The following is an 80,940-nucleotide window of genomic DNA, read 5'->3' as shown; positions in this document are numbered from 1 at the left end:
GGGGAGTGCGCCGCCGGGTTTGCGTACCTGGCGGTCCGGGCCGGCCTCGCCGCGGAGTTGGCGTACGGCCTCGACCAGCAGGAACAGGCCGCGCATACCGGGATGGCAGGCGGCAAGACCGCCCCCGTCGGTGTTGACCGGCAACTCCCCGTCCCGCAGCAGCCGCCCCTTCTCGACGAACGCCCCGCCCTCGCCCTTGGCACAGAAGCCGAGGTCCTCCAGCGTCACCAGGGTCATATAGGTGAAAGCGTCGTAGAGCTCGGCGAGGTCGATCTCGTCGGGGCGCACACCGGCGCGTTCGAAGGCCAGCCGGCCGGAGACCGCGGCGGGCGAGACGGTGAAGTCGTCCCACTCCGACATGGTGGTGTGCGAGACCGCGGTGCCGGAACCGAGCACCCATACCGGGGGCTTGGCGAGGTCATGGACGTAGTCCTCGGCGACGAGCAGGACCGCGCAGCCGCCGTCGGAGCGGATGCAGCAGTGCAGTTTGGTGAACGGGTCGGCGATCACCGGGCCGGAGAGGACCTCGTCGACGGTGACCGGGTCGCGGTACATGGCATCCGGGTTGGTCGCCGCGTTGGCCCGCGCCTGGACGGCTATCTGGGCCAACTGCTCCAGTGTGGTGCCGTATTGATGCATATGGCGACGGGCGGCCATGGCGTATTTGGCGATCAGGGTGTGCCCGTAGGGGACCTCGAACTGGAGCGGGCCGCGGGCACCGAAGGAGAGGTTCGCGGTACGGCGTCCGGCCTTGAGGTCGGCGCGGGCGGTGGAACCGTAGACGAGGAGTACGGCGTTGGCGTGGCCGGCGGCGATCGCGTCGGCGGCGTGTGCGGCCAGTACCTCCCAGGTGGAGCCGCCCACCGAGGTCGAGTCGACCCAGGTGGGGCGCAGTCCCAGATATTCGGCGACTTCGACGGGCGCGAGAGTCCCCAGACCGGCCGAGGCGAAGCCGTCGATCACCGAACGGTCCAGACCGCTGTCGGCCAGTGCCCGGCGGGCGGCCTGGGCGTGCAGGGCGTACGGGGTGGCCTCGTCCACGCGCCCGCAGTCGGACAGGGCCACTCCGGCGACGGCGACCCTGCGATTCCCGTAAGGGGTCCCTGAAGTCATGAATCTGACGGTACATCAGATATGGGGGAGTGGGCAGGGCGCGGAGGGCCGCTCGGTGCCCGGCCTGGAGTCCGCCCGGTGTTGCCCCGATGCCCGGCCCGATGCCCGGCCCGGAGTCCGCCCGGTGTCGACCCGGTGCCGTCCCGGCGCCCGCCCGGTCCGACGGGCCGGGCCCGCCCGGGACCCTGCCTGCCCGGCCTGGGTGAGGAAGCGGAAGTAAAGCGATTATCCGAGAATCGGAGATATGGAAGAAGGCTTCAAATGCTTTCCCGGGAAGGGTATTCTCCATTCGCTGTGTGTAATTCACCGGCCCCACTTCGGCCGGTTTGCTGCTCGCTGTTGCCCATACGGTGAAGCAGGCATTTCCGTGTGCGGGACAAGGTCGTCCCGCCTGCCTCAGGGAGTGTCATGTTCGCCTATACGTCAGAATTTCCGGCGTCCGGTCAGGCGCCGGGCCCCGGATTAAGTGCCGCATTCTTAGCGGGGGCCGTGATTCCCGTGGGCGCCATGCCCGGTGGAATTACCCTCGCTCCCGATGCGGCCCGCGCATATGTGGCCAACCAGGGCTCGAATACGGTGAGCGTGATCGACACCGCCACCGACGCCGTCACCAGCACCATCCCCACGGGGGCAGGCCCCTCCTTCGTGGCGGTCGGCCCGGACGGCACCCGCGGCTATGTGACGGTCTCCGGCGACGGTCTCGTCAGCGTGATCGACACCGCCACGAACGCCATCATCGCGAACATCCCCGTGGCGTCGGGCCCGGCGATGGCGGCGCTCACCCCGGACGGCACCCGCCTCTACGTGACACAGCAGGCCGGCAACACGGTGAGCGTGATCGACACGGCCACCGACACCGTCACCGGCACCATCACCGTCGGGGGCGGGCCGCTCGGCCTGGTCCTCACCCCGGACGGGACCCGCGCCTATGTGGCGTGCCTCTTCTCCGGTGCCGTGAGCGTGATCGACACCGCCACGGACACCGTCGCGGCCACGATTCCGGTCGGCGGCGTCCCCATCCTGCTGGCGGTGGCCCCCGACGGGGCCGAGGTCTACGTCACGAACGTCGCCACCTCCACGGTGGGTGTGATCGACACCGTGGCCAACGCCGTCACCGCCACCATCGGCGTCAGCGGCCAGCCGCGCTTCGTGGCGGTGAGCCCGGACGGCGCCCATGCGTACGTGGCGAATTCCCTCCCGGACACGGTGAGCGTGATCGACACCGCCACCCACACCGTCGTCGAGAACATCGGCGTGGGGGACGGCCCCACCGGCATCGCGGTCTTCCCGGACGGAACACACGCCTACGTGAGCAACTCCGAGGCCGGCACCGTCGGGGACATGGCGACGACGGTGATTCCCGACCAGGGGCGCACGGCAGGCGGAACGACGGTGACGCTCACCGGTCACCACCTGGCCAATGCCAGTGCTGTGCATTTCGGTACCGCCCAGGCCGCCATCACCGCCAATACGGCGACCTCGCTGACCGTCACCACTCCCGCCGGATCGGGCGTCGTCCCCGTGACGGTCACCACCCCGGGCGGCACCGGCTCGCTCGGATTCTTCTACTACATGCCGTTGCCCGCGCTCACCGGCATCAGCCCCGCCGCGGGCCCCGTCGCCGGCAGCGACCAGGAGATCGTCATCACCGGCCGCAACCTCGCCGGGGCGATCGACGTGTACTTCGGCTCCACCCGAGCCGTCATCCAAAGCGTCTCCGACACCCAGGTCACCGTCAGGGCCGCCGGTGCCCCGGGGCCGGGCGGCGTCGCCGTCACGGTGTTCACCGCCGGCGGGAGCGCCGACGGGCTGACCTACACCTACGTCAGCCCGTCCACCGTCACCGGTGTCAGCCCCGACGCGGGGCCGACCTCCGGCGGCACGGTGGTGACCATCACCGGCAGCGGCCTGTCCACCACCGACCAGGTCACCTTCAACGGCGTCCCGGCGCCCTTCGAGATCGTCTCCGACACCACGGTGACCACCACGTCCCCGCCCAGCGGCACCCCCGGCACCGTCGCCGTCACCGTCACCGGCCCCGGAGGCACGCCTTCCGGATCGTTCACCTACCTCTCGGACCCCGATATCTGATCCCTCCGGCGCCGCGCCCGACCGGGCGGCAGATCTGGCCTGCCCGAGCGGCGCCGGAACACCGAGCCCCCGGCCGGTCAGGGGCGGGAATCGCGGCGCCGCGGCGTCATGGCGGTATGGCGGTATGGCGCATTGGGCACCCTGCGATATCGGCCGGGAATTACTGCGCCATTACCGCATTTCATAGCCACAGTCACAGTCATAGCCACAGTCACAGCCATAGCCAGTGCATTTCCCTTCCAGTCCCAGAGGAGAAAACCGTGCGTCACTTCAAGCATGTCGCTCTGAGTGCGGCCGCCGGATTGGCGGCCCTCCTTTTCTGTGCGCCTTCGGCATCGGCTGCCACCGGTACCGGTTCCGGACCCAATCCTCCGAGAGAAGAAGTCTTCCAGCTGGTTGCGAAGCAGACACAGGGCGGTCTCGTCGATGTGGACGGGTCGGGCGGCCCCAGTCTGGGGGACGAATTCGTCCTGAGCGGGAATCTCTTCCGCGGCAGCCTCGCGGTCGGTACCTACAGCGAGATCTGCACGCTGACCCGGTTCGCGCCCGCGGATGAGTTCGACCTCCAGTGCGCGGCCGATCTGGCCCTTTCCCAGGGGCAGCTCACCGTGCAGGGCCGGTTCACCGTCACCACTGCCGGCCCCGGCAACATCGACCTGGCGATCACCGGAGGCACCGGGCGCTACCGCACGGCCCACGGCTTCCTCCACGTCGTCAACGTCAGTGACACGGAGTCGCACCTCACGGTGCATCTCACCCTCTGACGGGGCGGGAAGGCTCCCAGGGCGGCGGGCGGTCCGGGCGTCCCGGGACCGCTGCCCTGCCCCGGCCCCTTGCATCGGTGCCTCGGCCCCTGCTCCGCCTTCGTAGTGAAGTAGGGGCAGGGGCGCAGGTGTGGGGACCCATCGCCCCGTTCTCGCCCCCTTCCCCTCCCGGGAGTTTGCGGACTCGCCCTAGGAAAGTGCACCCCTCGTCCCTACTATGACGGCCCGTCAGATCGGAAGCGGGGGCCCGTCGTACCGGACGGGCGTTGTCGCACGGCCGGGAGGAGCCCGCCGATGGATGCCGCGTTCACCGAGGAGCAGCACGAAATCCGCCGTACGCTGCGCGAGCTGCTGCTCAAGCGCTGTGGTCCGGACGAGGTCAAGGCGGCGGTACGCACCCCACCCGGGTACGACGAGCATCTGTGGCGGCAGCTCGCCACCCGGCTCGGCCTGCCCGGCCTGGCGCTGCCCACCGCATACGGAGGGGTGGGCTGCGGGCCCACCGAACTGGCCCTGGCCTGCGAGGAGACCGGCCGCGCCGTACTCCCCTCGCCGCTGATCGCCACCGCCGCGCTGGCCGCGCCGCTGATTCTCGCGCTCGGCAGTGAACGCCAGCGCACCGCACTGCTGTCCGCCCTGGCCACCGGAGAGCTGACCGGAACACTCGCCGTACCGGGCGGGCAGCTCGCCACCGCACTGGCCCTGACCGGGCCGAACGACGGCGACTGGGCGGGCGGCGGCCGGGCCGGCGGCATCCAGGCGCGGATGCAGGACGGAACGTGGCGGCTGTACGGGGAGGCCGGGCAGGTGCTCAACGGGCACACCGCGGACGTGCTGGTGGTGGCCGCGCACACCGGTGGGTTCGTGCGCGGCCGCACCCTGCTCTTTCTCGTACGGGCGGCGGCGCTCGGCCCGGCGGACGGAGCCGACGGAGCGGACGCGGGGCGCGGTGCGGGGCCCGGCGTGCCCGGTCTGCTGCGGACCCGGCAGACCGCGCTGGACGAGACCCGTCCGCAGGCGCGCCTCGAACTGCGGGAGGTTCCGGCGGAGTTGCTGGGCGAGGTGGACGGTGATGAGGCGGCGGTGGCCGGCGCGCTCGCCGCGACCGGGGTGGCGGCGGCCGCGGCGCTGGCTGCCGAGGCGGTCGGTACGGCCGATACGGCGCTGGCCCGGACGGTCGCCTACGTCCAGGAGCGCGAGCAGTTCGGCCGGCCCATCGGCTCCTTCCAGGCGGTCCAGCACCGGCTCGCCGATCTGTATGTGACGCTCCAGGCGGCGCGCTCGGCGGCGTACTACGCGGCCTGGTCGGCGGGCCGTGGCCGGTCCGAGGCCGAGGGGGCGGCGGGACCGTACGGTGCGGCCGAGCCCGGTGTGGGGGCGCTGGCGCTCGCGCAGGCGCTGGAGACGTTGCGTGCCGTGGCGGCCGAGGCGGTGCAGTTGCACGGCGGTATCGGCTTCACCTGGGAGCACGAGGCACATCTGTACTTCAAGCGTGCCGCCTGCGACGAACTGCTGCTGGGGCCCGTGCACCGGCTGCGGGCACGGGCCGCCGAGGAGGCGGGGCTGTTCGCGGGCGGGGCGGGGGAGACGGTCGGAAGTGCCCCCAAGGACGGAAGCACCCCGACGGACGGAAGCGCGGCGAGGGGGCGAAGCGCCCTGAGGGACGGAAGCGTGGCGAGGGGTCGAAGCGCCCCGACGGACGGAAGCGCGGCGAGGGGCCGAAGCGGGACGGCGGACGGAAGCAGGGTGGCGGGTGGAGGCGGGGCGAGACCCGCGAGCGCCGGTGTGGCCGATGGGTCCGACGCCGCCGGTGGGCCCGGTGCCGTCGGTGGGCCCGATGCCACTGATGGGCCCGATGGGTCCGGTGCGTCCAAAGCGGCCGATGCGTCCGCGGAGGCCCATGCGCCCGAAGCGGTGGAGGCCTGATGCCGCCGGGTGAGCGGTTGCTCCAGAGAGTCTCCGCGACCCGTACGTTCGCCCGGGTCGCGCCGCACTTCATCCCCGCCCTGGACCGCGCGGTGCACCGGCTGACCCGCGGAAAAGTGCTGCTCAGCGCCCGGATGCTGCCCGGGGTGATCCTTACGGCGACCGGGGCGCGGAGCGGGCAGCCGCGGCGTACCCCGCTGGCGTGCCTGCCGGAGGAGGGCGGCGGCTGGCTGCTGATCGGCAGCAACTTCGGGCGGCCGGGGCATCCGGCCTGGACCGGCAATCTGCTCAAGCACCCGGACGCCGAGGTGAGTTGGCGGGGCCGGGACATTCCGGTGCGGGCCCGGCTGCTCACCGGGGAGGAACGGGTGCAGGCCTGGCGGGCGGCGCTGGCGTTCTGGCCGCCGTACGCCGCGTACCAGGCGCGGGTGGCGCGGGAGATCCGGCTGTTCCGGCTGGAGCGGCGGTGATCCGTCCGCTGTGTGTGCGGTACAGCTATGGCAGGACGGATACAGGACCGGTGACGAACGAGCCCGGCAGCACCGGGACTTCGAGGCGCGGCTGCCTCTCGGGCCGCTTCGGCTGCTTTCTCGGCGGTGTGGTTATTTGGTCGGCTTCTTGCCGGTGACGCCGAGGTGCACCAGCAGCGCCAGGTTCGGCTTGAGCTCGGCCTGCTTGACGCCCCAGCTCTGGAAGCCCTTCTGGTGCCCGGCAACCGCGGCCAGCATCGCGACGAGCGAGCCGGCCATTGCGGGCGGGCTCACGTCCTTGTCGACCTTGCCCTTGCTCTGTAGTTCCTTGATCGAATCTGTAAGGGAGTTGGTGACGGCATTAAGGATCTTCATGCGGATCTTGTAGAACCGCTTGTCGCCCTCGGCCGCACCCAGGTCGATGACGCGCAGAATCGCGTCATGCCTCCGCCAGAAGGAGAGGAAGCCCTCGACCAGATCCTCCGCCGCCTGCCACGCGGATTTGCCCACCCAGGAGCGTCCGGCGACAAGATCGGTCAGAGTGGCGCCTTCTTTGGCCATCTCCTCGGCGATTTCGAGGACGGCACCCTCGACGTCCGGGAAGTACTGATAGAACGTTGCGGGTGAAGTCCCCGCTTTTCGGGCTACATCGATGACTTTGACGTCCCGGTAGGGGGACGAACTGAGCATTTCGCTGAGGCAGTCGAGAAGCTTTTGCCGCGTCGCCTGTCCGCGGCGGCCGGCAACTCTGCCGTCGACGGTTCGAACTTGTCCTGTCATGCCGTCAGCTTACCGAGGGGTGATCGGAGCGCGATTTGGCTGCCTGCAAATGGGGATGGGGGAGTTCGCGGTGCGCGGCCCCTTAAAGGGCGCCGGTAGCGGGCCCGCCCGCGGTCGCGATTCGTACGGAGCCGCTTGGTCCGATCCGGTGAAGAGTGTTATCAACAGGCTGTGGACAACTTTGGTGGATAAGTGGTCACTGTCCGTGCGGCAAGTGCGCGGCGATGGCCGTCAGTTGAACATCGGCACCTTCTTCCGTCCGTCATCGCCGCGCCCGATGGGTCCTTCAGGAATCGACCGTGTGTGCGAATCCTCGGCGGGCGAACCGTACGAACCGGCGCTAGCTTGGACATCTGACCGCCGCGGCGGCAGACGCTCCGGCCTGCCCGGATTCCCGGCCGGGCGCCACGCCAGGTGTCATGACGCCGAAATGACCTTCGAACGCGCAGAATTGGGCCGTGGGGCCGAGGGCGACGACGGGGATGGCGTGACCGGTGGGGGATGGGTGTGCACAGTCGGTGGAACTGCCGGTGGAGCGGCCGGTGGAACGGTCGGTGGAACAGCATGGTTTTGGCCGCCGCGGCCACCGGATGCCCGGGGGTGTGAACCGCTCCCCCGGTGCGCCCGTCAAACAAAGTGGTGAGCGTCCGTATTTCGAGCGGTGCCGCGCACGGGGGATTTGCAACCCGCCGGTAACTCGCTCGGCAAACGCCCGTCAGGGGACGTATCGCAGCACGTCAGGCGCGGTTGGGTTACGTCGGGTAACGGGCCCGGTGCGGGCTACGGGGGGTATGCCGTGACACGGCGGACAGGCCCCGGGTTCGCAACCGTCGGCCCGGCCAGGAACAATCAGCACGCGTACGGCCGTTTCGACAGTCCTCGCCGCCGGCGGGGAGACGCTGCACGGGGCAGTGGCTCTCGGCGGCTCGTGGCTATGGAGAGTCTCTTTTTTACGCCCCACGGGGAGGTGGCAGGCAAGTGGTGGAGCAGCTGAAGCAGCTGACGCAGCACGATCCCCGGCGGATCGGCCCGTTCGAGGTGCTCGGCCGTCTCGGGGCCGGCGGCATGGGCCTGGTCTATCTGGCGCGTTCGGCGTCCGGCCGGCGCGTGGCGATCAAGACGGTGCGTACCGAGCTCGCCGAGGACCAGCTGTTCCGGGTCCGCTTCACACGCGAGGTGGAGGCGGCCCGCGCGGTCAGTGGCTTCTACACGGCCGCGGTGGTGGACGCCGACCCGCGCGCGGCGGTGCCCTGGCTCGCGACGGCCTATGTCCCCGCGCCCTCCCTCGAGGAAATAGTCAATGAGTGCGGGCCGCTCCCGGCCCAGGCGGTGCGCTGGCTGGCGGCAGGGATCGCCGAGGCGCTTCAGTCCATCCACGGCGCGGGCCTGGTGCACCGTGACCTGAAACCGTCGAACGTGCTGGTCGTCGAGGACGGCCCCCGGGTGATCGACTTCGGTATCGCCTCCGGGGTGTCCAACACCCGCCTGACGATGACCAACGTCGCCGTCGGCACGCCCGCTTATATGTCGCCCGAGCAGGCCCGTGACTCGCGCAGCGTGACGGGCGCGAGCGATGTCTTCTCCCTCGGCTCGACGCTCGTCTTCGCCGCCACCGGGCATGCGCCGTTCCATGGCGCCAACCCCGTGGAGACCGTCTTCATGCTGCTGCGTGAGGGGCCCGACCTGGCCGGGCTGCCGGACGAACTGCGTCCGCTCATGGAGTCCGTCATGCAGATGGAGGCCGGCCAGCGGCCGTCCCCCGCCGACCTTCAGTCCCAGCTCGCGCCGCATCTCTTCGGCTCCGGCAGCGATGACAGCGGTACCGCCTCGGCCTGGCTGCCGGCCGGCGCGGTGGCACTCATCGAGGGCCGCCGCGGTGGCCGCTCCACCGTGGCGAACAACAGCCAGCGGGCCGGCTCCGGGCGCGGCGCCGGCCGTGCGGCGCCCGCCGCGCCGCCGTCCCCGCCCGTGTCGCCCCCGATGCCCGCATCGCAGCCCGTCCCGGCGCCGCCGCGCCCGGAGAGCGCACCGGTCGGCGCGGAGTCCGGCTGGCCCGGCCAGATGGGCGCGGGCCCCGGCGCGCACCGTGGCGGCGATCCGCGCGGCGGCAACCCGGGCCCGATGCCGCAGCCCGCGGCGCTCGGCCCGGACGTCTCGACGGCCCGGGTGACCCCGGTCTCCGCCGCACCGCCCGCCGCCGCGCTGTCCGCAGCCCCGCCGGCCGTTTCCGTGGACGGCGCCGCAGGGCCCGTACGCCTCGGTGGCTCGCCCGCCCCGATCGGGCCGGGGCCGCGCGCCGACTCCCCCGGCGTCCAGCCGCGCGGGCAGGCCGGTGCCGCCACGAACTGGGTGCGGCCGCCCGGTACCGGACCGGTCACCGGTGTGCCGCCGCAGGGTCCGGCCAACGGCGCCGTGGCCGGGGACGGTCCGGCCCGTGGCGAGGCCGCGCCGCCCGCTCCGCCCGAGGCGCCGCCCGCCGAGCCGGGCCGCTGGCGCCCTTGGCGGTTCCGGATGTCGAACGATGTGTGGGGCACCCCCGCCGTCGCCGACGACCTGCTGTACGTCACGTCCTTCGAGGTGCATGCGCTCGACGTGGCCAGCGGACGCCGTAAGTTCAAGACCCGCGACGTCGCCTGGGCGATGGCGGTCGCGGACGGCCGGATCCATGCCTCGGACGGCCCGAGCCTGTACGCGCTGGACGCCGACGACGGCACCGAGCGCTGGCGGCTGCACACGGAGGGCTGGGTCTACGCCCTCAAGGTCGACCGCGGGACCGTCGTCACCAGCACCCGTGGTGGCGGCGTCCAGGCGTGGGAGGCCGCCAACGGCGAACTGCTGTGGGAGATCGGCGGCGTCCAGACCGACTTCGAGACGGCCGAGGCCGGGCCCGTGGTGCACGACGGCACGGTGTTCGTCTGGGCCGACGCGCGGCTGAAGGCGCTGGAGGCGCGCACCGGCATCGAGCGCTGGTCGTACCCGGTGGGCGACGCCGCGGCCTGCGGCGGGGTGCCCGTACGGCTGCTGCCCGCGTCGGACGGCGCGGTCTATGTCGTGGCCGGGACCCGGGTGCTGGCGATCGACATCGCGCGCGGCGACGTGCGCTGGCACTTCGAGGCGCCCGCGGTGTTCCTCAGCCCGCCCGCCTTCGCGCCCGGCCCGGCCGTCACCGGCGGCGGGGTCTACCTGGCGGACTACCTCGGCACGGTCTACGCGCTGGACCCGTCGGACGGCCGCGACCGCTGGCGGATCGCCACCGAGGCGCGGCAGTCCACCGAACCGGTGCTGGTCGCGCACGGCGCGGTCCACCTCGGCAGCGGCAAGGCGCTCTACACACTGGACGCGGTGACCGGCACCCCGCGCTGGCGGTTCCAGGCCGGTGCGGAGGTCGTCGGCGCACCGGTCGTCGCGGAGGGCCGGGTGCACTTCGGCTCGGCCGACCACTGCCTCTACACGCTCGACGCGATGGGCGGCCAGCTGCGCTGGAAGCTGGCGACCGGCGGCGAGATCACCGGTTCGCCGGTGGCGGTCGGCGGTGTGGTGTACGCGTGCAGCAAGGACCGCTGTGTGTATGCGCTGGACGCGGCCAAGGGGACGGGGCTGGCGCGGCGGTCGTGATGCGACGGTCGTGATCTGGCCGTCGTGATGCGGCTGTCGTGACCTGGTGGTGGCCGTCTACTGCCGGTCCTCCGGGGGCTGTTCGGGGCGTTCGGACCGGTCGGGCTGACCGGGCTGGTCTGGCTGGCCGGACTGGCCGGGCTGTTGTGGCTGCGCGGGGCGCGGCTGCCGGTGTTCCTTGGCCCACTCCACCGGAGGTGTGGGGGGCTGCTGACGGGCCGGCATGGTCGGCGGTGGCGGGTGCGGTTGTTGAGGTTGCTGAGGCCGTTGTTGCGGCTGTCCCCACTGTTGCTGCGTGGGCGGTGGCGGCGGCGGGGTGACCGGCAGGGGAGCGGTGGGGGTGTCCTCCCTCGGGCCGTAGGCACCGCCGCCGTGCCCGCCGGGTGCCGCGGGGCCTGCCGGGGGTCCGGCGGGGCCGGTGGAATACGGCTCCGGGTTCCACTCCTCGGCTCCCGGGCGGCCCGCGTCCCAGGGTTCCGGCGTCCCCGGGGGGTAGGGCGTGCGCGGGTCGTAGGGCGCACGCTCGTCGTAGCGGTCGTCCGGCGCGGCGGGGCCGTAGCGTCCGTCGGCGTACCGGCGCTCGTCGTATGCGTGCTGGGGGACCCGTCGGCCGCGGCCGCGCATGATCAGGGCGCCGAGCAGCAGCAGTGCGCCGCCGCCCAGGGCGTTGGCGACGCCCACTCCCAGGCCGCGGGCGCCGGCCGTCAGTTCGCTGGCGGCCTGGCCCTGGCGGACCATCCACAGGATCGTGAAACCGAGCACCACCAGGCCCGCGAGGGTGATCAGTGCCCGGGAGCGCAGGGCGACTCCGATCAGGGTCAGCAGGGCGGCGAACGCCATGGGGAGGACGACGGAGCCGAAGAGGGCGGCGCTGCTGCGGGTGATGCCGTTGAAGAGGTCTTCGATCCGCACGTCGCTGCCGTGACGGCCGTCGTACCAGGGACGGAAGGGGCTCCAGACGGCGGCCGTCGCTCCGACGAGGGCGATCAGCGACCCGATGACGTTGCGCACCACGGGCGTCGCCTCGCTTCGAGTCGTCCGGTCATCCTCCGTGACCGACGCTACGCCCGACCCTCTGTGCTCGCGAGAGAAGTACGCCCGCACGCGTGGCATGGGCCCGTTCGGGGTGTCACCGGGCCTTGCTAAGGTGCCGTGCACGCGTCAAACCACAGGATGACGGGTTCAGCGGTTTCCACGGGGGATGAACAAGAGAATGCAGCAGTGCACACGCATGGGCAGCCGCGGTGGCGCCCGTACGGGAATCAGGGCAGCGGTGGCGACCGCATTGGTGCTGGCCACGGTCGCCATGGCAGGTGGCTGCGCGCTCCCCCGGCCTCGTGTCAAGGTGCCGGTCTACGCGCCGAGCCCCAGCTCCACCGACGGGTACGACGCGAGCAGTGCGACCCCGTCGTACGAGCCCACGTACTCGCCCTCGCCGACCCAGGAGACGTACGACCCGGACGGGCGCTCGGACGTCGACGGCAGTAACTGCGACTTCTCCGATTCGCTGCGCCAGTTCACGTACACGGTCTCCATCACCAATCCGTCGTCGACCGACTCCTTCTCCTATGACATGGCCGTCAACTGGATGAAGGCCAAGCCGGCCGACGGCAAGGCGTACGGGCTGCACGAGCGCTCGATCACCGTCGGCCCCGGCGACACCGAGACGTACACCGCCAAGTACACCGTCAACCAGTCCTCCATCGGGCAGTTCTGGTTCACCTGCGAGATCACGCGGGCGCACAAGTCGCGGATGTAGACGGGTGCCGACGGATGGAGGGGTCACCTGACCGGTGGTCCGGCGTCCCGTCCGTCCTCCCGCCCGCCCTCCTGGCCGCCGTGCCGCGGGCGGGCGGCGAACAGCCCGGCCTGGCGGTCCGGGGGCAGATTGCCCAGCGCGATCAGCTGGGGGGCCTGCGCCAGGGCCTGTGTCCGGGCCGCCTCCTTGGCCGTCCACAGGGCGCGCACGGTGCCCTGGACCGCCTCGGTCGGCTGGGCGGCGAGCACGGCCGCGCGGCGCAGCGCCACCTCGGCCGCGGCGCCGGGCGCGGTCAGCTCGGAGACCAGGCCGATCTCATACGCGCGAGGTGCCCCCAGCCGCTCCGCCGTCCCCATCAGGGCCAGCCGGGCGATCTCCCCGTAGGGCATCCGCTGTGCCATGTAGATGGACTCGTATGCGCTGACCATCCCGTAGGTGGTGTGCGGGTCGAAGAAGGTGGAGTTCTCGGAGGCGATGAGGAACTCGGCCTCCCCCAGGAGATAGAAGGCGCCGCCGCAGGCCATTCCGTCGACGGCGGCGATGACCGGCTTCCACAGGTCGTTGGCCTTCGGGCCGATGCGGAGCAGCGGGTCGTCGAGGGAGTAGGGCGAGGGCGGCTGGGGGACGTCGACGGAGCGGTCGAGGCCGCTGGAGAAGGCCCGGCCGCCGGCGCCGGTGACCACCGCGGCCCGTACGGCGTCATCGAAGCGGAACGCCCGCCAGGCCGCGCCGAGTTCGGCGGCGGTGTCCAGGTCGATGGCGTTGTGCCGTTCGGGCCGGTCGAGGGTGACCAGCGCGACCCCGTCCTTGATCTCCGTGCGGAGCGTCATGGCCGCTCCAGGAGCCAGCGGGGTACGGTCACGCCTCCCGGCATGGTGTGGAAGGCGGCCTTCACCGGGGCGCCGATGCGCAGCCGTGCCGGGTCGACGGAGTTGAGGGGGGCGTCGGGGGCGGTGACGAGATTGCCGACGAGGCGGATGCGCGGGGCCTCGGCCAGCTCCACGACGACCGCGTTGTAGCCCGGCCGGGCGGCGTAGGCGGGCAGCAGCGGCGGGTGCGGCAGCACATAGGACCAGATGCGGCCGCGGCCGCTCATCCGCTGCCAGTGCGCGGCGAAGGACTGGCAGTGCGGGCAGCAGGGCCGGGGCGGGAAGCGCAGTTCGTCGCAGCCCGAGCAGGCCTGGATGCGCAGTTCACCCCGCGCCGCGTACTCCCAGAAGGGCGCTCCGTCGTCATCGGCGACGGGAAGCAGCAGGTCGGCGGCGCTGTCGGGCCGGTTGTCAGTGGCGGGTGTCACGATCGGGGACATGGCATCGCGAACGGACTCGGCGGACTGGGCGGATTCGGCGGACTCGACGGCTTCACGGGCGCTCATGGCGTATCAACTCCTCAGCAGCAGGGCCGAGGTGGGGACGCCCTCGCCCGCGGTGACCAGGCAGGTGGCGGCGTCGGGGACCTGCGCGGTGCTGGTGCCGCGCAGCTGCTTGACGCCTTCGGTGATGAGGTTGAAACCGTGCACATACGCCTCGGAGAGACCGCCGCCGCCGGTGTTGAGGGGGAGCCGGCCGCCGATCTCCAGCGCGCCGCCTTCGGTGAAGGCCGCGCCCTCGCCGCGTCCGCAGAAGCCGTAGCCCTCCAGCGAGAGGGGGATCAGGGGGGTGAAGGCGTCATAGATCTGTGCCACGTCGACGTCCTGCGGGCCGAGGTCGGCGCCCTTCCACAGGTGCCGGGCGGCGGTCCAGGCGGGGCCGGTGAGCGGGTCGTCGTTCCAGTAGTTGACCATGCCGTGGTGCTGGGCGGGCAGGCCCTGGGCGGCGGAGTGGACGTAGACCGGCCGCTGCCGGCAGTCGCGGGCGCGCTCGGCCGAGACCAGGACGCAGGCCAGCGCGCCGTCGGTCTCCAGGCAGTTGTCGAAGAGGCAGAGCGGCTCGCTGATCCAGCGGGCGGTCATATACATCTCGCGGGTCAGCGGGCGTTCGTACATGACCGCCGCCGGGTTCTGGTTGGCGCGGTTGCGGCAGGCGAGCGCGACGTTGAAGAGGTGGTCGCGGGTGGCGCCGTATTCGTGCATATAGCGGCGGGCCAGCATGCCGATCTCGTCGGCGGGGCGCAGCAGTCCGAAGGGGCGGGTCCACTGTCCCGGGGTGGGCAGCTGGGCCTGGGTGTTCTTCCAGGGGCGCGGTCCCGAACCGCGTTTGCGGGACCGCCAGGCGACACCGACGCTCGCCTGGCCGGTGGCGACGGCGGCGGCCAGATGGGCCACCGTGGCGCAGGAACCGCCGCCGCCGTAGCCGACCTTGGAGAAGTGGGTGAGGTCCCCGGCACCGATCGCCTTGGCTATCTCGACCTCGTCGGTCTCCTCCATGGTGTAGGAGGCGAGGGCGTCCACCTCCGAGGGGGCGATCCCGGCGTCGTCCAGCGCCGCGACGATCGCCTGACAGGCCAATGTCTTCTCGGAGGCGGGGAGATGCTTCGCGAACGGAGTCTGTCCGATGCCGGCTATCGCCGTAGCGTCCTTGAGGGTCGCCCCCATCGCCACCTCCGTGGTCGGTCGTCAGTGCTGACAGCGGAGGAGGCTACCGCTAATCTGACGGGTAGTCAGCTAGTGGCGCAGGGCTCTTCGGCGGGAGGCAACGCGATGCGCGACGACCTGGAGGCGCGGGCGGACCTGGAGTACGGCGTCATCCCCCGGCTGGTGCGCACGGCTTCGCGGCGGTACGCCTCCCGCGAGGCCGTGGTCGAGGGCCGCACCCGGGTGTCGTATGCCGAGCTCGGCGCACGGGTGGAGGCCGCGGCGGCCGCCTGTATCGCCTCCGGGGTCGCGCCCGGCGACCGCGTCGCCCTCTGGGCGCCCAACACCCTCGACTGGATCGTCTCCGCGCTCGGGGCCGTCACCGCGGGCGCCGTGCTCGTCCCGGTCAACACCCGCTTCAAGGGCACCGAGGCCGCCTACGTCCTGCGTCGCACCCGCGCCAAGCTCCTCTTCGTCACCGGCACCTTCCTCGGCACGTCCTACGTCGCCTCACTCCGCCGCGCCGCCAAGGAAGGCAGCGGCCGCGGCCCGCTGCCCGGGCTGCCGCAGCTGGAAAAGGTCGTGGTGCTCTCCGATGACGCCCCCGCCGACTTCACCACCTGGCAGGACTTCCTCGCCGGCGGTGCGGAGGTGTCGCCGGAGACGGTCCGCGGCCGGGGCGACGCCCTGCACCCCCACGCCCCCTCGGACATCATCTTCACCTCCGGCACCACCGGCCATCCGAAGGGCGCAGTGATCACCCATGCGCAGACCCTGCGCGCCTACGACGCCTGGAGCGATCTGGCCGGCCTCCGGGAGGGCGACCGCTATCTGATCGTCAACCCGTTCTTCCACACCTTCGGCTACAAGGCCGGGATCATCGCCTGTCTGCTGCGCGGCGCGACGATGATCCCGCAGCCGGTCTTCAGCGTGGAGACCGCGCTCGCCAATATCGCCGCCGAGCGGATCTCCGTACTCCCCGGCCCGCCCACCCTCCACCAGCAGATCCTCGACCACCCCGCCCGCGCCCTGCACGACCTCTCGGCGCTGCGCCTGGTCGTCACCGGAGCCGCCGTGGTCCCCCTGGAGCTGGTCGAGCGGCTGCGCAGCGAGCTGAAGATCTCCACGGTCCTGACGGCATACGGGCTGTCGGAGAGCTCGGGCGTGGTCACGATGTGCCGCCGCGGCGATCCGCCCGAGGTCATCGCCACGACCTCGGGCCGGGCCCTCCCCGGCACCGAGGTCCGGGTCGTCGACGCCTCCGGCGGCCCCCTGCCGCCCGGCGACCCCGGCGAGGTGCAGGTGCGCGGCTACCACGTGATGTCCGGCTACTTCGAGGACCCGGCCGGCACGGCCCGCGTGATCACCCCCGACGGCTGGCTGTGCACCGGCGATGTGGGCGTCCTCGACGCGGACGGCAACCTCCGCATCACCGACCGCATCAAGGACATGTTCATCGTCGGCGGCTTCAACGCCTATCCCGCCGAGATAGAGCAACTCCTCGGCCGCCACCCGGACATCGCCGACGTCGCCGTCATCGGCATACCCGACCGCCGTCTCGGCGAGGTCGGCAAGGCCTACGCGGTCCGCCGGGCCGGCTCCGCGCTCACCGCCGACGATCTGATCGCCTGGTCCCGCCGCGAGATGGCCAACTACAAGGTCCCGCGGGAGGTCGCCTTCGTCACCGAACTCCCGCGCAACGCCAGCGGCAAGATCCTCAAGACCCGGCTGCGGAACGGAGCCCCGGGGCCTGCTCCGGCGTGATCCGGCCGCGCAGGACGCCGACGCCCTACGGCCCCGGAGGCGCCCAGTCGGGCCGACGCCCTACGGCCCCGGAGGCGCCCAGTCGGGCCGACGCCCTACGGCCCCGGAGGCGCCCAGTCGGGCCGACGCCCTACGGCCCCGGAGGCGCCCAGTCGGGCCGCCGGCCGCTGAGCGCCACCACCTGGTCGAGCAGTGGTGCGTCCGCCCCCACTGCCACCGGCGCGCCGAACACCGGCACCCGGTCCGGGCTCTCGGCCATCGGCACGAGCAGCGCATACGAGACCCCGAGGCTCGCCGCGTCGGGCAGGTAGTCCTGGCCGGTGGCGCGCGCCAGGTCCCAGCCGTGCAGCACCAGCTCGTTCAGCGCGAACCGGCCCGCGATGGCGGCGGGCAGGGTCACCCCGCCCGCCTGGGTCTCGCCCTCCCAGGCCGCCGGATCGTGCCAGGCCTCCGCCATCCCGCGGAGGTTGCGGTCCAGCTCGGCCCGCCAGCCGGGCTCCACGTCCGGCACCTCCGCACCCGGGTTGATACTCGTCGTCGCCCCCAGGTCCTTGCGCGCCGAGTCCTGGAATGCCGCGGACAGGCCGACGAGGTGGCCCAGCAGATGGCGCACCGCATAGGCCTCGCAGGGGGTGGGGGCGTCGAGCTGCTCATCGGCGGTCTGCGCCGCGAGCTGCGAGACCAGCCGGGCCTGCGCAGCGAAGTCGATCGTCTCGGTCATCGTCCGGGTCCTTCCGTCCTGCCGGGGGCGTCCTGCCGGGTCGTCCCACCGGAGGCGTGCCGCGCACCCCTCCGGTGACGCTCCCAGTGAAGACTCCGCCGGCGCCCGGAACTCATCGCCACACCGCCGTAGCGCCCCGGCTACTCCGTATACCGCTCCCGCAGCACCGCCTTGAGCACCTTGTTCAGCGGCCCGCCGCGCGGCAGCTCGCCGACGGTCTCCAGCTGCTCCGGCAGCTTCTGCGTCATCAGCCCGGCCGCCCGCAGATGCGCGGTCACCTCGTCCAGGGTCAGCGGCGCCGCCCCCGGATCGGCGGCCGTGACCACCGCGCACACCCGCTCGCCACGCTCCCGGTCCGGCAGCCCGATCACCGCCGCCTCCGCCACCGCCGGATGGGTGTGCACCAGGTCCTCGATCTCCTGCGCGGAGATGTTCTCGCCCTTGCGGATGATGATGTCCTTGAGCCGCCCGGTCAGCACCAGATGCCCGTCGGGACGCAGATACCCCAGGTCACCCGTGCGGAAGAAGCCGTCGGCGGCAAACGCCCCGGCGGTCAGCGCCGGGTCCGTGTACCGCCGGAAGAGCATCGTCCCCTTGAGCGTCACCTCACCGGACTCCCCGGCCCCGGCCTCGCTCCCGTCCGGCCGGGCGATCCGTATCTCCGCCCCCACCACCGGCCTGCCGACCGTCCGCGACAGCTGCTCGTCCCCGTCGTACGGCGTGCCCATCGTGATCATCGGGCACTCGGTCATGCCGTATCCGTGCACGATCGCGCACCCCAGCTCCCGCCCGGCCGCGGTGTACAGCTCCGGCGGCATCGGCGCCCCGCCGCCGGACAGCAGCCGCAACGAGGGAATCAGCCGCCCGGCCTGCGGATGCCGCTGCCGGTAGCGGCGCGACTCATCGAGGAACGCCTGGTAGAAGGCGGTGCTGCCACCGGCCATCGTCACGCCGTGCCGCCGGTAGGCATCGGCCGCGCGGCCCGGCTCGAAGGTGTCCAGGATGACCGCGGGAAACCCGCTGACCAGCATGGCGATGACATAGTCCGGGCCGGCGATATGCGCGTACGGGAAGGCGATCGAGCCGACGTCGTCCGCGGACATACCGAGCGCGGTGGCCAGCCCGATGCCGCCGGCGAGGAGAGTGGCGTCGGTGTGCTCGACGCCCTTGGGGGAGGAGGTGGTGCCGGAGGTGTAGTAGATCCAGGTGGTGCCGCCGTCGGTGTCGGACACCGCATCGGGCAGCCCGGCCGGGTCCGCCGTGGGCAGCCCGTCCCCCACCGGGACCACCCGCACCCCGTCCCCGGCGGCCTTCCGCACCATCGCGGTGTGGTCGAACCCCCGCCACACGCCCGGTACGAGCACGAACTCCGCCGCCGACTCCGCCAGGATGAAACCGACTTCGCGCTCCCGGTGCTGCGGGATGACCGGTGTCTGTACGGCCCCGAGCCTGGCCAGCGCCAGCGAGGCGATCACCGTCTCGATCCGCGTCGGCAACTGCCAGGCCACCCGGGTCCCCGCCCCGATCCCCAGCTCCCGGAACCCGGCCGCCGCCCGCAGCGCCGCGTCGCGCACCCCGTCGAAGGTGACGCTCCGCCCGTCCGCGTCGTAGAACATCGGCGCTCCGCGTGAGACCTGTGCCCGGTACTCGACCAGTTCCCAGAGCGAATGTGTGCGGGCGGGTTCGAACACGGCGCCTCCTCGCGGGTCGCGGGTGGCGTGACTGTAGCACCACGAACTGACGTACCGTCAGATGCCTGCAAGGAGCGGAGCGATGAACTCCTTGCCGGGCCGTGGGCGCTGCGGGCCGGGTGCGGAGCGTCCCGTGGCAGCCCGTGTGGCGAGGGCTGCCGGATGTGTCAGGGGGTGTGGCTGTCGAGGGGCACCAGCGGCCGGTGGTTGTCGCTCGGTATCACCGGCATGTGGTTGTCCGGGACGACCACGGAGTGCGGCGGGGCGGGGGTGTGGCTGTCGGCGAGGGCGGGCGCGGTGGCGCCCCCGAACGCGGAGAGCGCGAGCGCGCCGACGACGAGGATCTTCTTGGTGGAGGTCATGCCAACTCCTGAATAAAGAACGGAAATTGTCGCTCGTGTCATAAAAATAGTGGCAAGTGCGCTCAGGCGTTCGCACTTCTCGCCGGCGGCAGAACCTCGCCGGCGAAACCGAAGCGGACATGCCGCAGGGACCGGTGTCGGTGGCTTCCCCTCCGAGCCATGGACACCGGCCCCTGCAATCCCCCGAACAGCTCCCCCGTTGGCTCAGGTGGTGCTAGTTGGGCTTGCCGATGGGCTGGTGACTGTCCATCGGCAGGATGGTCTCACCGGCACCGGACTTGGTGCCGTTCTTCGGCGCGGCCCCCTGGCCGGGAGTCGGCTGGTGGCTGTCGTCGACGGTGGGGTTGACGCCGGCTCCCGCAATGGGCTGGTGGCTGTCATTGGGCTTGATGACGTCGCGATCCCCCCGCGACGGCACCTGGGGCGTCAAATCGGCCCCGAGAATCGGCTGGTGGCTGTCGAGGGGCTTGACGATGTCACGGTCCCTCGGACCCGGTGTCTGCTTCTCGGTTGTCATGGCGATCAACTCCTGTGTGGGCGCTTGTGCCCCGCCCGCCCGGCGACTCCCCCGAGGGCCTCCGGACGGGCGCGGCGCGGCCGCTCACCTTAACGGGGCGACCTGGTCACCGAGCCGCTTGCCCCCCGAGGCGGCGGATCGGTAAGCAATAGAGTGGCCCCCGCCGATGAACGATCGATAAACGTCCGCTGCGGGGGCCCACAGGCGCTGTTACGCGACCACCACGGGAACCAATAGCTCCTGGACAACGGCACTTTCCGGCAGCCCGAGACGCTCGAAGATGGCCAGCGCCTCCTGCCAGCAGACCCGTGCCCGGCCGGTGTGCCCGATCTCGTTGAGGGCCCGCCCGAGCGTGGTGAGGGCACTGGCCCGCCGGGACTCGCCACCGATGCCGCGCAGGGCGGCCAGCGCCTGTTCGGCGTGGTTGGCGGCGGCGGCCGGCTGCCGGGCCGCGAGGTCGACCTCGGCCATCCGGTAGTTGGTCATGCCTTCCCAGAACCGCTGGCGGCTGTCCTGGAAGATGGCCAGTGCGGCGGCAAGCTGCTGGGTCGCCTCGTCCAGCCGGTTGTCCTGGGTATAGGCGAGGGCCAGGGCGTACATGCCGTTGGCGAGCCGGCGGGTGGCCCCCAACTCGCGGTAGATGGCGATCCCGTCCTCGGCCAGCTGTATGGCGCTCGCCACCCGGCCGGTGTCCAGATGGACCCGGGAGAGGTTGCACAGCGCGCTGGCCTCGGAGCTCCGGTTGCCGTCGCTGCGGAAGGCGGCCAGGGCCTGCCCCAGGTAGGCCTCCGCGTCGTCGTGCCGCCGCTGGGCGTTGGCGATGATGCCCCGGTCGTTGGGGGCGTACGAGGAGGAGAACGGGTCCTCGACGGCCAGGCCGAGCAGCATGGCGGACTTGGCGTTCTCGTCCGCGTCGTTCAGCCGGCCCGAGAGCGTACGGGCATAGGCGAGCGCGGTGTGGATCCTGGCCTGGGCGTGCTGCTCGCCGGCCTTCTGGGCGGCGGCCAGCAGGGAGACGCCGGCCTGTTCGTACTGGAGCGCGTCGGCGCCGGACTCGGCCAGGTCCTTGGTGAGCAACAGCAGGTCGGCGGCGCGCCGCAGGGTCGTGGGGCCCTCGCACTGGCGCGCACATGACAGCAGGCAGCCGGCCTCGCTGAACAGCCACTCCAGCGCCGTCGTGCGGTCGTCGAATTCCAGGCCCGGGAAGGCGGTGGCCTCCATGTGATCGACGAGGCGGTCGCCGGGGCGTTCGAGGACGTACATGTTGGCGGCCGTGGCGGAGTAGAAGTCCAGCAGCCGCGACATCGCCGCGTCCCGTTCGGACGGGGGCTGTTCGTCGCGTTCGGCGCAGGCGCGTGCGTACAGCCGCACCAGGTCGTGGTAGCGGTAGCGCCCCGGTGCGGCGGACTCCAGGAGGGAGGTGTCCACGAGGGACTCCAGCAGCTCCTCGGCCGCGTCGATGTCCAGGTCGAGGATGGCGGCCGCCGCCGCCAGCGAGATGTCCGGCCCGTCGGCCAGGCCCAGCAGACGGAAGGCGCGGGCCTGCTGGGGCTCCAGCTGGCCGTAGCCGAGTTCGAAGGTGGCCTTGACGGCGAGGTCGCCGGCGCGGAGTTCGTCCAGGCGCCGGCGCTCGTCGGCGAGCTTGCGCGCCAGGATGGAGACCGTCCACGTACGGCGGGCGGCCAGCCGGGAGGCGGCGATGCGGATGGCCAGCGGCAGGAAGCCGCAGGCCCCGACGACGGCCATGGCGGCCTGCCGCTCCGAGGTGACGCGCTCCTCGCCGACGATCCGGGTGAAGAGGGAGAGCGCTTCTTCCGGGCTCATCACATCGAGATCGATGAGGTGCGCACCGGCCAGGTCGTTCATCCGGGCGCGGCTGGTGACCAGCGCGGCGCAGCCCTCCGTGCCGGGCAGCAGCGGCCGGACCTGGGAGGCGTCCCGGGCGTTGTCCAGCAGGGTCAGGACACGTCGGCCGGCGAGGGTGGAGCGGTAGAGGGCGGAGCGCTCCGCCAGGCCCTCGGGGATGGAGGCGTCGGGCGTGCCCAGGGCGCGCAGGAAGGCGCCGAGGACGGCCACCGGCTGGGAGGGGTTGTGCCCGGCGCCCTGGAGGTCGACGTAGAGCTGCCCGTCGGGGAAGTGGTCGCGCGCGGTGTGCGCGACATGGACGGCGAGGGTGGTCTTTCCGACGCCGCCGATGCCGGTGAGCGCCGAGACGGCCATGACGCTGCCCTCGGCGGTGGCGAGTTGATCGCCGAGTTCGGTGACGAAGGCGGCACGCCCGGTGAAGTCGGCGACGGTGGCGGGCAGTTGTTGCGGGCGCACCACGGCGGGACTGCTGGTGTTCGCGTCGAAGCTGACGATGACGGGTGCGTCCAGCTCCGGGTCGGCCCGGAGGATCCGCTGCTGGAGCTCGGCGAGCGAGGCGCAGGGTTCGACACCCAGTTCCTTGTCGAGCAGCCGGCGGGTGTCGGCGTAGACGGCGAGCGCCTCGGCCTGCCGGCCGCTGCGGTACAGCGCGAGCATGAGGAGTTCGCGCAGCCGCTCGCGGAGCGGGTGAGCGGCGGTGAGGGCGGTCAGCTCGGAGACCGCCTCGGCGTGGTACCCGACCTCCAGGTCGAGTTCGAGGCGGGTCTCCAGCAGGGTCAGCCGCCACTCGTCGAGGCGGGTGCGCTGGGTGTCGGCGTACGGACCGGCGAGGCCGGCCAGCGGTTCGCCGTCCCACTGTGCGAGCGCGGCGTCGAGGAGTTCGCGGGCCCGGCCGCGGTCACCTGCGGCCTTGGCCTTCTCGGCCTCGGCCGCGTACTGCTCGGCATGGTCGTGGTCGAGGTCCAGCGGGCGGCCGTCCACCGACCGGATCGCGTAGCCGCCTGACTCGCTGACCAGGGCGGCGGCGTCATCGCCGAGCGCCTTGCGGAGCCTTGAGGCGTACGTACGGAGCGCGGCGAGCGCGGCGTGCGGCGGTTCGTCGCCCCACAACGCGTCGACGAGCTCGGGTGCGGTGGCGGTACGCCCGCCGCGCAGCAGCAGTGCGGCAAGCAACGCACGCTGCTGCGGGGACCCCGCCGCCAGCGGTGTCTCGCCGCGCCAGGCCCGCACGGGACCGAGCACGGAGAAGCGGAGCCGCTCCCGCCCCTGCCCCGGACTGTCGTCCATGTGTCCACCTGCCCTGTGCCATCCGTTCGTACCGTTCGCATCGGTTCACCGAGCGCAACGGTCAGTCTGCCTTGTCACGGCCCCTTACGTCAGTAGGGGTCCGGAGCATCCACAAAGCCTCCTCGGGTGATCAGGACGGGTATGCGCCGGCGCACAAGGAGGCGCGAGATTCCACTTCCGTGCGCTCATTGGCCGTTAGTTGCCTCTCTGCGCTCCGAATGCGCCCCACCGAGCTCTTCCGCTCTCGCCCACCCCTTCCCCCTCCCCATGACTTTGCGTCAGCCGCCGCAACGCCTCCATCGAAGGCACCGCACATTACTGACGGATCGTCAGATCAGCGCTACCGTGTCGGGCATGGAGACCTTCCCCAAGATCATCTCGGTGGACGACCACACGGTGGAGCCCCCCAACGTCTGGCGGGACCGGCTCCCGTCGAAGTACCACGACATCGGCCCGCGCATCGTCCGGGCGCCCCTGAGGGAAATGACCTTCGTGGGCGGCAAGTTCGCCCCGAAGATGGGCGCCGCGGGGGACGACGGGCCGATAGCCGACTGGTGGGTCTACGAAGATCTGCACCGGCCGCTGACCCGCCTCGACACCGCCGTCGGCTACTCCCGCGACGACATCAAGCTCGAAGGGATCACCTACGAGCAGATGCGTCCGGGCTCCTTCAGCGTGCCCGAACGCCTGGCCGACATGGACGTCAACCACGTCCAGTCCGCCCTCTGTTTCCCCACCTTCCCCCGCTTCTGCGGCCAGACCTTCACCGAGGCCAAGGACCGCGAACTGGGGCTGCTGGGCGTGCGCGCGTACAACGACTGGATGGTGGAGGAGTGGTGCGGCCCGCAGGCGCGGGGCCGGCTGATCCCGCTGACCCTCGTCCCCCTGTGGGACGCGGAGCTGGCCGCCGCGGAGGTACGGCGCAACGCGGCCCGCGGCGTACGGGCGGTCTGCTTCAGCGAGATCCCGCCGCATCTGGGGCTGCCCAGCATCCACACCGACTACTGGGACCCGTTCCTGCGCGCCTGCGACGAGACCGGCACGGTCATCGCCATGCACATCGGCTCCTCGTCGAAGATGCCCTCGACCAGCGCCGACGCCCCGCCCGCCGTCGGTTCCACGATCACCTTCGCCAACTGCTGCTTCTCGATGGTCGACTGGCTGATGAGCGGCAAGTTCGACCGCTTCCCCGACCTGAAGATCATGTACGCCGAGGGCCAGATCGGCTGGATTCCCTACATCCTCGAACGCGCGAACGTGGTGTGGGAGGAGAACCGCGGCTGGGGCGGCGTCGCCGACAAGGTCCTGCGCCCGCCGTCCGAACTCTTCACCGAGCACATCTACGGCTGCTTCTTCGACGACGCCTTCGGCCTGAAGAACCTGGATGCCATCGGCGTCGGCAACGTCCTCTACGAGACGGACTACCCGCACTCCGATTCGACCTGGCCCAAGTCGAGGGAGGTCGGCGAATCCCAGATGGGACACCTGGCACCGGCCGTGGTGGAACAGATCGTTCGGGGGAACGCGATTTCGCTGCTGGGGTTGACGGGGGAGGGGCTTTGGGCGGCGTCGGGGGAGGGAGATTGAGGGAGGGAACGAGGGCGACGGGTGGGGGCTCGACTTTGAGCTCCCAGGGGTGATCCGCTCCCCGGAGCCGCCCCCGCAGCGGTTTCCACAAGGGATCAACAAGGAGGGCGCGGGCCCGTACTCTGGCTGTGACGAGCTGCACAGAGAGGGGCAAGGCTGTGTCTTCAGATGCCACGCCGGACCCGTTCGCCGAGCCGGTTGCCTTTGGTCAGCGCATGCAGATCCTGCGGACCCGTAGAGGGATGAGCCGCAACGTCCTGGCTGGGCTGCTGGGGAAGTCGCCGAGCTGGGTCAAGCAGATCGAGGGCGGGCGCCTGCACATGCCCAAGCTGCCCATGATCTTGCGTATTGCGGAGGCCCTCAGGGTCAGGGATCTCTCCGACCTCACGGGTGATCAGTCGATGGCGATCGCCATGTTCACCGGGCCTGGGCACGTCCGACTGCCCGCGGTACGGGCGGCCCTCAATACGTTCCCTTTGACGACGCGACGGGAAGCTCCGACGGCGGCACACCTCAGGGAGCGCCTCGTCCGCGCGTGGGGTGCCCGGCATTCCGCACCGAACCACCGCGACGTCATCGGCGCTCTCCTGCCGGAACTCATACGGGATGCGCAACTGGCGGTACTGCAAGCCGATTCGGCGGGCGAACGGCGGGTGGCGCAACGGCTGTTGTCCGAGGCGTACAGCCTGAGCCAGTTCTTTCTCGCGTACCAGCCGGATGCCTCGCTGCTGTGGCGGGTCGTGGAGCGCGGGATGATTTCCGCGCAGGAATCCGAGGACCCGCACACCATCGGCGTCTCCGCCTGGCTGGCGACCCAGGCACACCGCGACAGCGGGCACGCACACTTCGACGCCGCCGACGCGGTGAACCTGGAGACACTCCGCTACCTGGAAGCGTTCTTGCCGGACGCCGGCGACGAGGTGCTCGCCATTGCCGGAGCGCTGCAATTCGAGGCGGGCTACACCGCCGCCCGCCGGGGGGACACCGGAACCGCCTGGCGCTACTGGGATACGGCACGTGCCATGGCGGAGCGGCTGCCCGCCGACTACTACCACCCCGTGACGTCGTTCTCCCGGGCCGTCATGGGAGCCCACGCGGTCACCCTCGCGGTCGAGTTGCACGCGGGGGCGGAGAGCGTGCGCCAGGTGGCCGCCGCCGACACCACGACGATCCCCTCCCGGCCGCGGCGTGCGCGGCACCGGATCGAGGAAGCGCGCGGTTATCAACTCGACGGACAGGCGGAGGCCGCGTTGGCCGCCCTCGGCAAGGCGTACGAGGCGGCGCCGGAAACCGTCCGGTACAACGGCTATGCGCGGCGCATCGTCCTCGAAGAGGCGGAGTCCAAGAGTCCGTCCCAGCGACGCCGGGCAAGCGAACTCGCCGTCAGGATCGGTGTATTGGCCGCCTGACCGAGGGGGTACAAAGTGTGCCCCCGCTACCTCCTCAAGGCCCCTACGGTCAGTCCTCGTACGACTACCGAAGGTCCCCGCGACCGCGTCAACGACGGCCCGGGGGCATGGCCAACCTGAGGAAAGCAGGTCGACGTGCCGCACTGTATCGCCCGGATCTTCGAGCCGTTGTTGCGGTTATTGCTGCCGCCACCGGGCCGTCATCGGGGGGACGTTACCCATCCTGCGGAACCCCGCGGGGCCGCAGCGGCCGGGCGCCTGACGCGTGTGCCGGTGCTGCGGGGTGAGGACACCGTGATGGTCCGGCCGTATCTCGTGGCGCATGAGCGGCGGCAGCAGGTACGCATGCCAAGTGCCCGCCCCCGCGCCTTCTGGACGGCCGTGGCCGGTGTGCCCCTCGGCCTGCGTCTGAAGCGTGGAACGGTGGTGGTCGCGCCGTGAGTGAGTCACAGACAACGGTCCGGCTGCTGCCGTGGTCGAACCCGGACGGCAACCCGTGCTTCCTCGCGGGCGACGGCAGCGGCTACGTATCGCGCGTGGCCGACAGCATCGAGACCATGCAGCTCGACGTGGCGGACGATCTGCTCGGTCACGCCGACGACATGCTCGGCGACCCCAAGGTCACCGTGCGGGAGCTCCGCTTCCTTGCCACGGAGCTGGCCACGGCGTTGCGGGACACGCGCCGGGTCGCGGTGAGCCGGGGTGCGCGTCTGTCGTCGTCGGTCCCTGGCTCCGAGGGGCACGGCAGCGACGCGAGCGCGGGCGCATAGGCGGCGGGGCTGATCGGTCCGCGCCTGTTGTGCCGTGCCGTCAGCCGCAGGTGGGACGGGGCGGCGGGATGGTTCCTACGTAGCGGCGCCATTCGGCGTCGGTGAGATTGCGATCGGCGATCCGGCAGAGGCCCTCGATCCAGGAGTTCACCGAGAAGTCCCAGGAGAGGACCTCGCCGCCTTCGGTGGCTGTCCACAGGGTGCCTGTGCTGTCCATGACGAAGCCGGTGTGCTCCCCGATGCCGCCGATTCCGGACAGCGTATGGAGTGGGAGGGGGATGTCGGGGCCGCCCAGCCGGTCCCCGGTGTCCGCGTCCCACCCGCTCACGGCGCCGCCGTCGGAAACGGTGATGACCGTGCTGCCGTCCGCGCTCGCTGTCACCCGGGCCCCGTTCGGCTCGGCGCTCTGCCAGCGGAATCGCTGCTCGTCCAGGTCCCAGCGGGCCAACGTCCCTTTACTGCCTTCGAGGAACAGTGCGTTTCCCTCGGCGGCCAGCGCGAGCGAGTTCACCTGCTCGCCGTCCAGGCGCACCGACTGTAGTTTCTTTCCGGAGTCGACGTCGTAGAGGTCGACGGCGCCCTTGGTGTTCTCCACGGCGGCGGTCCGGCCGCCGTGGCTCAACGAGGAGAGCAACCCCTTCTGAGGGTCACCGGTGCCAGGCGGCACCATGATCCGGGTGCGTGGCGCCGACGGTCCGGCGACATGGACTGCCCCGTCGTCCGTGGTGATGACCAGAGAGCCGTCCGCGCGCGGGGCGATCATGACCGCGTTCCGGTAGTCGTCCTGCCGTCCGGAGAAGGCCACCGTGCGCCGTTTCACCAGGCGGGTGTCCTGGATCTGCCATGACTGCACTGCGCCGTCCAGGCCGGCATGCAGTGTCCGGCCGTCAGGGCTGAAGGCGAGCGCGTCGTACATGAGGGTGTCCCCGCCCGCGAGCGTGCCGCCGCCTTTCGGGCTCCAGACGTGCAGTTTGGTCTCCGTGCCGAAGGGGTCCCCCTGCATCAGGTTGCTCCAGGCGACCTGGCCGTCCGGGCCGGCGGCCAGAGGCGGGCTGTAGAGCATGGTCTGGCTGTCCGAGAGGGGCAGGCCGTGGGCATGAGCCGTCCGGGAAAACTGGTCGAAGTTCCACACCGCGACCGTCCGGCCGTGTGCGGAAGCGAGCCTGCTGCCCGTGTCGGAGAACTTCAGCAGCGAGGGCCGGCCGACACCGGTGAGCTTGCGGAGCTGACTGTCGTGCGCTTTGGTCTCCGCGTCGACCACCGTGATGCCGGACGCGGTGCCCACGGCCATCCGTCCGTTGTCGGTCAGCGCCAGCGACCTGGCTTCTTCGTTGGTGAGCGTGGGGAAGTCCGTGCAGGTGTTGGCGACGGGCTTGCGGCCCTTGATCTCCGGTAGTCCGGTGCTGATGATCTGCCCGAACTTCAAGTAGCCGAAGCAGCGGCCACTGTTGGAGACGGCCGCCAGGAACTGGCCCGGGGGCAGTACGAGCTCGTCGCTGTCCAGGATCGTGCGCAGCTCGGGCACGGTGTGCAGGGCGCCGCCCCCCAATGTGTCGCGTACCAGAAGGCGGGACCCGGCGTCCTGGAAGGCGATCACGTCGCCGGAGTTTCCGGTGCGCTGGGAACGGACCTTCTTCCCGCTCTCCTCGTACAGCACCACCGTGCCGACCGCGTCCACGACGGCCAGCTGTCCCGCCGCGCTGAATCCCAGTGCGGAAACGCCCTCCGGCTGGGGAGCCAACCGCCGCAGTGTCTTGCGCGTCAGGTCATAGACCCCCACGTTGCCCTTGCTGTCCCCGGCGGCCAGCCGCTTCCCGTCCTTGCTGAAGCCCACTGCCGTGATGCGGCCCGGCAGTGAGGTCCGGGCGCGCAGGGTGCGGCCGTCGGCACCCCGCACCGCCACCGCGCCGCCCTCGTCCCCGACGGCGACCGCCTTGTCGTCCGTGCTGAAGGCGAGCGCGCTGATGTCCTTCGAGCTCGACACCATGCTCACCAGATGAGGGCTGTCCGTGGAGAGCCGGTTCAGCGTGGCGATGGCCTCGGGGGACTGCTGCATGCGGTACGCCTCGATCGCCAGGAGCGACGCCAGCTGCAGATTTCCGTCCTTGAGGTTCAGCGCGGTCGCGGCCAGCTGCCGGGAGGTCGCCAGCCGGGCCTGCCGCTGCGCCTCGTCCCGCTGCTGGACGGCGTTCACCCAGCCCAGGCCGGCCACCACGGCGAGACCGGTGATGACGGCGAGCGCACCGCGCACGAGCCGTTTCGTCCTGCGCTGCCGGGTGACGTCCGCACCGATGAGGTCCTCTTTGGGGCGCTCGTGCAGCGGGGCCGCCAGGTCGGCCACACACTGCTGGAAGCGGGAGTCCCGCAGCGAGCCGGGATCCTGTTCCGACATCCACCGCAGATCGACCCACCGAGGCTCGTCGCTGAACATTCCCGCCATGGTGCGCGGCAGGCAGGTGGTGCGCTCCCAGTCGAAGTCCCCCGTCCCGTGGTCCCACGTCAGCTCGCCGCCGGTGACGACGATGAGCATCCGCCGCGCCCCGGGGCCGGCGCGCCACCAGTCGATCTCCTTCTGCACCCACTCCGAGTCCGCGGACCGCGGGCAGGCGAGCAGAATAAAGGCGCCGGAATCCGCGAGATGACGCTCGATTTCGGGCCACAAACCTGGGTTCGCCGCCAGCGAGGCATTGTCGAGGAAGATGCGCAGCGCCCGTAATTGCCGCCAGCTGCTGCGCGCGAAATTCTGTAGGCCCCGCCGCAGATGATCAGCTTTGGCGCTGTCGGCCGCATGGCTGTAGGAAAGGAAGGCGTCGTATCGGTGGGTGCGCTGAGAGGCGTTCTGACCAGCCATTCCGGTTCCCCCGTCGTCAGGTCGGCACGGGGCCGCCGCACGTCCCCGTCGCCGCATCATCCACATCGCCGGGGAGGGTGGCAACGGTGCCTTGCGGCAGGGAAGTTGGTGTCACCGCGGCGTCTCGTCCGCAGTCCGGTCCCGTTCCCTGAATGCCGGGATGGCCGCCGGCGGTCGGCTCTACACTTCGTTCGTCTTTTCGGGCTCATGTTGCGGGATGCGAGGGGGCGGGGCTGCGGTGAGCGAGGGGCGAACACTCGGCGAAGAGGATTTTCCGGCGGTGTTCCGGTCGGCGGACGCCGCTTCGATTTCGGGGCAGCGCCGCCATATGCGGGGCACGAAATGGCGGCTGTTACTGGCGATTGCGGCTGCCGTCTGTGCGGTGTCGAGCCACGACGCCGCGGTCACGGTGGTGCTCCTGGCCTTCTTGGCGACCGTCTACTTGGAGGTGTGGATGCTCACGGAGCGGCCGGAGCGCGCCTGGTACGACGGCCGTGCCCTTGCGGAGTCGGCGAAGACGCTGTCCTGGCGGTACGCGGTGGCGGGCGAGCCGTTCCCGGCCACGCTGCCCGCGGACGCCGCGGACCGCAGATTCCACGAGCGGCTGGAGGTCCTGCTCAGGGAGGCACCGGCCGACAGCATCGTCCCGGTGGGCTCCATGGCCGCCACCCAGGCGATGGGCGAGTTGCGCCGGAGCCCGTTCGCGTGCCGTAAGCAGGCGTATCTCGCCGGGCGCATCGTGGACCAGCAGCAGTGGTACGGAACCAAGGCGGCCGTGAACATCGCCCTGGCCCGTCGCTGGCGGATCGGCCTCATCGTCGTGGAGGGGCTGGGTGTGCTCGCCGCCGTGCTGCGCCTGCTGAAGGTCATCGACTTTGATCTGCCCGGTGTGCTCGCGGCCGTGCTGGGTGCCGGTGCCGCCTGGTTCGCGGTGCGGCAGTACGAGTCGCTCGGCCGTGCCTACACCTTCGCGGCGACCGAACTGAGCATCGTGCACCAGCGGCTGTCCGCGACCCATGAGGAGTCGGACTGGACGCAGGAGGTGGCCGACGCCGAGGAGGCGATCAGCCGCGAACACACGATGTGGCGGGCCTCCCGGGGAGCCGCATAGTCGACGGCACCCGGGCGCCCGCCCTTGTCTGATGGAGCGTCAGGCGCCACGATGTGTCGCGCCGGGATGTGTATGACGCATCGTCAGATTGCGGGAGGGCCTGTGGACGGCGTGCGCGGTGAGGTGTGGCGGCCGGAGGACGGGCGGCTGGTGTACGGGATGCAGTTGCCGGTGCAGTCGCAGAGCGCTCTTTATGCGGAGAGCTGGGAGGCCGCGGCCGGGCCCGTCGATCTGGTCGCGATCGCACGGGCCGCCGACCGGTACGGGTTCGCGTATATCGCCTGTTGTGAGCACATCGCGATTCCGCGGCGGCTGGCCGAGGCGATGAGCACCGTCTGGTACGACCCGGTCGCCACCCTTGCGCATCTGGCGGCCGTCACCGAGCGGGTGCGGCTGCTCAGCCATGTCGCGGTGGTCGGGCTGAAGCATCCGCTGGTCACGGCCAAGCAGTACGCGACGCTCGACCGGCTCTCCGGCGGGCGGCTGATCCTCGGGGTGGGGGCCGGGCACGTCACGGAGGAGTTCGAGGCGCTCGGGGTGGACTTCGAGCGGCGCGGGGCGGTGCTGGACGAGACGGTCGACGCGCTGAAGGCGGCGCTGGGGCCGGAGGAGTTCCCGAAGTTCGCGGGGGAGCGGTTCGCGTTCGAGGGGCTGGGGCAGGCGCCGCGGCCCGTGCAGACGCCGAGGCCGCCGGTCTGGGTGGGCGGCTCCTCGCCCGCCGCCGTACGCCGGGCCGCGGAGCGTGGCGACGGCTGGCTGCCGCAGGGTGACCGGCGGGCGGAGCTGCCGGCGCAGATCGGGAAGCTGCGGAGGCTGCGGGAGGCGGCCGGTATCGACGAGCCCGCCGTGATCGGCACCATCGCCGAACCGCTGTACGTCGGCGAGCCGGGGTGGGAGGTCGGCCGGCGGACCCTGTCCGGCGCGCCGGAGCGGATCGCCGCGTCGTTGCGGGAGTACGCCGCGATGGGGGTCGCGCAGATCCAGGTGCGGTTCCGCTGCCGCAGCAGGAGCGAACTGACGGATCAGATGGCGGCGTTCGGGACGGATGTCGCGCCGTTGCTCAACGGCTGACGGCTGACGGCTGACGGCTGACGGCTGACGGCTGGAGGGATGGACGGAGGGACGGCTGACCCCTGACGGCTGGACGGCTGAGGCTGACGGTCGACCCTGGCGGCTCACGGCCGGCGGCTGACCCCTCGCGGCTCACAGCCGACGGGCCGGAGGGGCGGGAACGTACTCACCAGCAGAGGAGTGCAGGCATGGGCAAGCTCGACGGGCGGGTTGTCATCGTGACGGGTGCGGCGCGCGGGCAGGGTGAGCAGGAGGCGCGGCTGTTCGCCGCGGAGGGCGCGAAGGTCGTGCTCGGGGATGTGCTCGATGCGCAGGGCGAGGCGCTCGCCAAGGAGCTGGGGGAGGACCGGGCCCGCTTCGTCCATCTGGATGTGACGCAGGAGGCGGACTGGGAGGCCGCGGCGGTCGCGGCCAAGGACGCCTTCGGGAAGATCGACGGGCTGGTCAACAACGCCGGGATACTGCGCTTCAACGAGCTGGTGTCCACGCCCCTGGCGGAGTTCCAGCAGGTCGTGCAGGTCAACCAGGTCGGCTGTTTCCTGGGGATCCGTACGGTGGCGCCGGAGATCGAGGCGGCGGGCGGCGGCACGATCGTCAACACCGCCTCGTACACGGCGCTGACGGGCATGGCCTTCGTCGGCGCGTATGCCGCGACCAAGCATGCGGTCCTCGGGCTGACCCGGGTCGCCGCGGTGGAGCTGGCGGGCAAGAAGATCCGGGTCAACGCGGTGTGTCCGGGCGCGGTGGATACCCCGATGACCAACCCGGCCGCGCTCGATCCGGCCGCCGATCCCGCCGAGTCGAAGCGGGCCGTGGACGAGCTCTACCAGAAGCTGGTGCCGCTGGGGCGGATCGGGCAGCCGGAGGAGGTCGCCAAGCTGGCGCTCTTCCTGTCGTGCGAGGACTCGTCGTACATCACCGGGCAGCCGTTCGTCGTCGACGGCGGCTGGCTGGCGGGGGTCAGCATCTTCTGACGCTGCGTCAGGCAACCTCGGCAGCGGCTATTGACGCTCCCCGGGTGCGGTGGAACAGTCGGCACATCGAATCTGACGGTACGTCAGAAATGGCTGCATGGCTCAGAGGACGGTGAACCTCCTTGGAATTCGGGCTCTTTGTACAGGGATACGTGGGCAAGCGGGCCGAGACCGATCCGCTCGCGGAGCACAAGGCGCTGATGGAGGAGACCGAGTACGTCATCCAGGCGGACAAGTCCGGCTTCAAGTACGCCTGGGCGTCCGAGCACCACTTCCTGGAGGAGTACTCGCACCTCTCCGCCAATGACGTCTTCCTCGGCTATCTGGCCCACGCGACCGAGCGGATCCATCTGGGCTCCGGGATCTTCAACCCCCTGGCCCAGGTCAACCACCCGGTGAAGGTCGCCGAGAAGGTCGCCATGCTCGACCACCTCAGCGAGGGCCGGTTCGAGTTCGGCAGCGGCCGCGGCGCCGGCAGCCACGAGATCCTGGGGTTCCTGCCGGGCATCACCGACATGAACCACACCAAGGAGATCTGGGAAGAGACCATCGCCGAGTTCCCGAAGATGTGGCTCCAGGAGGAGTACGTCGGGTTCCAGGGCAAACACTGGCAGCTGCCGCCGCGCAAGATCTTCCCCAAGCCGTACGGGGCCTCGCACCCGGCGATGTGGTACGCGGCCGGATCGCCGTCCTCGTACGCGATGGCGGCCAGGAAGGGCCTGGGTGTCCTCGGCTTCAGCGTGCAGAAGGTCTCCGACATGGAGTGGGTGCTGGAGCAGTACAAGACGGCGATCCGGGAGGCCGAGCCGGTCGGCGACTTCGTCAACGACAACGTGATGGTGACGTCGACGGCGATCTGTGCCGAGACGCATGACAAGGCCGTGGAGATCGCCGTCAACGGGGGACTCAACTACCTCCAGTCGCTGGTCTTCCGCTACCACGACACCTTTCCGCGGCCCGACGGCATCCCCGAGTGGCCCGAGCTGCTGCCCGACTACACCGCCGAGATCATCGAGCTGCTGATCGCCGAGGAGCTGATGATCTGCGGCGACCCGGGCGAGGTGCTCCAGCAGTGCAAGCGCTGGGACCGGGCCGGTGCCGACCAGCTGAGCTTCGGGCTGCCGATCGGGGTGTCGTACGAGGACACGATGAACACGGTCAAGCTCATCGGCGAACACGTGATCCCGAAGATCGACACGGATCCGGTGCACCGGACGACCCGGTTCCGTCAGGCCGCGGGCGGCTGAACCCGCGGCGCCGGGCCGCGGGCGGCTGAACCCGCGGAGTTCCGCCTATCCGCCTAGGGGAAGGGGGCACAGCCCGTGCTCGACCACCTGATCAGGGGCGCGACCGTTGTGGACGGGACGGGAGCGCCCTCGTACACCGCCGACGTCGGCATCCGCGACGGCCGTATCGCCGTCGTCGCCCCGCCCGGCACCGTCACCGAGGAGGCGAGGACGAGCGAGGACGCGACCGGTCTGGTCCTCGCCCCCGGCTTCGTCGATCCGCACACCCACTACGACGCGCAGCTGTTCTGGGACCCGTACGCGACCCCCTCGCTCAACCACGGGGTGACGACCGTGGCGGGCGGCAACTGCGGTTTCACGCTGGCGCCGCTGCACCCCGGGCGGCCCGCCGACGCCGACTACACCCGCCGGATGATGTCCAAGGTCGAGGGCATGTCCCTGGTGGCGCTCGAAGAGGGCGCGCCCTGGTCATGGAGCTCGTTCGGCGAGTACCTGGACGCGTTGGAGGGCCGGATCGCCGTCAACGCGGGCTTCATGGTGGGACATTGCGCACTGCGTCGCTACGTCATGGGGGAGGACGCCGTCGGCGGGCAGCCGACGCCCGCACAGCTGGACGAGATGCTGGCGCTCTTCCATGAGGCGATGGAGGCCGGGGCGTGGGGCCTGTCCACCACGCAGTCCGCCACCCATTCCGACGGCGACGGGAAGCCGGTCGCCTCCCGGCACGCCGGACCGGCGGAGCTGCTCGCGCTGTCGCGGGCCGTCGCCGCGCACGAGGGCACCCAGATCGAGGCGATCGTGGCGGGCTGTCTCGACCAGTTCAGCGACGCGGAGATCGAGCTGCTCGTGGCGATGAGCGCCGAGGCGGGCCGGCCACTGAACTGGAACGTCCTGACGATCGACGCGGCGGTGCCCGAGCGGGTACCGCGGCAGCTGATCGCCAGCGAGCGGGCCCGGGAGGCCGGCGGCCGGATCGTGGCGCTGACGATGCCGATCCTCACCCCCATGAACATGTCCCTCGGCACCTTCTGCGCCCTGAACCTGATCCCCGGCTGGGGCGAGATCCTGGGTCTGCCGGTGCCCGAGCGGATCGAGAAACTCCGCGACCCCGACGTCCGGGCCGAGATGCTGCGGCGCGCGGGGAGCAAGGAGGCGGGAGTCTTCCGGCGGCTCGCCCACTTCGGCCGGTACGTCATCGGGGACACCTACTCCACGGCGAACGAGGGGCTGACCGGGCGCGTCGTGCAGGACATCGCGGCCGAGCGCGGCCAGGAGCCCTTCGCCTGCCTGATCGAGATCTGCGCCAACGACCAGCTGCGGACGGTCCTTTGGCCCATGCCCACCGACAACGACCCGGCCTCCTGGGCGCTGCGCGCCGAGACCTGGCAGCACGAGGACGTGCTGCTGGGCGGCTCGGACGCGGGCGCGCATCTGGACCGGATGTGCGGTGCGCCGTACACGACGCGCTTCCTCGGCGACTGTCTGCGGGGCAGGAAGCTGATGGGTCTCGAGCAGGCCGTCAAGATGCTCACCGACGACCCCGCGCAGCTCTTCGGCCTGCGGGAGAGGGGACGTATCGAGGAGGGGTGGCATGCGGACCTCGTCCTCTTCGACCCGGAGCGGATCGACGCGGGCAAGGCCACGCTCGTGCACGATCTGCCGGGCGACAGCCCGCGCCTGGATTCCCGGGCGATCGGCATCAACGCGGTATGGGTCAACGGGGTCGAGACGATCCGCGAGGACGTGGTGACCGGCGCGGTACCGGGGACGGTGCTGCGCTCGGGGCGGGACACGAGGACGGTGAGCACGAAGTGACGCCGGTGGGGCGGGAGACGCGGGCGTTGAGGCCGGCGGGGTGGGGCGGTGTGGAGACGTGGCGCGTCGCGTGGGGCGGGGCGTGGTGGAGACGTGGCGTGTGGGGTGGGGCGTGGTGAAGACATGGCGCGTGCGGTGGGGCAGGGGAGCGGTGAGGGGGAATTGATGTCCGTGGGGCGGCTGTTCATCGATGGTGAGTGGGTCGAGCCCGACGGCGGCCACTACGAGGTCATCGACCCGGCGACGGAGGCGGTCGTCGGGCTCGCCCCCGAGGCGAGCCGGGCGCAGGTCCACGAGGCGGCGGCCGCGGCGCGCGAGGCCTTCGGGGCCTGGTCCCGTACGTCGCCGCAGGAGCGCGCCGCGATCCTCGACCGGGCCGCGGAGGTGATCCAGCGCGACTTCGCGGCGCATGCCGAGCTCGCCCAGGCGGAGAGCGGCGCCACGACCGCGACCGCCCGCGGGATGCAGGTCGCGGTGGGGGTGGCGCGCTTCCGGCGGTATGCGAAGGGGGCGCTGGAGCCGGTCGAGCAGGGACTGCCGCCGCAGATCAACGAGGCGGGTCCGATGGGGCGGGCGGGGGTGCTGGGCGCGCTCGCCGTACGCCGGCCCGTCGGCGTCGTCACCTGCATCACCTCCTACAACAACCCGTGGGCCAACCCGGCGGGCAAGATCGCCCCGGCACTGGCCATGGGCAACACCGTCGTCGTGAAGCCCGCTCCGCAGGACCCGCTGTCGGTGTACCGGATGGCGGCGGCGCTGGCGGAGGCGGGGGCGCCGCCGGGGGTGGTGAACGTCGTCAGCGGCGTTTCCGTGGCGGCCGGTGAGGCGGCCGTGGACTCGCCGGACGTGGACATGGTGAGCTTCACGGGCTCGACGGCCGTCGGGCAGCGCATCGCCGAGGTGTGCGGACGCGGGATGAAGCGCCAGCTCATGGAGCTGGGCGGCAAGGGTGCCGCGGTGGTCTTCGACGACGCGGACCTGGATGCGGCGGTGGCCGGCATCGGCACGACGTACTCCTTCTACAGCGGGCAGATCTGCACGGCGCCGACGCGGGTACTCGCGCAGCGCGGGGTGTACGAGGCGCTGGTCGAGCGGCTGACGCAGTACATCGGGCAGCTCACGGTCGGCGATCCCCGGGCGCAGGGGACGGTGGTCGGGCCGGTGATCTCGGCCGCACACCGCGACCGGGTCGAGTCGTATGTCGAGCTGGGCAGGAAGGAGGGCGCACGGGTCGTGGCGGGCGGGGCGCGGCCGTCCGCTCCGGAGCGCGGCTTCTATGTGGCGCCGACGCTGCTCGCCGACTGCACCCCCGATATGCGGGTCGTACGGGAGGAGATCTTCGGTCCGGTCGTCGTGGTCGTGCCCTTCGACGACGAGGACGAGGGGGTGGCCCTCGCCAACGACAGCGACTACGGGCTCATCGACTACGTCTGGTCCGGCGATATCGCCCGCGCCTTCCGGGTGGCCGGGCAGCTGCGGGCCGGCGGGGTCGGCGTGAACACGATCGGCCGGAACATGGAAGCGCCCTTCGGAGGCTTCAAGAAGAGCGGGGTGGGACGGGACGTGGGTTCGTACGCGCTGCACGCGTACAGCGAGCTCCAGTCGATCGTCTGGCCGGGGTGAGGACGGGACGGCGGGCGGAGGTCGGAGGTCGGAGGCCGGAGGTCGGAGGTCGTCCTCGGGCGTGCGGAAGTCCGATGGGAAAATTTGGAACCTGTACAAAACGGACAGTGCTGCGGTTCTCGCAATGCGAAAGATGTATGTCGCAGGAGTTAAGTCGAAGGTTGGACTCGGTGGCTCCATTGCTTTGCGCGATCCAATTGCCTTTCTTGCCTGTGGAGTGAAGGAATGAAGCGCGGAGGATGATCTTCCGGATGCGGATACAGCAGCCCTTAATGTCCTGTTCATGGTTCAGGTTGACCCCCGCCCCCAGACCGGAGACACGGTAACGAGCGTCGGCGCTACCGGCAGTGACACCCGCAGCGGCGCCCCCGGTGGCACCCGCGACAAGGGCCTCAGCGGCAACTCCGTGGGCCTGCTCGGCAGCGCGGTCATCGGCATCTCGACCGTCGCGCCCGTCTACTGCCTCACCTCGACGCTCGGCCCCACGGTCGGCGAGGTCGGCGTGCAGATGCCCGCGGTCTTCCTCGCGGGCTTCCTGCCGATGCTGCTGGTCGCCTTCGCCTACCGCGAGCTCAACAAGGCGGTTCCGGACTGCGGCACCTCCTTCACCTGGACGGTCAAGGCCTTCGGGCCGCGGGTCGGCTGGATGTGCGGCTGGGGGCTGGTGATCGCGACGATCATCGTGCTCTCCAATCTGGCCGGCGTCGCCACCTCGTTCTTCTATCTGCTGCTCGGCGAGATCACCGGCAGTCAGGCCCTCGCCGACCTGGACGGCAACAAGGCCGCCCACGTCCTGACCTGCCTGGCCTTCATCGCCGTCGCCACGGCCATCAGCTACCGCGGCATGACCGCCACCAAGGGTGTCCAGTACGCCCTGGTCGGGCTGCAACTCGCGGTGCTCGCCGTGTTCGTCGTGCTGGCCGTGATCAAGGCGCAGTCCGGCGACTTCGCCGGCTCCCTCGACTTCTCCTGGACCTGGCTCGACCCGTTCGCCGTCCAGTCCTTCTCCGCCTTCACGGCGGGCCTGTCGCTGTCGATCTTCATGTTCTGGGGCTGGGACGCCTGTCTCACGGTCAACGAGGAGACCGCCGGCAGCGCGAAGACGCCCGGCCGCGCCGCCCTGCTGGCCATGGTCGTGCTGATCGGTTCCTACCTGCTCACCGCCGTGGCCTCGCAGATGTTCTCCGGCGTCGGCGACAAGGGAGTGGGCCTCGGCAACCCGGACACCGCCGACAATGTCTTCGCCGCCCTCGCCAACCCCGTCATGGGCACCGTGCTCGGCGTGCTGCTCTTCGTCGCGGTCCTCGCCTCGGCCGCGGCCAGCCTCCAGACCACCTTCATCCCGGTGGCCCGTACGGTCCTGGCGATGAGCGCGTACGAGGCGCTGCCGGCGTCGTTCGCCACGATCCACCCGCGGTTCCGTTCCCCGGGCAAGGCCACCGTCGCGGCCGGCGTCGCCACCGGTGTCTTCTACTCCGTGATGAGCTTCCTCAGCGAGAACGTCCTGATCGACACCATCTATGCGCTCGGCCTCATGATCTGCTTCTACTACGCGATCACGGCCTTCGCCTGCGCCTGGTTCTTCCGCCGCGAACTGCGGAACTCGGCCCGCGACCTGCTGTTCAAGGGCGTCTTCCCGGCCCTGGGCGGCGTCCTGCTCGCGGCCGTCTTCTTCAAGACCCTGATCGACATGTGGAACCCCGCCTACGGCTCGGGCAGTTCGGTCTTCGGCGTCGGCTCGGTGTTTGTCATCGGCGTCGGCCTGCTCCTCCTGGGCGTCGTGATCATGCTGGTGATGCAACGCCGCAGCCCGGCCTTCTTCCGCGGCGGAGTGCTGACCCGGGCCACGCCGGCGTTGGTGGTGGAGGAGTAGGGGGTGCCTAAGGGGTGTCTCCCCCTGGGTCGCCAGGAGGTGTCTCCCCTGGGTGACTAGAGGGTGTCTCCTTGGGCCCGTTAGGGGTGTCTTCTCTGAGGCGCCAGGAGGTGTCTCCTCTGGGCCCACTGGGGGGTGTCTCCCCTGGGTGAGTAGGGGGTGCATCCCCCTGGCCACTAGGAGGTGTTTACCCCAGGCCCTGTCCGCGGGGTGGGTGGCCGGCTCAGGGGCGGAGTACCAGCTTTCCCTTCGTGCGGCGGCCGAGCAGGTCCTCGTGTGCGTCGCGAGCCCGCGCGAGGTCGTACTCCGCGCCGACCAGCGGCCGCAGGCGTCCCCGCGCCGTGAGGTCGAGCAGCTCCTCAAGGGCCGGGCCGCCGACCCCGTTTCGGGCGATGAGCGGGATGAGCCAGAAGCCGGCGACGCCGATGCTCTCCACCGCGAGTCGTTCCGGCGCGAGGGCCGAGGCCGCCTTGCGGGACGAGGCGCCGTAGGTGACCAGTCGCCCGAGGTATCCGAGTGTGTCCACTGCGGAGTCGAGGACCGGGCCACCTATCGCGTCCAGGATGATGTCGACCGGACGGCCCTGATTGGCATCGAGGACCCGTTCCTCGTAGCCCTCCGCCTCGCCGTCGATTGCCGCGTCCGCGCCGAGTTCGAGGGCGAAGGCGCGCTTCTCGTCGGACGATGCCGTGGCGATGATGCGTCCGGCCCCGAACTCCCGGGCCAGTTGGACGGCGAGACTGCCCGTCCCGCCCGCCGCGGCATGGACCACCACGCTCTCACCGGGCCGCACGCGGGCGACCGACCGCAGCACATGCCACGCCGTCAGACCCTGCACGAGCAGAGCCAGCGCCGCCCCCGCGCTCACGCCCGGTGGCATGCAGACCAGATCGCGGTCGGCGACAACCGTCTTGGCGGCGTAGCCACCCTGCTGGACGTAGCCGAGTACCCGCCTGCCGTCCGCGGTCCGGCCGACGACCTCCATGCCGGGGATGTGCGGCAACGGGCCCTTCGGCGCGTACGGACCGTCGGTGTGCTCGCCCGCCATGTGCTTGATGTCGCCGAAGTTGACGCCCGCAGCCTCCACTTCGACCAGGGTCTCGCCCGGCCCCGCCACCGGGTCCGGCACCTCGGCCTCCGCCAGCACTTCCGGAGCACCGAACCGCTCGAACTGCATGGCACGCATGAACGCCCCTCCCAGACTTGATCACGTTTCCGCGGCTGAGCAGGACCCGTGCGGCTGAGTATGTTTCCTGCGGCCGATCCTGCTTCCCGAGACTGATCAGACTTCCCGGCAACTGATCAGACTTCCCGGCAACTGATCAGACTTCCCAGCAACTGAGCATGCTCCCCGTGACTGAGCATGCTCCTGACTGACCAGACTTCCCTGTGACTGAGCATGCTCCTGACTGATCAGACTTCCCCGTGACTGAGCATGCTTCCTCGCGACGGGCAGGATTCCCCGAGACCGGGCAGGTCCTCGCGACCGGGCAGGATTCCCCGCGACCGGGCGGGGATTTGCCGCGACCGAGCAGAATGCCCGCCAAGCTACGTCGGCACCCGGCGATCGCAGGGCACTTCGCGGCGCTGCACGGCGAACGCCACCGGGGGTGTTCCCTCACGGGTCAGGCATCGCCCACGCGACCTGCCATGGGCGGGCCTCCGGCATCGCCGCGCGATCTGCGTCGACGGCCGGATGGTGCTCCATGAGGAACCACCTGGCGCTCTGTCTGCGAGGGGCCGCCTGGGACCGCCTCGGGGGCTGTCTGCGAGGAACCGCCGGGGAGCCGCCTGGGGCTGTCTGCGAGGAACCGCCTGGGACCGCCTGGGGTCGTTTGCCGGACCTTCGCGGGCCTGCCGCTGTCGGGCAGGCCCGTAGGCCGGTGGCCGGTCGTCGATGTCGATGAATCGGCTTATCCAGCCCGCGTGTTCAGTCGATCGTCAGGACCGCCTTTCCGCGGATCTCGCGGTTGATGAGGGCGGTGGCGGTCTCGCCGGCCTGTGCCCAGTCCGCCACCCGGTCCACGCTCGACCGAAGGCGGCCCTCGGCGACGAGGCGCACGAGATGGGCCAGATCGGGGCCGGTATTGCCGCCTGCCTGCATGCCGATCAGCTTCAGTCGGTTGATGACCAGTTGGTACGGCTGGATCGGGGTCGGCTCGGACGACGTGGCGCCGATGGAGATGACCGTGCCGTCGGGGGATATCCGGCCCAGCAGCTCGCCGAGCAGGGAGCCGCCGACGTTGTCCAGCACCACATCCACCGTCCCGTCGAGGTCGGCCACACTGGTCAGGATGTGGTCCGCGCCGAGCGCGGCCAGGCCCGCCCCGCGTGCCGGGCTGCCGACGAACGCGAACACCTCGGCACCGGCCTGGTGCGCGAGTTGGACGGCGAAGCGTCCCACGCCGCCGGAAGCGCCGGTGATGGCGACGCGCTGTCCGGGCAGCACTCCGGCCGTACGGAGTGCGCGCAGTGCCGTCAGCCCGGCGACGGGGAGGGCGGCGGCCGTGGTGAAGTCCACCGAGTCGGGCAGCACGGCCAGTTCATCGACCGGGACGGCGCGCAGCTCGGCCCAGCCGGCGTTCCAGCCCCAGGTGATGACACGGTCGCCGGGCTTGGGGCCGCGGCCACTGGCGGCGGCCCGCTCGACCACACCGGCGGCGTCCCAGCCCGGGACGGTGCCCTCGGCGTCCTCGTCGGACTTGGGCAGCTCACCGTAGTTCAGCGAAATCGCGCTGATCTTGACCAGTACCTCGTCGGGCCCGGGGACGGGATCGGCGACGTCACCCAGGGACAGACGGCCAGGTACGGAGTGATCGACAACGAGGGCGCGCATCGGAAATCTCCCTAAGGGGTTCGGCATTGACGCTGATGCTCCAGGTAACCGGTGGGTCACTCCGGTTATTCCGTCGTCGGTGCGGCGAGTTCCTGGGTGTCTTCCGGGTGTCCGGGGTGCCCGGGTGTCCGGGTGGCTGGGTGTGCGGGGCCTGCTCCCTCGCCGCGCCTCGGCCCTCCAGCCGCGCCTCGGCCCTCCAGCCCTGCCCGGCCTTCCTCAGCCCCAGCGGCCCAGGAAGATCGGGTTGGTCATGGCCGCCATGGGGCCCGGCAGGCCCGCTGTGGTCGAGGGGTGGCGGACTTCGGCGCGTATATAGGCCGCGTAATCCGGGGTGGTCTGCCAGCTGACGGTGCCGTTGCCCGAGGCGGGCAGCGGGGCGGAGTACAGCCGTCCCTGGTCGGTGACGAAGGAGACCGTGCAGCCCGGGGTGCCGGAGACCTTCAGCTGCGCGGTGACCTTCGCCGTACGGGAGACCGCCAGCCGCTCGGCGATCCCGGCGTGTTCGCCACGCTCACCGGTGACGGAGAAGGCCAGCTCGACCTTCGACGACTCGGCGATCCAGACCCGGCCCGCCCGGATGCCGTCTTGCAGGGCGCGGCGCGAGAGATCGTCGGCGAGCACCACGGTCTGCGGCAGGCCCACGACGTCCGGGTCGCGATGGGCGTCGCTGTGGCCGACGGCCGGCAGCCAGTCCGCGCGGCCACGGGTGTGCGCGACCAGGGCGTTGTCCCACTCGGCGAGGGTGATTTCGTCATCGGGGGTGTACGGGCCGTTCCAGACCTCCACCGCATCGGCTTCGTTCAGCCCGAACTTCCAGTTGCAGCCGATGCAGGTGGCGTGCGGATGCGCCGGGATGACCAGGCCTCCGGCCCGCCGGATGGCGCGTGCGTACTTTCCGAAGGCGTTGTCGCGGGCCCGGTAGCGCCAGTCGATGAAGACCCCGGGGTCGGTGCCCATCGCCACCACGTGCCCATTGCGGGTGGTGACCTCTTCGCCGGTCAGGATCAGCAGGTCATCGCCCCACAGTCCGTCCCAGGCGCGGTGCGCGGAGGTGGTGTTGTGCTCGGAGGTGTTGATGAAGTCCAGCCCGGCGGCGCGGGCCAGCGCGGCGATCTCGGCGGGGGTGCGCTTGCCGTCGGAGTGGACGGAGTGCAGATGGCTGTCGCCGCGGTACCAGGCGCGGCCGCGGCCCCGGGCGCGCTCGGGCGGATGGACGGGCGCCGGGGTGTCCCCCCGCGGGCCGTACCGCAGGGTGATCGTGACGTCGTAGGACAGCCCTTGCGGCGCGACCGTGTACGGGCCGAGGGCGATGTGCCAGGTGCCGGCGTTGACGGGGCCCGGCAGATATCCGGGGGTGGCATCGTCGGCGCGCAGGAAGAACTCCGTACGCGCCCCGCCCGACCAGCCGCGGAAGCCGGCGCCGCCGAGGTCCGTGCCCCGCTCGTCGAAGATGCCGATGTCGCAGGCGTTGCCGGGCGTGCCCTCGGGGACGGCGGGTTTGTCGTAGCTGTAGGCAACGGCGATCTCGCGGACCCCGTGCGGCACTTCGACCGGCAGATACACGAAGTCCGGCGCGCCCGTGGGCAGAAGGCCGGTGACCCGCCGGGTCCGCTCACCCGGTCCGCCTCCCGGCTGCCCGGCCGCGGGCGCTGCGTCGGCGAAGCTCACACGTCCGAGCGTAAGCGCGCCCGTCGCGCCCGCAACCGCCGAAAGTCTCAGAACGTCGCGTCGTTCCATCCCCGCCCCCCGTGCCGTCTCGTATCCGTCTGGTTCCGCCGTGCGGCCGGCTCGTTGCGCCGCGTGAAAACTGTTGTACGCGCGTGTGACTGAGAGGGAAAGGCCTGTGGATAACCGTCGGGCGGTGAGGCAACATGCGGTCACTCACACGCCCGACGCGGAGGTGTCCTCGCATGCGCATCGCGACCACGATCTTCCTGACCGACGAGACGATCCGGCCGGACCGGCTGGGCCGCGAGCTGGAGCAGCGCGGATTCGCCGGCTTCTACCTCCCCGAGCACACCCACATCCCCGCCAGCCGGGACACCCCCGCCCCCATGGGCGGTCCGCTGCCCCGCGAATACGGCCGCACCCTCGACCCGTTCATCGCACTCGGCCAGGCCGCCGCGGTCACCGAGCGGCTCGCCCTGGGCACCGGCATCACCCTCGTCGCCCAGCACGACCCGGTCGACCTCGCCAAGCAGATCGCGACCCTCGACTTCCTCTCCGGAGGCCGCTTCACCCTCGGCATCGGATACGGCTGGAACGTCGAGGAGGCCGCCGACCACGGGGTGGAGTGGTCGACCCGGCGTGCGCTGACCCGCGACCGGGTGGCGCTGATGCGCGCGCTGTGGGCCGAGGAACCGACCGCGTACGACGGCGAATTCGGGTCCGTCCGGGCCTCCCTCGCCCACCCCAAGCCGGTGCACGGCGCACCGCGCACCCTCCTGGGCGGCGCGGCCGGGCCCAAGCTCTTCGCACAGATCGCCGAGTACACGGACGGGTGGCTGCCGATCGGCGGCCGCGGGCTGACGGAGACCCTTCCGGTGCTGCGGCGCGCCTGGTCGGACGCCGGGCGTACGGGCGAGCCGGTGGTGGTGCCCTACGCCGTCCACCCCTCGCCCGGGAAGCTGGCGCACTACGGCGAGCTGGGCCTTCAGGAAGTGGTACTGCAACTGCCGGCGGCCGGGGAGGCCGAGGTCCTGCGGACGTTGGACGACTTCGCGCAGTACCTGTGACAGGTGACGTACGGGAGCGTGCCGTGCGGGATGGGTGACGTGTACGGGGGGCGTGCCGTGCGGGATGGGTGACGTGTGGCGGAGCGGGAGGCGCATGCCGGGCGGGGCTCCTGCGGCGAGGGCACGGGCCGGGGCCTCATTCCAGGCCTAGGGCCATAGGTGTACGGCACACCCGCCCGGGTCGGGACCCGAGACCGATCCGCGCCCGCCGCTCCGGACGTAGCGTCGAAGGTGAGGGCCGCGGATCTCGTTGCGGGGATCAGCGGTCCAGGGAGAACGGCCCAGGCCAAGAAGATCAACGGTCCATGAAGGTCAAAGGGTCAACGGTCCGAGCTGATGGAGCAGATCAGGGGGCCACGCTGATCACGCGACCAGAGAGATCAAAGGAGATCCCATGCCTCGCCTCGACCACACGATCGTGCACAGCACCGACCGTTTCGCCTCCGCCCGGTTCCTGGCCGATCTGCTCGGCGCGCCCGAGCCCAAGGCGTTCGGCCCCTTCGCCGCCCTCAAGCTGGACAACGGGGTGGCCCTCGACTACGCGGAGCATGTCGCCAACGGCGAGTTCGTCCCCACGCACTATGCGTTCCTGGTGACCGAGGACGAGTTCGATGCGATTTTCGGTCGCATACAGGAGCGCGGGCTGTCCTACTGGGCCGACCCCATGCACACCAAGCCGCAGGAGATCAACACCCTGGACGGCGGCCGCGGTCTCTACCTCAACGACCCCGACGGCCACAACATGGAGTTCTTGACACGGACGTACTCCGACGAGCTGCTGGCCGGCATGTAGGAGGCGTACTCCGACGCGTGCCCGCCGATATGCAGGCGTGTGGCGCGACGCCGCCGGGAAGTGCCCCCTGAGCGCGCGGACGGAACCCCCGTCCGCAGTGATCAGTGGCACATCAACCACTCGATCTCCGGCGGCGGCGCTGTCGGTGTGCGCTCGTATCCTCGGAGGATGACTTCCAGCGCACAGGGACCTGACCAGGCATCCGACCGAGGGACCGACCGCGAAACGGGCGCCGGAGCCGCTCCACAGGACAGGCCGACGGCCAACGCGATGCGCCGTGCGCTCAAGCGGGCCCGCGACGGTGTGGCGCTGGACGTCAGCGAGGCCGCGGTGCTGCTCCAGGCGCGCGGCGCGGACCTCACGGACCTGTGCGCCTCCGCGGCCCGGGTGCGGGATGCCGGCCTGGAGGCCGCCGGCCGCCCCGGAGTCATCACGTACTCGCGCGGGGTCTTCATCCCCCTGACGCGCCTGTGCCGGGACAAGTGCCACTACTGCACGTTCGTCACCGTCCCCGGCAAACTGCGCCGCGACGGCCACGGGATGTTCATGTCGCCCGACGAGGTGCTGGACATCGCCCGCCGCGGCGCCGAACTGGGCTGCAAGGAAGCCCTCTTCACCCTGGGGGACAAGCCGGAGGACCGCTGGCCCGAGGCCCGTGAGTGGCTGGAGGCGCATGGCTATGACGACACGCTCTCGTACGTCCGCGCCATGGCGATCCGCGTCCTGGAGGAGACCGGTCTGCTGCCGCACCTCAACCCCGGGGTGCTGTCCTGGACGGACTTCCAGCGGCTCAAGCCCGTCGCCCCGTCCCTGGGGATGATGCTGGAGACGACCGCCGAGCGCCTGTGGAGCGAGCCCGGCGGCCCCCACTACGGATCGCCCGACAAGGAGCCCGCCGTCCGGCTGCGCGTCCTGGAGGACGCCGGCCGCTCCAACGTCCCCTTCACCACGGGGCTGCTGATCGGTATCGGCGAGACCTACGAGGAGCGCGCCGACTCCCTCTTCGCGCTGCGCCGTATCCAGCGTGCCTACCACGGCATCCAGGAACTGATCATGCAGAACTTCCGCGCCAAGCCGGACACGGCCATGCGCGGAATGCCGGACGCCGAGCTGGAGGAACTGGCCGCGACGATCGCGGTGGCCCGGCACATCATGGGTCCCTCGACGCGCATCCAGGCGCCGCCCAACCTCGTCGACGGCGAATATGCGCTGCTCATCGACGCCGGGATCGACGACTGGGGCGGCGTCTCCCCGCTGACCCTCGACCATGTCAACCCCGAGCGCCCCTGGCCGCAGATCGACGAGCTGACCGAACGCTGCGCCGCCGCCGGTTTCGAGCTGCGCGAACGGCTTCCCATCTACCCGGAGTTCCTCCAGCGCGGCGAGCCCTGGCTCGACCCCCGCCTGCTGCCCCATGTACGGGCGCTCGCCGACCCGGAGACGGGCCTGGCGGTCGAGGACGCCCCGGTGGTGGGCCGCCCCTGGCAGGAGCCCGACGAGGGCTTCACGATGAGCTCCTCGGGCCGTACGGACCTGCACCACACCATCGACACCGAAGGCCGCACGGCGGACCGCCGCGATGACTTCGACGAGGTCTACGGCGACTGGGAGGCGCTGCGCGAGGCCGCCGCCCCCGGGATGGTGCCGGAGCGCATCGATGCCGACGTACGGCAGGCTCTGTCGCAGGCCGCCGACGACCCCACCAAGCTCACCGACGCGGAGGCGCTGGCGCTGCTGCACGCCGACGGGCCCGCCCTGGACGCCCTCTGCACCATCGCCGACCAACTGCGCCGCGACACCGTGGGCGACGACGTCACCTACATCGTCACCAGGAACATCAACTTCACCAACGTCTGCTACACCGGCTGCCGCTTCTGCGCGTTCGCCCAGCGCCGCACCGACGCCGACGCCTACACGCTCTCCCTCTCCCAGGTCGCCGACCGTGCCCAGCAGGCCTGGGATGTCGGCGCGGTGGAGGTGTGCATGCAGGGCGGCATCCACCCCGACCTGCCCGGTACCGCGTACTTCGACATCGCGCGTGCCGTGAAGGAACGCGTCCCCGGCATGCATGTGCACGCCTTCTCGCCCATGGAGGTCGTCAACGGCGCGTCGCGTACGGGCCTCTCCATCCGTGAGTGGCTCACCGAGGCCAAGGCCGCCGGTCTGGACACCATCCCCGGCACCGCCGCCGAGATCCTCGACGACGAGGTCCGCTGGATCCTCACCAAGGGCAAGCTGCCCACCGCCACCTGGGTCGAGGTCATCAAAACCGCCCATGAGCTGGGCATCCGCTCGTCCTCGACGATGATGTACGGCCATGTCGACCAGCCGCGGCACTGGCTCGGCCATCTGCGCCTGCTGGCACAGATCCAGCAGGAGACCGGCGGCTTCACGGAGTTCGTCACCCTTCCCTTCATCCACACCAACGCCCCCGTCTACCTCGCCGGTATCGCCCGCCCCGGGCCCACCACGCGCGACAACCGCGCGGTGACGGCGATGGCCCGGGTGCTGCTGCACCCGCACCTCACCAACATCCAGACCAGCTGGGTCAAGCTCGGAACGGACGGCGCCGCCGAGATGCTCCGTTCCGGCGCCAACGACCTGGGCGGCACGCTGATGGAGGAGACCATCTCCCGTATGGCGGGATCGAGTTACGGCTCCTACCGCTCCATCCAGGACCTCGTCGCCATCGCCGACCAGGCCGGCCGCCCGGCCCGCCCCCGCACCACGACCTACACCCCGGTCACCGAGGACCGCCGGACCGTCGCCCTCGCATCGGACGGGCAGCTGCCGGAACTCCTGCCCCTGGTCGAGTAGCGCGGGCGGCTGGTCGGGTAGAGCAGGCGGGCCGCGCGCTCCGGAGTTATCCACAGCCCCCGGTCCGCCACTCCGCACACGGCTAATCTGCGGAGGCGGGGTGGTGATCCGGCAGGCCGGTGATTCGGCAGGGCGGTGATCCGGCGGGCGGTGACCCGGCGGGGCGGCGACCCGGCAGGCGGCGAGGCAGGCCCCGAACCTGTCGTCGGCCGCCAGGTTCCCTACTCGCCGCCCTCGCCCTCGTACTCGGCCTCGTGCTGGAGGATGCACTGCTGCCACTGCGACAGTGCCTCTTCGCGGTCGCCTCCGCTGTCCTGGGCGGCCACGATCAGTGCGTCGGCAGCCATGGCGGCGAGCCGCACCGCGATATGGCAGACATCGCTCTGGGGGAGCGGACGGAGGAGTTCCACCGCGCCGTCGCTGTCTCCGGACAGTGCGGAGGCGACGACAGCCATGGTGGTGCGATCCCACTCGTACTCGGACATGGGGAGAGCATGCCCAGCGCACGCCGCCGCCATCATCGAACGAATGAGCCCCCCGACGGGGCGGGGCGGGAGGGAGTGGCAGGTGTGGTGCCGGACCCACCCATCCCGCTGCCCCGCTCGCTTCAGCCCAGTTGGCGGATCGGGCTGCCCGCCAGGAAGGCGGTGATGTCTTCGACGGCCTGTGGGAAGTAGCTCTCGTAGTTGCGGCGGGTGACATAGCCGAGGTGGGGGAGGGCGAGCACGTTCGGGAGGGTGCGCAGGGGGTGGCCGGCGGGCAGCGGCTCGTGCTCGAAGACGTCGAGACCGGCGCCGGCGATCCAGTTCTCGCGGAGCGCCCGCAGCAGCGCGGGCTGGTCGACGATGGCGGCGCGGGAGGTGTTGACGAGGTAGGCGGTGGGCCGCATCCGGCGGAGTTCACCGGCCCCGAGCAGGCCACGGGTGCGGTCGCTGAGGACGAGGTGTACGGAGACGAAGTCGCTGGTCTCCAGAAGCTCGTCCTTGGTGGCGGCGGCATGCACGCCCGCCTCCGCCGCGCGTGCGGCGGTGAGGTTCTGGCTCCAGGCCGTCACGTTCATGCCGAAGGCCTGGCCGACCCGGGCGACCCGGCTACCGATCTTGCCCAGGCCGAGCAGCCCGAGCGTACGGCCGTGCAGATCGGCGCCGAGGGTGCTCTGCCAGGGGCCGTCGGCGCGCATGGCGGCGTTCTCGGTGACGACGCTGCGGGCGAGGCCGAGGATCAGCGCCCAGGTCAGTTCGACGGGCGGCTCGGTGTTGCTGGCCGTACCGCAGACGGTGACACCGTGCCGCGCGGCGGCTTCCAGGTCGATGGCGGCATTGCGCATTCCGGAGGTGATCAGGAGCCGGAGACGGGGCAGCCGGGCGAGGAGCGAGGCGGGGAACGGGGTGCGCTCGCGCATCGCGACCACGATCTCGCAGTCGCCGATCGCCGCGACCACCTCGTCCTCGGAGCGGAACGGCTGCCGCAGCGTACGGACGTCGACGGCACCGGCCAAGGCGGACCAGTCGGCCATGGAGAGGGCGATGTCCTGGTAGTCGTCGAGTACGGCACAGCGCGGAGTCATATGGATTCTCCCGAGAGGTGTGACGGAGGGCATGGCGGTGCTCAGGCCGGCCGGACGGACGGTAGGGCCGACCCGATTCGTGCCGACGTACCCGAGCCGACCCGCACGGCCCGTACCCGAGCCGCCCCGTACCCGAGCCGACCCGCACGGCCCGTGTCCGAGCCGCCCCGTACCCGAGCCGATTCGTGGCGCCCCGTATCGCCCGCTACCCGAGCCCGACCTGTACCGCCCCGGGCCGGCGAAGCCGAATCGGTCGATCGAGCGGCATCGATCGAGCGGTATCGATCGAGCCGTTTCGGCCAAGGCGTTATCGGTCGAGCACGGACCCATCGGGACCGTACCGGCCAAAAGCCGCCTTGCGAGTGACTATTCGCAATACTCACCTGGCCAGAAATTGATCAATCCTGGTCGATTACAGTGCTGCGCCAGGGGCCCCGCAAGGCCCCGGGACGTAGTCAGTTTGGGAGGGCGCAGTGAGCGCAGCGGGAGGCGGCGGCGCCATCTGGGGCCGTGCGGAGCAGCAGGACTTCCGCAGCCGGGTACGCGGCTGTCTGCTCGGCGGCGCCATCGGCGATGCGCTCGGCGCCGGTATCGAATTCGACTCGCTCGACGCGATCCGCAAGGCGCACGGCCAGGAGGGCGTGTCCGATTTCGTACCCGCCTTCGGGCGGCGCGGAGCGGTCACCGACGACACCCAGATGACCCTGTTCACCGTGGACGGGCTGATCCGGGCCCAGGTGCGCCGCGACACCGGCGCCTGGCATCCGCCCACCGACGTCCACCGCGCCTATCTGCGCTGGGCCGCCACCCAGCACGACTGGGGCCCGGACGAGCGCAAGAAGGACGACGGCTGGCTCGCCCGCGAGGAGTGGATGTACTCCCGCCGGGCACCCGGCAGGGCCTGCCTGAGCGGCCTCGGCGACGAGGTGATGGGCACGCTGGAGGCCCCCAAGAACCCGGACTCGAAGGGCTGCGGCGCGGTGATGCGCTCCGCGCCGTTCGGGCTGCTGGTCGGCTGGGAACCGCAGCTGGTCTTCCAGCTCGCCGTCGAGTGCGCGGCGCAGACGCACGGCCACCCCACCGGCTATCTGGCGGCCGGCGCGTTCGCGGTGATCAGCCACTCGCTGGCCCGCGGCGAGGACCTCGACGGCGCCGTGCAGAAGGCGCTGGCGCACCTGGCCACCCGCCCGGGCCACGAGGAGACCACCGACGCCCTCAAGCGCGCGCTCGGCGCCGTACGGCAGGGCATGCCGACGCCCGCCCGCGTGGAGTCGCTGGGCGAGGGCTGGACGGCCGAGGAGGCGCTGGCGATCGGTGTGTACTGCGCCCTGGTCGCCGAGGACATCCGGCACGGCCTGCTGCTCGCCGTCAATCACAGCGGGGACAGCGATTCCACCGGCGCCATCTGCGGCAACCTGCTGGGCACCCTGCATGGCGAGACGGCGCTGCCGCCGGTGTGGCTGGTCGAGCTGGAGGGCCGGGAGACGATCCTCCAGCTGGCCGACGACTTCTCGATGGAGATGACGCAGGGGCCCGCGCTGCACGGCCCGGCCGGTTCGTCACCGGGGTGGCTCGCCCGGTATCCGCGGGCCTGATCGACTGGCCGCTTGGGGGCGGTCCGATCCGAACCGGTCGGATCTGAAACCGGTCCGAACCGCTCCGATCCGGACCACCCCTAACCAGGCCGGACCAGGCCGGACCGACCTACGCCCCGACCTACGCCCCGCCCCTCGCCCCATCCCCATCCCTGGCCCCGGCCCCCGCCCCGTCCCCCTGCCCGGGAATCGCCACCGAAGCCGCCGGCCCCTCCGGCCCGTCGTCGTCCGAGTTGATGCGCGCCAGCACCGCATCCCGCTCCGGCGTGTCCTCCGGTCGTACGAAGCCGAGAAGGACGAAGAGGACGAGTGACGTGGCGACCGGCGAGACGATCTGGACCTGCAACTGGACGCCGCTCAGGCCGTAGTTGGTCAGCCAGAAGGCGAACAGACCCGCCGCCCAGGAGCCCAGCGCCGCCGTGGGGCCGGACTTGCGGAAGAACCGCAGCATGCCGAGCAGGAACGGGATGGAGATCGGGCCGACCAGTCCGGCCACCCACTTGATGACGATGGTGATGATGTCCTTGAACGTGGGGGAGTTGACCTGGGTCGCGATCGCCATCGAGAGCCCCAGGAAGGCGACCGTGGACAGCCGCGCGGCGAGGAGCCCGGCCCGGTGCGACCAGTCGCGCGCCTTCGCCGAGAGGGCCGGCGCGATGTCCCGGGTGAACACCGCGGAGATGGCGTTGGCGTCCGAGGAGCACATGGCCATGGTGTGCGAGAAGAAGCCGACGATCACCAGGCCCAGCAGACCGTGCGGCAGCAGACGTTCGGTCAGCAGTGCATACGCGTCGGAGGCGTCCGGCTTCCGCGTCTCGACCAGCAGCGGAGCGACCCACATCGGGAAGAAGAGAACCGCGGGCCAGACGAACCACAGCGCCGCCGACAGCCGCGCCGACCGCCTGGCCTCCCGGGCGTTGCGGGTGGCCATGAAGCGTTGGGCCTGGTTCCACATGCCGCCGCTGTACTCGAAGGTCTTGATGAAGAGGTAGGCGAGCAGGAAGGTCAGGGTGTACGGGCCGACGGTCGGCTGGGTGTGGCTGTCCGGCAGCCTCTCCCATACGGTCCACAGCGAGCTGAAGCCGCCCAGCTCGCCCATGACGGTGACCAGCATCGCGACACCGGCCAGCAGCTGGATGACGAACTGCCCCAGCTCGGTCAGCGCGTCCGCCCACAGCCCGCCGACCGTGCAGTAGATGCCGGTGATCACGCCCGTGATCAGGATGCCCTGGTTGAGCGAGATGCCGGTGAAGACGGACAACAGGGTGGCGATCGCGGCCCACTTGGCCCCCACGTCCACGATCTTCAGCAGCACCCCGGACCAGGCCAGCGCCTGCTGCGTCGGCAGGTTGTAGCGGCTCTTGAGGTACTCCAGGGGCGAGGCGACACCCAGCCGCGAACGCAGCCGGTTGAGCCGCCCCGCGAAGAGCTGGGCCCCGATGGCGACGCCGATCGCGATGGGGAAGGACCAGGTGACGTAAGAGGTGATGCCGTATTGGTAGGCGATGCCGGCGTAGCCGGTGAACATCACCGCGCTGTAGCCGGACATGTGGTGGGAGATGCCGGACAGCCACCACGGCATCTTGCCGCCCGCGGTGAAGAAGTCGCTGACGTCGTCCACCCGCTTGTGCGACCACACACCGATCGCGATCATCACGCCGAAGTAGCCGATGAGCACGGCCCAGTCGAGACTGTTCATGCCCCCTCCAGGGGTCCGCCTTGTGAACGTGCATCACTTCGCCGTGACGTCCTGTGGGGCGGTATCCCCTGCGGGAGTGGGGACTTGGGGGATTGAACCGCTCAACGAGCGGGCCGGTCAAGGGTGTCGAGGGTCATGGATGTGAACGGGGATCAGCAAAGCGAACGATTTTGCCGTCTCTTGACTCTCGGGGGCGTTGTCCCGGACGCGCCGCCGAACACACGATGAGCGCACACTTCGCCGGGCGCCGTTTGCCCGAACGCACGCACTGACACCGGCACCAAAACAGCCGCACGGGGTGCGGGATCCCGTACGGCTGCCCGGTCGGATCCGGCCCGGCTCAGTCCATCCCATCCCCAACGCCGGCCCCACCACGCCGGAGCGCAACGCGCGCAGCCCGCAGGTGCCGTCCGAGAGGAGACCGCCGCAGAGGAGGCCACCCAGAGGAGGCCACCCAGAGAAGGCCACCAGAGGAGCCCGCCCACTGAAGACAGCCCAGAGAAGACAGCCCAGAGGGCCCGCTACCGCATCAGCTCTCCGGCGTTGACCAGCAGCGACTGGCCCGTGATGGCGCGCGCCCGGTCCGAGGCCAGAAAGACCGCGGTCTCGGCCACATCCGCGTCCGTCGCCAGCTCGGGCAGCGCCATCCGCTCCGTGAGGCGGCCCAGCACCTCGGACTCCGGGACGCCTTCGCCGTGCGCCTGGAACCGCACATACGCCTGCACCGGCGGCCCCCACATCCAGCCGGGCTGCACGGTGTTGACCCGTATCCGGTCCGGCCCCAGCTCGCGTGCCAGCGAGTACATCGCCGAGACCAGCGCGCCCTTGGACGCCGCGTACGCCGCCTGCTGTACCTGCGAGGGCGCGGCGACCGACGACTGGGTGCCGATCATCACCACGGACCCGCCGCCGCGCGCCACGAGCGAGGGCAGACAGGCGCGGGTCATCCGCAGCGTGCCGAAGAGGTTGACGTCCACGACGCCGCGCCAGGAGTCGAAGTCGGCGTCCCGCAGGCCCCCGAAGAGCGAGTCCAGCGCGGCGACATGGATCACCGCGTCGATACCCCCGAACCGCTCCACGGCCAGCGCGGCCAGCGCCTCGCACTGCGCCTCGTCGCTGATATCGGTCGCCCGCCAGGCCGTACGCGCCCCCGAAGGGTCGATCTGCGCCGCCGACTTGGCGAGATTCGCCTCCGTACGGGCGCCCAGCACCACCGAGGCGCCGTCCCGTACACAGGCCGCCGCGACCTGATGGCCGAGCCCGGCGCCTACGCCCGAGACGATGACGGTCTTGTTCCGCAGCAGCATGTGTGCCTCCCGGCCGGGCCGCCCAACTCACTCCTGATGGAGCGTCAGGTTAGGCCCGGAGGCCCGGGAAGACCAGGGCCGTTCGTGCACCGTGACGGTAGGGGTCTCCCGGGCTCAGCCGTCCCGTCGCACGCCCTCCAGCGCCTTCCGCAGCCGCCCCAGACCCTCGCGGATCTCCTCCGGGGAGTGCGTCACGAACGACAGCCGGACGGCCGTGGCGTCCGGCGGCCCGGCGAAGAACGGCGCCCCGGGGACATAGGCGACGTCATGCCGCACCACCTCGGGCAGCAGCGCCGTCGCGTCGTATCCCTCGGGCAGCGTCGCCCACACGAACATGCCGCCCGCGGGACGGTTCCACCGCGAGCCCTCGGGCAGCGCCGCGGGGAGCCCGTCGACCAGCGCGTCCCGCCGCTCGCGGTAGGCGTCGCGCACCCGCCGCAGATGTGCGTCCAGGTCCGCGACCGCCAAGTACCGTGCCGCGGCGGCCTGGTCGACGGTCGAGGTGTGCAGGTCGGCGGCCTGCTTGGCGAGGACACAGGCGCGCCGCAACGCGGCCGGCGCACGCAGCGAACCCAGCCGCATCCCGGGCGCCATCACCTTGGAGAACGAGCCGAGCAGCGCCGTACGGTCCTCCGCTCCGGGGAACGACGCGACCCACGGCACCGGCTCACCCTCGAAACGCAGCTCGCTGTACGGGTCGTCCTCGGCGATCCACAGCCCCCGCCGGGCGGCGACCTCGGCGACCGCGGCCCGGCGCTCGACGGACAGCGTGCGGCCGGTCGGATTCTGGAAGGTCGGCACCAGGTAGAGCAGCTTGGGCCGCTCGCGCGCGGTGATCTCGTCCAGCGCGGCCGGGTCCAGACCCTCGTCATCGGTCGGCACCGGCACCACTCGCGCACCGGTGAAGGAGAAGATCTGGAGCGCCGCGAGGTAGCAGGGGTCCTCGACCAGCACCACATCACCCGGCTCCAGCAGAGCCGTGGCCAGCAGCGTCAGTCCCTGCTGGGAGCCGGTGGTCACCACCAGGTCGTCGGCGTCGGTGGGCAGCCCGCGCGCGGTCGTACGCGCCGCGACGGCCGCGCGCAGCGCCGGATCGCCCTCGCTGGTGGAGTACTGAAGGGCCCGCATCGGGTCCTCGGTCAGCACATGCCGGAAGGCGGCCGCTATACCCGCCGCATCGAACAGCTCGGGCGCGGGCAGCCCACCGGCGAACGAGATGACCTCGGGACGGGCCGTGAGCGCCAGGATGTCGCGCACCGGCGAGCTGCGGGTCCGCGCCACACGCGCGGCGAGCTCCGGGACGGCAGTGACTGCGTGGGCAAGGATCGCGTCCGACATGGCGGCTCCCATCGCTCGTGTCTGCGTTCAACCGGCGTCAGCTACAGACACAGGCAGCCTAAGCGTGCCGACGAGCGGTGTGCAGGGGTGCCCGCATGGTGGGCCTTCACAGGGGAAAGCCTCGGAGTGATGTCGTGCGGTCCGGCTACGGTGACCTCCAGACGTGGATTACTTCGAATGGGGGCGCGGAATGGATCCGTTGGTACTCGCGGCGGGAACTGCCTTGGTGAGCAGCATGGCAACCGATGCCTGGCAGCACGCCCGCGAGGCAGCGGTGGCTCTGTGGCGCCGAGCGCATCCGGACCGGGTGCCTGCCATCGAGGCCGAGCTCGCCGACGTCCGGTCGGAGGTGATCGCGGCCCGCGACGAAGGCGACGCGCAGGCGGAGGAGGAACTCGCCGCCGACTGGCAGCGCCGTCTGCGCAGGCTCCTCCGGGACGATCCCTCCCTCGCGAACGAACTGCGCCGTGTCCTGGACGAGGAGTTGAGTCCGCTGCTGGCCCCTGCCGAGCAGTCCCGCATCGGACAGGTGCAGATGAACGCGACGGCCTCCGGCCATGCTCGCGTCTATCAAGCGGGTGGCAACCAGACCATCCGGGAAGCGTGAGCGAAGCCCGCACAAGGGTATCTCCCGCGTCCTGAAGGGCGCACTCACGGGACGAGGCAGTGAACCAGCGTGGCCGGCAGAGGAGTTCAAGAGAATGTCGGAGCAGGATCCTCGCGGGAATATCGGGACTCCCGAAGTCGTGGCCCACGGTCACGGGAGAGTTTTCCAAGCAGACAGAGATCAGCACATCACTGAGCATCACCACCACTACGGCGGTGATGCGACGGGACAGCCCTTCCCGCAGCAGTCTCCGGAAGCCAGGGAAGCGGGACCGGACTCGATTCGGGTGCCCCTGGCGGCACCGAAGCCCGTCGTCGTACGGAATCGGGACGAGGCCAAGGCGAAGCTGGTCTCCGCCGTGACGACTCGGGACGGTGCGCGGATCCATGTGCTGCACGGAATGGGCGGATGCGGCAAGACCACGCTGTCGCGGTTCGTCTTCGATGAGACGGTCAGCGGCCGTGCCGTTGAGGGATTCTGGGTGAGTTCCGCCAGCCGTTCCGTATTGCGTGCGGGCATGCTGTCCGTCGCCGCCGAGCGAGGTGCCACCACTGCGGAACTCGACGCGGTCCATCGAGGGCTTCGGCCGGCCGCGGACCTGGTCTGGGGGTACCTGGACCGGCCGGGCACGCCGTGGATACTCGTGATGGACAACGCCGATGACCCCACCTTCCTCGACGGCGGATGGCTCAGGTCCAGCCGGCACGGGACCGTCCTGGTGACCACACGGCAGGCCCAGTCGCCGGTCTGGGCAGACGCCGAACTCCACCACATCGGTCTGCTGCCGCCGCAGGATGCGGCCCTGGTGCTGAGTGACCTCGCGCCCGCCACAGGGAGCGACAAGGACGCACTGGAGCTGGCGCAGGCAGTGGGCCGTCTTCCGCTGGCTCTCACGCTCGTCGGGTCGCAGCTTTCCGATCAGCTGCTGGAGGCGGTGACGATGGCCGACTTCCGCCGTCGGCTCGCGCATCAACCGAGTGTGCAGATCGATAACGGAAGCGTCCCCTGGGACACCGATATGCGGCGGACCCTCGGCAGCACCTGGCAACTCTCGCTCGATGCGCTGGCGGAGCGAGGGCTGCCGGACGCCGGCACGCTCATGCGTGTGTTCAGCTGCTTCGCCCCTGATCCACTGCCCATCAGCCTGATCCGGCCAGGAGAGTTGGAGGCCGCCGGGCTGGGAAGGCTCCAACCGCCGCTTTCCAGCAGCCGAGTTGCGGCATGCCTGCGAGGGCTCATCGGCCAGGCCTTGGTCCTGGTCGAGGATTACCCCGGCCAGGGTGGTGAACCGCCCACTCGTATCGTGCAGCTCCACGCGCTGGTGCTCGACACGGTCTTCGGGGGCATCCCCGCGCGCATGCGTGCACCCCTGTTGGTTGCGGCTGCCTCTCTCTTCCTCCGGGCCCGCCCGGAGGAAGTCCCCACACCTGCTGGAGATCGCATGCGAAACATGATGACCCCGCACGCTGTCCAATTACTCCGGAACGCGGAAGCGGAAGGCAGCGAGCAGGTCATTGCCGCCGCCTTGGCGTCGGCCCGACAGCTCCGCGACGACCTGATGACGCGAGGTGAGGAGCTCAGTGCGCATCCGCTGGCGCAACGTGTGGTCGAAGTGGCCCAGCGGAATGCTCCGGCAGACGACCCGGCTCTCCTCGAGGACCAGCACCAGCTCGCCCGGACTCTCGTCTGGACCGACGAACACGATGCCGCGATCTCCTTGCACCGTGAGGTGCTGACACGGCGCGAGCGCACTTTGGGCGCCGATTCCCCGGACACGCTGCGCAGCGCGCATGAGCTGTTCTTCGGCCTCTACTACCTGGGGGACTGGCCGGCTGCCGAGCGCACGGTCCGCCGGGCCGCGGAGGGGCGCGAGCGGGTCCTGGGCAAGGGGCACCCCGACACCTTGCACAGCCGAGGCCTTCTGGCGGAGGTGTTGTGCCGCATGGGGGATGAGGAGGAGAACGTCCGGATCTCCGAAGAGATCTGTGAGGTCAGCGAAAGGGTGCTGGGAGCGGAGCATCCCATCACCATCAGCAGCACCCTCACCAGGGCATTTGTGCTCGACGAAGTGGGCAGGCCGGCGGATGCCGAGGGTCCGGCCCGCCGCGCTCTGGAGGCCTGTAGGCGGGTGCACGGTGAGCAGCACTGGCTCGCGATGGCCAGCGCAAATCGGCTCGCCATGGTCCTTCGGGGCCTTGGCCAGTGTGAGGAAGCCCAGCGCCTGGCGGAGGAAGTCCTCGGCGTGCGGCAATCGATGCTCGGAGATGAGCACCACCACACGCTGCTCATCCGTATCGAACTCGTGCGTATCGCGCATGCCGCCGGGCGTGCGGAAGAGGCGGTCGAGCTGGGGAGGGCGACGCTCGAAGCCTGCCGGCGCGCGCTCGGCGAGGATCACCAGGAGACGATCGACTGTCTCGCCGCGTTGCGGGCGGCGGAGGACGCGGCGCGGTAGCTGCACCCCTAGGGCGTGTCGTTTGGATCAGGCCGGGCTCGCGGGGTCTGGCACGCGCATCTGCGGCGCTGTCGTCACTCTTCCCCAAGCTCTCGGCTTCGCTCGAGCAGGGGAGACCCCACCCGCTCCGCGTCGACTCCCTCCTCCGCCTTGCAGCTGCACGCACCAGACCCCGCTCCCTGATCCAGCCTGATCCAAACGACAGGCCCTAGCCAGCAATCTGACGGAGTATCAGAATGGTGCTCCGTCAGATCTGCCTGCCCTGGGAGTGTTGCGATGGACGAGGTCACGCACGTGGACGCGTATGCCCAGTTGGCCGGCGTGGGCCCGTACGGCGTCAGTCCGGGGCATGCGCTGATCACGATGGTGGAGCCGCATGCCGGACACGAGCGTGCCTATAACAGGTGGTACGAGGACGATCACTTCATCGCTGGAGCCATGGCCATGCCATGGATGTATGCGGGGCGTCGATGGGTGGCGACGCGTGACCTCCAGCTCCTCAGGTACCCGACGGAGTCCGCGGTCGCCCGGCCGGTGACCAGTGGTTGTTATATATCGACATACTGGGTGACAAAGGGGCGCTATCCCGAACACATCAAGTGGAGCGTGGGAATCAATCAGCGCCTCAATGAGGACGACCGCGTCTATCGCGATCGGACCCATGTCTTTACGGCCTTCCACGAGCATGTGGCCACGGTCTACCGAGACGGCGCCGACGGCCCCCGTGATTTCCATGCCTTGCATTACCCCTACGACGGGTTGGTCGTGCAGGTTATCGATACCGCTGATGCCGGTCAGCGCTCCGAACTTCTCGAGTGGCTGTGCGCGGAGCACCTCAAGGAAAGGCTGACCGGATCTCCGGCGGCCATGGTGATGGCCTTTTGCCCGCACCCGCTGCCGACGGACCGAATGTCGTACGTCAAGCAGGTGGAGGGGGTGGAGAGCCGTGTGACGCTCCTATGGTTCCTGGAGCAGGATCCGCGAGTGTGCTGGAGTGAGCGTTTCGCGGGGCTGGATTCCCTCGTGGCGGATCATGGTCTCGGCTCCGTGGAATTGGTTGCGCCCTTCATTCCCACATTGCCGGGAACCGACCGCTATGTCGATGAGCTCCGTTGAGCGGCGGCCTCGGTTCCGGCAGATAGCGAAGAGGTGGCCGGCGCTCAGCAACTGCATGCTGGGCGAGGCTGAGCCCCCTCGGCCAGGACGGCGGACCAGTCGAGAGGGCTCGTCATCGTGATGCGGGACAGCGGCGTCGTCAGGCGCTACCAAGACGTCCGCGGTCGATATCCGAAAGCAAAGCCGTCCAGGCCTGCTCCGAAAAGGAGAGGACCGGCCCACGCGGCGCCTTGCTGTCGCGGACGGCTACCGCTGACTCATCCAAGCGGGCGATCTCGACGCAATTTCCGTCCTTACCCGAGTATGTCGACTTCTGCCACATCAGAGTCGTGTTGAGCTTCCTCGTCATTGTCACTCCCGTGCGTTCGGGTTGGCGAGAAGTGGTGACTTCTCGGAGTGCTGACGACGCTACGCTCCAACATCGCTAACGGGAGGGCGTGATCACTCGACCGGATGACATAAACCGGAGTGCTCTTCCGTCGGGTGCGGTGGTGGTGTATTTTCCGCCTCCGCGGTCTCAGGTGGCGTACTCCTTGGCCACGTCTGAGATGAATTTTCTGGTCTCGTCCGCATTCAGCGCCTGAGCCCGCAGATGCTCGTACATGATCCCGTACTTGTGGACGTCTCCGTGCTTCTCCAAGTAGAGGTCGCTGGTGACGCCTTCCAAATAGACCGTGGTCGAGTCCGACGGGTCGTCGAACTCCAAGATGGAGAACGTCCCGGTCATACCAGGGTGTGACCCCACCGAGTACGGGACCACCTGGAGGGTGACATGGGGGAGCTGGCTCAACTCGACGAGGTGCTCGAGCTGTTCGCGCATCGTCTGGCGGTTCCCGACGATCCGACGGGTGGCCGACTCATCGATCACGGCCCAGAAGCGGAGCGGGGTCTCGGAAGCGTGCAGCCGCTGCTGTCGCTTGAGGCGCACGCCGACCCGGCTCTCCACGTCCTCCGGAGTGGCCTCGGGCCACATCCCGCGGATCACGGCCTCCGCGTACTCGGGCGTCTGAAGGAGGCCCGGAACCAGAAGTGACTCGTAATTCCGCACGGAGAGCGCATCGGCTTCCAGGCCGATATAGACGCTGTAGCTCGGCGAGAGGCTCCCGAATGCGTGCCACCAGCCTTGCTGACGGGACTCCTTGGCCATTTGCATGAGGGATTCGACCATGTGCTGATCGGCGACCTCATAGACCCCGCACAGATCGCGGACATCGCGCTGGCTGATGCTGCGACGGCCGTTCTCCAGTCTGCTGATCTTCGACTGCGAGACGAGCAGCCGGTCCGCCACCTCTTCTGCCGTCATGCCTTTGGCCTCTCGAAGCCTGCGCAGCTCCTGGCCCAATCGGCGTCGCCTGACGGTGGGGTTGACGTTGGACGCCACGCTAAGTGCACCTCCGGCTCCGTACTGCTGTTTTCTGGTCAGCAGACTGCCACCAACGGTCCGCGCCGCGCTGGCAAATGGCCGGACAAGGTGGTCGCGATGGAAATTTGGGACCGGAATTGCGAAAGCGCGACCGTGCATGTGCGCGGGGTGGCGGGCCGGCCGTCGTCCAGAACGGTCGGCCCGCCACCCCGCGCTTCTTGCTGCGGCTCCCGAACGGGATCGTGGGGACGGTGGTGCGGGTGCTGTACCGGTGGTGCGGGAGACGCCTGCGGCGCCTTACGGCGTCAGCGGGCGCCCACCCGGGCCATCCGGCCGTGGCCGTGCCGTGACTGGCCCGGCGCGCCGGCCGGCTCAGCCGTGGCCCGGGCCACTGGTTGCCCTACGGCTCCCGCGCCGGCCGCCTGCGGCCGCCGAGGCTGGGCCACGGCGCCGTTCTGCACATCCATGACGGCGTGTGCGACCAGCCCGCCCATCGGGTCGTGTCGGATCAGATCCCGGAGACGGGAGCGCGATGAACGCCCTTCATTCCCTGGATACAGATGCTTGCCGAGGCCGACCGCATGGGCCAGCGCGGCAAGCGCCGCGGTCCGCGGGTCCGGGGGTACGCCGGTGCGGATCGCGTTGTCCAGCCGGGCCCTGATTTCCCGGCTGATGGCTGTCTCCGTCGCTTGGTAGCGCGTCGTCGGCAGCACCCCGCACATCTGTCCCGCCACGGCATGCACCATGCCGCACCGTTCGAGGTGCGTGAGGTAGGTCTGGCGCAGCCCCAGCCGGGGCCCGCCGATCCAGTGGACCGCGCGCACCGGACTGCCGCGTCGGCGCAGCAGTTCGAGCGCGGAGTCCAGAGTTGGATCTCCTGTCGGCCGTGCCATCACCACGGCGATACGATCCCCATCTGGGGCTATCCGTCCTGCCAGAGCCAGCTCTACTAGCTGGGCCCCGGCCAGGCCGAGGTCGAGCGACTGCGGCTGCGCTGTGGTACCCGTCGTCGGGTCCAAAGCGAGCAGCAGAAGCTCCTCCGGAATTGTTCTGCGGCTCCTGCCCATCCATGCCTCCCCGCGTGGATGAATGACAGGGTGACCCCTCTCACATTCATCTGTCGAGAGTGCGTGGGGGGTTCGATAGGGAACCGGTAGGTATGTCGTTCTCGTCTTGCACGTCGGCGACATCTTTCTGTGGGGTGCGGCGCCTTCCGGTACGCGTGGCGGCGAGGTGGTGCCACGCGGACACAGGACACTTGGAAACACTGGGCCAGGCAGGCAGTGCGACGTATGAAGGAGACATCGGTGGCGGGCGAGTCCCCCGACAAGTCGGACAAGAAGCAGTCGTCGGGGAAGACGGCGCGGAACACACGTGATCCGCGCCTGTCGGCCTTCCGCGGAGAGCCGGCCGAGCCGGCAAAGGAACCGGGGGCCGGTACGGACTCGAAGCCTGAGAAAGAGCCGGAGACCGCGGCGGCGTCGAAGTCCGCGGCGAAGCCGGAATCCGGGGCGAAGCCGGGGTCCGGAGTGACTTCGGAGCCTGCGGCCGGGGCGGAGTCTGTGGACTCGTCCGAGGCTTCTGGGGAGTCCGGGGCATCCGAGGCTTCCGGGGCGTCTCAGGGCGGCGCTGAGGGCTCTGGTGGTGCCGCGGGCGGAGACGACCGCCTCCGGGCCGCTGTGGCCGCCTGGGTCGCCGGGAGCGACGAGGAGGGCGCCGAGGCGGGCGACGGCGCAGGCGAGAGCGCGGCCGGTGACGGTGACGGTGAGGACTCCGTGGTGTCGAGCGCGCGCGATGCGGACGTGGACGTGGACGGGGCCGATGGTGTGGACGGGGATGCGGACGGTGCCGTCGCAAAGCCGGATGCAAAGTCGGAGGCCGGGGCTGACGTGAAGGCCTCGGATGTCACCGCCTCGGACGCCAAGGCTGGTGGGAAGGCCGAGGTGGCGGCGGACGGGAAGGCCGCCGCCACCGGGAAGGCTGCCCCGGAGGCCAAGACCAAGACCAAGGGTGACGGCGAGGGCGACGGTGGTCGTGGTGACGCCGCGTCCGGTGAGTCCGCGCCCGAGGCCGAGTCGAAGGGCGGGGCGAAGGCTCGGTCCGGTGGCAAGGCCGTGTCCGAGTCTTCGGCCGCGCCCGAGGTCGTCGATCAGCCGACCGCCGTGTTCAAGACCGTCGGGCCGCAGAAGAGCAGGTCCGACGAGCGGGTCGGCGCTGCCGCTGAGGCCAAGGCCGACGGTGAGGGCGACGAGGGTGAGGCCGATGGGTCGGCGGTGGATGACGCGACCCGGGTGTTTGCTGTCGCGAAGCTGAAGGGTGCGGCGGCCGGTGCCGTCGACCAGGCGACCACCACGCTCAAGATCAACCCGCCCGCCAAGGCGACGGACGCGGTCAAGGCCAAGGACGCGGGCAAGGCCGAGGACGTCGCCAAGGGCAAGGCCGAGAGCCAGAGCAAGGCCGAGGGCAACGGCAAGACGGAGAGCAAGCCCGAGGGCAAGGGCAAGGCCGACTCCAAGGACGCCGCGAAGGCCGATGCCACGGCCGACGCCAAGGACGCCGCGAAGGCCGATCCCAAGGACGCGGCGAAGGCTGACGGCAAGGGTGACGCCAAGGCTGACGGCAAGGGTGACGGCAAGGCGGCGGTCGCTCCTGAGCGGGATTCCGAGCGGACCAGTCAGTTCGTGGCGCTGAAGTCGGCGGACGACGGTACGGCCGGGAGGTCGCTGGGCAAGACGGCGCCCAGGACGCCCGCCCGTACGGCCGACACGGCCGTGGAGAAGCCCGCCGACAAGCCGGAGGGCAAGGCGGCCGACAGGACGGCCGACGGGACGGCCGAGAAGGCAGCGGGCAAGCCGGAGGGCAAGGCCACCGGCGCGCTGCCCGCCGCCGTGCCCGCGAAGCCTGCCGTGCCCGCGAAGCCCGCCAAGCCGGCGAAGTCCGCCGCGCCGGCGGCCGCGCCGGCCAAGCCTGACAGCCGCCCGGGTGCGATGCCGCCCGCCGCCGGAGCCACGGCCGCCGACGCTCCCGCCGCGGTGCCCGAGTCGGAGCGGACCAAGCAGCAGCCGCTGCCGCCGCTCGACCTCCTGGCGAAGCTCACCAACACTCCGCCGCCGCCCGAGACCCCGCTGCGTACGGTCGCCCGCCGGTTCAAGATCTGGACCCCGCTGGCGGTGCTGCTGGCGATCATCTTCGTGGTCGCCCAGGCGGTGCGCCCGCTGCCCAACCCGACGCTCACCCTCGGCGACGCCGCATCCTCGTTCACCTTCGAGGGCGGCAAGCTCGCCATCCCGTGGCCCGCGCACGGGCAGGCGGCGGTCAAGGTGGTGGGCTCCGGGGACCTGGGGACGTTCGGCCCGCAGAAGCCGGTGCCGACCGCGAGCGTGGCCAAGATCATGACGGCCTATGTCATCCTCCGGGACCACCCGCTCAAGAAGGGCGAGACGGGCCCGCAGATCGAGGTCGACGCCAAGGCGGTGGCCGAGGGCGGCTCCACGAGTGAGTCCCGGATCGAGGGGCTCAAGGCGGGGCAGAAGTTCAGCGAGCAGGACATGCTCAAGATGCTGATGATCCCGTCCGGCAACAACATCGCCCGGCTGCTGGCCCGTTGGGACACCAAGTCCGCCAACGAGACGGCGTTCGTCAAGAAGATGAACGCCGCCGCCAAGGGCCTGGGCATGAAGAACTCCACCTACACCGACCCCAGCGGCCTGGACCCCAAGACGGTCAGCACCGCCGTCGACCAGCTCAAGCTGGCCGAGGCCGTCATGAAGTTCGACGCCTTCCGGCCGATCGTCGCCATGACCAACGCCGACATCCCGGGCCTGCCGGGGCGGATCAACAGCAACATCGACAACTTGCTGCTGGCCGGGCTGAGCATCAAGGGCATCAAGACCGGCTCCAGCACGGCGGCCGGCGGCACGCTGTCCTGGGCGGCCTACAAGAGCGTGGGCGGCAAGGACCGGCTGGTACTGGGCACGATGATGGACCAGCACTTCAAGGGCCTGGACCCCAACGGCTCCAACAGCCTCACCCTGGTCAAGAACAACAGCCAGAAGGTCATCGAGGCCGTACGCAACGCGCTGACCTCGACCACGGCGGTGAAGAAGGGCCAGGTCGTCGGCTATGTCGACGACGGCCTGAACGGGCGCACACCGGTCGTCGCCACCAAGGACCTGAAGGCGATCGGAGTCCCGGGCCAGAAGCTGGAGTTGAGCGTCGGTGACGGAGGCAAGATCGTCCCGCACACCGCGAAGGCCGGTACCGAGGTCGGTGTGCTGACCGTCGGCAACGGCGAGAGGAGCCAGAAGGTGCCGGTCGCTCTCCAGAAGGATCTCGTGGAGCCGTCCTTCGGAGCGAAGCTGGTCCGCATCACCTGAGCGGGCCGGGGGCTGCGGGCGTCCGGCCCGCGGCCCCCGGATCGCCGCCCGCGGCCCCTGGTTCACCGGCTCCGCCCGGTTCCGGGGGGCTGATCCCCTCATGTCCCGCGGCCACCGCCTGCGTTCCTTCCCCAGTGGCCGCCGCGTGCGTTCGTTCCCCGGCGGCCGCCTGTGCCGCCGGTGGCCGCCGCCCCTGGTCGCCCATCTGGTCGTCCACCGGCCGCCCGCTCTATCGTGAGCCTGCCTTTCTGACTGTCTGTCTGTCCGTCCGTCCGGTGCGTGAGCGGAGCCCGTCATCGACGTAGCGCAAGCGCAGAAGACGTACGTGTCCCCTGTCGCCGCCCGTGGTGCCTGGGTGGCGCAGGGCGCGGTGGTGCTGATGCCCGCGGGGCTGATGCTGTTCCTGGGGGCGTGGGGGATCCGCCGGCAGGACGCCATATGGCGGGACGAGGCCGTCACCTACGACATGGCGCACCGCGGCCTGGCCGATGTGTGGGCCACGCTCCAGCATGTCGATGTCGTGCACGGCCTGTACTACGTGCTGATGCACCTCTGGTTCGCCGGCTACGACGCCACCCTCCGCGGCGCGTTCGGCGATGCGGTCGGTCTGCGGCTGCCGTCCGTGGCGGCGATGACGGTCGCTGCCGCCGGGGTCGCGCTGCTGGGGGAGCGCCTGGTCGGCCGGCGGGCGGGGTTGCTCGCGGGCTGCACCTTTGCGCTGATCCCGGTCGTACAGCAGTACGCGCAGGAAGGCCGCTCGTACGCGACGGTCTGCGCGCTGGTCGTCTGGGCCAGCTTGCTGCTGGTGCCGGCCGCCGCCCGCCCGCGCCGAAAGCTGTGGCTCGGCTATACGGCGCTGATGCTGTTCGCCTGCCTGCTGCACGAGTTCGCCTCACTCGCACTGCCCGCACACGGCGCCGCGGTGATCCTCGCGCGGCTGCCCCGCCGGGTACTGCGCTCCTGGCTGCTCGCCGCGGTCACCGTTCTCGCCGGTCTGGCCCCGCTCGCGGTGTTCAGCACCCGGCAGTCGGCGCAGATCAGCTGGCTCATGTGGCCGGACCCCGTTCAGCTGCTGACCTTCGCCGTGCTCGCGGTTCTCGGCATCGCCTGCACCCGCGTCCGGATCCGCTCCCGCGGCCCGATCGGACTGCGCGCCCTCGGCCTCCCCCTGCTGCTCCTGCCCACCCTGCTCCTGCTGCTCCTCTCCCATGTCGAACCCGCCTACGTGGACCGCTATGTCCTCTACTACGTCGTCGGGTTCGCGCTGCTCGCGGGCGCCGCGCTGGCGCGGCTGCTGCGGCCGCCAGGGGAGCTGGGCCAGACCCGTGGCCGACGGCTGCGGTGGACGATGACGGTGGTGCTGATCGTGGCGGTGCTGGTGCCCGTCAACGTCCATCTGCGCAGTCCGGACAGCCGGGTCGACGATGTCACCGCGATCGCGCATGCCATACGGGAGGTGGCCGAGCCCGGTGACGGACTGCTGTTCATGCCGTCCCGGAGGCGGATCTGGCGGGCGACCCTGCCACGCGACTTCCGCGGGCTGCACGATCTCGCCCTGGCCGAGAGCCCGTTGGCCTCGCACACCCTCTACGGCACCGAGCGGTCCGGCGAGGCGATCCGATCCCGGATGCTGTCCGTCCGCCGGATCGTCGTCGCGGGCGACCCGGACGGCCAGCCGGTCGACGACAACGACCAGGAAATCGCCAAACGGACCACTCTGCGCGAGGCGTTCGGGATCTGCCGCAGCACACAGGTCCGGGGTGCCCGCATCACGGTGTACGCGCGGGCGGGGGCTTGCGGTGAGGGTGGGTAGCTTTCTGCGGGACTGCGGGACTGCGGGACGCGGGTCTGCGGGCTTGCGGGCTCCCGGACCCCGGCACCCCGGGCGCCGTCATTCCCCTTGTGGTGGGTGGAAGCTGCGTACGAGCTCGATGCGCCCGACGATGTGCCGGTTGAACTCCGCCAACTCCTCGGCCGGGACCCATAGTTCGAGGATTGTCTCGCCGCCCGCCTGGCGCACCGGATAGCGCGCGGCGAAGTCCGCCTCGACCTCGAAGCGGGTGACGTGGCCGACCCCGGAGGCCGGCACGTTCCAGTCGCGGGCGATCCGTATCGCGTAGTCCTCGTTGAGCACGGGATAGAAGATCGGCTGGTCGGGCAGGCGTGGCGGCCAGGCGCGCCAGCCGGAGGCCTCGACCAGGGCGAGCTCCTCGGGGCCGGTGGGGCGCCAGAGGGTGCGGGTGGCGGGCGCGGCCTCGTCCGGGCGCGGCGTGTCGATCATGCTCGTACGGTACGGGGGAGGGGCCGGTGGGGGCGCGGAGATTTCGGGGGGCGGAGATCTCGGGGCACGGAGAGTTCGGGGGGCGGGCGCGGGGAGCCCGGGGTGCTCGGGGTGCCGGGGGAGCTCGGGGTGCGGGGGAATCGGGCGGTCCGGCCGGAGGGGCGGGTGGTGGTGCGGGCGCTGGTCGCCGAGGGGGTCGACGGGTCGGGCCAGGTCGGGTCGAGCCAGGTCGGGCCGAGCCAGGTCGGGCCGAGCCAAGTTGGGCCGGGTGGGCGCAGGCGCTCGCTCACCTCGGGCCGTCGCTGCCCCGCCCGGCGTCGGCGAGCGCGTACCCGCTGTCCCGGTGGGGGCACGTGCCTGACGTCCCGGTGGAAGTGCTGCGCACTCGCCGTCCCGGTGGAAGCGCGTACCCGCCGTCCCGGTGGAAGTGCTGCGCACTCGCCGCCCCGGTGGAAGTACGCACCCGCCGTCCCGGTGGAAGCGCGTACCCTCCGCCCCGGTGAAGGCGCGCCCCCGTCGCCCCCGTCGAGGAGCCCCCGCCCGGGTCGCCGCATCGGTGCCCCGCACGCCCCAGCCGGCCGCGTTCAGGCGCCGTCAAGGGGTGCGTTCCGTGAGTGGTGTGGCGAGCCGTGCGGGCGGGGTGCTGTACGCCGGAGTGGTCATGACTGCTATGTCCGCCGCGAGTCTTCGGCGCCTACCGAAGGGACTCCGGCCTACGGTGCCCGTATGAGCACCTCCCCGGAGTACGCCACCTTTCACTTCCATGCGCTGCACCATGCCGACCAGCCGCTGCTGCTGCCCAACGCCTGGGATGTCGTCTCGGCCGCCGCGCTCGCCGGGGCCGGATACGCGGCGATCGGCACGACGAGCCTGGGCGTCGCGGCGGCCCACGGGTACCCGGACGGGCGCGGGCTCGCCGAGGTCCGGGACGCGACGCTGGCCCTGGCGCTGCGGCTCAATGGCCGGCTGCCCTGCCCGTACACGGTCGACGTGGAGGGGGGATTCGGCGGCGGTCCCGGCCAAGTGGGTGATCTGGCGGCCGAGTTGGCGGAGGCCGGGGCCGCCGGGCTGAATCTGGAGGACGGTCTGCCCGGCGGCGAGGGGCTACAGGATCCGGTGCGCCAGGCCGAATTGATCAGCGCGGTGAAGGAGCGGGCGCCGGGCCTGTTCCTCAATGCCCGGATCGACACCCACTGGCTGACGGACAGCCCGCCGCCGCTGTCGGTGGCGCTCGAACGCGCCGAGACCTATCTGGCGGCGGGCGCAGACGGCATCTTCGTGCCGGGCGTCACCGCCGACGAGGACGTATCGGTCCTGGTCGCGGAGATCCCCGCGCCGCTGAACATCCTCTTCGCCCCCGGACAGCACACCGTCAGCCGTCTGGCGGAGCTCGGCGTACGCCGCATCAGCACCGGTTCGCTGCTCTTCCGTACGGCCGTGCAGGCCACTCTCGCGGCGGCGGACGCCATCCGTACGGGCCGGCGGCCGGCGGATGCGGCCGGGGCGGGCGGCGAGGTGCTGGGCTATGAGGAGGTGCAGCGGTTGGTGGCGGGGGAGGAGTAGGGCGAACGGGAGTGGTGCCGTGGCTCAGGCCTGGCGTTCCCGGCTGCCGTGGCGCCGGCGCTGTACGACGACGATGGCGCCCGCCACACCCAGCGCGCCCGCACCGCCTATCACCCCGGCCTTGGGCAGATGGCCGGCCTTCTCGGCCAGGCCGGCCAGTCCGTTGTCGGGCAGCATGATCGACTTGCGGCTCTCCGTGGGCACGGTCGAGTCGGCGGCGAAGGCGGCGCCTGCGGGAAGCAGCAGGGCCGCCAGCGCGCCGGTCGCGACGGTGGCGGTACGGATCACGGAGCGGCGCTGGGCCGGCATGGGTACTCCTCGTCGTGGGCGGCTCGGGCCGCCGTATGGGGCGCGGTTCTGAGAACCACGCTACGGAGTGTCCTTAACGGTAATCCGTACGTTGTGTAACAGTCGCCAAGATCTCTGGGAGCGGTCGTGTGAAGGAAGGCTCGCTCGGCCGGTGCAAAGGCATATAAAAGCCGTCGGAATGGCCGATCTGAAGATTCCGCCCGGCATCATCTTGGATAGCGTTGTGTCAGGTTACGTCCGCATATAAAGCGCTTCCCTCGCGGGTGGTCACCCCGAGTGATCGGTTCCAGGGGTCCGTCGGGCCGGGCGGTGCACGGGCCACGGGCCCAGCGGCAAGGCGTAAAGGCGGTGGCGACGACATGCGACGGTTGCGGCCCCGCACGGCTCTGCCCCCGCTCTCCGCCGGCAACGCCCACAACACCCGCTTCTCCCTCCCCGGCCGCTCCCGCCGCTTCCCCACCTCCTCCCTCCTCGTGCTCCCCGTCCTCGCCGCCCTCACCTCACTTGCCCTCCTCGCGGGATGCGCGGGCGTGGAGGGGGTGCAGAGCGAGGGGCGCGCCCGGGACGTGGATGCGCCGCTGGTGCTGTGGCCGAAGTATTCGCCCGCCCCGCCCGGCCGGGACGAGAACCCGGTGGCCCTGGTGCCCGTACCGAACGTCCCGCGGATCCCCAGCGGCACCATGGCGGACGCGAACCCGCTCGCCGTTCTCGATGCGGACATCGCCGCGCAGGGCCGTACGCCGCCCGCCCCGAAGGCCGTACGCCGTCCCGAGCTGCACGACATCACGCGTGACGGCAAAGCGAACCTGATCATGGCCGTCGACCTCGATCCCCGCACCAGCGAACTGCGCGTCTACAGCGTCCAGCGCACGGTGGTGACCCGGGTGCTCGTGCTGCGCGGTGTGCTGGCCGGTGTCGAGCTGGCGGCCGGGCATCTGGTCATCCGCGAGCCCACCAAGGATCCGCGCTACGTCAGCGTCACCGACTATGTCTGGGACGGCCACTCGATGAGCTTGTGGAACCTCACCCTCGACGACGCCCGTACGCCCCAGACCCCGCGGGCCGGCGGCGGCAGCCCATGAAACGCCCGGCGGTCTCCCTCCGCTGGAAGATCGCGCTGACCGTGATGGCGGTGAGCTGCGCGGTCGCCGCCGTCCTCGGTGTTCTCGTCCACAATGCGGTGGCCCGGCAGACCGTCGGCCAGGTCCGCAAGGAGACCCGCGCAAACCTCGACAGCGCCCTGGAACTCTTCGAGTACGGCACCTCCCGCGAGGGCCTCAACTCCCTCCTCGACCCGCCCGAACTGCCCGCCGACCTGCGCCGGCTGGCGCGCTCCGGGCAACGCGGCACCATGGTGGGGACGTATCGGGGCCGCCCCGTCATGTGGGCGGCGGCGCCGGCCGACGGCCAGGTCATGGCCACCTGGCTGCCCTTCGGCAACACCCGACGCTCCCTGGAGATGCTCGACACCGCCATCCTCGGCTCGGCCGTGCTGGCCGCCGCGGTCGTCGCGCTCGCCGGTCTGTTCCTGGCCCATCGCATCAGTCGGCGGCTGGGCATCACGGCGGCGGTCGCGCGCCGTATCACCGCCGGAGATCTGGACGCCCGGGTCGGCCACGGCGCAGATCAGGGGCCGGGCGGCGGCGCGGCGGGGCGGGACGAGGTGGCGGCGGTGGCCGCGGCGCTGGACTCCGTGGCGGGCTCCCTACAGAGCCGTCTCCAGGCCGAACAGCGCTTCACCGCCGATGTCGCCCATGAGCTCCGTACGCCGCTCACCGGCATCCTCGCCTCGGCCGAGCTGCTGCCGGAGGGCCGTCCCAAGGAGATGATCAACGATCGGCTGCGGGCGCTGCGTCGTCTCACCGAGGATCTGCTGGAGATCTCCCGGCTGGACTCCGGCACCGAGCACGCCGACCTCGCCGCGTATGCCCTCGGGGCACTGGTCGAAGGCTCCGTACGCGCCACCGGCCTCGACACCGTCGTGCGGATCGGCGCCGACACGGTGGTCGAGACCGACCGGCGCCGCCTCGACCGCATCGTCTCCAACCTCGTCATCAACGCACACCGGCACGGCCGCGCCCCGGTCGTCGTCACCGTCAACGCCCCGCCCGGCGGCCCACCGACCATCGAGGTACGCGACCACGGCCCCGGTTACCCCGTCGACCTGTTGCACCACGGCCCGCAGCGCTTCCGCACCGACGCCCCGGGCCGCGGCAAGGGGCACGGCCTGGGCCTGACCATCGCCGTCGGCCAGGCCGCCGTCCTGGGCATCGACCTCCGCTTCACCAATGCCCCCGACGGCGGCGCCCGCGCGATCCTCCGACTGCCTCAGGACGCCGCCGTCGCGCCATGACCCGTCGCTCCATGACCCCGGCCTCAGGGGGTGCTGTCACCAGTCAATGTCATCCGGCGGCTCCGGCAGTGCCTCGTCATCGAACGGATCCGGCGCGGCAGGGACATCGACGGTCGCCCCGGCCGGCCCGGCTGTCCCGCTCGGCCTGGCTGATCCCGCACTCCTGGCCGGCCCGGCGGTCCCGTTCGCCCCGGCACTCTTGGCCGACCCGGCACTTCTGGCCGCCTCGGTTGCCTCGACTGCCGCTGCCCCGCCGGCGCTCTCGCCACTGAGGCTCTCGCCGTCGGGTGCCTCCCGGCCCGCCAGCACATCCAGGATCTGCGGGCCGTACTTCGCGAGCTTGTTCTCGCCGACCCCGTTGACCGAGCCGAGCTCGGACGTGGTCGTCGGCCGGAGGGTGGCGATCTCCCGCAGCGTTGCATCGTGGAAGATCACGTACGCGGGCACGCTCTGCTCCTTGGCCGTACGGCCCCGCCAGCCGCGCAGCGCCTCGAAGACCGGCAGCGCCTCCTCCGGCAGATCCGCCGGCGCCGCACGCTTGCCCTTGGCCTTCGCCTTGGCCGCCCGCGCCGCCTTCTCCGGCTCCCGCCGCATCAGCACCTCGCGCCGGCCGCCCAGCACCTCGCCGCTGGCATCCGTGAGCACCAGCGTGCCGTAATCGCCCTCTACGGCAAGCAGCCCCTGCGCCAGCAACTGCCGTACGACACCCCGCCATTCGGCTTCCCGGAGGTCGTCCCCCACCCCGAAGACGCTCAGCCCGTCGTGATCGAACTGAATGACCTTGGCGGTCTTCTTCCCCGTCAGGATGTCGATGATCTGGCCCGCGCCGAACTTCTGCCCGCGCTCACGCTTCAGCCGTACGACCGTGGACAGCAGCTTCTGCGCGGCCACCGTGCCGTCCCAGGTCTCCGGCGGGACCAGGCACGTGTCGCAGTTGCCGCATGCGCCGCTCTCCTGGCCGAAGTAGGCCAGCAGCCGGACCCGTCGGCACTGCACCGTCTCGCACAGCGCCAGCATCGCGTCGAGATGGGACGACAGCCGCCGCCGGTGCGCCTCGTCCCCCTCCGACCCGTCGATCATCTTCCGCTGCTGGACCACATCCTGGAGCCCGTACGCCAGCCAGGCCGTCGAGGGCTGTCCGTCGCGCCCGGCGCGGCCCGTCTCCTGGTAGTAGCCCTCGACCGACTTGGGCAGATCCAGATGGGCCACGAACCGGACGTCCGGCTTGTCGATGCCCATCCCGAACGCGATCGTGGCGACCACGATCAGCCCGTCCTCACGCAGGAACCGGGCCTGGTTCTCGGCACGCGTCCGCGAGTCGAGTCCCGCGTGATAGGGCACCGCCGCGATGCCGTTCTCCACCAGGAACTGCGCGGTCTTCTCCACCGAGGCCCGCGACAGGCAGTAGACGATCCCCGCGTCCCCCGCATGCTCGTTCCGCAGCAGCTCCAGCAGCTGCTTCTTCGGCTCGCTCTTCGTCGCAATGCGGTACTGGATGTTCGGCCGGTCGAAGCTCGCCACGAAATGCCGGGCGTCCGCCATCCGCAGCCGAGAGGAGATCTCGGTATGGGTGGCCTCGGTCGCGGTGGCGGTCAGCGCGATCCTCGGGACCTCGGGCCAGCGCTCGTGGAGCATCGACAGCGCCAGATAGTCCGGCCGGAAGTCATGGCCCCACTGCGCGACACAGTGGGCCTCGTCGATCGCGAAGAGCGAGATCTTCCCCCGGTCCAGCAGGCTCAGCGTCTGCTCGACCCGCAGCCGCTCGGGCGCCAGATAGAGCAGATCCAGTTCCCCTGCCAGGAACTCGGCCTCGACGAGCCGCCGCTCCTCCAGGTCCTGTGTCGAATTGAGGAACCCGGCCCGCACCCCGAGCGCCCGCAGAGCGTCGACCTGGTCCTGCATCAAGGCGATCAGCGGCGAGATGACAATGCCTACACCGGCTCTGACCAGCGAGGGAATCTGGTAGCACAGCGACTTACCGCCACCGGTCGGCATCAGGACGACCGCGTCCCCGCCCCCTATGACGTGCTCAATGATCTCCTGCTGACTGCCGCGGAACGACTCATACCCGAACACCCGGCGCAGCACCTGCACCGCCTCGCTTGCGTCCGAAGCGCCTTCCACATCCATGTCCACGACCACTTCCACGTCCGCCAGAGCCATTCCTGAAGCCTACGAGTTCCGAGGGGGTCGCCGTCGACCCTGTGGATAACTCGCACCGCCGTGCACGGTCAGACCGGTCGATATCCCACGAAGCGGAACGAACAGGCTCTGCGCCCTTCCGCACGGCTCGGCGGCACCGATCCGATCCGCTCACTCCGCCGGAAGCGGCGGCAGCTCCGCATGAGCCACCTTGAAGCCACCCTTCGTGACCGAGGCGAACGGGGCCGGTGCCATACAGGTACCGACGTGCGGGGAGGTGGCGTGGCCATCGACGACATCGACGTTCGAGACGGCCCAGGAGAATCCGACCCTTCCCTTGCCGGGACCGCCGTTCTTGACGCTGAAGCCCAGCCGCTCACCGATCTCCTCCGGGTCCTCCGACTTGGTGACGACGGCGCTGAGGGTGGCGCTGTCACCCCCGGTGACCAGGCAGTCCACCGAGGCTTCCGCACGTCGGCCCTGCTTCTTCCCGGGCGACCAGTGGGAGATCGTCACCGTGCCGCGCGCATCGGTGGGCATTCCGTGTGGCAACCCGTTGATGGGGCGACTGAACGGGGCCGCCTTGGCGTCGACCGAGAAGCGGATGTCGTCGTGGGGCGAGTAGCGGTAGAAGACCCGGGCTCGGCCGCTCACCTGGCCGTGCCCGGCCGCGTTCGCCCCACCCGCCACAGTGTCCGAAGTGTCCGACGACGAAGACACAGTCGAAGCGGTGGCGGTGGCGGTGGCGGTGGCGGTGGCGGTGGCGGTGGTGGTGGTGGTGGCGGTGGCGGACGAGCTGAGCCCGGCCGTCGCGGCGAGTAAGGCCGCGGCGAGTGCCACCCCGATCGCAGTCCGGCGGCGTCGAGGAGCAGCGGACCCGCGACCGGAGACGGAGGAGGAGGTAGTGGGAGAAGACGGAGAGGAGGGAGAGGAGGGGGGAGTGAAGCTGAAGTCGGGCATGGTGGGCTCCCTTGCTCTGCGGCGATCGCGTCGACCACCGCCGTATCGATGACGAGGCCTCAATCTGGTGCAGGCCGGCGGACCGGACCATCCGCCGATCGGCAGATCTCGGGTGCCGGAACGGTTGTCCCTCTGCCGTTCGGCGGAGGGCACGGCAGCACCCCCGCTCGTAGGATCGATGGCGTCGGGCGGTGAACGTCGGGCGGTGAACGCCGGGACGTGACTCCGTGCGGTGAACTCTCAGGGATAGCCCCGGGCGGTGAACGCCGGGTGATAGCGCCGGGGGCGACGCACATGGGGGTGGGCCGATATGACGCGCCGTGATCTGACCCTGGCCGTGATCTACGCCGCGGCGGGCTGTGCCGCTTTGGGCGCCCTCGCCCTCGTGTACGGCACGAAGGCGGCGCTCCCGTACGGAGCCCTACCGGCCGTCGCGGCCGCCACGCTGCTCCTCTGGGCCCTTTCCTGCTGGCCGCGCTCGCGGGAGCGCCTCGCCCGCCCGTCAGTGCTCGTCGGCGGTCTGTCGCTGATCACCACGGTGGTCTCCGACCCTCCCGCGGTGCCCGGAGGGGCCGTGTGGCGGCCGGCCGAAATGGCGGTGCTGCTGGTGCTCCTTGCCGTAGTGGCCCGTTGGGGCCCGCTCCGGCAGGCAACGGCGGCGGGTGGGATGGCGGGTGCGGCCGTTGTGGCATGGACGCTGCCGCTGGTCCCGGAGCCGTCCTTGCTGTCGCTGGCCGGCGCCGCCGCCTTCTGGTCGTTGCCCGTACTGGGTGCGGCCGTCATCGGCGGCTACCCACGGCTGGTGGAACACCGCCGGTGCCGCCTGGTCATCGAGATCCGTCGTTCCCAGCAGCTCGAACTCGCCCGGGAACTGCATGACTTCGTGGCACACGACATCAGCGGAATCGTCGCGCAGGCACAGGCTGCCCGCTTTGTGGCCGAGTCCGATCCGGGACAGGTCCTGCCTGCCCTGGAACGCATCGAGAGAGCCGGGCTGAACGCCCTGGCGTCCATGGACCGCACGGTACGGATGCTCCACGAAGCGAACGGCAATGACATCGAGCCGCTACCAGGAGTGGACCAACTCCCCTCCCTCATCGAGCGATTCACCTCCGCAGGAACCACCGAGGCCCGGCTCGCCATGCCGTCCGGCGCCCTGGGCTCCCTCTCCCGTGAGACCAGCTCCACGGCCTACCGGATGGTCGTGGAGGCTCTCACCAACGTCCGCCGCCACGCCCCCGGAGCCACCCGCGTCGAGGTGACCCTCACCCCGGCCCGTACCGCCACCGACCGCACACCCGCTATCGAGATCCAGGTCGTCAACAACGCCGCAACCACTCCCACCACCAGCGCCGCAACCACTCCCACCACCAGCGCCGCAACCGCTCCCACCACCGCCACCCTTCCCACCGCCATCACCAGTCCCGCCCCCGCCATCACCCCCACCACCCCCTCCTCCCGCATCCGACCGAATCGCGACGGTCATGGCGGCCGCGGCCTGACGGCCCTGCGCGAGCGCGTACACACGGCAGGCGGGACCCTCTCCTACGGTCCGTGCGAGGGCGGTTGGCGGGTGCAGGCCATGCTCCCGCAGACCCGGACGCTCCCCCAGGAGTCCTCGTGAGCGGCACTCCCACCCGCATCCTCCTGGCCGACGACCAGGACGACGTCCGCAGCGGCTTCCGGCTCGTCCTGGACTCACAGCCGGATATGACCGTCATCGGCGAAGCCGCGGACGGCGCCACCGCGCTCGACCTGGCTCGCCGCCTCCGGCCCGACGTCGTCCTCGCGGACATCCGCATGCCCCGCCTCGACGGCCTGGAACTCACCCGCCTGCTCGCGGGGCCCCAGGCCGCGCAGCCGACCCGGGTGGTCGTCGTCACCACCTTCGATCTCGACGACTACGTACACACGGCACTTCACCACGGCGCCTGCGGCTTCCTGCTCAAGCGCTCCGGGCCGGCGCTGCTGATCGAGGGCGTCCGGGCGGCGATGGCGGGCGATGCCCTGATCAGCCCCCAGATCACCGTACGGCTCCTGCGTCAGCTGTCCCCGCCGCCACGGCCCCGGACCACTGCTGAGGACAACCCGGCCCCCGACACCCGTCCGGTCCCCCTCACCGCCCGCGAGCGCGACATAGTCCGCCTGGTCGCCCGCGGCTCCACGAACCAGGAAATCGCCACCCGACTCTTCATCTCCGCGGGCACGGTCAAGACCCACCTCGCCAACATCCAGTCCAAGCTGAAGGTCCGCAACCGGGTCGAGATCGCGGCATGGGCCTGGGAAACGGGGCTGGTCCTGCCGGGGGCATGAAGGGGCAGTGGAAGGGGCCATGAAGGGGGCAGGGAGGAGGCAGAGAGGGGGCCGGGAGGGTGCCTCGGAACGGTCGTCGGACGGCCGGCCCGCGTCGTCGGAGCATCCCGGTGAACCGCGCTGAACTGCACATACCGTGGTGTCGCCGCATGTTCCCGCGCACGACAGCACATTCAGGGGCGCCCCCGCCTGCTGTCTCACGGCCTGTCAGACTTTGCGTGCACGTTGAACCACTTCCGGAACGGACACGTGGTCTCCAGTGACAGCTGTATGCCACACGTCCCGGGGAGATTCATGACGCGCAGATGGTCGCTCATTTCCACGATTGCCGTACTGACCGTCGCGCTGGCCTTTGTCGTCACCCAACTGGTGCGCGGCCAGGGGGCCGGGGAGTCCGGGAAGCAGCAGGCCGGGGGGACATCGGCCGCGCCGAGCCCGGGTGCTGACGCCGGGTCGCTGCGCGGCGTCGGGTGGTGGCCCCTGCACCGGTCCGGCACCGCGAAGGCGGGTGAGCGCGACGCCGTCGTCAGTGGCGGCGGGCAGTGGACCGACGGCCCCGAGGGCGGCGCCCTGCGGCTGGACGGCACCCACGGATACGCGGACACCGGTTCCCGGATCGACACCGCCGGCAAGGACTATTCGGTCGCCGCACGGGTGCGGCTCACCCCCGAGGGCATGAACGGCTTCCACACCGTCCTGTCCCAGGACGGCGACCGGTTCAGCACGTTCTTCCTCCAGTACTCCGGCCAGGACCAGAACTTCGCGTTCAGTTTCACCGGCGCCCGTACCGTCGCGGAGAAGGCCGAGCAGCCGCAGGCCGGCCGCTGGTACCACCTCACCGGCACGTACAGCCGGCAGGACCACCGGATGCGGATCTACGTGGACGGCCGGCTCGCGGGAAGCAGAGAGGCTTCCAGCACGGTGAAGCCGACCGGTTCCGTGGTGATCGGACGCGGCAAGTTCGACGGCAAGGCGGCCGACCACTGGAAGGGCGCTGTCTCCGATGTGCATCTCTACGACCGCGAACTGACCTCCCGTGAGGTGAGCTCGCTTTCCTCCCGCGAACCGGGCTGACGGCGGTACCGGGGCGGGTTCACCGCCGCCGTAGGCCGGCGGACACGCCGCACGGAGCGGACGACCGCTCGTGACGGCGCCCGCCGGCCTTCCCGCGGCCGGCGGAATCCGACTTCCCCACAGACGACCGGAGAGGAAAAAGGCCTTTGTCGGCCAGTGCTTCGACCGAAGACTGCATATCCCGCCCCCGCACCGCGGAACTCCGTCCCGACGAGTTCCTCAGAGCCCTCTACCAGTTCCACGGCAGCGCGTTGTTGCAGTTCGCCGCGCGGCGGCTGGGGGGCGACTGGCACCGCGCCGAGGACGCCCTCCAGGAAGTCGCGCTACGCGCCTGGCGCCACGCCGGGGAGCTCGACCCGACCGCGGATTCGGCGCGGCCGTGGCTGTTCACCGTGCTGCGCAACCTCGTGATCGACGGTCACCGGGCCCGCCAGGCCAGACCGCCGGAGGCCGGTGACCCGGAACTCGCGCACCTGCCGGTGTCCGACGACGTGGACCACATCCTCACCTCCCAGGTGCTCTTCGAGGCGTTGCGGGACCTGCGGCCGCCGCAGCGCGAGGTCCTGCTGCACGTGCACTACCTGGGGCGCAGCGTCAACCAGACGGCCAGGGTCCTCGGCGTGCCGCCGGGCACGGTCAAGTCGCGGACGTACTACGCCGCCCGCGCCCTGCGGGAGGCGCTGCACAGCCGCGGGCTGCACGCGGGCGGCCAGGACCGGGCCGCCGGATGAGACTCATGCGAAACGCCCCGCGTGCCGGGTGATCTCCAGGCCGAGTGGTCCGGTGTCGAGCGATCCGTCCGCACCGGCCCGCCAGGGCCACCCCGCGGGCGCGTCGCCGAGCACCAGCAGCGCGTCCCCGCGCCGTAGGCCGTCCAACGCCCCTTCCCGCCGCGGGAGCTGTGAGGCGTCCACGACGAACAGGTGCGGCGCCTCGCCCTGGACGGCGATCCGGCTGCTGCCCTCGATCAGCCGGAAGATCTGGGTGACCTCGGACGATCCGGGCTCCGGCGCTCCCGGGCCCGCCGAAGCCGCCCTGGCGAACGCCTCCTCCAGGCTGGCCGCGGTGTGCAGACGCGAGGTCCGCGGTGCGTCGGCGGCCATGAACCCGTCGCCGGCCAGGGACCCCACCAGGGTGACCTCGGCGAGCGCGCCCACCGGGCCGGCGAGCGCCTCGGCGACGACGGCCTGCGCCAGGCTGCGCACCTCCTCGTCCGGGCCGGCCACGGAGACGGGCCCCGCCGCCCGGGAGAGGTCGACCAGCACCCGGTCGGCGCCGTCCAGTCCCACCGTCACCGTCAGCGCGTACGGCAGGGCCGGTTCGCCCTCCGGGCCGGGGCGGTGCAGGTTGTCGGGCGAGATCGTCCAGCGCTCGCCGTCCGCCTCGGCGGTCCAGGGCGCGGGGGCGGCCTCCTCCGGGCCGGCCAGCAGCAGTCCGAGGCGTTCCTCGGAGTAGACGACGGCGTACAGGTCGGGCAGCGACCGGCCGGAGCGCAGGCACTCGCCCGTCAGCCGGCGCAGGCCCGCGTTGACCACGTCCAGCGCCTCCCGCCCCACGACGGCGGCCGATGCGGCGGCGGGCTTCGGCGGGCGGGGCCGCCGCTCGGTGACGATCAGCGCGGCCACCGCTCCGATCAGCGCCAGCCCCAGCACCACGGCCAGGACGTACCAGATCATCTTCTGACTCCTTGTCGGGACGCCCCGGCGGCGGAGCCGGGACGGTCGAAAGCGGGGGCGACGGCACCGCGGCGATGTCGCGGTGCCCTGTACCCG

At 70.9% G+C, this 80,940-nt stretch carries 60 protein-coding genes and 1 pseudogene; 33 read left to right on the top strand and 28 right to left on the bottom strand.

From position 1 onward, the window contains the following. The coding region (locus M8I34_RS30030; protein ID WP_250054691.1) for an acetyl-CoA acetyltransferase at nt 1–1,113 on the bottom strand (1,113 nt) is incomplete at its 3' end. A gap of 507 nt (nt 1,114–1,620) precedes the next feature. On the opposite strand from M8I34_RS30030, the gene M8I34_RS30025 reads away from it, so the two are divergent. From M8I34_RS30025 to M8I34_RS30010, 4 genes and pseudogenes are all read left to right on the top strand, one after another. Next, on the top strand, nt 1,621–3,204 hold the full coding sequence (locus M8I34_RS30025) for an IPT/TIG domain-containing protein (RefSeq protein WP_250054689.1): 1,584 nt from the start codon (nt 1,621–1,623) through the stop codon (nt 3,202–3,204). A 260-nt stretch (nt 3,205–3,464) separates the two neighbouring features. Beyond that, entirely contained in the window at nt 3,465–3,968 is a 504-nt protein-coding gene (locus M8I34_RS30020; protein WP_250054687.1) for a hypothetical protein, read from the top strand. A 294-nt stretch (nt 3,969–4,262) separates the two neighbouring features. Then, nucleotides 4,263–5,591, top strand: a pseudogene (locus M8I34_RS30015) (acyl-CoA dehydrogenase family protein); the annotation flags it as partial. A gap of 302 nt (nt 5,592–5,893) precedes the next feature. Further along, entirely contained in the window at nt 5,894–6,364 is a 471-nt protein-coding gene (locus M8I34_RS30010) for a nitroreductase family deazaflavin-dependent oxidoreductase (RefSeq protein ID WP_250054685.1), read from the top strand. A gap of 132 nt (nt 6,365–6,496) precedes the next feature. Here the strand turns inward: M8I34_RS30010 and M8I34_RS30005 are convergent, their stop codons facing one another. Then, nucleotides 6,497–7,144 carry a TetR family transcriptional regulator gene (locus M8I34_RS30005; protein ID WP_030080541.1) on the bottom strand — a complete coding sequence of 216 codons (648 nt, stop codon included), beginning with the start codon at nt 7,142–7,144 and terminating at the stop codon, nt 6,497–6,499. A gap of 978 nt (nt 7,145–8,122) precedes the next feature. Between M8I34_RS30005 and M8I34_RS30000 the strand changes: the two genes are divergently transcribed. After that, nucleotides 8,123–10,759 carry a PQQ-binding-like beta-propeller repeat protein gene (locus M8I34_RS30000; RefSeq protein WP_250054683.1) on the top strand — a complete coding sequence of 879 codons (2,637 nt, stop codon included), beginning with the start codon at nt 8,123–8,125 and terminating at the stop codon, nt 10,757–10,759. 57 nt (nt 10,760–10,816) lie between these two features. Here the strand turns inward: M8I34_RS30000 and M8I34_RS42030 are convergent, their stop codons facing one another. Then, nucleotides 10,817–11,773, bottom strand: coding sequence for a hypothetical protein (locus tag M8I34_RS42030; protein WP_374211011.1), 957 nt, complete (start codon nt 11,771–11,773; stop codon nt 10,817–10,819). A gap of 187 nt (nt 11,774–11,960) precedes the next feature. On the opposite strand from M8I34_RS42030, the gene M8I34_RS29990 reads away from it, so the two are divergent. Further along, on the top strand, nt 11,961–12,518 hold the full coding sequence (locus M8I34_RS29990; protein WP_244414192.1) for a hypothetical protein: 558 nt from the start codon (nt 11,961–11,963) through the stop codon (nt 12,516–12,518). A 23-nt stretch (nt 12,519–12,541) separates the two neighbouring features. Here M8I34_RS29990 and M8I34_RS29985 read toward each other — a convergent pair whose 3' ends face one another. The 3 genes from M8I34_RS29985 to M8I34_RS29975 all read right to left on the bottom strand — a co-directional run bounded on the left by M8I34_RS29985 (nt 12,542) and on the right by M8I34_RS29975 (nt 15,051). Beyond that, on the bottom strand, nt 12,542–13,348 hold the full coding sequence (locus tag M8I34_RS29985; RefSeq protein WP_250054681.1) for an enoyl-CoA hydratase/isomerase family protein: 807 nt from the start codon (nt 13,346–13,348) through the stop codon (nt 12,542–12,544). Continuing rightward, complete coding sequence (locus M8I34_RS29980) at nt 13,345–13,827, bottom strand: Zn-ribbon domain-containing OB-fold protein (RefSeq protein WP_250054699.1); 483 nt, start codon at nt 13,825–13,827, stop codon at nt 13,345–13,347. Before M8I34_RS29980 ends, M8I34_RS29985 begins: the two co-directional genes overlap by 4 nt. A gap of 72 nt (nt 13,828–13,899) precedes the next feature. Further along, the gene (locus M8I34_RS29975; protein ID WP_250054679.1) at nt 13,900–15,051 is read right to left on the bottom strand and encodes a lipid-transfer protein; all 1,152 of its coding nucleotides are present in this window, start codon (nt 15,049–15,051) and stop codon (nt 13,900–13,902) included. 105 nt (nt 15,052–15,156) lie between these two features. Between M8I34_RS29975 and M8I34_RS29970 the strand changes: the two genes are divergently transcribed. Continuing rightward, nucleotides 15,157–16,794: a FadD3 family acyl-CoA ligase gene (locus M8I34_RS29970; protein ID WP_250054677.1), complete on the top strand. Its 1,638-nt coding sequence runs from the start codon at nt 15,157–15,159 to the stop codon at nt 16,792–16,794. 130 nt (nt 16,795–16,924) lie between these two features. Here the strand turns inward: M8I34_RS29970 and M8I34_RS29965 are convergent, their stop codons facing one another. The 5 genes from M8I34_RS29965 to M8I34_RS29945 all read right to left on the bottom strand — a co-directional run bounded on the left by M8I34_RS29965 (nt 16,925) and on the right by M8I34_RS29945 (nt 23,238). Beyond that, on the bottom strand, nt 16,925–17,515 hold the full coding sequence (locus tag M8I34_RS29965) for a TIGR03086 family metal-binding protein (RefSeq protein ID WP_250054675.1): 591 nt from the start codon (nt 17,513–17,515) through the stop codon (nt 16,925–16,927). A gap of 140 nt (nt 17,516–17,655) precedes the next feature. After that, nucleotides 17,656–19,206, bottom strand: a complete 1,551-nt coding sequence (locus tag M8I34_RS29960; RefSeq protein ID WP_250054673.1) for a class I adenylate-forming enzyme family protein — start codon at nt 19,204–19,206, stop codon at nt 17,656–17,658. A gap of 167 nt (nt 19,207–19,373) precedes the next feature. After that, nucleotides 19,374–19,568 carry a hypothetical protein gene (locus M8I34_RS29955; protein ID WP_250054671.1) on the bottom strand — a complete coding sequence of 65 codons (195 nt, stop codon included), beginning with the start codon at nt 19,566–19,568 and terminating at the stop codon, nt 19,374–19,376. Between the two features lie 214 nt (nt 19,569–19,782). Further along, the gene (locus M8I34_RS29950) at nt 19,783–20,085 is read right to left on the bottom strand and encodes a hypothetical protein (protein WP_250054669.1); all 303 of its coding nucleotides are present in this window, start codon (nt 20,083–20,085) and stop codon (nt 19,783–19,785) included. Between the two features lie 210 nt (nt 20,086–20,295). Further along, entirely contained in the window at nt 20,296–23,238 is a 2,943-nt protein-coding gene (locus M8I34_RS29945; protein WP_250054668.1) for a BTAD domain-containing putative transcriptional regulator, read from the bottom strand. A gap of 354 nt (nt 23,239–23,592) precedes the next feature. On the opposite strand from M8I34_RS29945, the gene M8I34_RS29940 reads away from it, so the two are divergent. The 3 genes from M8I34_RS29940 (at nt 23,593) to M8I34_RS29930 (ending at nt 27,004) form a co-directional block, all read left to right on the top strand. Then, nucleotides 23,593–24,825, top strand: a complete 1,233-nt coding sequence (locus tag M8I34_RS29940) for an amidohydrolase family protein (RefSeq protein ID WP_284050958.1) — start codon at nt 23,593–23,595, stop codon at nt 24,823–24,825. A 158-nt stretch (nt 24,826–24,983) separates the two neighbouring features. Beyond that, on the top strand, nt 24,984–26,234 hold the full coding sequence (locus M8I34_RS29935) for a helix-turn-helix domain-containing protein (protein WP_250054663.1): 1,251 nt from the start codon (nt 24,984–24,986) through the stop codon (nt 26,232–26,234). Nucleotides 26,235–26,671: 437 nt separating this feature from the next. Further along, nucleotides 26,672–27,004 carry a hypothetical protein gene (locus M8I34_RS29930; protein ID WP_250054661.1) on the top strand — a complete coding sequence of 111 codons (333 nt, stop codon included), beginning with the start codon at nt 26,672–26,674 and terminating at the stop codon, nt 27,002–27,004. A gap of 40 nt (nt 27,005–27,044) precedes the next feature. On the opposite strand, the gene M8I34_RS29925 is transcribed toward M8I34_RS29930, so the two are convergent. Continuing rightward, the gene (locus M8I34_RS29925; RefSeq protein WP_250054659.1) at nt 27,045–29,855 is read right to left on the bottom strand and encodes a toll/interleukin-1 receptor domain-containing protein; all 2,811 of its coding nucleotides are present in this window, start codon (nt 29,853–29,855) and stop codon (nt 27,045–27,047) included. 217 nt (nt 29,856–30,072) lie between these two features. On the opposite strand from M8I34_RS29925, the gene M8I34_RS29920 reads away from it, so the two are divergent. The 7 genes from M8I34_RS29920 (at nt 30,073) to M8I34_RS29890 (ending at nt 39,569) form a co-directional block, all read left to right on the top strand. Next, entirely contained in the window at nt 30,073–30,966 is an 894-nt protein-coding gene (locus tag M8I34_RS29920) for a DUF4231 domain-containing protein (protein WP_250054656.1), read from the top strand. A gap of 159 nt (nt 30,967–31,125) precedes the next feature. Then, the gene (locus M8I34_RS29915) at nt 31,126–32,037 is read left to right on the top strand and encodes an LLM class F420-dependent oxidoreductase (protein ID WP_250054697.1); all 912 of its coding nucleotides are present in this window, start codon (nt 31,126–31,128) and stop codon (nt 32,035–32,037) included. Between the two features lie 188 nt (nt 32,038–32,225). Further along, nucleotides 32,226–33,011, top strand: coding sequence for an SDR family NAD(P)-dependent oxidoreductase (locus M8I34_RS29910; protein ID WP_250054654.1), 786 nt, complete (start codon nt 32,226–32,228; stop codon nt 33,009–33,011). Nucleotides 33,012–33,133: 122 nt separating this feature from the next. Continuing rightward, the gene (locus M8I34_RS29905; protein WP_250054652.1) at nt 33,134–34,258 is read left to right on the top strand and encodes an LLM class flavin-dependent oxidoreductase; all 1,125 of its coding nucleotides are present in this window, start codon (nt 33,134–33,136) and stop codon (nt 34,256–34,258) included. A 75-nt stretch (nt 34,259–34,333) separates the two neighbouring features. Beyond that, on the top strand, nt 34,334–36,073 hold the full coding sequence (locus M8I34_RS29900) for a D-aminoacylase (protein ID WP_250054650.1): 1,740 nt from the start codon (nt 34,334–34,336) through the stop codon (nt 36,071–36,073). 123 nt (nt 36,074–36,196) lie between these two features. Next, the gene (locus M8I34_RS29895) at nt 36,197–37,696 is read left to right on the top strand and encodes an aldehyde dehydrogenase family protein (RefSeq protein WP_250054649.1); all 1,500 of its coding nucleotides are present in this window, start codon (nt 36,197–36,199) and stop codon (nt 37,694–37,696) included. A gap of 283 nt (nt 37,697–37,979) precedes the next feature. Continuing rightward, on the top strand, nt 37,980–39,569 hold the full coding sequence (locus M8I34_RS29890; RefSeq protein ID WP_250054648.1) for an APC family permease: 1,590 nt from the start codon (nt 37,980–37,982) through the stop codon (nt 39,567–39,569). 223 nt (nt 39,570–39,792) lie between these two features. Here the strand turns inward: M8I34_RS29890 and M8I34_RS29885 are convergent, their stop codons facing one another. The 3 genes from M8I34_RS29885 to M8I34_RS29875 all read right to left on the bottom strand — a co-directional run bounded on the left by M8I34_RS29885 (nt 39,793) and on the right by M8I34_RS29875 (nt 44,142). After that, nucleotides 39,793–40,755, bottom strand: a complete 963-nt coding sequence (locus M8I34_RS29885; protein ID WP_250054646.1) for a zinc-binding dehydrogenase — start codon at nt 40,753–40,755, stop codon at nt 39,793–39,795. 744 nt (nt 40,756–41,499) lie between these two features. Next, nucleotides 41,500–42,405: a zinc-binding dehydrogenase gene (locus M8I34_RS29880; RefSeq protein WP_250054644.1), complete on the bottom strand. Its 906-nt coding sequence runs from the start codon at nt 42,403–42,405 to the stop codon at nt 41,500–41,502. A gap of 216 nt (nt 42,406–42,621) precedes the next feature. Continuing rightward, on the bottom strand, nt 42,622–44,142 hold the full coding sequence (locus M8I34_RS29875; RefSeq protein WP_250054642.1) for a CehA/McbA family metallohydrolase: 1,521 nt from the start codon (nt 44,140–44,142) through the stop codon (nt 42,622–42,624). A gap of 173 nt (nt 44,143–44,315) precedes the next feature. Between M8I34_RS29875 and M8I34_RS29870 the strand changes: the two genes are divergently transcribed. The 3 genes from M8I34_RS29870 to M8I34_RS29860 all read left to right on the top strand — a co-directional run bounded on the left by M8I34_RS29870 (nt 44,316) and on the right by M8I34_RS29860 (nt 48,750). Then, entirely contained in the window at nt 44,316–45,140 is an 825-nt protein-coding gene (locus M8I34_RS29870) for a TIGR03619 family F420-dependent LLM class oxidoreductase (RefSeq protein ID WP_250054630.1), read from the top strand. A gap of 394 nt (nt 45,141–45,534) precedes the next feature. Next, nucleotides 45,535–45,933: a VOC family protein gene (locus tag M8I34_RS29865; RefSeq protein WP_250054602.1), complete on the top strand. Its 399-nt coding sequence runs from the start codon at nt 45,535–45,537 to the stop codon at nt 45,931–45,933. 168 nt (nt 45,934–46,101) lie between these two features. Further along, complete coding sequence (locus M8I34_RS29860) at nt 46,102–48,750, top strand: bifunctional FO biosynthesis protein CofGH (protein WP_284050957.1); 2,649 nt, start codon at nt 46,102–46,104, stop codon at nt 48,748–48,750. A gap of 221 nt (nt 48,751–48,971) precedes the next feature. On the opposite strand, the gene M8I34_RS29855 is transcribed toward M8I34_RS29860, so the two are convergent. Together M8I34_RS29855 and M8I34_RS29850 are read right to left on the bottom strand one after the other, a co-directional pair. Then, nucleotides 48,972–49,235 (bottom strand): hypothetical protein, encoded by a 264-nt coding sequence (locus tag M8I34_RS29855; RefSeq protein WP_037839439.1) that lies wholly within the window; start codon nt 49,233–49,235, stop codon nt 48,972–48,974. 122 nt (nt 49,236–49,357) lie between these two features. Next, entirely contained in the window at nt 49,358–50,317 is a 960-nt protein-coding gene (locus M8I34_RS29850) for a D-2-hydroxyacid dehydrogenase family protein (protein ID WP_250054600.1), read from the bottom strand. A gap of 473 nt (nt 50,318–50,790) precedes the next feature. Between M8I34_RS29850 and M8I34_RS29845 the strand changes: the two genes are divergently transcribed. Further along, nucleotides 50,791–51,912 (top strand): ADP-ribosylglycohydrolase family protein, encoded by a 1,122-nt coding sequence (locus tag M8I34_RS29845; RefSeq protein WP_250054598.1) that lies wholly within the window; start codon nt 50,791–50,793, stop codon nt 51,910–51,912. A gap of 121 nt (nt 51,913–52,033) precedes the next feature. Here the strand turns inward: M8I34_RS29845 and M8I34_RS29840 are convergent, their stop codons facing one another. The 3 genes from M8I34_RS29840 to M8I34_RS29830 form a co-directional block, all read right to left on the bottom strand. Further along, nucleotides 52,034–53,611 carry a sodium:solute symporter family protein gene (locus tag M8I34_RS29840; protein WP_250054596.1) on the bottom strand — a complete coding sequence of 526 codons (1,578 nt, stop codon included), beginning with the start codon at nt 53,609–53,611 and terminating at the stop codon, nt 52,034–52,036. A 521-nt stretch (nt 53,612–54,132) separates the two neighbouring features. Continuing rightward, entirely contained in the window at nt 54,133–54,918 is a 786-nt protein-coding gene (locus M8I34_RS29835; RefSeq protein ID WP_250054594.1) for an SDR family oxidoreductase, read from the bottom strand. Nucleotides 54,919–55,032: 114 nt separating this feature from the next. Beyond that, nucleotides 55,033–56,256: a PLP-dependent aminotransferase family protein gene (locus tag M8I34_RS29830; protein ID WP_250054592.1), complete on the bottom strand. Its 1,224-nt coding sequence runs from the start codon at nt 56,254–56,256 to the stop codon at nt 55,033–55,035. Nucleotides 56,257–56,491: 235 nt separating this feature from the next. On the opposite strand from M8I34_RS29830, the gene M8I34_RS29825 reads away from it, so the two are divergent. The 3 genes from M8I34_RS29825 (at nt 56,492) to M8I34_RS29815 (ending at nt 60,434) form a co-directional block, all read left to right on the top strand. Continuing rightward, entirely contained in the window at nt 56,492–56,863 is a 372-nt protein-coding gene (locus M8I34_RS29825) for a hypothetical protein (RefSeq protein WP_250054693.1), read from the top strand. A gap of 94 nt (nt 56,864–56,957) precedes the next feature. Further along, nucleotides 56,958–59,318: a tetratricopeptide repeat protein gene (locus M8I34_RS29820; RefSeq protein ID WP_250054590.1), complete on the top strand. Its 2,361-nt coding sequence runs from the start codon at nt 56,958–56,960 to the stop codon at nt 59,316–59,318. A 276-nt stretch (nt 59,319–59,594) separates the two neighbouring features. After that, complete coding sequence (locus M8I34_RS29815) at nt 59,595–60,434, top strand: hypothetical protein (RefSeq protein ID WP_250054588.1); 840 nt, start codon at nt 59,595–59,597, stop codon at nt 60,432–60,434. A gap of 139 nt (nt 60,435–60,573) precedes the next feature. Here the strand turns inward: M8I34_RS29815 and M8I34_RS29810 are convergent, their stop codons facing one another. The 3 genes from M8I34_RS29810 to M8I34_RS29800 form a co-directional block, all read right to left on the bottom strand. Next, the gene (locus tag M8I34_RS29810; protein WP_308372726.1) at nt 60,574–60,756 is read right to left on the bottom strand and encodes a DUF397 domain-containing protein; all 183 of its coding nucleotides are present in this window, start codon (nt 60,754–60,756) and stop codon (nt 60,574–60,576) included. A 195-nt stretch (nt 60,757–60,951) separates the two neighbouring features. Next, the gene (locus tag M8I34_RS29805) at nt 60,952–61,815 is read right to left on the bottom strand and encodes a helix-turn-helix transcriptional regulator (protein ID WP_244414223.1); all 864 of its coding nucleotides are present in this window, start codon (nt 61,813–61,815) and stop codon (nt 60,952–60,954) included. 287 nt (nt 61,816–62,102) lie between these two features. Then, complete coding sequence (locus M8I34_RS29800; protein ID WP_244414224.1) at nt 62,103–62,864, bottom strand: GPP34 family phosphoprotein; 762 nt, start codon at nt 62,862–62,864, stop codon at nt 62,103–62,105. Nucleotides 62,865–63,476: 612 nt separating this feature from the next. On the opposite strand from M8I34_RS29800, the gene M8I34_RS29795 reads away from it, so the two are divergent. Next, the gene (locus tag M8I34_RS29795) at nt 63,477–66,173 is read left to right on the top strand and encodes a D-alanyl-D-alanine carboxypeptidase (RefSeq protein WP_250054586.1); all 2,697 of its coding nucleotides are present in this window, start codon (nt 63,477–63,479) and stop codon (nt 66,171–66,173) included. 379 nt (nt 66,174–66,552) lie between these two features. Further along, nucleotides 66,553–67,986 carry a glycosyltransferase family 39 protein gene (locus M8I34_RS29790; RefSeq protein WP_284050960.1) on the top strand — a complete coding sequence of 478 codons (1,434 nt, stop codon included), beginning with the start codon at nt 66,553–66,555 and terminating at the stop codon, nt 67,984–67,986. A 78-nt stretch (nt 67,987–68,064) separates the two neighbouring features. Here M8I34_RS29790 and M8I34_RS29785 read toward each other — a convergent pair whose 3' ends face one another. Continuing rightward, complete coding sequence (locus tag M8I34_RS29785) at nt 68,065–68,454, bottom strand: ADP-ribosylation/crystallin J1 (protein WP_250054582.1); 390 nt, start codon at nt 68,452–68,454, stop codon at nt 68,065–68,067. Nucleotides 68,455–69,180: 726 nt separating this feature from the next. On the opposite strand from M8I34_RS29785, the gene M8I34_RS29780 reads away from it, so the two are divergent. Then, on the top strand, nt 69,181–70,017 hold the full coding sequence (locus M8I34_RS29780; RefSeq protein ID WP_250054580.1) for an isocitrate lyase/phosphoenolpyruvate mutase family protein: 837 nt from the start codon (nt 69,181–69,183) through the stop codon (nt 70,015–70,017). A gap of 24 nt (nt 70,018–70,041) precedes the next feature. Here M8I34_RS29780 and M8I34_RS29775 read toward each other — a convergent pair whose 3' ends face one another. Continuing rightward, entirely contained in the window at nt 70,042–70,326 is a 285-nt protein-coding gene (locus M8I34_RS29775) for a hypothetical protein (protein WP_250054578.1), read from the bottom strand. Between the two features lie 359 nt (nt 70,327–70,685). On the opposite strand from M8I34_RS29775, the gene M8I34_RS29770 reads away from it, so the two are divergent. Together M8I34_RS29770 and M8I34_RS29765 are read left to right on the top strand one after the other, a co-directional pair. After that, nucleotides 70,686–71,408 carry a hypothetical protein gene (locus M8I34_RS29770; RefSeq protein WP_250054576.1) on the top strand — a complete coding sequence of 241 codons (723 nt, stop codon included), beginning with the start codon at nt 70,686–70,688 and terminating at the stop codon, nt 71,406–71,408. Then, complete coding sequence (locus M8I34_RS29765; RefSeq protein ID WP_250054574.1) at nt 71,405–72,679, top strand: HAMP domain-containing sensor histidine kinase; 1,275 nt, start codon at nt 71,405–71,407, stop codon at nt 72,677–72,679. Before M8I34_RS29770 ends, M8I34_RS29765 begins: the two co-directional genes overlap by 4 nt. A gap of 36 nt (nt 72,680–72,715) precedes the next feature. Here M8I34_RS29765 and recQ read toward each other — a convergent pair whose 3' ends face one another. Continuing rightward, the gene (gene recQ, locus M8I34_RS29760; protein ID WP_250054571.1) at nt 72,716–74,842 is read right to left on the bottom strand and encodes a DNA helicase RecQ; all 2,127 of its coding nucleotides are present in this window, start codon (nt 74,840–74,842) and stop codon (nt 72,716–72,718) included. A 150-nt stretch (nt 74,843–74,992) separates the two neighbouring features. Beyond that, the gene (locus M8I34_RS29755; protein ID WP_284050955.1) at nt 74,993–75,661 is read right to left on the bottom strand and encodes a hypothetical protein; all 669 of its coding nucleotides are present in this window, start codon (nt 75,659–75,661) and stop codon (nt 74,993–74,995) included. A gap of 430 nt (nt 75,662–76,091) precedes the next feature. Between M8I34_RS29755 and M8I34_RS41465 the strand changes: the two genes are divergently transcribed. From M8I34_RS41465 to M8I34_RS29735, 4 genes are all read left to right on the top strand, one after another. Then, on the top strand, nt 76,092–77,405 hold the full coding sequence (locus tag M8I34_RS41465) for a histidine kinase (RefSeq protein ID WP_284050954.1): 1,314 nt from the start codon (nt 76,092–76,094) through the stop codon (nt 77,403–77,405). Further along, a complete protein-coding gene (locus tag M8I34_RS29745; RefSeq protein ID WP_250054567.1) occupies nt 77,402–78,094 on the top strand; it encodes a response regulator transcription factor in 693 nt (230 codons plus the stop codon). The genes M8I34_RS41465 and M8I34_RS29745 overlap by 4 nt, the downstream gene beginning before the upstream one ends. A 294-nt stretch (nt 78,095–78,388) precedes the next feature. Further along, a complete protein-coding gene (locus tag M8I34_RS29740) occupies nt 78,389–79,168 on the top strand; it encodes a LamG domain-containing protein (protein ID WP_250054565.1) in 780 nt (259 codons plus the stop codon). 146 nt (nt 79,169–79,314) lie between these two features. Next, the gene (locus M8I34_RS29735; RefSeq protein ID WP_250054563.1) at nt 79,315–79,899 is read left to right on the top strand and encodes a sigma-70 family RNA polymerase sigma factor; all 585 of its coding nucleotides are present in this window, start codon (nt 79,315–79,317) and stop codon (nt 79,897–79,899) included. 3 nt (nt 79,900–79,902) lie between these two features. On the opposite strand, the gene M8I34_RS29730 is transcribed toward M8I34_RS29735, so the two are convergent. Next, nucleotides 79,903–80,844, bottom strand: coding sequence for a hypothetical protein (locus M8I34_RS29730; protein ID WP_250054560.1), 942 nt, complete (start codon nt 80,842–80,844; stop codon nt 79,903–79,905). Nucleotides 80,845–80,940: the final 96 nt, after the last annotated feature.

It is taken from the genome of Streptomyces sp. MCA2 (assembly GCF_023544705.1).
In the GTDB taxonomy this organism is placed as follows: domain Bacteria; phylum Actinomycetota; class Actinomycetes; order Streptomycetales; family Streptomycetaceae; genus Streptomyces; species Streptomyces decoyicus.
Note: the sequence above shows the minus strand (reverse complement) of the source record. Positions and strands in the feature narration are given on the sequence as shown.

Excerpts from the sequence above, each read along its gene's own strand:
- M8I34_RS30025 (WP_250054689.1), top strand. The coding sequence starts at position 1,621 with ATGCCCGGTGGAATTACCCTCGCTCCCGATGCGGCCCGCGCATATGTG.
- M8I34_RS30010 (WP_250054685.1), top strand. The coding sequence starts at position 5,894 with ATGCCGCCGGGTGAGCGGTTGCTCCAGAGAGTCTCCGCGACCCGTACG.
- M8I34_RS30005 (WP_030080541.1), bottom strand. The coding sequence starts at position 7,144 with ATGACAGGACAAGTTCGAACCGTCGACGGCAGAGTTGCCGGCCGCCGC.
- M8I34_RS29990 (WP_244414192.1), top strand. The coding sequence starts at position 11,961 with ATGAACAAGAGAATGCAGCAGTGCACACGCATGGGCAGCCGCGGTGGC.
- M8I34_RS29985 (WP_250054681.1), bottom strand. The coding sequence starts at position 13,348 with ATGACGCTCCGCACGGAGATCAAGGACGGGGTCGCGCTGGTCACCCTC.
- M8I34_RS29980 (WP_250054699.1), bottom strand. The coding sequence starts at position 13,827 with ATGTCCCCGATCGTGACACCCGCCACTGACAACCGGCCCGACAGCGCC.
- M8I34_RS29975 (WP_250054679.1), bottom strand. The coding sequence starts at position 15,051 with ATGGGGGCGACCCTCAAGGACGCTACGGCGATAGCCGGCATCGGACAG.
- M8I34_RS29970 (WP_250054677.1), top strand. The coding sequence starts at position 15,157 with ATGCGCGACGACCTGGAGGCGCGGGCGGACCTGGAGTACGGCGTCATC.
- M8I34_RS29965 (WP_250054675.1), bottom strand. The coding sequence starts at position 17,515 with ATGACCGAGACGATCGACTTCGCTGCGCAGGCCCGGCTGGTCTCGCAG.
- M8I34_RS29955 (WP_250054671.1), bottom strand. The coding sequence starts at position 19,568 with ATGACCTCCACCAAGAAGATCCTCGTCGTCGGCGCGCTCGCGCTCTCC.
- M8I34_RS29950 (WP_250054669.1), bottom strand. The coding sequence starts at position 20,085 with ATGACAACCGAGAAGCAGACACCGGGTCCGAGGGACCGTGACATCGTC.
- M8I34_RS29945 (WP_250054668.1), bottom strand. The coding sequence starts at position 23,238 with ATGGACGACAGTCCGGGGCAGGGGCGGGAGCGGCTCCGCTTCTCCGTG.
- M8I34_RS29940 (WP_284050958.1), top strand. The coding sequence starts at position 23,593 with ATGGAGACCTTCCCCAAGATCATCTCGGTGGACGACCACACGGTGGAG.
- M8I34_RS29925 (WP_250054659.1), bottom strand. The coding sequence starts at position 29,855 with ATGGCTGGTCAGAACGCCTCTCAGCGCACCCACCGATACGACGCCTTC.
- M8I34_RS29920 (WP_250054656.1), top strand. The coding sequence starts at position 30,073 with ATGCGAGGGGGCGGGGCTGCGGTGAGCGAGGGGCGAACACTCGGCGAA.
- M8I34_RS29915 (WP_250054697.1), top strand. The coding sequence starts at position 31,126 with ATGCAGTTGCCGGTGCAGTCGCAGAGCGCTCTTTATGCGGAGAGCTGG.
- M8I34_RS29910 (WP_250054654.1), top strand. The coding sequence starts at position 32,226 with ATGGGCAAGCTCGACGGGCGGGTTGTCATCGTGACGGGTGCGGCGCGC.
- M8I34_RS29895 (WP_250054649.1), top strand. The coding sequence starts at position 36,197 with ATGGCGCGTGCGGTGGGGCAGGGGAGCGGTGAGGGGGAATTGATGTCC.
- M8I34_RS29890 (WP_250054648.1), top strand. The coding sequence starts at position 37,980 with ATGGTTCAGGTTGACCCCCGCCCCCAGACCGGAGACACGGTAACGAGC.
- M8I34_RS29885 (WP_250054646.1), bottom strand. The coding sequence starts at position 40,755 with ATGCGTGCCATGCAGTTCGAGCGGTTCGGTGCTCCGGAAGTGCTGGCG.
- M8I34_RS29880 (WP_250054644.1), bottom strand. The coding sequence starts at position 42,405 with ATGCGCGCCCTCGTTGTCGATCACTCCGTACCTGGCCGTCTGTCCCTG.
- M8I34_RS29875 (WP_250054642.1), bottom strand. The coding sequence starts at position 44,142 with ATGGAACGACGCGACGTTCTGAGACTTTCGGCGGTTGCGGGCGCGACG.
- M8I34_RS29870 (WP_250054630.1), top strand. The coding sequence starts at position 44,316 with ATGCGCATCGCGACCACGATCTTCCTGACCGACGAGACGATCCGGCCG.
- M8I34_RS29865 (WP_250054602.1), top strand. The coding sequence starts at position 45,535 with ATGCCTCGCCTCGACCACACGATCGTGCACAGCACCGACCGTTTCGCC.
- M8I34_RS29860 (WP_284050957.1), top strand. The coding sequence starts at position 46,102 with ATGACTTCCAGCGCACAGGGACCTGACCAGGCATCCGACCGAGGGACC.
- M8I34_RS29855 (WP_037839439.1), bottom strand. The coding sequence starts at position 49,235 with ATGTCCGAGTACGAGTGGGATCGCACCACCATGGCTGTCGTCGCCTCC.
- M8I34_RS29850 (WP_250054600.1), bottom strand. The coding sequence starts at position 50,317 with ATGACTCCGCGCTGTGCCGTACTCGACGACTACCAGGACATCGCCCTC.
- M8I34_RS29840 (WP_250054596.1), bottom strand. The coding sequence starts at position 53,611 with ATGAACAGTCTCGACTGGGCCGTGCTCATCGGCTACTTCGGCGTGATG.
- M8I34_RS29835 (WP_250054594.1), bottom strand. The coding sequence starts at position 54,918 with ATGCTGCTGCGGAACAAGACCGTCATCGTCTCGGGCGTAGGCGCCGGG.
- M8I34_RS29830 (WP_250054592.1), bottom strand. The coding sequence starts at position 56,256 with ATGTCGGACGCGATCCTTGCCCACGCAGTCACTGCCGTCCCGGAGCTC.
- M8I34_RS29825 (WP_250054693.1), top strand. The coding sequence starts at position 56,492 with ATGGCAACCGATGCCTGGCAGCACGCCCGCGAGGCAGCGGTGGCTCTG.
- M8I34_RS29820 (WP_250054590.1), top strand. The coding sequence starts at position 56,958 with ATGTCGGAGCAGGATCCTCGCGGGAATATCGGGACTCCCGAAGTCGTG.
- M8I34_RS29815 (WP_250054588.1), top strand. The coding sequence starts at position 59,595 with ATGGACGAGGTCACGCACGTGGACGCGTATGCCCAGTTGGCCGGCGTG.
- M8I34_RS29810 (WP_308372726.1), bottom strand. The coding sequence starts at position 60,756 with ATGTGGCAGAAGTCGACATACTCGGGTAAGGACGGAAATTGCGTCGAG.
- M8I34_RS29800 (WP_244414224.1), bottom strand. The coding sequence starts at position 62,864 with ATGGGCAGGAGCCGCAGAACAATTCCGGAGGAGCTTCTGCTGCTCGCT.
- M8I34_RS29790 (WP_284050960.1), top strand. The coding sequence starts at position 66,553 with ATGCCCGCGGGGCTGATGCTGTTCCTGGGGGCGTGGGGGATCCGCCGG.
- M8I34_RS29785 (WP_250054582.1), bottom strand. The coding sequence starts at position 68,454 with ATGATCGACACGCCGCGCCCGGACGAGGCCGCGCCCGCCACCCGCACC.
- M8I34_RS29780 (WP_250054580.1), top strand. The coding sequence starts at position 69,181 with ATGAGCACCTCCCCGGAGTACGCCACCTTTCACTTCCATGCGCTGCAC.
- M8I34_RS29775 (WP_250054578.1), bottom strand. The coding sequence starts at position 70,326 with ATGCCGGCCCAGCGCCGCTCCGTGATCCGTACCGCCACCGTCGCGACC.
- M8I34_RS29770 (WP_250054576.1), top strand. The coding sequence starts at position 70,686 with ATGCGACGGTTGCGGCCCCGCACGGCTCTGCCCCCGCTCTCCGCCGGC.
- M8I34_RS29765 (WP_250054574.1), top strand. The coding sequence starts at position 71,405 with ATGAAACGCCCGGCGGTCTCCCTCCGCTGGAAGATCGCGCTGACCGTG.
- recQ (WP_250054571.1), bottom strand. The coding sequence starts at position 74,842 with ATGGCTCTGGCGGACGTGGAAGTGGTCGTGGACATGGATGTGGAAGGC.
- M8I34_RS41465 (WP_284050954.1), top strand. The coding sequence starts at position 76,092 with ATGACGCGCCGTGATCTGACCCTGGCCGTGATCTACGCCGCGGCGGGC.
- M8I34_RS29740 (WP_250054565.1), top strand. The coding sequence starts at position 78,389 with ATGACGCGCAGATGGTCGCTCATTTCCACGATTGCCGTACTGACCGTC.
- M8I34_RS29730 (WP_250054560.1), bottom strand. The coding sequence starts at position 80,844 with ATGATCTGGTACGTCCTGGCCGTGGTGCTGGGGCTGGCGCTGATCGGA.